This is a genomic window from Microbacterium sp. USHLN272 (assembly GCF_037149655.1).
GTDB lineage: Bacteria > Actinomycetota > Actinomycetes > Actinomycetales > Microbacteriaceae > Microbacterium > Microbacterium galbinum.
The window spans coordinates 450,723-563,653 of record NZ_JBBCRA010000001.1 but is presented as its reverse complement, the minus strand read 5'-3'; the positions used below and the strand labels follow the sequence as shown (position 1 = coordinate 563,653).

At 69.2% G+C, this 112,931-nt stretch carries 111 protein-coding genes and 3 tRNA genes (2 of these 114 cut by a window edge); 49 read left to right on the top strand and 65 right to left on the bottom strand.

What is annotated here, in order from left to right:
- Positions 1–63 carry the 5' portion of an aminopeptidase N gene (pepN, locus tag WFJ97_RS02845; protein WP_336640414.1) on the bottom strand. 2,490 nt of this gene lie to the left of the window's left edge, so the window shows 63 of its 2,553 coding nt (coding positions 1–63); it begins with the start codon at positions 61–63; its stop codon lies off the left edge, out of view.
- 123 nt (positions 64–186) lie between these two features.
- On the opposite strand from pepN, the gene WFJ97_RS02840 reads away from it, so the two are divergent.
- Genes WFJ97_RS02840 through WFJ97_RS02820 form a run of 5 tightly spaced genes read left to right on the top strand, consistent with a single transcriptional unit; the run spans position 187 to position 5,065 of the window.
- Positions 187–1,371: a ferrochelatase gene (locus tag WFJ97_RS02840; RefSeq protein WP_336640413.1), complete on the top strand. Its 1,185-nt coding sequence runs from the start codon at positions 187–189 to the stop codon at positions 1,369–1,371.
- 38 nt (positions 1,372–1,409) lie between these two features.
- Positions 1,410–1,895: a ribose-5-phosphate isomerase gene (locus WFJ97_RS02835; protein WP_336640412.1), complete on the top strand. Its 486-nt coding sequence runs from the start codon at positions 1,410–1,412 to the stop codon at positions 1,893–1,895.
- Position 1,896: 1 nt separating this feature from the next.
- A complete protein-coding gene (locus WFJ97_RS02830; protein WP_336640411.1) occupies positions 1,897–2,895 on the top strand; it encodes an Fpg/Nei family DNA glycosylase in 999 nt (332 codons plus the stop codon).
- Positions 2,896–2,930: 35 nt separating this feature from the next.
- Positions 2,931–3,572, top strand: a complete 642-nt coding sequence (locus WFJ97_RS02825; RefSeq protein ID WP_336640410.1) for an FMN-binding negative transcriptional regulator — start codon at positions 2,931–2,933, stop codon at positions 3,570–3,572.
- Positions 3,569–5,065, top strand: coding sequence for an amidohydrolase (locus WFJ97_RS02820; RefSeq protein WP_336640409.1), 1,497 nt, complete (start codon positions 3,569–3,571; stop codon positions 5,063–5,065). The genes WFJ97_RS02825 and WFJ97_RS02820 overlap by 4 nt, the downstream gene beginning before the upstream one ends.
- A 61-nt stretch (positions 5,066–5,126) precedes the next feature.
- Here WFJ97_RS02820 and WFJ97_RS02815 read toward each other — a convergent pair whose 3' ends face one another.
- On the bottom strand, positions 5,127–5,612 hold the full coding sequence (locus WFJ97_RS02815) for a Dps family protein (RefSeq protein ID WP_247622542.1): 486 nt from the start codon (positions 5,610–5,612) through the stop codon (positions 5,127–5,129).
- Between the two features lie 140 nt (positions 5,613–5,752).
- Here WFJ97_RS02815 and WFJ97_RS02810 point away from each other — a divergent pair, with 140 nt between their 5' ends.
- From WFJ97_RS02810 to WFJ97_RS02760, 11 genes are all read left to right on the top strand, one after another.
- Complete coding sequence (locus tag WFJ97_RS02810) at positions 5,753–6,289, top strand: gamma carbonic anhydrase family protein (protein WP_336640408.1); 537 nt, start codon at positions 5,753–5,755, stop codon at positions 6,287–6,289.
- Positions 6,290–6,318: 29 nt separating this feature from the next.
- Positions 6,319–6,392, top strand: a tRNA-Ile gene (locus WFJ97_RS02805).
- A gap of 38 nt (positions 6,393–6,430) precedes the next feature.
- The gene (gene mvk, locus WFJ97_RS02800) at positions 6,431–7,444 is read left to right on the top strand and encodes a mevalonate kinase (RefSeq protein WP_336640407.1); all 1,014 of its coding nucleotides are present in this window, start codon (positions 6,431–6,433) and stop codon (positions 7,442–7,444) included.
- Complete coding sequence (mvaD, locus tag WFJ97_RS02795; protein ID WP_336640406.1) at positions 7,441–8,394, top strand: diphosphomevalonate decarboxylase; 954 nt, start codon at positions 7,441–7,443, stop codon at positions 8,392–8,394. The genes mvk and mvaD overlap by 4 nt, the downstream gene beginning before the upstream one ends.
- Positions 8,391–9,494, top strand: a complete 1,104-nt coding sequence (locus WFJ97_RS02790) for a phosphomevalonate kinase (RefSeq protein WP_336640405.1) — start codon at positions 8,391–8,393, stop codon at positions 9,492–9,494. The genes mvaD and WFJ97_RS02790 overlap by 4 nt, the downstream gene beginning before the upstream one ends.
- The gene (gene fni, locus WFJ97_RS02785) at positions 9,484–10,545 is read left to right on the top strand and encodes a type 2 isopentenyl-diphosphate Delta-isomerase (RefSeq protein ID WP_336640404.1); all 1,062 of its coding nucleotides are present in this window, start codon (positions 9,484–9,486) and stop codon (positions 10,543–10,545) included. Before WFJ97_RS02790 ends, fni begins: the two co-directional genes overlap by 11 nt.
- A 14-nt stretch (positions 10,546–10,559) precedes the next feature.
- Positions 10,560–11,609, top strand: a complete 1,050-nt coding sequence (locus WFJ97_RS02780; RefSeq protein ID WP_336640403.1) for a hydroxymethylglutaryl-CoA reductase — start codon at positions 10,560–10,562, stop codon at positions 11,607–11,609.
- A complete protein-coding gene (locus WFJ97_RS02775) occupies positions 11,606–12,766 on the top strand; it encodes a hydroxymethylglutaryl-CoA synthase (RefSeq protein ID WP_336640402.1) in 1,161 nt (386 codons plus the stop codon). Before WFJ97_RS02780 ends, WFJ97_RS02775 begins: the two co-directional genes overlap by 4 nt.
- A gap of 15 nt (positions 12,767–12,781) precedes the next feature.
- On the top strand, positions 12,782–13,630 hold the full coding sequence (locus WFJ97_RS02770; RefSeq protein ID WP_336640401.1) for a transposase: 849 nt from the start codon (positions 12,782–12,784) through the stop codon (positions 13,628–13,630).
- Between the two features lie 137 nt (positions 13,631–13,767).
- On the top strand, positions 13,768–14,916 hold the full coding sequence (locus WFJ97_RS02765) for a hypothetical protein (protein ID WP_336640400.1): 1,149 nt from the start codon (positions 13,768–13,770) through the stop codon (positions 14,914–14,916).
- Positions 14,917–14,922: 6 nt separating this feature from the next.
- Positions 14,923–15,735, top strand: a complete 813-nt coding sequence (locus WFJ97_RS02760) for a L,D-transpeptidase (protein WP_336640399.1) — start codon at positions 14,923–14,925, stop codon at positions 15,733–15,735.
- A gap of 61 nt (positions 15,736–15,796) precedes the next feature.
- Here WFJ97_RS02760 and WFJ97_RS02755 read toward each other — a convergent pair whose 3' ends face one another.
- From WFJ97_RS02755 to WFJ97_RS02740, 4 genes are all read right to left on the bottom strand, one after another.
- On the bottom strand, positions 15,797–17,473 hold the full coding sequence (locus WFJ97_RS02755; protein ID WP_336640398.1) for an MDR family MFS transporter: 1,677 nt from the start codon (positions 17,471–17,473) through the stop codon (positions 15,797–15,799).
- Entirely contained in the window at positions 17,474–18,079 is a 606-nt protein-coding gene (locus WFJ97_RS02750; protein WP_336640397.1) for a TetR/AcrR family transcriptional regulator, read from the bottom strand. It lies immediately after the preceding gene.
- Between the two features lie 55 nt (positions 18,080–18,134).
- Complete coding sequence (locus WFJ97_RS02745) at positions 18,135–18,467, bottom strand: DUF7882 family protein (protein WP_336640396.1); 333 nt, start codon at positions 18,465–18,467, stop codon at positions 18,135–18,137.
- A gap of 84 nt (positions 18,468–18,551) precedes the next feature.
- Entirely contained in the window at positions 18,552–19,382 is an 831-nt protein-coding gene (locus WFJ97_RS02740; protein ID WP_336640395.1) for a helix-turn-helix transcriptional regulator, read from the bottom strand.
- Positions 19,383–19,642: 260 nt separating this feature from the next.
- Here WFJ97_RS02740 and WFJ97_RS02735 point away from each other — a divergent pair, with 260 nt between their 5' ends.
- Complete coding sequence (locus WFJ97_RS02735; RefSeq protein ID WP_336640394.1) at positions 19,643–20,647, top strand: YihY/virulence factor BrkB family protein; 1,005 nt, start codon at positions 19,643–19,645, stop codon at positions 20,645–20,647.
- Between the two features lie 11 nt (positions 20,648–20,658).
- Here the strand turns inward: WFJ97_RS02735 and WFJ97_RS02730 are convergent, their stop codons facing one another.
- Positions 20,659–21,396, bottom strand: a complete 738-nt coding sequence (locus tag WFJ97_RS02730) for an exonuclease domain-containing protein (protein WP_336640393.1) — start codon at positions 21,394–21,396, stop codon at positions 20,659–20,661.
- A gap of 66 nt (positions 21,397–21,462) precedes the next feature.
- Between WFJ97_RS02730 and WFJ97_RS02725 the strand changes: the two genes are divergently transcribed.
- Complete coding sequence (locus WFJ97_RS02725; protein ID WP_336640392.1) at positions 21,463–22,362, top strand: alpha/beta fold hydrolase; 900 nt, start codon at positions 21,463–21,465, stop codon at positions 22,360–22,362.
- On the opposite strand, the gene WFJ97_RS02720 is transcribed toward WFJ97_RS02725, so the two are convergent.
- Positions 22,322–22,807 carry an Lrp/AsnC family transcriptional regulator gene (locus tag WFJ97_RS02720; protein ID WP_247622526.1) on the bottom strand — a complete coding sequence of 162 codons (486 nt, stop codon included), beginning with the start codon at positions 22,805–22,807 and terminating at the stop codon, positions 22,322–22,324. The two genes, WFJ97_RS02725 and WFJ97_RS02720, sit on opposite strands and share 41 nt — an antisense overlap.
- 170 nt (positions 22,808–22,977) lie before the next feature.
- Between WFJ97_RS02720 and pdhA the strand changes: the two genes are divergently transcribed.
- The 3 genes from pdhA to WFJ97_RS02705 are packed head-to-tail and all read left to right on the top strand — an operon-like array spanning position 22,978 to position 26,452.
- Positions 22,978–24,096: a pyruvate dehydrogenase (acetyl-transferring) E1 component subunit alpha gene (gene pdhA, locus WFJ97_RS02715; RefSeq protein ID WP_336641846.1), complete on the top strand. Its 1,119-nt coding sequence runs from the start codon at positions 22,978–22,980 to the stop codon at positions 24,094–24,096.
- A complete protein-coding gene (locus WFJ97_RS02710) occupies positions 24,093–25,100 on the top strand; it encodes an alpha-ketoacid dehydrogenase subunit beta (RefSeq protein WP_336640391.1) in 1,008 nt (335 codons plus the stop codon). Before pdhA ends, WFJ97_RS02710 begins: the two co-directional genes overlap by 4 nt.
- The gene (locus WFJ97_RS02705) at positions 25,097–26,452 is read left to right on the top strand and encodes a dihydrolipoamide acetyltransferase family protein (RefSeq protein ID WP_336640390.1); all 1,356 of its coding nucleotides are present in this window, start codon (positions 25,097–25,099) and stop codon (positions 26,450–26,452) included. The genes WFJ97_RS02710 and WFJ97_RS02705 overlap by 4 nt, the downstream gene beginning before the upstream one ends.
- Here WFJ97_RS02705 and WFJ97_RS02700 read toward each other — a convergent pair.
- On the bottom strand, positions 26,449–27,036 hold the full coding sequence (locus WFJ97_RS02700) for a TetR/AcrR family transcriptional regulator (RefSeq protein ID WP_247622522.1): 588 nt from the start codon (positions 27,034–27,036) through the stop codon (positions 26,449–26,451). The two genes, WFJ97_RS02705 and WFJ97_RS02700, sit on opposite strands and share 4 nt — an antisense overlap.
- Before the next feature lie 111 nt (positions 27,037–27,147).
- Between WFJ97_RS02700 and WFJ97_RS02695 the strand changes: the two genes are divergently transcribed.
- From WFJ97_RS02695 to WFJ97_RS02675, 5 genes are read left to right on the top strand one after another with little or no spacing between them, the layout of a single operon-like run.
- Positions 27,148–28,701: a carboxyl transferase domain-containing protein gene (locus tag WFJ97_RS02695; RefSeq protein ID WP_336640389.1), complete on the top strand. Its 1,554-nt coding sequence runs from the start codon at positions 27,148–27,150 to the stop codon at positions 28,699–28,701.
- A 5-nt stretch (positions 28,702–28,706) separates the two neighbouring features.
- A complete protein-coding gene (locus WFJ97_RS02690; protein WP_336640388.1) occupies positions 28,707–30,641 on the top strand; it encodes an acetyl/propionyl/methylcrotonyl-CoA carboxylase subunit alpha in 1,935 nt (644 codons plus the stop codon).
- Positions 30,629–31,777: an acyl-CoA dehydrogenase family protein gene (locus WFJ97_RS02685; RefSeq protein ID WP_336640387.1), complete on the top strand. Its 1,149-nt coding sequence runs from the start codon at positions 30,629–30,631 to the stop codon at positions 31,775–31,777. The genes WFJ97_RS02690 and WFJ97_RS02685 overlap by 13 nt, the downstream gene beginning before the upstream one ends.
- Positions 31,778–31,786: 9 nt before the next feature.
- On the top strand, positions 31,787–32,272 hold the full coding sequence (locus tag WFJ97_RS02680; RefSeq protein ID WP_336640386.1) for a MaoC family dehydratase: 486 nt from the start codon (positions 31,787–31,789) through the stop codon (positions 32,270–32,272).
- Entirely contained in the window at positions 32,269–33,075 is an 807-nt protein-coding gene (locus WFJ97_RS02675; protein WP_336640385.1) for an HpcH/HpaI aldolase/citrate lyase family protein, read from the top strand. The genes WFJ97_RS02680 and WFJ97_RS02675 overlap by 4 nt, the downstream gene beginning before the upstream one ends.
- Before the next feature lie 25 nt (positions 33,076–33,100).
- On the opposite strand, the gene WFJ97_RS02670 is transcribed toward WFJ97_RS02675, so the two are convergent.
- Positions 33,101–33,688: a histidine phosphatase family protein gene (locus WFJ97_RS02670; protein ID WP_247622516.1), complete on the bottom strand. Its 588-nt coding sequence runs from the start codon at positions 33,686–33,688 to the stop codon at positions 33,101–33,103.
- Positions 33,685–34,524, bottom strand: a complete 840-nt coding sequence (locus WFJ97_RS02665; protein WP_247622515.1) for a Sir2 family NAD-dependent protein deacetylase — start codon at positions 34,522–34,524, stop codon at positions 33,685–33,687. Before WFJ97_RS02665 ends, WFJ97_RS02670 begins: the two co-directional genes overlap by 4 nt.
- A gap of 83 nt (positions 34,525–34,607) precedes the next feature.
- Between WFJ97_RS02665 and WFJ97_RS02660 the strand changes: the two genes are divergently transcribed.
- Complete coding sequence (locus WFJ97_RS02660) at positions 34,608–35,417, top strand: TrmH family RNA methyltransferase (RefSeq protein WP_247632241.1); 810 nt, start codon at positions 34,608–34,610, stop codon at positions 35,415–35,417.
- Here the strand turns inward: WFJ97_RS02660 and WFJ97_RS02655 are convergent.
- On the bottom strand, positions 35,414–35,980 hold the full coding sequence (locus WFJ97_RS02655) for an AAA family ATPase (protein WP_336640384.1): 567 nt from the start codon (positions 35,978–35,980) through the stop codon (positions 35,414–35,416). The genes WFJ97_RS02660 and WFJ97_RS02655 overlap by 4 nt on opposite strands.
- Positions 35,981–35,985: 5 nt before the next feature.
- On the bottom strand, positions 35,986–36,813 hold the full coding sequence (locus WFJ97_RS02650; protein ID WP_247622512.1) for an SGNH/GDSL hydrolase family protein: 828 nt from the start codon (positions 36,811–36,813) through the stop codon (positions 35,986–35,988).
- A gap of 125 nt (positions 36,814–36,938) precedes the next feature.
- On the opposite strand from WFJ97_RS02650, the gene WFJ97_RS02645 reads away from it, so the two are divergent.
- Both WFJ97_RS02645 and WFJ97_RS02640 read left to right on the top strand, forming a co-directional pair.
- Positions 36,939–38,681, top strand: a complete 1,743-nt coding sequence (locus tag WFJ97_RS02645) for a DEAD/DEAH box helicase (RefSeq protein ID WP_336640383.1) — start codon at positions 36,939–36,941, stop codon at positions 38,679–38,681.
- 104 nt (positions 38,682–38,785) lie between these two features.
- Positions 38,786–39,880, top strand: coding sequence for a VIT1/CCC1 transporter family protein (locus WFJ97_RS02640; protein WP_336640382.1), 1,095 nt, complete (start codon positions 38,786–38,788; stop codon positions 39,878–39,880).
- Here the strand turns inward: WFJ97_RS02640 and WFJ97_RS02635 are convergent.
- Both WFJ97_RS02635 and WFJ97_RS02630 read right to left on the bottom strand, forming a co-directional pair.
- Entirely contained in the window at positions 39,877–40,110 is a 234-nt protein-coding gene (locus WFJ97_RS02635; protein WP_336640381.1) for a hypothetical protein, read from the bottom strand. The genes WFJ97_RS02640 and WFJ97_RS02635 overlap by 4 nt on opposite strands.
- 106 nt (positions 40,111–40,216) lie before the next feature.
- Positions 40,217–40,299 (bottom strand) — tRNA-Leu (locus WFJ97_RS02630).
- A gap of 112 nt (positions 40,300–40,411) precedes the next feature.
- Between WFJ97_RS02630 and WFJ97_RS02625 the strand changes: the two genes are divergently transcribed.
- Positions 40,412–41,707 (top strand): M20/M25/M40 family metallo-hydrolase, encoded by a 1,296-nt coding sequence (locus WFJ97_RS02625; protein ID WP_336640380.1) that lies wholly within the window; start codon positions 40,412–40,414, stop codon positions 41,705–41,707.
- Positions 41,708–41,752: 45 nt separating this feature from the next.
- Positions 41,753–42,577 (top strand): undecaprenyl-diphosphate phosphatase, encoded by an 825-nt coding sequence (locus tag WFJ97_RS02620; RefSeq protein ID WP_336640379.1) that lies wholly within the window; start codon positions 41,753–41,755, stop codon positions 42,575–42,577.
- 12 nt (positions 42,578–42,589) lie between these two features.
- Here WFJ97_RS02620 and WFJ97_RS02615 read toward each other — a convergent pair whose 3' ends face one another.
- Complete coding sequence (locus WFJ97_RS02615) at positions 42,590–43,438, bottom strand: PAC2 family protein (RefSeq protein WP_336640378.1); 849 nt, start codon at positions 43,436–43,438, stop codon at positions 42,590–42,592.
- Between the two features lie 91 nt (positions 43,439–43,529).
- Here WFJ97_RS02615 and WFJ97_RS02610 point away from each other — a divergent pair, with 91 nt between their 5' ends.
- From WFJ97_RS02610 to lnt, 9 genes are read left to right on the top strand one after another with little or no spacing between them, the layout of a single operon-like run.
- Positions 43,530–44,213 (top strand): HAD family hydrolase, encoded by a 684-nt coding sequence (locus WFJ97_RS02610; RefSeq protein ID WP_336640377.1) that lies wholly within the window; start codon positions 43,530–43,532, stop codon positions 44,211–44,213.
- Positions 44,210–45,229 (top strand): tRNA (adenine-N1)-methyltransferase, encoded by a 1,020-nt coding sequence (locus WFJ97_RS02605; RefSeq protein ID WP_336640376.1) that lies wholly within the window; start codon positions 44,210–44,212, stop codon positions 45,227–45,229. The genes WFJ97_RS02610 and WFJ97_RS02605 overlap by 4 nt, the downstream gene beginning before the upstream one ends.
- Positions 45,230–45,239: 10 nt before the next feature.
- Positions 45,240–46,172 (top strand): hypothetical protein, encoded by a 933-nt coding sequence (locus WFJ97_RS02600; protein WP_336640375.1) that lies wholly within the window; start codon positions 45,240–45,242, stop codon positions 46,170–46,172.
- Positions 46,172–47,164, top strand: a complete 993-nt coding sequence (locus WFJ97_RS02595) for a helix-turn-helix transcriptional regulator (RefSeq protein ID WP_336640374.1) — start codon at positions 46,172–46,174, stop codon at positions 47,162–47,164. The genes WFJ97_RS02600 and WFJ97_RS02595 overlap by 1 nt, the downstream gene beginning before the upstream one ends.
- On the top strand, positions 47,161–48,180 hold the full coding sequence (locus WFJ97_RS02590) for a helix-turn-helix transcriptional regulator (RefSeq protein WP_336640373.1): 1,020 nt from the start codon (positions 47,161–47,163) through the stop codon (positions 48,178–48,180). The genes WFJ97_RS02595 and WFJ97_RS02590 overlap by 4 nt, the downstream gene beginning before the upstream one ends.
- A gap of 2 nt (positions 48,181–48,182) precedes the next feature.
- A complete protein-coding gene (gene tatA / locus WFJ97_RS02585; RefSeq protein WP_247622496.1) occupies positions 48,183–48,422 on the top strand; it encodes a twin-arginine translocase TatA/TatE family subunit in 240 nt (79 codons plus the stop codon).
- 57 nt (positions 48,423–48,479) lie between these two features.
- Positions 48,480–49,238 carry a twin-arginine translocase subunit TatC gene (gene tatC, locus WFJ97_RS02580; RefSeq protein ID WP_247633975.1) on the top strand — a complete coding sequence of 253 codons (759 nt, stop codon included), beginning with the start codon at positions 48,480–48,482 and terminating at the stop codon, positions 49,236–49,238.
- Positions 49,235–51,709 (top strand): DEAD/DEAH box helicase, encoded by a 2,475-nt coding sequence (locus tag WFJ97_RS02575; RefSeq protein WP_336640372.1) that lies wholly within the window; start codon positions 49,235–49,237, stop codon positions 51,707–51,709. The genes tatC and WFJ97_RS02575 overlap by 4 nt, the downstream gene beginning before the upstream one ends.
- Before the next feature lie 11 nt (positions 51,710–51,720).
- Positions 51,721–53,244 carry an apolipoprotein N-acyltransferase gene (lnt, locus tag WFJ97_RS02570; RefSeq protein WP_336640371.1) on the top strand — a complete coding sequence of 508 codons (1,524 nt, stop codon included), beginning with the start codon at positions 51,721–51,723 and terminating at the stop codon, positions 53,242–53,244.
- Here lnt and WFJ97_RS02565 read toward each other — a convergent pair.
- The 4 genes from WFJ97_RS02565 to WFJ97_RS02550 form a co-directional block, all read right to left on the bottom strand.
- Positions 53,241–53,624, bottom strand: coding sequence for an RNA polymerase-binding protein RbpA (locus WFJ97_RS02565; RefSeq protein WP_247622493.1), 384 nt, complete (start codon positions 53,622–53,624; stop codon positions 53,241–53,243). The two genes, lnt and WFJ97_RS02565, sit on opposite strands and share 4 nt — an antisense overlap.
- A 105-nt stretch (positions 53,625–53,729) precedes the next feature.
- Complete coding sequence (locus WFJ97_RS02560; protein WP_247632227.1) at positions 53,730–54,506, bottom strand: glycerophosphodiester phosphodiesterase family protein; 777 nt, start codon at positions 54,504–54,506, stop codon at positions 53,730–53,732.
- Positions 54,503–55,429, bottom strand: coding sequence for an SPFH domain-containing protein (locus WFJ97_RS02555; protein ID WP_336640370.1), 927 nt, complete (start codon positions 55,427–55,429; stop codon positions 54,503–54,505). The genes WFJ97_RS02560 and WFJ97_RS02555 overlap by 4 nt, the downstream gene beginning before the upstream one ends.
- 8 nt (positions 55,430–55,437) lie before the next feature.
- Complete coding sequence (locus tag WFJ97_RS02550; RefSeq protein WP_247622490.1) at positions 55,438–55,911, bottom strand: NfeD family protein; 474 nt, start codon at positions 55,909–55,911, stop codon at positions 55,438–55,440.
- Positions 55,912–56,031: 120 nt separating this feature from the next.
- Between WFJ97_RS02550 and WFJ97_RS02545 the strand changes: the two genes are divergently transcribed.
- Positions 56,032–56,796: an SDR family oxidoreductase gene (locus WFJ97_RS02545; RefSeq protein WP_336640369.1), complete on the top strand. Its 765-nt coding sequence runs from the start codon at positions 56,032–56,034 to the stop codon at positions 56,794–56,796.
- 64 nt (positions 56,797–56,860) lie between these two features.
- On the opposite strand, the gene WFJ97_RS02540 is transcribed toward WFJ97_RS02545, so the two are convergent.
- Positions 56,861–57,457 (bottom strand): HdeD family acid-resistance protein, encoded by a 597-nt coding sequence (locus tag WFJ97_RS02540; RefSeq protein ID WP_247622488.1) that lies wholly within the window; start codon positions 57,455–57,457, stop codon positions 56,861–56,863.
- Positions 57,458–57,634: 177 nt separating this feature from the next.
- Between WFJ97_RS02540 and WFJ97_RS02535 the strand changes: the two genes are divergently transcribed.
- Genes WFJ97_RS02535 through WFJ97_RS02525 form a run of 3 tightly spaced genes read left to right on the top strand, consistent with a single transcriptional unit; the run spans position 57,635 to position 60,836 of the window.
- Positions 57,635–58,033, top strand: a complete 399-nt coding sequence (locus WFJ97_RS02535) for a helix-turn-helix transcriptional regulator (protein ID WP_247957604.1) — start codon at positions 57,635–57,637, stop codon at positions 58,031–58,033.
- A 5-nt stretch (positions 58,034–58,038) separates the two neighbouring features.
- Positions 58,039–58,449 carry a VOC family protein gene (locus WFJ97_RS02530; protein WP_247956155.1) on the top strand — a complete coding sequence of 137 codons (411 nt, stop codon included), beginning with the start codon at positions 58,039–58,041 and terminating at the stop codon, positions 58,447–58,449.
- A 29-nt stretch (positions 58,450–58,478) separates the two neighbouring features.
- The gene (locus WFJ97_RS02525) at positions 58,479–60,836 is read left to right on the top strand and encodes an excinuclease ABC subunit UvrA (protein ID WP_336640368.1); all 2,358 of its coding nucleotides are present in this window, start codon (positions 58,479–58,481) and stop codon (positions 60,834–60,836) included.
- Between the two features lie 24 nt (positions 60,837–60,860).
- Here the strand turns inward: WFJ97_RS02525 and WFJ97_RS02520 are convergent, their stop codons facing one another.
- On the bottom strand, positions 60,861–61,709 hold the full coding sequence (locus WFJ97_RS02520) for a class I SAM-dependent methyltransferase (protein ID WP_336640367.1): 849 nt from the start codon (positions 61,707–61,709) through the stop codon (positions 60,861–60,863).
- A 170-nt stretch (positions 61,710–61,879) separates the two neighbouring features.
- Between WFJ97_RS02520 and WFJ97_RS02515 the strand changes: the two genes are divergently transcribed.
- The 3 genes from WFJ97_RS02515 (at position 61,880) to WFJ97_RS02505 (ending at position 64,105) form a co-directional block, all read left to right on the top strand.
- A complete protein-coding gene (locus tag WFJ97_RS02515) occupies positions 61,880–62,062 on the top strand; it encodes a hypothetical protein (RefSeq protein WP_336640366.1) in 183 nt (60 codons plus the stop codon).
- 148 nt (positions 62,063–62,210) lie between these two features.
- Positions 62,211–62,687: a hypothetical protein gene (locus WFJ97_RS02510; protein WP_336640365.1), complete on the top strand. Its 477-nt coding sequence runs from the start codon at positions 62,211–62,213 to the stop codon at positions 62,685–62,687.
- A gap of 89 nt (positions 62,688–62,776) precedes the next feature.
- Positions 62,777–64,105 (top strand): MFS transporter, encoded by a 1,329-nt coding sequence (locus WFJ97_RS02505; protein WP_336640364.1) that lies wholly within the window; start codon positions 62,777–62,779, stop codon positions 64,103–64,105.
- A gap of 25 nt (positions 64,106–64,130) precedes the next feature.
- On the opposite strand, the gene WFJ97_RS02500 is transcribed toward WFJ97_RS02505, so the two are convergent.
- The 6 genes from WFJ97_RS02500 to polA are packed head-to-tail and all read right to left on the bottom strand — an operon-like array spanning position 64,131 to position 71,988.
- Entirely contained in the window at positions 64,131–64,949 is an 819-nt protein-coding gene (locus tag WFJ97_RS02500) for an arginase family protein (RefSeq protein ID WP_336640363.1), read from the bottom strand.
- 47 nt (positions 64,950–64,996) lie between these two features.
- Positions 64,997–65,746: a formylglycine-generating enzyme family protein gene (locus WFJ97_RS02495; protein ID WP_247632217.1), complete on the bottom strand. Its 750-nt coding sequence runs from the start codon at positions 65,744–65,746 to the stop codon at positions 64,997–64,999.
- Positions 65,743–66,498, bottom strand: a complete 756-nt coding sequence (locus tag WFJ97_RS02490; RefSeq protein ID WP_247622479.1) for an SGNH/GDSL hydrolase family protein — start codon at positions 66,496–66,498, stop codon at positions 65,743–65,745. The genes WFJ97_RS02495 and WFJ97_RS02490 overlap by 4 nt, the downstream gene beginning before the upstream one ends.
- A 53-nt stretch (positions 66,499–66,551) precedes the next feature.
- Positions 66,552–67,586 (bottom strand): LLM class flavin-dependent oxidoreductase, encoded by a 1,035-nt coding sequence (locus WFJ97_RS02485; protein ID WP_247632215.1) that lies wholly within the window; start codon positions 67,584–67,586, stop codon positions 66,552–66,554.
- Positions 67,587–67,640: 54 nt separating this feature from the next.
- Complete coding sequence (locus WFJ97_RS02480; protein WP_336640362.1) at positions 67,641–69,317, bottom strand: DUF885 domain-containing protein; 1,677 nt, start codon at positions 69,315–69,317, stop codon at positions 67,641–67,643.
- A gap of 37 nt (positions 69,318–69,354) precedes the next feature.
- The gene (gene polA / locus WFJ97_RS02475; RefSeq protein WP_336640361.1) at positions 69,355–71,988 is read right to left on the bottom strand and encodes a DNA polymerase I; all 2,634 of its coding nucleotides are present in this window, start codon (positions 71,986–71,988) and stop codon (positions 69,355–69,357) included.
- 45 nt (positions 71,989–72,033) lie between these two features.
- Here polA and WFJ97_RS02470 point away from each other — a divergent pair, with 45 nt between their 5' ends.
- Positions 72,034–72,462, top strand: a complete 429-nt coding sequence (locus WFJ97_RS02470) for a hotdog fold thioesterase (RefSeq protein WP_336640360.1) — start codon at positions 72,034–72,036, stop codon at positions 72,460–72,462.
- Here the strand turns inward: WFJ97_RS02470 and WFJ97_RS02465 are convergent.
- Both WFJ97_RS02465 and WFJ97_RS02460 read right to left on the bottom strand, forming a co-directional pair.
- A complete protein-coding gene (locus WFJ97_RS02465; protein ID WP_336640359.1) occupies positions 72,437–73,000 on the bottom strand; it encodes a GNAT family N-acetyltransferase in 564 nt (187 codons plus the stop codon). The genes WFJ97_RS02470 and WFJ97_RS02465 overlap by 26 nt on opposite strands.
- Complete coding sequence (locus tag WFJ97_RS02460) at positions 73,000–73,617, bottom strand: ANTAR domain-containing response regulator (protein ID WP_247622473.1); 618 nt, start codon at positions 73,615–73,617, stop codon at positions 73,000–73,002. The genes WFJ97_RS02465 and WFJ97_RS02460 overlap by 1 nt, the downstream gene beginning before the upstream one ends.
- Before the next feature lie 99 nt (positions 73,618–73,716).
- Here WFJ97_RS02460 and WFJ97_RS02455 point away from each other — a divergent pair.
- Positions 73,717–73,799: transfer RNA gene (locus WFJ97_RS02455), tRNA-Leu, on the top strand.
- Positions 73,800–73,814: 15 nt separating this feature from the next.
- Here WFJ97_RS02455 and WFJ97_RS02450 read toward each other — a convergent pair.
- The 35 genes from WFJ97_RS02450 to aroB all read right to left on the bottom strand — a co-directional run.
- Complete coding sequence (locus WFJ97_RS02450; protein ID WP_336640358.1) at positions 73,815–74,483, bottom strand: esterase/lipase family protein; 669 nt, start codon at positions 74,481–74,483, stop codon at positions 73,815–73,817.
- A 452-nt stretch (positions 74,484–74,935) separates the two neighbouring features.
- Positions 74,936–76,384 (bottom strand): pyruvate kinase, encoded by a 1,449-nt coding sequence (gene pyk / locus WFJ97_RS02445; protein ID WP_247632209.1) that lies wholly within the window; start codon positions 76,382–76,384, stop codon positions 74,936–74,938.
- 54 nt (positions 76,385–76,438) lie between these two features.
- A complete protein-coding gene (locus WFJ97_RS02440) occupies positions 76,439–77,905 on the bottom strand; it encodes a glutamate synthase subunit beta (RefSeq protein ID WP_336640357.1) in 1,467 nt (488 codons plus the stop codon).
- Positions 77,898–82,421 (bottom strand): glutamate synthase large subunit, encoded by a 4,524-nt coding sequence (gltB, locus tag WFJ97_RS02435; RefSeq protein ID WP_247957605.1) that lies wholly within the window; start codon positions 82,419–82,421, stop codon positions 77,898–77,900. The genes WFJ97_RS02440 and gltB overlap by 8 nt, the downstream gene beginning before the upstream one ends.
- 145 nt (positions 82,422–82,566) lie before the next feature.
- Positions 82,567–83,595: a prolipoprotein diacylglyceryl transferase gene (gene lgt / locus WFJ97_RS02430; protein ID WP_247956167.1), complete on the bottom strand. Its 1,029-nt coding sequence runs from the start codon at positions 83,593–83,595 to the stop codon at positions 82,567–82,569.
- 10 nt (positions 83,596–83,605) lie between these two features.
- The gene (gene trpA, locus WFJ97_RS02425) at positions 83,606–84,409 is read right to left on the bottom strand and encodes a tryptophan synthase subunit alpha (protein ID WP_247622467.1); all 804 of its coding nucleotides are present in this window, start codon (positions 84,407–84,409) and stop codon (positions 83,606–83,608) included.
- Entirely contained in the window at positions 84,406–85,626 is a 1,221-nt protein-coding gene (trpB, locus tag WFJ97_RS02420; RefSeq protein WP_336640356.1) for a tryptophan synthase subunit beta, read from the bottom strand. The genes trpA and trpB overlap by 4 nt, the downstream gene beginning before the upstream one ends.
- Positions 85,623–86,402: an indole-3-glycerol phosphate synthase TrpC gene (gene trpC, locus WFJ97_RS02415; protein WP_336640355.1), complete on the bottom strand. Its 780-nt coding sequence runs from the start codon at positions 86,400–86,402 to the stop codon at positions 85,623–85,625. The genes trpB and trpC overlap by 4 nt, the downstream gene beginning before the upstream one ends.
- Positions 86,402–86,632: an HGxxPAAW family protein gene (locus tag WFJ97_RS02410; RefSeq protein ID WP_247622464.1), complete on the bottom strand. Its 231-nt coding sequence runs from the start codon at positions 86,630–86,632 to the stop codon at positions 86,402–86,404. The genes trpC and WFJ97_RS02410 overlap by 1 nt, the downstream gene beginning before the upstream one ends.
- Before the next feature lie 47 nt (positions 86,633–86,679).
- Entirely contained in the window at positions 86,680–87,270 is a 591-nt protein-coding gene (locus WFJ97_RS02405) for a Trp biosynthesis-associated membrane protein (protein WP_247622463.1), read from the bottom strand.
- Complete coding sequence (gene hisI, locus WFJ97_RS02400) at positions 87,267–87,626, bottom strand: phosphoribosyl-AMP cyclohydrolase (protein WP_247632203.1); 360 nt, start codon at positions 87,624–87,626, stop codon at positions 87,267–87,269. The genes WFJ97_RS02405 and hisI overlap by 4 nt, the downstream gene beginning before the upstream one ends.
- A complete protein-coding gene (gene hisF, locus WFJ97_RS02395) occupies positions 87,623–88,384 on the bottom strand; it encodes an imidazole glycerol phosphate synthase subunit HisF (protein WP_336640354.1) in 762 nt (253 codons plus the stop codon). The genes hisI and hisF overlap by 4 nt, the downstream gene beginning before the upstream one ends.
- The gene (gene hisG / locus WFJ97_RS02390) at positions 88,384–89,223 is read right to left on the bottom strand and encodes an ATP phosphoribosyltransferase (protein WP_247632201.1); all 840 of its coding nucleotides are present in this window, start codon (positions 89,221–89,223) and stop codon (positions 88,384–88,386) included. Before hisG ends, hisF begins: the two co-directional genes overlap by 1 nt.
- Positions 89,224–89,261: 38 nt before the next feature.
- Positions 89,262–89,525: a phosphoribosyl-ATP diphosphatase gene (locus WFJ97_RS02385; protein WP_017202142.1), complete on the bottom strand. Its 264-nt coding sequence runs from the start codon at positions 89,523–89,525 to the stop codon at positions 89,262–89,264.
- Positions 89,522–90,202 carry a ribulose-phosphate 3-epimerase gene (rpe, locus tag WFJ97_RS02380; RefSeq protein WP_282185352.1) on the bottom strand — a complete coding sequence of 227 codons (681 nt, stop codon included), beginning with the start codon at positions 90,200–90,202 and terminating at the stop codon, positions 89,522–89,524. The genes WFJ97_RS02385 and rpe overlap by 4 nt, the downstream gene beginning before the upstream one ends.
- A gap of 2 nt (positions 90,203–90,204) precedes the next feature.
- The gene (locus tag WFJ97_RS02375) at positions 90,205–91,683 is read right to left on the bottom strand and encodes an RsmB/NOP family class I SAM-dependent RNA methyltransferase (RefSeq protein WP_336640353.1); all 1,479 of its coding nucleotides are present in this window, start codon (positions 91,681–91,683) and stop codon (positions 90,205–90,207) included.
- Positions 91,680–92,600, bottom strand: a complete 921-nt coding sequence (gene fmt, locus WFJ97_RS02370; RefSeq protein WP_336640352.1) for a methionyl-tRNA formyltransferase — start codon at positions 92,598–92,600, stop codon at positions 91,680–91,682. The genes WFJ97_RS02375 and fmt overlap by 4 nt, the downstream gene beginning before the upstream one ends.
- An 18-nt stretch (positions 92,601–92,618) precedes the next feature.
- Complete coding sequence (locus tag WFJ97_RS02365) at positions 92,619–94,577, bottom strand: primosomal protein N' (RefSeq protein ID WP_336640351.1); 1,959 nt, start codon at positions 94,575–94,577, stop codon at positions 92,619–92,621.
- A gap of 16 nt (positions 94,578–94,593) precedes the next feature.
- A complete protein-coding gene (metK, locus tag WFJ97_RS02360) occupies positions 94,594–95,787 on the bottom strand; it encodes a methionine adenosyltransferase (RefSeq protein ID WP_336640350.1) in 1,194 nt (397 codons plus the stop codon).
- A 91-nt stretch (positions 95,788–95,878) separates the two neighbouring features.
- Positions 95,879–96,136 carry a DNA-directed RNA polymerase subunit omega gene (rpoZ, locus tag WFJ97_RS02355; RefSeq protein ID WP_247622455.1) on the bottom strand — a complete coding sequence of 86 codons (258 nt, stop codon included), beginning with the start codon at positions 96,134–96,136 and terminating at the stop codon, positions 95,879–95,881.
- 65 nt (positions 96,137–96,201) lie between these two features.
- Complete coding sequence (gmk, locus tag WFJ97_RS02350; protein WP_336640349.1) at positions 96,202–97,110, bottom strand: guanylate kinase; 909 nt, start codon at positions 97,108–97,110, stop codon at positions 96,202–96,204.
- The gene (gene pyrF, locus WFJ97_RS02345; RefSeq protein ID WP_247632196.1) at positions 97,103–97,948 is read right to left on the bottom strand and encodes an orotidine-5'-phosphate decarboxylase; all 846 of its coding nucleotides are present in this window, start codon (positions 97,946–97,948) and stop codon (positions 97,103–97,105) included. The genes gmk and pyrF overlap by 8 nt, the downstream gene beginning before the upstream one ends.
- Positions 97,945–101,232, bottom strand: coding sequence for a carbamoyl-phosphate synthase large subunit (gene carB / locus WFJ97_RS02340; RefSeq protein ID WP_336640348.1), 3,288 nt, complete (start codon positions 101,230–101,232; stop codon positions 97,945–97,947). The genes pyrF and carB overlap by 4 nt, the downstream gene beginning before the upstream one ends.
- Positions 101,232–102,377, bottom strand: coding sequence for a glutamine-hydrolyzing carbamoyl-phosphate synthase small subunit (carA, locus tag WFJ97_RS02335; RefSeq protein WP_336640347.1), 1,146 nt, complete (start codon positions 102,375–102,377; stop codon positions 101,232–101,234). Before carA ends, carB begins: the two co-directional genes overlap by 1 nt.
- Positions 102,374–102,886 carry a PH-like domain-containing protein gene (locus WFJ97_RS02330; RefSeq protein WP_336640346.1) on the bottom strand — a complete coding sequence of 171 codons (513 nt, stop codon included), beginning with the start codon at positions 102,884–102,886 and terminating at the stop codon, positions 102,374–102,376. The genes carA and WFJ97_RS02330 overlap by 4 nt, the downstream gene beginning before the upstream one ends.
- Complete coding sequence (locus WFJ97_RS02325; protein WP_336640345.1) at positions 102,883–104,187, bottom strand: dihydroorotase; 1,305 nt, start codon at positions 104,185–104,187, stop codon at positions 102,883–102,885. The genes WFJ97_RS02330 and WFJ97_RS02325 overlap by 4 nt, the downstream gene beginning before the upstream one ends.
- Positions 104,184–105,149 carry an aspartate carbamoyltransferase catalytic subunit gene (locus WFJ97_RS02320; protein WP_247622448.1) on the bottom strand — a complete coding sequence of 322 codons (966 nt, stop codon included), beginning with the start codon at positions 105,147–105,149 and terminating at the stop codon, positions 104,184–104,186. Before WFJ97_RS02320 ends, WFJ97_RS02325 begins: the two co-directional genes overlap by 4 nt.
- Entirely contained in the window at positions 105,146–105,676 is a 531-nt protein-coding gene (gene pyrR / locus WFJ97_RS02315) for a bifunctional pyr operon transcriptional regulator/uracil phosphoribosyltransferase PyrR (protein ID WP_247956180.1), read from the bottom strand. Before pyrR ends, WFJ97_RS02320 begins: the two co-directional genes overlap by 4 nt.
- Before the next feature lie 68 nt (positions 105,677–105,744).
- On the bottom strand, positions 105,745–106,260 hold the full coding sequence (locus WFJ97_RS02310) for a hypothetical protein (RefSeq protein ID WP_336640344.1): 516 nt from the start codon (positions 106,258–106,260) through the stop codon (positions 105,745–105,747).
- A 4-nt stretch (positions 106,261–106,264) separates the two neighbouring features.
- Positions 106,265–107,842, bottom strand: a complete 1,578-nt coding sequence (locus WFJ97_RS02305; RefSeq protein WP_336640343.1) for a Rieske 2Fe-2S domain-containing protein — start codon at positions 107,840–107,842, stop codon at positions 106,265–106,267.
- Positions 107,843–107,965: 123 nt separating this feature from the next.
- Positions 107,966–110,932 (bottom strand): DEAD/DEAH box helicase, encoded by a 2,967-nt coding sequence (locus WFJ97_RS02300; RefSeq protein WP_336640342.1) that lies wholly within the window; start codon positions 110,930–110,932, stop codon positions 107,966–107,968.
- 54 nt (positions 110,933–110,986) lie between these two features.
- Entirely contained in the window at positions 110,987–111,397 is a 411-nt protein-coding gene (gene nusB / locus WFJ97_RS02295; protein ID WP_247622443.1) for a transcription antitermination factor NusB, read from the bottom strand.
- Positions 111,398–111,400: 3 nt separating this feature from the next.
- Positions 111,401–111,961 (bottom strand): elongation factor P, encoded by a 561-nt coding sequence (efp, locus tag WFJ97_RS02290; protein ID WP_247622442.1) that lies wholly within the window; start codon positions 111,959–111,961, stop codon positions 111,401–111,403.
- A gap of 73 nt (positions 111,962–112,034) precedes the next feature.
- A complete protein-coding gene (gene aroQ, locus WFJ97_RS02285; RefSeq protein WP_336640341.1) occupies positions 112,035–112,472 on the bottom strand; it encodes a type II 3-dehydroquinate dehydratase in 438 nt (145 codons plus the stop codon).
- A protein-coding gene (gene aroB, locus WFJ97_RS02280; RefSeq protein ID WP_247622440.1) for a 3-dehydroquinate synthase crosses the window boundary here: on the bottom strand, positions 112,469–112,931 show its end. It continues 626 nt past the right edge of the window; 463 of the gene's 1,089 nt are visible here — the last part of the coding sequence; its start codon lies off the right edge, out of view; its stop codon occupies positions 112,469–112,471. The genes aroQ and aroB overlap by 4 nt, the downstream gene beginning before the upstream one ends.

The following is a 112,931-nucleotide window of genomic DNA, read 5'->3' as shown; positions in this document are numbered from 1 at the left end:
CTCGGTGCCGACGACGTCGCGACGCTCCTGCGCTTCGATACGGGTGAGGTTCTCTCCAGGCACAGCTTTACTCCCAGGGGTGAGGGGTCGTCGCCGGGGAATGGCGCAGTTGGCGCCGACGGCAACCATGACAGACTACGCCAGCGCGCGACCCTCGCCACTCCGTCGAGGTGAAAGGATAGGAGGGTGAGCGCGATCGAACCCGTAGTCGTCCCCTTTGCCTCTGCTGCCGCGGCCGGAGGTGCAGCCATCGTCACGACCCCCGTCGCCTACGACGGGATCCTCCTCGCCGGCTTCGGCGGACCGGAGGGGCAGGAGGACGTGATCCCCTTCCTGCGCAATGTGACGCGAGGGCGCGGCATCCCCGACGAGCGGCTCGAAGAGGTCGCGCATCACTACCGTCACTTCGGCGGCGTGAGTCCGATCAACGGCCAGAACCGCGCACTCAAGGCGGCGCTCGAAGCCGAACTCGCCGCGCGGGGCATCGATCTGCCCGTGTACTGGGGCAACCGCAACTGGACGCCGTATCTCGCGGACGCGGTGACGACGGCATCCGACAACGGCCACTCGACGCTGCTCGCCTTCGCGACGAGCGCGTACAGCTCGTTCTCGAGCTGCCGGCAGTACCGCGAGGACTTCGCGGGCGTTCTGCAGGAGACCGGCCTCGGTGAAAGCGTCACGATCGACAAGATCCGCCCGTTCTACGACCACCCCGGATTCGTCGACGCCTTCGAGACCGGCGTCCGCGAAGCGATCGAGGGCTTCCTCGCCGACGGGATCGCGGCATCCGACATCCAGATCCTGTTCTCCACGCACAGCATCCCGACGGAGGACGCGCAGCGCTCCGGCGCTCGCGACATCGACTGGGGTGAGGGCGGCGCGTACGCGGCGCAGCACGAGGCCGTCGCGGCCTGGGTGATGGACCGCGTGCTGCAGACGCTGCCGACCGGTGCCGGTGTGTCGTGGGAGCTCGTCTACCAGTCGCGCTCGGGCCCCCCGTCGCAGCCATGGCTCGACCCCGACGTGTGCGACGTCATCGCCGAGCTGCCCGGGCGCGGACGCCGGGCCGTCGCCGTCGTTCCGCTGGGCTTCATGAGCGACCACATGGAGGTGCTCTGGGACCTCGACACCGAGGCCAAGGAAGCGGCGGAGGAAGCGGGACTCGCCTTCACCCGCACGCCCACCCCGGGTGTGTCGCCCACGTTCGTCGCCGGGATCGTCGACCTGATCCAGGAGCGTCTCGAGGGGCGTCCGCGGAGTGAGCGCCAGCACCTGACCGACCTTCCGGGCGGTTTCGACGTCTGCCGTCCCGGCTGCTGCGAGAACGTGCGCGCCGGCTTCAAGCCGGCGGCCGCGGGCGTCGCCCCGTAGTCCGACACGATGTCGGTGGCGTCAATAGAATGAAGGCCATGCGCATCCACATCGCCACCGATCACGCCGGTCTCGAGTTCTCGACCCAGTTGCAGGAGCATCTGCGCGCGGCGGGCCACGATGTCACCGATCATGGGCCGATCGCGTACGACGCGCTCGACGACTACCCGGCGTTCTGCATCCGTGCCGCACAGGCCGTCGTCGCGGACCAGGCCGCGGGGATCGAAGCCGCCGGCATCGTCTTCGGCGGGTCGGGCAACGGCGAGCAGATCGCGGCGAACAAGGTGCAGGGCATCCGCGCCGCGCTCGTCTGGAACCTGTCGACCGCCGAGCTCGCCCGCGAGCACAACGACGCGAACGTGATCTCGATCGGCGCCCGTCAGCACACGTACGACGAGGTCACGTCGTTCATCGATCTCTTCCTCGCCACGCCCTTCTCGGGCGAGGAGCGCCACGTTCGCCGGGTCGGGCAGATCGCCGACTTCGAGCGCGACGGCTCACTGCTGCCGGACCCGCGGGCCTGACATGCCCGAGGGTCATTCCGTCCACCGGATCGCGCGCCAGTTCGACCGCAACTTCATCGGGAAGACGCTCTCCGCCTCCAGCCCGCAGGGCCGATTCGCCGAAGGGGCCGCGGTTCTCGACGGCCGGTCCGCCGTGAGCGTGCAGGCTGTCGGCAAGCAGATGTTCCTCGAGGCCGAGGGCGACGTGTGGCTGCGCGTGCACCTCGGCCTCTACGGCGCCTGGGACTTCGCGGGCGAGATCCTCGTCGACCCGACGATCGCCTCGGCGAACGGTCGGATGGGGCAGACCAACCAGCGCGGCACGGTCATCGACGAGGAGATCCTCGACGACGCCGGAGAGAACTCGCTCGCATCGATCGGCGCCCCGCGGCGCACGCGCGTGCACGTGCGCATGTCGGAGCAGACCAAGGGCCTCGCCGACGAGGGCGTGGAGTGGCCGCCACCCGTGGTCGGGCAGGTGCGGCTGCGTCTGATGACCGACATCACCGCCGCCGATCTCCGCGGCCCCACCGCGTGCGTCCTGCAGACCCCCGACGAGATGCTCGCGACCATCGCGAAGCTCGGACCGGACCCGCTCGTCGGAGACCCCGTCGAGAACGAGGAGCGCTTCGTCCGCGCAGTGCGGAAGAAGCAGACCGTCATCGCCCTCCTGCTGATGGACCAGTCGGTCGTGAGCGGCATCGGAAACGTGTACCGCGCCGAGATGCTCTATCGGCAGCGGCTCAACCCGCACACCCCGGGACGTGACGTTCCCGAGGACGTCGTGCGTGCCCTCTGGCACAATTGGGTGCGGCTGCTGGCGATCGGCGTCGAGACCGGCCAGATGATGACGATGGACGACCTGTCGCCCGAGCGGTATCGAGCGGCCATGGCGAGCCGTGACGACAGGCACTGGGTCTACCACCGCGCGGGTCTGCCGTGTCGCGTGTGCGGTACCGAGATCGCCCTCGAGGAGATCGGCGCGCGCAAGCTCTACTGGTGCCCGCGCTGCCAGGCGTGAGAGCCCGGGATCGAGTCGAGTCCTAGGCTGGGAGGATGCGTCAGAATCCCAGCTTCACTCTCGCCGATCGGGCGGAGATCCGTCGCGTGATCGCGGCGAATCCCTGGGCCACGATCACGAGCAGCACCGCCGATGGACTCGTCGCCTCGCACTACGCCGTACTGCTGGACGACGCGAGCGACGACCTGACGGTGGTGGGTCACGTCGGCCGGCCCGATGACCTCATCCACGGACTCGGCGACGGTGAGATCCTCATCGTCTTCCAGGGGCCGCACGGTTACATCTCGCCGGGTTGGTACGGCGATGTGGCCGCTGTGCCGACGTGGAACTACACGGCGGTGCATCTGTCGGGCGTGCCCGAGATCCTGAGCGCCGACGAGAACCTCGCGGTGCTGGACCGTCTCGTGGACCGTTTCGAGAGTGAGCTTCCCGATCCGCGACGGATGTGGGAGCGGCCGAACGATGCGGCCTTCATCGAGCGTCTTGCGGCCGGCACCGTCGGCTTCCGGTTGACCCCGACGCGCGTGGTCGCGAAGCGCAAGCTCAGCCAGAACAAGCCCGCGGAGACGATCGATACGGTCATCGGCGAACTGAACGGCGAGGGGCCGTACGCCAACCCGGCGTTGGCATCGGAGATGCGTCGGGCGCAGGACGCACGGAAGGAGAAGCGGGCATGAGCGTCGTCGGTGACGAGGTCGGGATGATCCGCGGGGTTCGCATCGCCGGACCCGGTCGTGAGTACCTGATCGACGAGGAGCCGGTGGACATCGTGATCGCGGACGGACGGATCGCCGACATCGCGCCCGCCGGCGCCCTGCGCCCGACCGGTGCGGTGCTCGATGCCGAGGGGGCGTGGGCGGTGCCGGGGCTCTGGGACAACCACGTGCACACGGTGCAGTGGGCGTTGGCGGCCGAGCGCGAATCGCTGGATGACACTCTCTCGGCCACCGAGGCGGCGTCCCGGATGGGGGCGGTCGCGCCTCTGTCGGACGGGCGGCGCGTGGGAACGGGGTATCGCGACGCGCTCTGGGACGACCGCCCGACGCTCGCCGTGTTGGACGCAGCGACCGGTGAGGTGCCGACGTACCTCATCAACGCTGACGTGCACAGCGTGTGGCTGAACTCCGCGGCGCTACGGCGCGAGGGCATGTCGACCACCGATGGGGTGCTGCGCGAGGAGGGGGCATTCGAGATCTCGCGCCGTCTGAACGCGGTCGACCCCGAGCATGCGGACCGCGCAGTGCAGCGAGCGGGGGAGGAGGCCGCAGCTCGCGGGGTGACCGGGATCGTCGACTTCGACATGGCCTGGAACGCGGATGCCTGGCCGCGCCGTGTCGCGAGCGGGTTCGCCGCGCACCGGGTGGAGTTCGCGGTGTACCCGTTCGACCTGGCTCGGGCAGTGGCGGAGGGTCTTCGTACCGGTGAGCTCGTCGACGATGCGGACCTTCCGCAGGCGCGACGAGGCCTCATCCGGGTGGGACCGTTGAAGATCATCAGCGACGGCTCGCTCGGCACGCGGACCGCGGCGTGCACGCACGCGTACCCGGGCGATCCCTACAACTTCGGGGTGATGACGGTTCCCCGCGAGGAGCTGATCGGACTGCTCACCACCGCGACCGGCGCGGGCCTCGCCGTCGCCGTGCATGCGATCGGCGATCGCGCGGCCTCCACCGCGCTGGACGCCTTCGCCATGACCGGAGCCGTGGGCTCCATCGAGCACGCGCAGCTCGTCCGGCACGCCGATCTCGCGCGATTCGCCCGACTCGGCGTCACCGCGAGTGTGCAGCCGCAGCACGCGATCGACGACCGCGATCTCGCGGAGCGGCTGTGGGCGACGCAGGATTCCCTGGGGTACCCGCTCGCATCGCTGTTCGCCGCGGGTGCCGATGTGAGGTTCGGTTCCGATGCGCCGGTGGCTGCCCTCGACCCCTGGCAGGCGATGGCCGCCGCCGTCACACGTACCGAGAACGCGCGCGACGCCTGGCATCCCGAGGAGGCGGTGACCTTCGATCAGGCGCTGCAGGCGAGCATCCGATCGACGAGCGTTCCCGGAGCTCCCGCCGACCTGGCGTTGTGCGCCGCGGATCCGCGGCGAGCGACGGGGACGCACCTGCGCGACATGCCGGTGGTCGCGACACTGCTCGCCGGTCGCGTCACCCACCGGGCCTGAACAGCACGAAGGGCCCCGGGATCGAATCCCGGGGCCCTTCTCTCGTTCTCGTGCGACGAGATTACGCGGCGATGTGCGAGACGAGGAACCAACGGTCCTTCTCGAGGCCGCGCATGATCTCGATCGCGACGTCCTGGCTCGTGAGGTCGACCTCGTCGAGGCCGTCGATCGCGGCCTTGGTGTCGACCAGGATCGCGTCGATGTCGGCGATCACGGCGCGGACGAGTTCGTCCGACTGCGTGAAGCCGGCGGGGACGCCGGTCTCGCCGGCCTTCGCGGCGACCGCGCTCACGCGGGCGTCGATCGGGAGACCGAGGGCGACGATGCGCTCCGCCGCGGTGTCGGCGAAGTCGCCGGCGTGGGCGACGATCGTGTCGAGGAGTTCGTGGACGCCGACGAAGTTGGCGCCGCGCACGTGCCAGTGCGCCTGCTTGCCGTTGATCGTGAGCGCCTGCAGGCCCAGGACGACGGGCGAGAGGAACTGTGCGGCGGCAGCAGCCACGGTGGGGTCGCTGGCGGTGGTGGAAACGGTCTGTACCTTGCTCATCTTGTGCTCCTCCGAGGTGCCTTTTCGTACCTGATGAAGACAACGCTACTCAGGTTGAAACATTCCGCAAGCAAGCTGAGGCTCCGCTAACCGCCCCGAAAGTCCGCGGAATCACGGGGATGTGAGGATAGTCTCGCCTCATGAGCATCGCATCCGGAGCATCCGTCCTCGCCCTCCCCGATCGGGAGCCGTCGATCGATCCCGAGGCGTTCGTCGCCGAGGGTGCTCGCATCGTCGGCGACGTCACTCTCGCAGAGTCGTCGAGCGTCTGGTACAACGCGGTCCTCCGGGCCGATTCGGCCTCGATCGTGATCGGAGCGGGCAGCAACGTGCAGGACAACGTCTCGGTGCACGTGGACGCCGGACACCCGGTGCTGATCGGGCGCCATGTGTCGATCGGGCACAACGCCGTCGTGCACGGATGCTCGATCGGCGACGGTTCGTTGATCGGCATGGGGGCGGTGATCCTCAGCGGCGCGGTGATCGGGAGCGGGTGTCTGATCGCGGGCGGTGCCGTCGTGCTGGGAGGCACCGAGGTGCCGGACGGATCTCTCGTCGCGGGCGTTCCTGCGAAGGTGCGTCGCGCCCTGAGTGAGGAGGAGCGTGCCGGACTGCTCGCGAACGCCGACATCTATCTCGCGCACCAGCAGGTGCACGCGCGCGCGACGGAGGTATGACCCGGGGCACCGCTAGGCTGGACGTACACGGGGCGGTGGCCAAGCTGGTCAAGGCAGCGGGCTCATAACCCGACGATCGTGGGTTCAAGTCCCACCCGCCCTACCGTGCCGTGACAGTGGATTAGGCTTGCCTTAGTAAAGATGAGAATCACGGCTTCCGACGACAGCAGAACACCGGGCGAATCCTTCGCCGCTCCGCAGAGGGGCGCGCACGACAGCGACCCGGTGATCGGCGTAGGCACCGCGTCGGGCAAGGCGATCCTCTTCGGGGAGCACGCCGTCGTCTACGGGCACCCCGCGATCGCCCTTCCGCTGCGCGATCTTCGCGTTCGTGCCGAGGCGGAGCCGCTGCCCGAGCGCCGTCTTCTGCACAGCGCGCTCTACACCGGTGACCTCGGTCGGGTTCCCGACCGCCTCGCCTCCACCGCTCGCGCGGTCGAGGCGACGATGAGCGCGGTCGGCGCCGACGGCTCCGGGGTACGGATGCACGTCGAGAGCGACCTGCCCGCGGAACGCGGTGTGGGATCGAGCGCCGCAGTGTCGGCGGCCATCGTGCAGGCCGTCGCCGCCGCCTTCGGTCACGAACTCGATCCCACCGAACGTCATCATCTGATCCAGATCGCGGAACGCGCCGCGCACACGTCGCCCAGCGGGCTCGACGCACGCACGGTCGTCTCCGACCGGCCGGTGTGGTTCCAGGACGGCAGTGCGCACGATCTCGAGGTCGCGGGTCCCCTGTCGTTCGTGATCGCCGACTCCGGAGTGCGGGGACGCACGCGCGAGGCCGTCGCCGCCGTCCGCGCGCTGCGCGACGCCGATCCGATCGCCGTGGAGCGGCGGCTCGATCGGCTCGGAGCGCTCGCCCGCGAGGGTCGGGCGGCGCTGGCATCCCCGAGGCCGGAGGAGATCGGCGTCCGAATGGACGAGGCGCATGCGCTGCTCGGGGAGCTGGGAGTCGGAGATCCCGCGCTCGACCGGCTCGCCGGCATCGCCCGCACGGGCGGCGCGCTCGGAGCCAAGCTCACCGGAGGCGGTCGGGGAGGATGCGTGCTCGTGCTGGCGCGTGATCCCGATCATGCGACGGAGCTCGCGCACGACCTTCGCGGACGAGGCGCCGCCGCCACCTGGACCACCGAACTGAGAGGAACGCGATGACCGCCGTCACGGCCCGCGCCCACCCGAACATCGCCCTCGTCAAGTACTGGGGAAAAGCGGACACGGCGTTGAACCTGCCCGCGACGGGCAGCCTCTCGATGACGCTGGACGTGTTCCCCACGACCACGACCGTGACGCTCGCGCCGGATGCCGCGCACGACGAGGTCGTGCTCAACGGAGCGGTCCGTGCGGGAGTGGTCCGTGATCGTGTCGTGCGCTTCCTCGACATCGTGCGGGAGATGGCCGGGTCCCGGACCGCAGCCGTGGTCGATTCCGTGAACACGGTGCCCTCCGCCGCCGGTCTCGCGTCCTCCGCGTCGGGGTTCGCCGCCCTCGCCGCGGCGGCGTCGCGTGCGTACGGCCTCGACCTCGACCGAACGGCGCTCAGCCGACTCGCCCGCCGCGGGTCCGGATCCGCGGCGCGATCGGTGATCCCGGGGTTCGCGGTGTGGCACGCAGGCAGTGATGAGGAGTCGTTCGCCGAGCCGCTCGACGCCCCCGATCTCGCGATGGTGATCGCGATCGTGAATTCCGAGGAGAAAGCCGTCTCGAGCCGCGACGCCATGAAGCGGACGGCGCTCACGTCGCCGTTCTACCCCGCGTGGGTCTCGTCGACGACGGAGACGCTGTCGGCCGCGGTGCAGGCCAGCCGTGACGGCGACGTCGAGCGTCTCGGACGGATCACCGAGACGAACGCGCTCCGCATGCACGCGGTCATCCAGTCGTGCGATCCGCCCGTGCGGTACCTGTCGCCGGTGAGCGTCGCCCTCTTCGACCTCGCGGAGTCGCTCCGAGCCGACGGTCTGCCGGTCTACGCGACCGCCGATGCAGGGCCCAACGTCGTGTTCCTGTGTCGACCGAAGGACGCGGATGCCGTGGCCGCGGCGGTCCGTCCGCTCGCGGAGACCATGATCGCGCGTCCGGGGCCCGGAGTGGAGGTGCTCGCATGAGCCCGGTCATCACGGTCCGCGCACCGGGCAAGCTGTTCATCGCGGGGGAGTACGCGGTCGTCTCGCCGGGCGAGCCCTCCGTGCTCGTCGCCGTCGACCGGTACGTGTCGGTCTCGGTGTCGGAGAGCGTCGGAGCCGGGAGCATCCACTCGCCCGAGTACGGGCGTTCGCCGCTGCTGTGGACCCGCAGTGCCGACGGACTGCGCATCGATCCGGAGCACCACCCCTACGACTACGTGCTGGCGGCGATCACGATCGTCGAGAGGCTCCGCGCCGACCTGCGGGTCGCCCCGCGCTTCTTCGATCTGCGGATCGAAAGCGGTCTCGACGACGTCAGCGGACGCAAGTTCGGCCTGGGCTCCTCGGCGGCGGTCACGGTGGCGACCGTGCGCGCACTCGACGAGTTCTACGGGCTGGGCCTGGATCGCCTGGCGGCGTTCAAGCTGTCGATGCTCGCGACGATCCGGGTCAACCCCAGCGCATCGGGGGGCGATCTGGCAGCGAGCGCCTTCGGCGGATGGATCGGGTATCGCGCGCCCGACCGGGACCTCCTCGGAGAGAGATCCGAGAACGGACCGATCGCACCGCTGCTCGCGGACGAGAACCTCTGGGCGGGCCTCCAGATCGTGCGTCTGCATCCGCCGGAGCAGCTGCGGTTCGTCGTGGGCTGGACCGGTGAACCTGCGTCGACGGCGCGACTCGTCGACGAGCTCGGCCGCCGAACGCTGGCGGGAGCGGTCGATCACCCCGCGTTCCTGCTCGACTCGCGCGCGTGCGTGTCGGCCCTGTGGGAGTCGCTCTCGCGCGGCGACGACGCGGCGACGCTCGACGGCATCCGTGAAGCCCGGCGGCTGCTGCAGCGCCTCGGCGCCCAGGCCGGTCTGCCGATCGAGACCGCGCAGCTCGCGGTGCTGTGCGATATCGCCGAGGCGGCAGGGGCGGCTGCGAAGCCCTCCGGCGCGGGCGGCGGCGACTGCGGCATCGTGCTCGCTCCCGTGCACACCGATCTCGCCGACATCTTCCGCGAGTGGGAGCATCACGACGTGCGGCACCTCACGATCGGCGTGCACCCGCCCGAGGGGGTGCTCGATGTCCTCTGAGCGCAAGGACGATCACGTGCGGCTCGCCGCAGCCCAGCAGGACGAGGCGCGCATCGCATCGAACGGCTTCGACGACGTCGCGTTCGTGCATCACGCCCTCGCGGGGATCGACGCCGAGCGTGTCAGCCTCGCGGGTGATCTGCTGGGAGCACGCTGGAGCGTGCCCCTCTACGTCAACGCGATGACCGGCGGAAGCGAGAGCACCGGACGCATCAACCGCGACCTCGCGATCGCCGCGCGGGAGGCGGGAGTGCCGCTGGCTTCGGGGTCGATGAGCGTCGCGATGGAGAATCCCTCTCTCGGCCGCACGTTCCGTGTGCTCCGCGAAGAGCATCCCGACGGGTTCCTCTTCGCCAATCTGGGTGTCGAACGCACGCCGGACGACGCGCGCCGAGCGATCGATCTGATCGAGGCGAACGCCCTGCAGGTGCACGTCAACAGCGTGCAGGAGACGGTCATGCCCGAGGGACGCCGCGCGTTCTCGTCGTGGCAGCGATCGCTCGAGTCCCTGGTGGCGGCCGTCGACGTGCCGGTGGTCGTGAAGGAGGTCGGTTTCGGGCTGAGCGCCCGCACGCTCGCCCTCCTCACCGATCTCGGCGTCGCCGCCGCGGACGTGTCCGGTCGCGGAGGAACGGACTTCGTCCGTGTCGAGAACGCCCGCCGCGGGGGAGAGGGCTACGCCTACCTGGCGGGATGGGGGCAGTCGGCCGTCGAGTGCCTGATCGACGCCCCGGGATCCGCCCCGGTCCTCCTCGCCTCCGGCGGCGTGCGCACACCGCTCGATGCCGTGCGCGCCCTGGCGCTCGGCGCACGGGCGGTGGGCGTGTCCGGCCCGTTCCTCAAGACGGTGCTCGACGGCGGTCCCGAGGCGCTGGCCTCGCGCCTCGTGGAATGGACCACGCATCTCACAGCGCTCTCGGCGCTCCTCGGCGCCGCGGCGACCTCCGATCTGGTGCGCACCGATCTCGTCGTCACCGGCGACACCGCAGACTTCTGCCGCGCGCGGGGCATCGACCTCGCGGCCCTCTCGCGGCGCTCCGACGCACGATGACCGAAAGGCTCCCCATGTCCGACGCCCTGTTCACCCCCATCCCCACGCGCTGGGTCGGTCCGCTGCTGCTCAGCGGCGAGGTCGAGGGCGAGCAGTCCGTGCCGCTCGCGACCTACGAGTCGCCGCTGTGGCCGTCGGTCGGGCGGGGCGCCCGGGTATCGCGGCTCGTCGCCGGCGGCATCCGCACCACCGTGGTGGACGAGCGGATGACGCGATCCTCGCTGTTCGTCGCGCCATCGGCGGCCGATGCGGTCGCTGCCGCCCGCAGCATCGAGGCGCGCCGAGACGAGCTCGGAGCGGTCGTCGCGGAGCGCAGCCGTCATGCGCGCCTCATCGACCTCGACACCGAGATCGTCGGACACCTGCTGTTCGTGCGGTTCGCGCTGACGACCGGCGACGCGTCCGGCCACAACATGGTGACTCTGGCAGCCGAGGGGCTCATGGAACGGGTTCTCGCCTGGCACCCCGAGCTGGAGTACGGCTCGATCTCGGGCAACTACTGCTCCGACAAGAAGGCCACCGCGGTGAACGGCATCCTCGGTCGGGGGCGCAACGTGATCGCCGAGATCCTCATCCCCGCCGACATCGTCGAGCAGCAGCTGCGTTCGACGGCCCGTCGCATCGTCGAACTGAACGTGCGCAAGAACCTCGTGGGTTCCACGATCGCCGGGGCGCTGCGTTCCGCGAACGCGCACTACGCGAACATGCTCCTCGCGTTCTACCTCGCCACGGGGCAGGACGCGGCGAACATCGTCGAGGGCTCGCAGGGCATCACCTATGCGGAGGAGCGGGGAGACGGCGACCTGCTCTTCTCCTGCACGCTGCCGAACCTCATCGTCGGCACCGTCGGCAACGGCAAGGACCTCCCGACCGTGGAGGACGCGCTCGAGCGTCTCGGCTGCCGCGAGGAGCGCGCGCCCGGAGGCAACGCCCGCCGCCTCGCCTCGCTCATCGCCGCGACGGTGCTGTGCGGCGAGCTGTCGTTGCTCGCGGCCCAGACCAACCAGGGAGAACTCATGGCCTCGCATCTGTTGCTCGAGCGTCGTCAGGGAGGTGCGAAGTGACCGTCGTCGGCATCCACGACCTGTCCATCGCCACCGCGAGCCGCGTTCTCGATCTCGCCCTCCTCGCGGAGCGCGCCGGCATCGATCCCGACAAGTATCGGATCGGCCTCGGTCAGGATCAGATGAGCGTCCCCGCCCCCGATGAGGACATCGTCACGATGGCGGCCGCGGCCGCGATGCCCATCGTCGAGCGCCATGGAGCCTCCGGCATCCGCACCGTGCTCTTCGCGACCGAGTCGGGCGTCGATCAGTCGAAGTCGGCGGCGGTGTTCGTGCACGAGCTCCTCGGACTGGACCCCGCGACGCGCGTCGTCGAGCTCAAGCAGGCCTGCTACTCCGCCACGGCCGCTCTGCAGTTCGCCCTCGGGATCGTCGCGCGCCAACCGGAGGAGTCGGTGCTCGTGATCGCGGCGGACGTCGCCCGATACGCGGTCGACACCGCCGCGGAGCCCACGCAGGGCGCCGGTGCCGTGGCGATGCTCGTCACGCAGAATCCCGCGATCGCCGAGGTCGAGCCGGCCACCGGCATCCACACCGCCGATGTCGACGACTTCTGGCGACCGAACGACAGTGACACGGCCGTCGTGAACGGCAAGCTCTCGATCGACGCCTATCTCGACGCCTTCGTCGGGGCATGGGACGACTATCGGGCGCGCGGGGGCGCGGCGATCGAGTCGATCGACTACTTCTGCCACCACCAGCCGTTCACTCGGATGGCGGTGAAGGCGCACCAGCGCCTGGCGGTGCACACCGGCGCCGCGCTGACGCCCGCTCAGATGGAGTCGACCACTCGCTACAACCGTCGGTTGGGCAACTCGTACACGGCATCCCTCTACTTCGCTCTCGCCGCCCTTCTCGACGGTGAAGACGACGTGACCGATCGGCGCGTCGGGATGTACAGCTACGGCTCGGGCAGCATCGGCGAGTTCTTCTCGCTGCGAATTCGTCCCGGCTACCGCACGGCACTCCGTACCGAGGCGACGAAGCGCATCCTCGATTCCCGGGAGCCGCTCGACGTCGATGCGTATCGGGCGCTGCACGCCGCGCACTCGGCGTCGAGCGAGGTCGACCGTGAGATCGCGCCGACATCGCCGGCGCCGTTCCACTTCATCGGGGTTCAGGGGCGCGCGCGCCGGTACGCCCGCACTGACGCATGAGGTAGCGTTCGGAGCATGACGGCCGGCGACGAGCTGACGACGATCGCGACCGAGCTGTACGTGCGTCCACTCGGCGAGTTCGTGAGCGCCCGTCGTGCGAGCGCGAAACAGGCCTCCGACCGCGGGCTCGCGGCGGAGATCGCGGCGCTGCGCAAGCCGTCGATCGCCGCCTGGGTGGTGAACGTCTTCGCGCAGGAACGCGCTGCGGAGCTGGGTGAGGCGCTGCGACTCGCTCGCGAGCTCCGTGAAGCTCAGGACGATCTCGATGCGCCGGCGCTGGCTCGGCTCGGTCGCGAGCGCCGGGCGCTGACACGCAGGCTCGCCGAGCAGGCCCGCGACCTCGCGACCGCCCGCGGCGAGAAGGTCACTCCGGGCACGTTGGATGCCGTGCAGCAGACGATCGGCGCGGCGTTCTTCGACGAGGCGGCATCGATCGCCGTCGCATCCGGACGACTCATCCGGGAGATCGAGCCCTCCGAGAGCGTGGTCCTGGGGGAGATCGTGGCCGGGGGGCCGGTTCGCGGAGAAGAGGCCGCTACCGAGCACCGGGTGGACGAGCTGGCGGAGCGGCGTCGCAAACGTCAGGCCGAGCGTGCCGTGCGCGATGCCGAGGATGCCGTCGCGTCCGCCGAACGCGCGCGGGCCGCGGCGGAGAGCGCGGGCCGCGACGCCGACCGTCGCATCGACGAGGCGAGCGCCCACGTCGTCGCTCTCGAGCGGGAGCTGGCGCGCACCCGCGTCGAGTTGGACGGTGCGCGGCAGGACGCCGACGCAGCAAGATCGCGCGTGGCCACGGCGACGGAGGCCGTCCAGGTCGCCTCCGATGCCCTCGATCGGGCGCGCGAGGACCTGGACTCCGTATGAACACATGACTGTATGCGAAGGAATTGAGTCTGATATCAGTATTCCGGTGGCGCTGAACCGTTCCATTCCCCTAGATTGAGGTCGCTGCCCCTCGGCAGACGCCGCCCGAACGGCGCCTCCCAACGAAGGAATCCTCTGTGACTCGCTCGCGCCTCGCCGTGGCCTCGCTCAGCGCCGCCGCGCTCGGCATCGCCGCCGTCCTCGTGCCCACCGCCTCCATCGCGGAGCCCATCACCGAGACGCCCGCGGCGTCTGCGCAGGTCATCTGGGCCGATGCCACGGGCGACTTTGTCTACTCCGAGCTGAACGACGGCCAGATCGAGCTCGCGGACGAGTGGCGGTGGACCGCACCCCTCGGTGCCCCGTCCTCGTCGCTCGCCGACTTCGGCGCCTTCGGCGAGAACGGCTTCACGGCGAACGGGTCCTCGCCGGTCGCGTTCGTCCACGGCGTCGCGCCCGTCTCCGGCTCCGAGGCCGAGGCATTCCTTGAGGATTCCGCCACCAACGCGGGCGAGCAGGTCCTGACCGGCGTCTTCGTCGTTGTCCCCGACAGCGAGTCGTCTGCCGCGATCCCGGTGCAGGCCGTCGATGGGCTTCGTGGCGCGGATACCCAGTGGCTGTTCATCGGCGACGGTGCACCCCTCTCCACCCCCGACTTTGCCACCGCTCTCGAGCAGATCGACGCCGAGATCGCTGGGTACTTCGTGATCTTCCCCGGTCAGGCCCCCACGCTCCCCGAGAGCCCGGAGGAGCCGGAGGTACCGCAGGACGAGGAGCCCACCCTCGAGCTCCGTGCCGCGCCCGAGGCATTCGACGACATCCCGACCTTCGAGGAGCTCCTCACCGCGCAGGGCACCCAGGTCGCGCTCCGCGCCGCCGTTCCTGACGCCGCGGGCATCGCCAGCTTCCGCATCGGCGACCTCACCACGTACTTCACGCCGCAGCCCACCGCCGCTCTCGCTCTCAGCAGCGCGTCGATCACCGTCGCGCAGGCGACGACCACCGGCTTCACGGTGCGCGGCAGCGGCTTCGCCCCGGGTGAGATCGTCAGCTCGGGCATCGGTACCGGCGCCATGGGCGACAGCCTGCCCGACACCTTCATCGCGGATGCCGACGGCAACGTGAGCGGCACGATCGTGCTCCCCGCGGCCTGGGCCGCCGCCGGCGACTACTTCATCGTCCTCGTCGGTGAGTCCTCCAGTCAGGTGGCGTCGAGCGCTCTCGCGATCACCGGTGCGGCCCCGGTCGCTGTCCCGGTGCCGGGCGAGGCCACGTACACCGGCTGATACTCGGTGCCCGACACCATCAACGTCCCGCGGCGGCGCACGATTCTCATCGTGGCCGCCGCGGTCGTCGTGTGCGCCGCGATCGTCGTCACCTGCGTGGTGATCTTCGGTCGCGGTCCGGCAGTCGCCGAGCCCGCGCCGACCAGTTCGTCGACCCCCGTCGCGACGCCCGACCCGACGCCGACACCCACGCCGACGGCGGAGGAGCCGGTCGCCGATGTCCATGCGCCCGCGGAGTCGACCGTCGCCGCCGTGATCGGCGCCGAGATCGCGGTCAGCGCCGAGCCCGGTGGTGCAGCGACGCAATCGTTGCCGAACCCGCAGTCGTCCGGAGCGCCTCTCGTCTTCCTGGTCACCGCTCAGGAGGGGGACTGGCTGCAGGTCCAACTCGCGCAGCGGCCCAACGGAAGCCTCGGGTGGATTCGCTCGGATGCCGTTCAGCTCTCCACGACCTCGTACGCGCTGGTCGTGACGACGTCGACCAACACCCTCGATCTCTACGAAGGCGGGGAGCTGCGGCAGAGCTATCCGGTCGCGACGGGCACGGGCGGCACGCCGACCCCGAAGGGGCAGTTCGCGATCACCGAGCTGCTCGCTCCGACGAACAGCGGTTACGGCCCGTACGCCTACGGTACGACGGCGTTCTCCGACGCCCTCAACTCGTACGGCGGTGGCCCGGGTCAGATCGGCCTGCACGGCACCGACGACGAGGCGAGCATCGGCTCCGACGCCTCGCATGGCTGCGTGCGCCTGTCGAACGCCGACATCACGGCGCTCGCCCAGCTCCTGCCCCTCGGCACACCGCTGCAGGTGCGCTGAGTCCGAGGTCACCGCAGACGGAAGGCCCCGGGCGCGCATGCGCCCGGGGCCTTCCGTCTGATCACCGCGAGGAACGCCTCGTCTCGGCATCCGATCCGGACGGGGCGTCCGGGGCATCGCCGTGGGCGCCCACCGTCGGCCGCGCCCGCAGCTCGGCCTCGAGCTTCTCGGCTTCCTCGCCCGTGATGGCCTCTCCCCGCGCGACCAGTCCTGCCTGATCCGACAGGGGGATCTGCTTGAGGAACAGCGAGAGCACGAGCGCGAGCACGATGAACGGCACGAGGTACCAGAACACCGGGGCGAGGGCGTCGGCGTACGCGGTGACGATTCCGTCGCGCACCTCGTCGGGCAGTGAGTTGAGGGTGGCCGGGTCGATCGTCGCGGCGGATTGGGCGGCGTCGGAAGACGACGCTCCGGCATCCGTGAACACGCCGAGCAGGTTCTCGGTGAGACGGGTGGTGAAGATCGTGCCGAACACCGCCGTCCCGAGAGAAGCGCCCACCTCGCGGAAGTAGTTGTTCGTGCTCGTCGCGGTACCGATCTCACCGGCCGGAACGGCGTTCTGCACGACCAGCACGACGACCTGCATGATGAGGCCGAGTCCGGCGCCGAAGACGAACAGGAACACGCAGATGAGCCAGATGGGCGTCTCGGCCGACAGTGTGGTCATGGCGACCATCGCGATGCCGGTGAGGATCGTTCCCACGATCGGATAGGCCTTATAACGACCGGTCTTCGAGATCGCGATGCCCGAGAAGATCGAGGTTCCGATCAGTCCCACCATCATCGGGATCATCAGCAGTCCGGATGCCGCGGCGGAGGTGCCGGAGGACATCTGCAGGAAGGTCGGCACGAAGCCGATCGCGGCGAACATCCCGATGCCGAGAACCAGCCCGATCGCGGTGGCGTTCACGAAGATCGGATTGCGGAACAGGCTCAGCGGGATGATCGGGTCCTGCACGCGGGATTCGGTGATCACGAACGCGGTCGCCGCGACGATCAGTCCCGCACCCCAGGCCCACGTGGCCATCGACGACCAGCCGAATTCCTTGTCGCCACCGAAGTCGGTGAAGAAGATGAGGCAGGTCGTGGCGATCGAGAGGAAGATGACCCCGAACACGTCGATCGGCTTCTCGGCCTTCTTGCTGGGGAGCTTGAGGGCGACGAGGGCGATGATGAACGCGGCGATGCCGACGGGGATGTTGATGTAGAACGCCCACTGCCAGGTCATGTGATCGACGAAGAATCCGCCGAGCAGCGGCCCGGCCACAGCGGAGAGGCCGAAGACCGCACCCAGGGGGCCCATGTACTTGCCGCGCTCGTTCGCCGGCACGATGTCGGCGATGATCGCCTGCGAGAGGATCATCAATCCGCCGCCGCCGAGGCCCTGCAGCGCGCGGAAGACGACGAACATCCAGAAGTCCGTCGCGAACGCGCAGCCGACCGAGGCGAGGGTGAAGAGCGCGATCGCCACGAGGAAGAGGCTCCGTCTGCCGAGCACGTCGCCGAACTTGCCGTAGATCGGCATGACGATGGTCGTCGCGAGGAGGTAGGCCGTGGTGATCCACACCTGATGGTCGACGCCGCCGAGCTCGCCGACGATCGTCGGCATCGCGGTCGAGACGATGGTCTGATCGAGGCTGGAGAGCAGCATCCCGGCGATCAGGGCGCTGAAGATGATCCAGATGCGGCGCTTGGTGAGCAGGAAGGGCGCATCTGCCGTGGCGGTGGTGGACATTCAGTGGTCTTTCTGTGCGGAGGTGAAGAGGTCGCGGGCGATGTCGAGGCGTTCGGCGACGAGTCGGCCGAACGGGATGGGGGTCTGGTGATCCAGGATCTGAGCGACGGCCAGGCGGATGCAGGCGCCGACGGTGTGGACGACGACCTCGGCGCGCATCGTCTGATCGGCGCCTTCGCGGCGCACGATGAGGGCGACGTCGCGACGCTCGTTCTCGGCCAATCGCTCGAACGCGCCCTTCAGCAGTCGCGGTTCGTGCTCGATCACCTGGAGGAGGGCGGGGGCGTCGGACAGCGGGTCGAGCATCTCCCAGCGACGGACCACGACGTCGACGAAGTCGTCGAGCAGGTCACCGCTCTTCGCCACGAACTCGTCGTCGAGCTCGACGAGGCGCGGATCGATCTCGGTGTATCCGAAGACCGCGTTGTCCTTGCTCTCGAAGTAGTTGAAGAACGTTCGGCGGGAGACCCCCGCCTCGGCGCAGACCTCTTCGACGGTGAACCCGGCGAAGCCGCGCTCGATCGTCAGGCGTCGAGCCGTGTCGGTGAGTGCGCGGATGGTCTCGCGCTTGCGAACATCGCGCAGCGAAGGTGCATTGTTCTCCATGGAGTGCAAGTTTGCACTTCAAACCTTGGAGTGCACTGAATGGAGGGGGGGCGGGTCAGCCGCGCGAGGCCCCCAGGGGCGCATCGGAACTGATCTGCTCATCGATCAGAGCGATCCCGCCGGTCGAGTTCGCAGAATGCGCGAGCGCCTCGATCCACTGGCGGCTCAGTTCCGGCGGCTCCGCCTCATCGAAGACGAAGCGGAGGGGAATGGAGGGGTGCAACCAGATCGTCGATCGGCCCACGGCATCCGTCTCCGGGTGCTTCCACGACAGCGTGAAGCTCTCGTTGCGCCGGAGCTTGGTCGAGATCACGACCTTCAGGTGCGCGAGTGCGCGATCCTCGATGCCGATCGGTTCGGCGCTATCGCCGTAGTAGAGACTGCCCACAATCGGACTCTACGGTGCCCCGCGACGCGCGGCCTCCCGCGCGGAACGACGCGCCGCTGACGCGAAACGTCCGTGCGCCCGATGTCATCTGCGCGCCTGCGCCGCGGTGGCCGACGGCGCCACCCCGTACTCCGAACGGTACGACGCGGCGAAGCGCGACGGGTGGCTGAAGCCCCAGCGTCGTGCCACCACCGCGATCGAACCATGGCCCCCGTCGGAGAGGTCGCGATGCGCGCCCGCCAGACGCGCGCGGCGCAGGTACTCGGCCGGAGTCGAGTCCAGCGCCCGGCGGAAGGCGTACTGCAGGCCGCGTGTCGAGATGAACGCGGCAGCGGCGACGTCGTCGATCGTGATCGGGCGGTGCGCGTTCTCGTCCATGAACACGAGTGCTCGTCGCACGGCGATCGGAGCGGCCCCGCGCTGAGCCGCGCGCGACATCGAATCGTGGATGCTGGTGGGGAAGACCGACAGCGTGACCGCCAGCGCATGGCGCTCGAGCTCGGCACGCAGGATGCCGTCGGCGGCGGTCTCGGCGACCGCATCCTCGAGATACGCGACCGTGCGCTCCCAGTGGCGTCCGGATTCCTCGTCGCGCGGGGCCAGGCCGGACGACCGGAGTGTGAGCCTGTCGTCTCCGGTGATCTGGCGTACGCGTGCCTGCGCCGCCGCCCGGTCGATCACCAGGGCGCGCACGCGCGCGGTGTGCTCCCAGCGCGCATGCACCTGCGCGCCGTCGGTCAACCACGGCTGGCCGGCGTCGATGGACTCCCTCCCGGAGCCGACCTCGGCGTTGGGCGCGGCGACCCGGCAGACCAGGAGCTCGTTCTCCGGTTGCGCGACGGACTGCACCTCCGCCGCGAGGTCGTACCGAACGAGCGTCAGACTTCCGAGTTCGGCCGACGTCCACTCGAACATGAAGCGATTCGGATCCACACGCTGCAAGGAGGCAGAGGGAACGTATTGCCGCCAGGTCTCCTCGACCCGCTCGACCTCGTATGATCTGAACCTCACCGCGTCCCCCTCGTGGCGCCACCGATATATTCCAGTGTGTTCGGATGGTACCGGACGGTGATGCTGCTCATATTCACGGATAGCGGCGGGCGTCACACAGCGTCAACCCCCTTGTTCCCGGGCGCCGTCGTGTGCCAAGTTCGGCACCGACTCTCAGGAGGATGATGGCGACTCAACAGTCGGACGGCCCGCCGGCACCGCACGATCTCGGTGCCAGGTCCTGGCGTTTCGTGGCGCGCGGAACCGCGCGCAAGTTCGCCGACGACGGCGCTGCCGACATCGCGGCGGCGCTGACCTTCCACTCCGTGCTGGCCCTCGTACCGGCCATGCTCGTCGGCGTCTCGGTCGTCAGCCTCCTCGGAAGCGACTCCACGGCGGTGACGTTCGTTCTCGAGGTCGTGCGCGCCGTCGCGCCCGAGGAGACGGCGATGACGATCGCAGACGCCGTCGACGGCCTCGCGGACTCCGCTCTCGCGGGCCCCGCGCTGATCATCGGTATCGGACTCACGATCTGGGCCGTCGCCCGGTACATCGCCGTCCTCGGCCGCGGGATGAATCGCGTCTACGACGTCGACGAGGGGCGTTCGCCCTGGGCTCTCAAGTCCATGCAGGTGGCGGTGGCGCTCGTCGTGCTCCTCGCCACGGCGGCTGCGGTGGCCGTGGGCGCCGCGAGTTCGTCCGTCGCCGCGGCCATCGGCGAGCAGCTCGGCGGCGGAGAGGCCGCACTCCTTGTCTGGCGGATCGCGCGCTGGCCGATACTGGTCGTGATCGTGGTCGCCACCGTCGCGTTCCTGTACGACCGTGCGCCGAACATCCGTCATCCGCGATTCCGTTGGCTCAGTTGGGGTGCGGCGCTGGCGATCGTCGTTCTCGCCATCGCCTCTCTCGCGTTCGGGCTGTACGTCTCGAGCATCGTCGACTACGAGCGCGTCTACGGGCAGCTCGCCGGCATCATCGTGCTCCTGCTCTGGCTGTGGATCGCGAACCTCGCTCTCGTTCTCGGAGTGGAGTTCGATGCGACGCTGGAGCGTGCGCGGGAGCTGAGCGCGGGGATCCCGGCAGAGGCGAGTCCGCGCCTCCCGCTGCGGGATCGATCACGGGTCGTCCGCAAACAGGCGCGACGGAGCGCCGAAATCGCCGAGGCGCGTCGGCTCCGCGATCGGCGCTGATCGCACGATCGTCAGAGGAGCGGGTTGGCCGTGTCGACGGCGTGCGGACGCACCGGCCACGTACCGTCGACCGCGTCTTCCGGATCGAGGCGGCCGATGCTGATGAAGTACTCGGTCAGGCTCTCCGCCTGAGCCCGTGCCCACCCGATCTGCCGCGTGTGCAGATCGTCGAGAGTGTCGGGCAGCGAGAACTGTCGCGCGATCGCCTGGGCCACCCGTCCCGCGGCGATGGCGTCGGCCGCGGCCTCGTGTGCGCCATCGAGGGTCACCGCGTAATGGGCGGCGACGAGGCTGAGAGTGCGCTTGCCCCTGCGGTAGCGATCGACGGCCTTGTCGATCACGAAGGGATCGATGATCGGCGCGGGATCGGACAGCGGGGCCAGTCCGTGGCGGACGGCCTCGTGCGCGAGGAGTGAGAAGTCGTAGGAGGCGTTGTACGCGACGACGGGGATGCCCTGATCGAGGATCGAACGCAGGGCGATCAGCACCTGGGCGACGACTTCGCGTGCGGGGCGCCCCTCCGCCCGTGCCCGAGCGGTCGTGACGCCATGCACCGCGGTCGCCCCCTCCGGGATATCGACACCGGGGTCGGCGAGCCAGGTACGGGCCACGATCTGGTGGCCCTCGGCGTCGAGCACGCCGACATGCGCGGTGACGATGCGATCGGATGTGACGTCGATCCCCGTCGTCTCCAGGTCGAACACGCCGACACGGCGCAGCCAGGGCGGGAGCGGGAGATCGTCGGCCATGGGCCCACGCTAGATCCGGGCTCGGACATTCGGAGGGAGGCGCTCGGGAATCCGTAGACTCGTGACATGACCGCGCCCTCTCCGTACACTGACCGCCTGGCTCGACTTCCCGTCGAGCGACGGGAGGCAGAAGTACGCGGTGGCACGACGGCGTACTGGGTGTACGGCCCCGAGGATGCCGAGACCACGATCGTGGCCGTGCACGGCTTCCGCGGAGAGCATCACGGGCTGGAGCCCGTTCTCGCCTTCCTCCCGGAGGCACGTGTGATCGCGCCCGATCTGCCGGGCTTCGGTGAGACGGCTCCGCTTCCCGGACGCACGCACGACCTCGACGAGTACGCGGCGTGGCTCGGTGATTTCGTGGGGGAGGTCGCCCCCGGCGCCGTCATCCTCGGCCATTCGTTCGGGTCGATCGTCACGTCCGCGGCCGTGGCGCGCGGGCTCGTGACGCCCCGCCTGATCCTCCTCAATCCCATCGGAGCGCCGGCGCTGGAAGGCCCCAAGGGTGTGATGACCCGGCTCGCCGTGCTGTACTACGCCCTGGGAGCGCGTCTGCCCGAACGCCTCGGAACCGCGCTTCTGCGCAACCGCCTCATCGTGCGGGTGATGAGCATCGCGATGGCCAAGACCTCCGACCCTGCTCTGCGCCGATTCATCCACGATCAGCACGACACGTACTTCTCGCGCTTCTCGGATCGCGACGTGCTCCGCGACGCCTTCGTGGCGAGCGTCTCGCACGACGTGCGCGGGTTCGCTCCCGACATCCACGTCCCGACGCTGCTGGTGGCCGCGCAGCGCGACGACATCACGCCGATCGAGGCCGAGCGCACGCTCGCGACCCTCTTCGACGACGCGTCGCTCGTCGAGATCGCCGAGGTCGGTCACCTGATCCACTACGAGACGCCGGCCGAGGCCGCCGGTGCGATCAGACGCTTCCTCCGGATTCCCGTCGCGCGAGGCCGATGAGTCCGGCGACGCGGAACGGGATGACCTCGCCCATCGCGAGAGACGTCTCCGTGCGCTCCACGCCCTCGATCGACAGGATCCGTGCGTCGGTGTCGAAGAGGTGACGCGCGTCGCGGCAGGCGACCCGTGCGAGCAGGTCGATCGAGCCACTGAGCCCGTGCGCCTGCACGACCTCCGGGATGCGGGCGAGCTCGTTGATGATGCGCGGGAGCTCGGTCTGCCGCACTCCGATGCTGACGAACGCCTGCAGCGGGAAACCCAGCACGTCGGGGGAGAAGGCGCGTTCGTAGGAGAGGAAGATCCCGGTCTGCTCGAGCCGGGTCATGCGCGCCTGGATCGTGTTGCGCGACAGCCGCAGGGTCTCTGCGAGCGCGACGATCGTGACGCGCGGGTCGTCGGCGAGAGCGGCGAGGATCTCGAGGTCGGTGCGGTCCAGTCCTGGCATAGTGCCAAACGATAGCAGGACGGATTTCTCGGATGCTTGGCAACATGCTCAAGCCCCTCTCGGATGCTTGAGCGACGTGTTCAGCGGACGTACGCTCGGGGCATGCCGGCATCGTCGCCGGCTCCAGCGCGAGAGCCTCACGAGGGCTGCTGAGAACGAGGAGGACGATGATGTCACCGCAGATCACTCCCATCGCCGACACCGAGCAGGATCTGGAACTCACCGAGCGCCTCCTCGCTCCGGACGGCACCCGCGTGCGGCATCCGCAACTCGACCCCTTCGTCGCCGACGTCGACCATGACGTGCTGCGCGGACTGCTGCGCGACATGGTGGTGCTGCGGCGGATCGATGCCGAGGGCGTCGCGCTCCAGCGGCAGGGTCAGCTCGGCCTCTGGGCGCCGTGCCAGGGGCAGGAGGCGACGCAGATCGGCACCGCCCGGGCCCTGGAGGATCGCGATTACGTCTTCCCGAGCTACCGCGAGACCGGCGTCATCTACGCCCGGGGCGCCCAGCCCGGCGACTACGTGCGCATGTGGCGCGGTGAAGAGGGATCGGCGTACGATCCGGCCGCACTGCGGGTCGCACCGCTGCAGATCATCATCGGCGCGCAGACGCTGCACGCCGTCGGCTATGCGCTCGGCATCCGGCACGAGGGGGCCGATGAGGTCGCCGTGACCTACTTCGGCGACGGTGCCACCAGTCAGGGCGACGTGAACGAGGCGATGATCTTCGCGGCCTCGTACCGCGTCCCCGTCGTCTTCGTCTGCCAGAACAACCACTGGGCGATCTCCGAGCCGGTGGCGGTGCAGTCGCAGTACCCGATCGCCGGTCGCGCCCCGGGCTTCGGCATCCCGAGTCTGAGGGTCGACGGCAACGACGTCCTCGCCTGCCTCGCCGCGATGCGGTGGGCGCTCGATCACGCTCGTTCGGGCAGGGGACCCGCCTACATCGAGGCGGTCACCTACCGGATGGGGCCGCACACGACTGCCGACGACCCCACGCGCTACCGGCCGGAGGGCGAGCTCGACGCGTGGCGCCGCCGCGATCCGATCAGCCGTCTCGAAGCGCACCTGCGCGCCGCGGGCGAGCTCTCCGAGGAGTACGTCGCGCAGACGCAGGAGACCGCCGACGCGGTCGCCAAGGAGATGCGGGCGCGGTGCCTCGGCATGGTGACCCGTCCGCCGCTGGCGGTCTTCGACGGTGTGTACGCCGAACCGCACGCGGGTCTCGACCGCCAACGCGAGGAGTACGCCGAGTACCTCGCCGGCTTCGAGGAGCCGACGGCATGACGGAGCTGACTCTGGGCAAGGCGCTCGGCGCGGGATTGCGGAGGGCCATGCGCGACGACGACCGGGTCGTGCTCCTCGGCGAGGACATCGGCAAGCTGGGCGGCGTCTTCCGGATCACCGACGGTCTCCTCGACGAGTTCGGCGCCGGTCGTGTGATCGATACGCCGCTCGCGGAGTCCGGGATCGTCGGGACGGCGGTCGGACTCGCCTTCCGCGGCTATCGCCCGGTGGTCGAGATCCAGTTCGACGGATTCGTGTATCCGGCCTTCGATCAGATCGTGGCGCAGGTGGCGAAGCTGCACTACCGCACGCAGGGGCGGGTGAAGATGCCGATCACGATCCGCATCCCGTGGGCCGGGGGCATCGGCGCCGCCGAACACCACTCGGAATCGCCCGAGGCGTACTTCGTCCATACCGCGGGGCTGCGCGTCGTGGCCGTCGCGAACCCCGAGGACGCCTATCGCAGCCTGCGACAGGCGATCGCCTCCGACGATCCGGTGATCTTCTTCGAACCGAAGCGCCTCTACCATCACAGGGGCGAGGTCGACCTGGATGCGCCGCTCGCGGATGCCGTACCGATGGGGCTCGCCCAGGTGGTCCGCGGGGGGACGGATGTGACCCTCGTCACCTACGGCGCGATGGTGTCCACCGCGCTCCAGGCCGCGTCGGCCGCGGAGGACGAGGGCGTGTCGATCGAGGTCGTCGATCTGCGCTCCCTCTCGCCCGTCGACTACGACACGCTGGCCGCCTCCGTGCGCAAGACGGGTCGCGTCGTCGTCGCGCACGAGGCCTCGCGGGAGGCCGGTGTCGCCGCCGAGGTGATCGCGAGCATCACGGAGTACTGCTTCGAGTACCTCGAGTCGGCGCCCCTGAGGGTGACGGGGCACGACGTGCCGTACCCGCCGGCGAAGCTCGAGAAGTACCACCTTCCCGATCTCGACCGGCTGCTGGATGCGGTGGATCGCGTGCTCGATCGCGGCGCGCGAACGGGGGTGGACGCATGATCGCCGAGTTCCGACTCCCCGACCTCGGCGAGGGCCTCACCGAGGCCGAGGTCGTGCAATGGCTGGTCGCTCCCGGTGAGCAGGTCGCGCTCAACCAGACGCTGGCGGAGGTCGAGACGGCGAAAGCGGTCGTCGAGCTCCCCTCGCCCTATGAGGGAACGGTGGCCGAGCTGCACGCCGACGCCGGAGAGACCGTCGCGGTCGGCTCGCCCCTGATCGCCTTCGAGGTCGTGGGCGAGGAAGCGGATGCCTCCGCTCCGACGGTCGGAGCGGAGCGGGCTCAGCCCAATCTCGTCGGATACGGGGCGGCCCCGTCGACGTCGGGGCGGCCTGCACGTCGCGCGCGGCGCGCAGCAACGAGCGTGCCGGTGATCGATGCGGCCGTGATCGAGGCCGCACCGCACGACGCGTCCCCTTCGGTCACCGCCGAGCCAGCGGTCGTGGAGCGCCCGCGCTCGACCCCGCCCGTGCGCGCGTATGCGAAGCGCGCGGGCGTGGATCTCGCCGTGGTCGCGGCCGTCGTCGGCGATCGCGTGATCACCCGCGCAGACATCGATTCCTTCGCCTCGGCCGGGGCGGATGCCGGAGGTCGGACAGCCGCGGCGCCACGGCGCGAGACCTCTCCCGCGTTCGGCGCATCGGAGGAGGGGGCGCGCGAGGTGCGCATCCCGATCCGGGGCGTGCGCAAGCACACGGCGGCCGCGATGGTCGAGAGCGCCTTCACCGCGCCGCACGTCACGGTCTTCCACACGGTCGACGTCACGGCCACGGTCGAACTGCTCGACTCGCTCCGCGCCGATCGTGTCTGGAGCGAGCACCGCATCGGCCCGCTCGCGGTCGTCGCCAAGGCGGTGTGCCTGGCGCTCGGTCGAACGCCGGGATTGAACGCCCACTGGGACGAGGCGGCCGGGGAGATCGTCCAGTACCGCTACGTGGACCTCGGTATCGCTGCGGCGACGGACCGCGGACTCATCGTGCCGAACATCCGCGATGCCGAGGGTCTCGGCCTCGGCGGCATGTCGGATGCGATCCGCGATCTCGCGGCCACGGCTCGCGCGGGGAAGACCACACCGGCGGAACTCCAGGGCGGCACGTTCTCGATCTCGAACATCGGGGTCTTCGGCATCGATGCCGGCACGCCGATCCTGCCGCCGGGGCAGTCGGGAATCCTCGCGGTGGGTGCGATCCGACGCCAGCCCTGGGAGCACCGCGGCGAGATCGCGCTGCGCGACATGATGACGCTGAGCCTCTCGTTCGACCACCGTCTGGTGGACGGGGCCGAGGGTGCGCGATTCCTGCGCGACGTCGCCGACGTGCTGCAGGAGCCGGGTCGGGCGATGCTCTTCGGTTAGCTGCGCAGCGCCGCGGAAGCCATGCGCGCCAGCACGTCGCCGGTGGCCGCGTGGCGGCGCGCCGCAGCACGGGTGCTGTGCGGCGTGGAGTTGATGAGGCCGAAACAGGCCTGCACGCGCAGGCGCAGCTCGTCGCGGTCGGCTGGAAGCAGGGGGGCGAGCGTGTCGATCCACAGTTCGATGTAGTCGCGCTGCACGTGCCGGACATCGGCGCGGTCGTCGTCGGCCAGGTGCACGACATCCCGGTCCTGCACCTGGATCACCGCGGCGTTGCGCAGAGCGAAGTCGACGTGGAAGCGGATCAGCGCCTCCATCCTCTCCTCGGCGTCCGCGTCGGCGGTCGCCACCCGTGTGCCACCCGTCAGGAGATCGTGGCTGACCTTCACGAGCACGGAACCGAGCAGCGCCTGCTTCCCCGCGAAATGACGGTAGACGGCGGGGCCGGAGACGCCCACGGCGGCCCCGATGTCCTCGAGGCTGACGCCGTTGTACCCGCGGGCGGCGAAGAGCAGCGCGGCCTCGTGTCGGATGGCATCCGAGCGCTCCGCCTTGGCGCGATCACGAGCGGTGACCGGGGTTGTCATCTCAGTTAATCCTCGCTAACCTGAATCATCGGGTTAGTGCACACTAACCGAAAGATCGTGTGCAGCGCCAGCACCGGGGCTGCGCCGAAGCGTGTCGAGGAGGACACCGCGATGCCCGCAACCCAGCAGGCCCTCGCCGAGCAGTTGCACGCGCGACTCGCCGCCGCGGCGCTCGGTGGCCCGGAGGCCTCGCGCCAGCGCCATGTCGCCCGGGGGAAGCTCCTGCCGCGCGAGCGCGTCGACCGACTTCTCGACGAGGGGAGTCCGTTCCTCGAGGTGGCGCCGCTCGCGGCGGACGGGCTGTACGACGGCGAAGCGCCGGGAGCCGGAGTGATCGCCGGCATCGGACTGGTGCACGGCCGGCACGTGATGGTCGTCTGCAACGATGCGACCGTGAAGGGCGGCACCTACCTCCCGATGACGGTCAAGAAGCATCTGCGTGCTCAGGAGATCGCACGCGAGAATCGTCTGCCGTGCCTCTACCTGGTGGATTCCGGCGGTGCGTTCCTCCCCAAGCAGGACGAGGTCTTCCCCGACCGCGACCACTTCGGTCGCATCTTCTTCCACCAGGCGCGGATGTCGGCCGAGGGCATCCCGCAGCTCGCGGCGGTGCTCGGATCGTGCACCGCGGGTGGCGCCTACGTACCGGCGATGAGCGACGAGACGGTCATCGTGCGCGGGCAGGGCACGATCTTCCTCGGTGGTCCGCCGCTGGTGAAGGCCGCGATCGGCGAGGTCGTCACGGCGGAGGGGCTCGGCGGGGGAGAGATGCATGCGCGCCGCAGCGGCGTCGTCGATCACCTCGCCGAGGACGACGAGCATGCGCTCGAGATCCTCCGGGACATCGTGCGCACGCTCCCGGCACCGCGCGAGCCGGTCTGGGAGGTCGTCCCGACGCGCGAACCCGACGAAGCGGGGTCGCTGTACGACGTGGTCCCCGTCGACGTCAACGCCGCGTACGACGTGCACGCGGTGATCGATCGCGTGGTCGACGGCGGCAGCGTCCGCGAGTTCAAATCGGAGTACGGCACGACACTGGTGACCGCCTTCGCCCGGATACACGGGCATCCCGTGGGCATCGTCGCGAACAACGGCGTGCTCTTCAGCGAGTCCGCGCTCAAGGGAGCGCACTTCATCGAGCTGTGCGATCAGCGGGGCATCCCGCTCCTCTTCCTGCAGAACATCACCGGCTTCATGGTCGGCTCCGACGCCGAAGCCGGCGGGATCGCGAAGGACGGCGCGAAGATGGTCACCGCCGTCGCGAGCTGCCGGGTGCCGAAGCTGACCGTGATCATCGGCGGATCCTTCGGAGCGGGCAACTACTCGATGTGCGGGCGCGCCTACTCGCCGCGCTTCCTGTGGACCTGGCCCGCGAGCCGGATCTCGGTGATGGGCGGCAACCAGGCGGCGTCCGTCCTGGCGACCGTGAAGGAGGACCAGCTCACCGGCCGCGGAGAGTCCTGGACCCCGCAGCAGCGCGCGGACTTCGAAGAACCGATCCGTGCCCAGTACGAGGAGCAGGGCGAGCCGTACTACGCGACCGCCCGCCTCTGGGACGACGGGATCGTCGACCCGCAGCAGACGCGGCAGATGCTCGGGCTCGCGCTCGACGTCGTCTCGCGCGCGCCGCTGCCCGAACCGCGCTTCGGCGTCTTCCGGATGTGAGTGGGATGAGCGAGCACCTCTTCGACACGGTCCTCGTCGCGAACCGCGGCGAGATCGCACGGCGCGTGATCCGCACCCTCACCGCACTCGACATCCGCAGCGTCGCGGTCTACAGCGACGCCGACGCGGATGCCTCTCACGTGCGCGAGGCGGACGTGGCGGTGCGGATCGGCCCGGCCCCGGCGAGCGCTTCGTACCTCGACATCGACGCGATCATCGCGGCGGCCGTCGACACGGGCGCCCAGGCCATTCACCCCGGTTACGGTTTCCTCTCCGAGAGCGTCGGCCTCGCCGAAGCCTGCCGCGCGAACGGCATCGTCTTCATCGGCCCCGGCATCGAGGCGCTGCAGATCATGGGGGACAAGGCGCGCGCCCGCGAGCATGTGGCGCGTCACGGCGTGCCCGTGGTCCCGGGCTTCGACGCCGCGGGGCTCGACGACGAGCGGATCGCGCACGAGGCGGATGCCGTCGGCTACCCGCTGCTCGTGAAGCCGAGTGCCGGCGGCGGCGGGAAGGGGATGGAGGTCGTCGCGGCGGCATCCGATCTGTCCGGTGCGCTGGCTTCCGCACGCCGCGTCGCGGCAGCGGCCTTCGGCGACGATTCCCTGGTTCTCGAACGCCTGCTCCGTCGCCCCCGCCACATCGAGGTGCAGGTGTTCGGTGACGTCCACGGCACGGTCATCGCCCTCGGCGAGCGCGAATGCACGCTCCAGCGGCGGCACCAGAAGGTCATCGAGGAGGCGCCGTCGGTCGGCATCTCCGCCGCCACCCGTGAGGACCTCTTCCGGGCGGCGGTGCGCGCTGCCGAGAGCGTGTCGTACATCGGGGCGGGCACGGTCGAGTTCCTGATCGACGCCGACGACCCGACGGAGGTGTTCTTCATCGAGATGAACACCCGCCTGCAGGTCGAGCATCCGGTCACCGAGGAGGTGACGGGTCTCGATCTCGTGGCGCTGCAGTTGCGCGTCGCTGCAGGGCTCGTCCTCGATGCCGCGCCCGTCGTGCACGGTCATGCGGTCGAGGCGCGCGTCTACGCCGAGGCGCCCGAACGGGGCTTCGTACCCTCGACGGGGACCGTCCTGCTCTTCACACCCCCGCCGGGTGTGCGCGTCGACTCCGCCGTCGAGACCGGATCCGACGTATCGGGGTTCTACGACCCGATGATCGCGAAGATCATCGCCGTGGCAGACGATCGCGAGACCGCACTGCGGCGTCTCGACACCGCTCTCTCGCGCACCGTCGTGCTGGGTGTCGAGACGAACATCGCGTTCCTGCGCACCCTCTGCCAGGACGAGCGCGTGCGAGCCGGCGACCTCGACACCGGGCTCATCGAGACCCTGCTCCCGATCGCACCGGAGTCGCCGTCACCCGGCATGCTCGACGCGGCTTCGCGGGTCGTGCTCTCCGACCCGGCGGACGCCGATGCGCTGTTCCCGTGGAACGACGGCTCGGGATGGCGTCTCAGCGGCGTTCCGTCGGCCGCAGCGGCGCGAGTGTTCCTCACCGACGACGACGCCGTCGTGAAGGCGTCACCCCTCGACGGCGTGCGGCGCCACGCGGTCGCACGAGCCGATGCGGACGGAGCGATCTGGGTCGCCGAGGACGGGCGCGGCGTGCGCCTGCGCCCGCTCGACCGTCGCGCAGCGCTCGATCGTCGCCTCGCTGCCCGGTCCGACGCGGCATCCGCCACCGAGCCGGAAGGGCGTGCGCCCATGCCGGGGAGCGTGGTCGCGGTGTACGTGCAGGATGGCGACCATGTGAGGACGGGAGCAGCGCTCGTGTCGATCGAGGCGATGAAGATGGAGCACCCGGTGCTCGCTCCGCACGACGGTGTCGTGCGGGTGCTCGTGGCCGTGGGCGATCAGGTGCGGCGCGGCGAACCCGTCGTGCGCGTGATGACGGATACGACGACGGAGGAGACAGACACATGGACGACCTGAGCCCCGAGGAGCGTGAACTCGCCGGCATGGTTCGCGAGTTCGCCGAGACCGTCGTCGCTCCGCGCTCGTACGAGGCGGACCGCACGCACACCCTGCCGATGGACGTGGTCGCGCAGATGGGAGATCTCGGACTGTTCGGCCTGCCCTTCCCGGAGGAGTACGGCGGACAGGGCGGTGACTATCTCGCGCTGTGCATCGCGATCGAGGCACTCGCCCGGGTCGACCAGTCGATCGCGATCACGCTCGAGGCCGGTGTGAGCCTCGGCGCCATGCCGATCTTCCGCTTCGGCACGGAGACGCAGAAGGACGAGTTGCTCCCCGACCTGCTCGCCGGCCGAGCCCTGGCCGGCTTCGGGCTCACCGAACCGGAGGCGGGGAGCGACGCCGGTGCCACGCGCACGACCGCACGACTCGACGGCGAGGACTGGGTCGTCGACGGCACCAAGCAGTTCATCACGAACTCCGGCACTCCGATCACGCGTTTCGTGACCGTCACGGCGGTGACGGGGAGTGTGGACGGTCGCAAGGAGATCTCGACGATCATCGTGCCGAACGGCGCGCCCGGTTTCACGGTCGAAGCGCCGTACGCCAAGGTGGGGTGGAACGCCTCCGACACGCATCCGCTCACCCTCGACGGGGTGCGGGTTCCCGCCGCGAACCTGCTCGGTGAGCGGGGAGAGGGCTTCCGCAATTTCCTCAGCATCCTCGACGAGGGGCGCATCGCCATCGCCGCACTCGCCACCGGCGCGGCCGAGGGCTGCCTCGAGGAGGCCGTCGCCTATGCGAAGAGCCGCACGGTCTTCGGCAGCGCGCTGAGCACCCGGCAGAACGCCCAGTTCACGCTGGCACGCATGCGGGCGCGTGTGCACACGGCCCGTCTCGCCTGGCACCATGCGGCACGGTTGCGCGACGAGGGCCGCCCGTTCGCGGAGCAGGCGGCGATCGCGAAGCTCGTCGCGGGCGAGGCGGCGATGGACAATGCCCGCGATGCCACGCAGATCTTCGGCGGCAACGGGTTCATGAACGAGTTCCCCGTGGCGCGCCACTACCGCGACTCGAAGATCCTCGAGATCGGCGAGGGAACCACCGAGGTGCAGCTGCTCGTGATCGCGCGGGGCCTCGGACTCGCCGGGTAGCGTGGGGGCATGAGCGCGCAGGAGATCGTCCAGAGGGGCCTGTACTTCGAGGAGTTCGAACTCGAGACCCGCTATCTGCACCGCCCGGGTCGCACGGCCACCGAGGCCGACAACGTGCTGTTCACGACCCTCACGATGAACACGCAGGCCCTGCACCTCGATGCGGCGTTCGCCGAGGCGCAGGAGCCCTTCCACGACCGCCTCATGAACTCGATGTGGACGCTCTCGACGATGGTCGGCGCGTCGGTCGCCCAGCTGACGCAGGGCACGCTCGTCGCACAGCTCGGACTCGGCGACATCCGCTTCCCGCATCCGCTCTTCGTGGGCGACACCCTGTACACCGAGAGCGTCGTGACCGGCATGCGGCCCTCGTCGTCGCGTCCGACCCAGGGGATCGTGGAGATCGCCCACACCGGCCGCAACCAGGACGGCACGATCGTCGCGACCGCCACCCGCTCGGTGCTCGTGCGCCGCCGGCCCGAGGAGACCTCATGACCTTCGACCGGGGACCCGCGCTCCTGTTCTGCCCGGCGGATCGTCCGGAGAGATTCGCGAAAGCGGCGGAACGGGCGGATGCCGTCATCCTCGATCTCGAGGACGCCGTGCTCCCGGCGGCGAAGGCGTCCGCGCGTGAGAACGTGCGGACGGCCGCCCTCGATCCGGCGCGCGTCATCGTGCGCGTCAACGCGCCGGGCAGTGCGGAGTTCGCCGCCGATCTGGCCGCCGTGGCTGCCTCGCCGTTCCGGACGGTCATGGTCGCGAAGACGGAGGAGCCGTCGACGCTCGACGTCTTCGACACGGACTACGCCGTGATCGCTCTCTGCGAGACCGCCCGAGGGGTGCAGGCTGCCGAGAGCATCGCCGAGCACGAGCGGGTCGTCGCCCTCATGTGGGGTGCGGAGGATCTGGTCGCCTCGCTCGGCGGCACATCGAGCCGTCGTCCGGACGGCACGTACCGCGACGTCGCCCGGTACGCGCGTACGCGGGTCCTGCTCTCCGCCGGCGCGCACGGCAAGGGTGCGATCGACGCCGTGCAAGTCGACATCGACGACGTCGACGGCCTGGAGGAGGAGGCCTCGGATGCCGTCGCCTCCGGGTTCCGCGCGACCGCGTGCATCCACCCCTCGCAGGTGCCGGTGATCCGCGCGGCCTACCGTCCCGATCCGGCGAGCGTCGAGTGGGCGCGCGGAGTGCTCGCGGCGGCCGAGGAGGAGCGGGGGGTCTTCCGATTCGAGGGCCGGATGATCGACGAACCGGTGCTGCGGCACGCGCGGTCGATCGTCGCGCGGGCGAACTGAGCGGGCACGCGCCTGCCCACGCACCTCAGAGCAGAACGGTCTCTTCGAGCAGGCGCAGCGAACCCGGGGACGCCTCGAACCGCGTTGCGGAGCCGTTGCGGATGATGTCGCCGACGCGGGGGAGCGTGCCTCCCGAGACGTGGTCGATCAGAGAGCGGATCACGCCACCGTGCGCGACCACGATGACGGACTCCGCAAGGGGAGCCGAACGGCGACGCGCATCGAGGGCGATCCGATCGAGCGCCCTGAGCGCTCGATCAGCCACGCCCTGGAGCGTCTCGGCGCCGGGGACCTCGGCGTCCCAGTCGCCGTAGGTCTCGAGGTAGTCGGCGACGAGCATGCCCTCGCCCTCGCCGAACTCGCGCTCGCGCAGATCCGCATCGAGTGCGGGAGCGTCGAGTCCGAGTTCCGCCGCGATGATCTCCGCCGTCTCATGGGCTCGCTTCAGTGGGCTCGCGTAGATGGTGTGGTGCACGCCGTCCGCGAGCTGTTCCGCCGCCCATCGGGCATCGGCCCGGCCGGTGTCGTTCAGCGGGATGTCGGTCGATCCCTGGATACGGCGGGCCAGGTTCCAGTCGGTCTGGCCGTGGCGGACGAGGGTGAGCAGAGTCACGAGAGAAGCTCCTGCAGGGCGGGGAGCACGTCGCTGGTGCCGGCGGCGATGGTGACATCGGCCCAGGCATCCGCGCGGGTCGGCTCGCGGTTGACGATGATCAGGGGGATGCTGCGGCGGCGCGCGCGCTCGACGAGCCGCACGCCGGAGTTCACGACGAGCGAGGAGCCGGCGACGATCATCGCCGTGCTCGACCGCAGCAGGGACTCCGCGGCGCGGAAGCGGTCCTGCGGAACGTACTCGCCGAAGAACACGACATCGGGTTTGAGCATGCCGTCGCAGACGGTGCATCGGGGGATCACGAAACCCTCGATGCTCTCGGGGAGAACATCGCCGTCCGGCGCGAGCGGCACGTTCTCCGGCACCGTGATCCAGGGGTTGAGTTCTTCGATCTGCCCGGCGACGTCGCGGCGGTCGAAGACCTGTCCGCAGTGCAGGCACAGCACGCGGCGCATCGTGCCGTGCACCTCGATCACGTGCGAACTCCCGGCTCGCAGGTGCAGACCGTCGACGTTCTGCGTGATCACACCGCTGACGACGCCGGCGGACTCCATCTCCGCGAGCGCACGGTGCCCCGGGTTCGGATCGGCGCGGGCGAACGCGCGCCATCCGAGATGACCGCCGACCCAGTACCGACGCCGCGCGGCCTCGTCGCCGAGGTAGGTCTGGATCGTCATCGGGTTGCTCCGCGGCGTGGCGCCCTCGCCGCGATAGGCGGGGATCCCCGAGTCCGTCGAGACGCCCGCGCCCGTGAGGAGGGCGATGCGTCGACCTCGCAGGAGGTCGGCCGCCTTCTCGATGCGGAGCCGGAGCTCGTCGTCTGCGATCGTGGTCACTGATCCTCCCCGTGTGATTCTACGGGGCCGGCCGATGCCCGGCTCCCTCGAGGCATGGCCCGCGCATGGGAAGGTGGGAGTCTATGGACATCCTGCACATCGACTCGTCGACGGACCCGCGACTCGACGAATACCGGTCGCTCACCGACACGGCCCTGCGGAGCATCCGGGAACCGGCCGGCGGGCTGTACATCGCCGAGTCGTCGAAGGTGATCGAGCGCGCGATCCGTGCGGGGCATTCGCCGAGGTCGGTGCTGGTGCAGGAGCGGCGGCTCGACGGCATCCGCAGCATCGTCGCCGGGTTCGACGTGCCCGTGTACGTGGTGCCCGACGACGTCGCCGAGGCGGTCACCGGGTTCGCCGTCCATCGCGGGGCGATCGCGTCGATGCACCGTCCGCCCCTGCCGTCGGTCGCCGAGACCCTGGGCGAGCAGAAGAGCGCTCGGTCGCGCATCGCGATCCTCGAGGGGCTCGCCGACCACACGAACATCGGGGCGCTGTTCCGGTCGGCCGCGGCGCTCGGCGTCGACGCTATCCTCATCTCGCCGGACTGCTCGGACCCGCTGTACCGCCGCGCGGTGCGCGTCTCGATGGGCACCGTGTTCCAGGTGCCCTGGACGCGGATCCCGGAGTGGCCCGCGGGTATCCATGAACTGCAGGACGCCGGCTACGTCGTCGCGGGCATGACGCTGGGCGAGGGAGCGATCACTCTCGACGACCTCGTCGCCGAGGATCATGACAGGCTCGCGCTGGTGTTCGGTACCGAGGGCCATGGCATCACGCCCGCCACCGACGCGATCCTCGACCGCCGGGTGACGATCCCGATGATGGGGGGCGTGGATTCCCTCAACGTGGCCGCCGCATCGGCGGTCGCTTTCTACGCGACCCGTTAGCCGAGGCCCGAAGCGCTGTCGAGGGCGCCCACCGCAGCCGCGAGCGCGGTGAGCCGAGCCTCCCGATCCCCGGTGAGCTCGATGACCGTCGCGCGATCTCCGCGCAGGTCGCGATCGTCGTAGATCTCGAGGAGAGCGGCATCCATCGCGGAGCGCAGCGCGGGATCCTCCTCGTCGTGCACCCAGATGCGGTCGTGCGCGTTCAACGGCAGGAGTGCCACCAGATCGACGTTCTGCATCGCGTCGGAGATCATCGCCTCGGCGCGCTCGAGGACCTCGGACGGCACGCTTCCGCGGCCCAGATCCTCCCAGGCCCGAAGGTAGGCGAGGAAGTCGAGCGGGCCGCGCTCCGCGATTACGTGCTCGTCCGCGCGGAGCGCGACGAGCCGTCGGGCGCTGATCGTCAGCTGGGCGAGGAATGTCGCCGGCCCGGGATCGTCCTGCCCCTCACCGAGCACCTCGAACGGATCGGGGAGATGATCGACGCCCGGATGGAGGCCGAGGAAGTCCGCGATCAGAGTGCTCTTGCCGCTCGCATGCGTGCCGGAGACGACGATGCTCACGGGTGTCAGTGGCTATCGGGGAAGATGATCGGCGACGGCTCCGGGCGCTTCGCCGCGATGTGGTCTCCGGAGGACTGGTGGCGCAACCGGCGCAGGACCCAGGGCACCAGGTGTTCGCGCGCCCAGCCGAGGTCTTCGCCCCGGGCCTCGCGCCACGTGCGGATCGGCAGCGGTTCCGGCTGCAGCGACTCGAGATCGTTCGGCACGTTCAGCGCGCGCAGCACCATGCGCGCGACCTCGTGGTGACCGAGGGAGTTGTAGTGCAGGCGGTCGTCGTCGAAGAACCGCATGTCCTGCACGACCTTCAGAGCCCACTGATCGGCCACGATGCAGTCGTGTCGCTCGGCGATCGCGCGGACGTTCTCGTTGTAGATCGCGACCTTGCCTCGGAACCCGCGGAACACCGGCGTGAACGCGGTGTCGACGCCCGTGAAGAGGAGCACCGCCGCGCCGGTGGAGGCGAGCCGGGTGACGGCATCCTCCAGCTGTGCCGCGATCGCATCGGGATCGGTTCCGGGGCGGATGACGTCGTTGCCGCCGGCGCAGATCGACACCAGATCGGGGTGCAGCGCGACGGCCGGCTCGATCTGGTCGTGCACGATCTGGGAGATGAGCTTGCCGCGGACCGCGAGGTTCGCGTAGGCGAAGTCGTCGACCTGCGCGGCGAGCACCTCGGCGACACGGTCGGCCCAGCCGCGATGGCCCCCGGGGTTCGTGGGATCGGGGTCGCCGATGCCCTCGGTGAAGGAATCCCCGATGGCCACGAAACGACGCCACGGGTGCACCGACTCGTTGGGGACGTAGGGGGTCCGGGTCGAATCCTGGTCTGTCATCCAGCTCTCCTTCGCGAACGCGCGCGGCTCGACGATCGCGGCTGCGCAGTGACCGAGCCTACTCCGCCGGGCGCGTCGGGGAGGGGCGCGCGCCGATGTCCGACGGAGCGATTATCGTTGAGCCGATGCTCTCTCCGTCCTTCCCACAGCGCGCCCCCTGGGGAACCGCGAACAAGCTGCGCGCCTGGCAGCAGGAGGCGCTCGAACAGTACTTCGCCGCCGACCAGAGGGACTTCCTCGTGGCCGCGACGCCGGGCGCCGGAAAGACCACCTTCGCCCTCACTCTCGCGGTCGAACTCATGCGTACGGGCGAGGTCAATCGCATCATCGTCGTCGCCCCCACCGAGCACCTCAAGACGCAGTGGGCCGATGCCGCGGCGCGGGTGCACATCCGCCTCGACCCGCGCTTCCGCAACAGCGACTGGGCGCCGGCACGGCACTATCACGGAGCGGTCGTGACCTACGCGCAGGTCGCGGCGAAGTCGTCCGTGCACCGGCATCTGACCGAAGACGCCAAGACGCTGGTGATCCTCGACGAGGTGCACCACGGCGGCGACGCGCTGAGTTGGGGCGATGCGATCCGCGACGCCTACGGCCCCGCGAAGCGGCGGCTCCTGCTCTCCGGCACGCCGTTCCGCAGCGACACCGCACCGATCCCGTTCGTGGAGTACCACCCCGACGAATCCGGTGCGCGCATCTCTCGCACCGACTACAACTACGGCTACGGCCGCGCCCTCGCCGACGGTGTCGTGCGTCCCGTGCTCTTCCACATGTACGCGGGCAAGATGCGCTGGCGTACGACGTCGGGCGACGAGCTCGAGACGCACCTCGGGCAGGACAACACCAAGGACGTCACCTCGCAGGCCTGGCGCACGGCGCTCGATCCCGAGGGCGAGTGGATGCCGGCGGTGCTCTCCGCCGCCGATCGCCGCCTCACCGAGATCCGTCACCACGTGCCGGATGCGGGTGGTCTGGTGCTCGCGACCGATCAGACGGTCGCCCGTGCCTACGCCAAGATCCTGCACAGCATCACCGGACAGCAGGCGACGATCGTGCTCTCCGACGACGCCACCGCCTCGGAGCGCATCGAGAAGTTCAGCGCGGGCGAGCAGCGCTGGATGGTGGCCGTCCGGATGGTGTCGGAGGGCGTCGACGTGCCGCGCCTCGCGGTCGGCGTGTATGCGACCTCGTCGTCGACGCCGCTGTTCTTCGCGCAGGCGATCGGTCGATTCGTGCGCGCGCGTCGTCGGGGCGAGGCGGCCAGCGTCTTCCTCCCGCAGGTACCCGTGCTCATGGGCCTCGCGAACGAGATGGACAAGCAGCGCGACCACGCGCTCGACCGGCAGTCGAAGGATGACGACGGCCTCGAGGACTCCCTGCTCGAGAGCGCCAACCGCGAGGAGGAGACCTCCGACGCGCTCACTCAGGAGTTCAGCTATCAGGCGCTGTCGTCCGTCGCGCACTTCGACCGGGTCGTCTTCGAGGGCCAGGAGTTCGGGCAGTTGGCCGAGCCCGGCACCCCCGAAGAAGAGGAGTTCATCGGGTTCCCCGGCCTCCTCGAGCCCGAGCACGTGCACGAGCTGCTCATGCAGCGACAGTCTCGGCAATCGCGGCTGCGCGAGGCGCGTGAAGCCTCGGCCGGCCCGACCGAGACGACGACCCTCCCGCCGCCTCTGCACCGCACCCTCAAGGAGCAGCGTCAGCTCCTCAACAGCCTGGTCGGTCTCTACGCACGGCAGAAGGGCGAACCGCACGGCGCGGTGCATGCCGAGCTGCGCCGGATCTGCGGGGGGCCGGCGGTCGCGCAGGCCACCGTCACCCAGTTGCAGTCCCGGATCGAGATCCTCCGCAAGCGCGTACGCTCCTGAGCGCTTCGGATCCCCGAAATGCTGGCAATCCCGGCGTCGGCTGCGTTCGCACGCCTTCCCGCGGATAGCGTGGAACGGTTGTCCACGCACCCGAGGAGTCAGACATGACCGCTCCGCTCGCCGCCGAACCCACGGCCGCCGACCGTCGCCGCTGGGCGCGCTACCTCGTGGAGGAGCGCGCCGAGGGAACGGTGTATCAGCGTCTCGCGGCGCGCCGGATGGGGGAGGAGCGCGACATCCTGCTGCGCCTCGCCGATGCCGAACGGCGCCACGAGCAGCACTGGCTCGACCTCCTCGGCGGGGAACCGGCTCGCCTGCCCCGCGCCGGAGTCCGCTCGCGGCTGCTGGGATGGATGGCCGGGCGCTTCGGCTCGATTTTCGTGCTCGCACTCGCGCAGAGCGCCGAGGCGCGGTCGCCCTATGACGCCGAGCAGTATGCGACTCCGGCCATGCGTGCCGACGAGAAGGTGCACTCCGAGGTGGTGCGCGGTCTCGCCGCCCGTGGTCGCCGCCGTCTGTCGGGGTCGTTCCGAGCCGCGGTGTTCGGTGCCAACGACGGACTCGTCAGCAACCTCGCGCTGGTGCTGGGCATCGGGGCGACCGGAGTCAGTTCCGGGTTCGTGCTCTTCAGCGGGATCGCCGGTCTCCTCGCGGGCGCGCTGTCGATGGGGGCGGGGGAGTTCGTCTCCGTGCGGTCCCAGCGCGAGCTCCTCGCGGCGACCGAGGCGAACGAGGATGCCGCGGCATCCGCTCACGATCTCGACATCGACGAGAACGAACTCGCCCTGGTGTATCGCGCCCGTGGGGCGGACCCGGAGGAGGCCCTCGCGAAGGCGCGCCGCATCGTGACGGCGGCCCAGGCGGGGGTGCGGCGCACGGCGACCGGGCCCATTCGCACCCACGGCGACGTGCACGAGGTCGTCGGCAGCGACTGGACCGCCGCGATCTCGAGCTTCCTGCTGTTCGCCTCCGGAGCGATCATTCCGGTGCTCCCGTGGATCTTCGGTCTGCAGGGTGCCGCCGCCGTCATCCTCGCGCTCGTGCTGGTGGGCGTCGCGCTGCTGAGCACGGGTGCCATGGTCGGCATCCTCTCGGGAGGACCGCCGCTGCGCCGGGCCCTGCGCCAACTGGCGATCGGGTTCGGCGCCGCGGCGATCACGTATCTGCTCGGTCTGCTGTTCGGCGTGGGCGCGGTCTAGGACGCGTCGCCGTCGCCCTGGGCGCCACGGGTCGGAGCGTCGCCGCCGGGCATCCCGCCGCCCTGACCGCCGCCGGGCTGGCCGCCCATCCCGCTCGTGCCGCCCTCTCCGGCCGTCACGGTGGTCGTGGATCCATCGACGACCACGTCGTAGCTGTCGCCGCTCACGATCCCGGCACCCGAGTACACGACCGTGGCGAAGGCCTTCGAGGCGGTGTACTCGGCGACCACCGTCGCCGGATATGCGGCGCAGCGCGCTTTCGTGTTCGCCCACGGACGGCGCGAGGGGGCAAGCAAAAAGCCCCGGCGGATCCAGGGGATCCACCGGGGCCATCTGTGCGCGGAGGGGGACTTGAACCCCCACGCCCTTACGGGCACTACGACCTCAACGTAGCGCGTCTACCATTCCGCCACCCGCGCAGGTTTTGGATGATCGTTGCCGACCGAAGAATGACATTACCACCTTCTGGGGTCGGCCTCGAATCGGGCGTGACGCCCGGGCGTGGCACGCGCTTTCGATAGCCTGGTTCGCATGACCGAACCCTCCCTTCCCGAGGTCGCGCGCATCGCGAGCGAGCTGATCCGCTTCGACACCTCGAACTTCGGCGGCGGCAACGCGAAGGGGGAGCGTGAGGCCGCGGAGTACGTGGGTGCGTACCTGGCAGAACTCGGGCTCGAGGTCGAGTACTACGAGCCCGTCCCGCGCCGCACGAACGTGATGGCACGGGTGCCGGGTCGCGACCGCTCGCTGCCGGCGCTCGTCGTGCACGGGCACCTCGACGTGGTCCCCGCCATGGCGGAGGACTGGACGGTCGATCCCTTCGCCGGGATCGTGCAGGACGGGATGCTGTGGGGGCGCGGCGCCGTCGACATGAAGAACATGAACGCGATGATCCTCACGGCTGTCGCCGACATCCTCCGCGCGGGCGAGATGCCGGCGCGCGACCTCGTCCTCGCGTTCTTCGCCGACGAGGAGAACGGTGGCGTCGAGGGATCGGCGCTCGTCGTGCGCGACCGCCCCGAATGGTTCGCCGGTGCGGCGACCGCGATCAGCGAGGTCGGCGGATACTCGATCACGGTCGACGACCGTCGGGCCTACCTGTTGCAGGTGGGCGAAAAGGCGCTGATCTGGATCCGGCTGGTCGCGAAGGGACGGGCGGGCCACGGCAGTCGTCTGCACGACGACAACGCGATCACGGCGCTGGCCGAGGCCGTCGCGGCGATCGGTCGCACGCGCTGGCCGATCCGGCTCACGCCGACCACCACCGCGCTCCTCGAGGGACTGAGCGCACTCACCGGGCGCAGCGCCGACGATCCGGACGCCCTGGCCTCGGCCGCCGGTCCCGCCGAGGCGTTCCTGCGATCGTCGTTCCGGACGACGACGAATCCCACCGGCCTCACCGCCGGGTACAAGCACAACGTCATCCCGGAGCGCGCCGAAGCGCTCATCGACGTGCGGGTGATCCCCGGCACCGAGGACGAGGTGCTGGCCGAGCTCCAGCAGATCGTCGGCGACGACATCGTGATCGAGACCGTGGTCCGTGACATCGGTATGGAGACCCCGTTCGAGGGCGAGCTCGTCGAGGCCATGGTCGCGAGCATCGGTCGGCACGATCCGGGTGTGCCCGTCATCCCGTATCTGCTGGGGGCCGGAACCGACAACAAGGCGCTGTCGACCCTCGGGATCACCGGATACGGGTTCGCGCCGCTCCGGCTGCCCGCAGATCTCGATTTCACAGGCATGTTCCACGGAGTCGACGAGCGTGTGCCCGTAGACTCGCTTGTCTTCGGTCAGCGGGTGCTGGCCGATCTGCTGCGCACGTACTGAGCGCTCCCGCCGGCTCCGTGCCGCCGTCGACCCTGAAGGCCCTCCATGCATCTCTTCGAAGCGCTCATCCTCGGTATCGTCCAGGGGCTGACCGAGTTCCTGCCGATCTCCTCCAGCGCCCACCTGCGCATCGTCGGATCGTTCCTGCCCTCGGGCGAGGACCCGGGTGCGGCGTTCACCGCGATCACCCAGATCGGCACCGAGGCGGCCGTGGTGGTGTTCTTCTGGCGCGACATCGTCCGCATCGTCACGCAGTGGTTCCGGTCGCTCGTCGGCAAAGCCCCGCGCACCGATCCCGACGCGCGGATGGGCTGGATGATCATCATCGGCAGCATCCCGATCGTCATCCTGGGCCTGTTCTTCCAGGATCAGATCGAGAGCGTGTTCCGCTCGCTCTGGGTGGTCGCGATCATGCTGATCGTGTTCGGCATCCTGCTCGGCATCGCCGATCATGTCGGAGCGAAGAAGCGCACGCTGAACCAGCTCACCTACCCGCACGGTGTCGCCTACGGATTCGCCCAGGCCCTCGCCCTCGTCCCGGGCGTCTCGCGCTCGGGCGGAACGATCACGATGGGGCTCTTCCTCGGCTACGAGCGCGCCGCGGCGGCCCGCTACGCGTTCCTCCTGGCGATCCCCGCCGTCTTCGGCAGCGGCTTCTACCAGCTGGCGAAGAGCTGGAACGAACCGGCGTTCTTCTCGCTCGGCGACACGCTGGCGGCCACCGGTATCGCCTTCGTCGTCGCCCTCGGGGTCATCGCGTTCTTCATGAGCTGGATCTCGAAGCGCAGCTTCCTGCCGTTCGTGATCTACCGCATCCTGCTGGGCACGGTGATCCTGGTCCTGCTCGCCACCGGAGCGATCGCCGCCTGAGCGCAGACGCGCTCAGCGCTTGTGGTCGCCCGGACCGTCACCGCGCCGACGCAGGTACTTCTCGAACTCCTGGGCGATCGCATCGCCCGACGCCTCCGGCGAGTCCCATGTGTCGCGGGTGCGCTCGAGCTGGCGGATGTACTCGGTCATCTCCTCGTCGTCCGCCGCGGCCGCGTCGATGGATGCCTCCCACGCGGCGGCCTCCGTGCGCAGTGCATCGCGCGGCACCGACACCCCGGTGAGCTCTTCCAGGCGATCGAGCAGGGCGAGGGTCACCTTCGGAGACGGCGTCGCGTTCGCGACGTAGTGCGGCACGCTCGCCCACAGGGTCGCCGTCGGGATGCCGGCCGACTCGGCGTAGTGCTCGATCACGCTCAGGATGCCGACGGGGCCCTCGTAGAGGGACTTCTCGAGTCCGAGCTCCTCGCGCGCCTGCTCGTTCTGGCTGGCCGCGAAGATCGAGATCGGCCGGGAGTGCGGCACATCGGCGAGCATCGCGCCGAGCATGATGAAGCCGCTCACGTCGTCGCGCAGCGCGACGTCGATGAACTCGGCGGCGAACGACTGCCAGGTGCGAGCCGGTTCGACTCCGGTGAGCAGCCAGAACTCGGGCCCCTCACTCGCGTCGCGCGGACGCCACAGCGTCGCTTCCGGCCACTTCAGGCGCCGACGGCCCTCGGTGTCGAGCTGGGTCGACGGACGCGTGTACTGGTAGTCGAAGTAGAGCTCGGGGTCGACGGTGTGCACGAGGTCGTACTCGCTCGTGGCGCGCAGGGCCGCGAGGGCACCGCTGGCCGCTTCACCCGCGTCGTTCCAGCCGTCGAAGGCGACGATCACGATGCGCGAACCGAGAACATCCATCGTGATCCCCTTTCGATCGAGTGACGGTGTCGTCTCCCCAGGCTAGTCGCGCTCGGAGGAAGACGGGTCCTGCGCCGGATAACATGGCTCGGTGAGCACACAGCCCCGCGCGGTCCTCTGGGACATGGATGGAACAGTCGTCGATACCGAGCCGTACTGGATGGCGGCCGAGACCCGGCTCGTCGAGTCCTTCGGCGGGACCTGGACCCACGAGGACGCGCTGCAGCTGGTCGGCAGCGGACTGATCGACAGCGCGATCATCCTGCAGAACGCGGGCGTGCGCATGGAGGCCGAGGCAATCGTCGCCCATCTGACCGATGAGGTGCAGAACCTTCTGCGCACCGAGGGAGTGCCCTTCCGCGCCGGCGCACGCGAGCTCCTGCTCGACCTGAAGCAGGCGGGGATCACGACCGCGCTCGTGACGATGTCGCTGCGACGGATGGCGCTGAGCGTCGTCGATCTCATCGACTTCCCGGCCTTCGATCTCGTCGTCGCCGGCGACGACGTCGACAACCCGAAGCCGCACCCGGAGCCGTACCTGCAGGCCGCCGCCCTGCTCGACATCGACATCACCGAAGCCATCGTGATCGAGGACTCGCCGACCGGTGTCCGTGCCGGGATCGCCTCCGGCGCCGTGACCCTCGGAGTCCCGCACATCGTGCCGCTCGACGACCTCGGTGCGCACGAGCTCTGGCCGACGCTCGACGGCCGCACCGCACACGACCTGGTCGACCTCCTCGACCGCCACTCCGCCACGACGGGAGCCACCCGATGACCGCCTCCGGCACGCACCGTCCGAGCGGCCCGTTCCGCGAGGGCGACCGCGTCCAGCTCACGGGTCCCAAGGGTCGACTGCACACCGTCACCCTCCGGGAGGACGGCGAGCTGCACACCCACCACGGGGTGCTGCGCCACCGCGATCTCATCGGCCTGCCCGACGGATCGGTGGCCGCGAACAGCTCGGGCCACGAGTATCTCGCGCTGCGCCCGCTGCTGAAGGACTTCGCGATGTCGATGCCGCGCGGCGCGGCGATCGTCTATCCGAAGGATGCCGCCCAGATCGTCATGCAGGCCGATGTCTTCCCCGGAGCGACGGTGGTCGAGGCCGGAGTGGGGTCGGGCGCCCTGTCGCTGTCGCTGCTTCGTGCGGTGGGGCCGGCGGGTAGGCTCGTATCGTTCGAGCGGCGAGAGGACTTCGCCGAGGTCGCCCGCGGCAACGTCGCGACCTTCTTCGGCGAGCAGCCGGACACCTGGAGCGTCGTCGTCGGCGATCTCGTCGAGCAGCTGCCCTCCGAGCTTCCCGCCGGATCCGTCGATCGCGTCGTGCTTGACATGCTGGCCCCGTGGGAGTGCATCGACGTCGTCGCCGACGCGCTCACGCCCGGGGGAGTGGTGCTCTGCTACATCGCGACCGCCACGCAGCTCTCGCGCGTCGCGGAGTACATCCGCAACACCGGACTGTTCACGGATCCGGACGCCTCGGAGACGATGGTGCGCGGCTGGCACGTCGAGGGCCTCGCGGTGCGTCCCGATCACCGGATGGTCGCGCACACCGGCTTCCTGCTGACCGCGCGTCGTCTGGCTCCGGGCACGGTCGCACCCTCCGTGAAGCGACGCGCCTCGAAGTCCAGCTACGGCGACGACGACGTGGAGCAGTGGACCCCCGGTGCCGTCGGCGATCGCGAGATCACCGACAAGAACCTGCGCAAGCGCGCCCGCGAGGCTGCGCGCGCCGCTGAGGGCGCGCGCATCGCGACGGCATCGCGCGAATCGGAGCACCCGACCGAATAGACTGGAGGGCGTGCGTAAAACGTCCGCCGTTCTGGCCACTCTCAGCCTCGCCGTCCTCGCTCTGACGGGGTGCACGGCTGCTCCGACCTTCGATGGCGCCGCGTGCGACCGCTCCGGCGGCTCGAGCGGTCTCGCCGATGCGGTGACCGTCGAGGGCGATCTCGGCGCCAAGCCGGATGTGAGCATCTACACGCCGCTGCACGTCGAGAAGTCGGCGGCGACGGACGTCGTCGTCGGCGACGGTCGTGCTGTTCAGAACGGTCAGCAGCCCTTCGTCTACGAGCTCACCCTCTTCAGTGGCGAGACGGGCGAAGAGGTCGCCGGCACTCCGTACGACCCCGCTCAGGGGCCGCTGACGAGCCTCGACATCCAGGGTGCGCGTTTCCCGGCTCTCGCAGACGCACTGAAGTGCGTCACCCAGGGGTCTCGCACGGTGGTCGCTCTGACCGCGGATGATGCCGGAGCGGAGGCACTGCAGAGCTTCGGTCTCGATGCCGACGACACGATGGTGTTCGTCGTCGACACCATCGACGTGCTCCTGCCGAAGGCCGAAGGCTCCCTGCAGTTCAACGATGCTCGCGGCATGCCGACCGTCGTCCGTGCTCCGGACGGCACTCCCGGCGTGATCATCCCCAACTCCGACGCACCGTCCTCTCTGGTCACGCAGACGCTCATCCTCGGTGAGGGCGACGACGTCGAAGCCGATCAGGTGCCGATCGTCCAGTACACCGCGCTCGGCTGGGACGACAAGACCGTGATGACGCAGACGTGGGGCAAGGCGGTCTCCACCGACCTGCAGCAGGTGGCACCGGCCGTGGCCCAGGAGCTGGTCGGCAAGCCCGTCGGCTCCCAGGTGCTCGTCGTGACTCCGGCTTCCGACTCGGCCCCCGCCGTCGTCTACGTCGTCGACATCCTGGGCGCCATCACGGTACCGACTCCGTGATGGCCGCCCGTATTCCCGCCGAGGAGCGCCTGACGAATCTCGTCGTGGCTCTCATGGCGACGGAGATCGGGCTCACGAAGCAGCAGATCCTCGACAACGTCTCCGGGTACCGCCAGCGCGCGGATGCCGGGACGCGGTCGGATGCCCTCGAGAAGATGTTCGAGCGCGATAAGGACGAACTCCGCTCGCTCGGTGTGCCCGTCGAGACGATCGGCGACGCCGCAGAACCGAACGATCTGCGTGAGGCGCGCTACCGGATTCCGCAGGCGGAGTACGACCTGCCGAGCGACATCGACTTCACGCCCGCCGAACTCGCCGTGCTGCGTCTCGCGGGCAGCGTGTGGAGCGCGGAATCCGCATCGGGCGATGCGCAGTCCGGTGTCCGGAAGATCCGCGCCCTCGGGATCGACGGTGACGAGCCGATCATCGGGTTCGCGCCGCGAATCACGGCGCGGGATGCCGCGTTCGGTCCGCTCCAGGAGGCGATCGAGAAGAGCCGGGTCGTCGCTTTCGACTACCTGAAGCCGGGGGAGGATGCTCCTCGTCGTCGCCGGGTCCAGCCGCTCGCGCTGGTGGACTACGAGGCGCGCTGGCACGTGTTCGGCATCGACATCGACGCCGCCGGCGACCGTACGTTCCTGCTCAGCCGCATCGTCGGGGATATGACGGTGACCGCGACGACCTTCGACCCCGTCCTGCGAGACGGAGCGGGTGACCGCGCGCTCGCGGGACTCGAGGAGGTGGCGTCCCAGAACTCCGCTCTGCTCGAGATCACTCCGGGTACGGAGGCGTCTCTGCGGCTCGGGCGGAGGGCGGTCCCGGCGGTCCAGGGCATCCGCGTCCCCTTCGTCGATGTCCACATCCTCGCCGACGAGCTCGCCTCGTACGGCCCCGAGGTGCGTGTGGTCGAGCCCGATGAGCTCCGCGACGCGGTGGTGTCGCGTCTCCGCGCGGTCGCCGAGGCCCACGCCGAACGGGAGGTCCGACGATGAGTGCGAAGAAGCCGTTGCTCGCCGGTGATCGGGTGCGTCTGTACCTGACCCTCGTGCCGTACCTTCTCGAACACGGACAGGTCTCCCTGGCCGAGGCATCAGCGGAGTTCGGCGTGACCCCGCGCGAGATGCGGGCGATGGTCGAGAAGCTGACCGTCATCGGCCTTCCCGGCGAAGCCGGTTTCTGGCAGCAGCCGCAGGAGATGTTCGACATCAACTGGGATCTGCTCGACCAGGAAGACGTCATCGAGATCACGAACGACGTCGCGCTGCGCCGTGTGCCGCGGTTCACGGCGCGCGAAGCCGCAGCACTGCTCGCCGGGCTGCAGATGGTCGCTGCGGTGCCCGCGATCTCGGACTCGGGGCTCGTCGCCGGACTCATCTCGAAGCTCTCCCGGGGAGCGGCCGACGCTCCCGCCGAGGTGGTCATCGCGCCCACGGCGGTCGACGAGGTGCGCGAGGCGGTGTCCCGTGGGGTGCAGGAGGGGCGCGCGATCTCGTTCACCTATCAGGCCCCCGACGCGCAGCCGACCACGCGCACGGTCGATCCGGTGCAGATCCTGATCACCAACGGCCAGTGGTATCTGCAGGGATGGTGTCATCTGCGTCAGGCGATGCGCACCTTCCACCTCGACCGGGTGAGCCGCCCGCAGCTGACCGACATCCCGATCACGCACGCGGGCGAGCACGTCCCCGAGGCCTTCGCCGAGGTGGCGGACGACCGCGAGGTCACCGTGCGCGTTCCCGAACGACTCGCTCCGCTCCTGGGCGGGCTTCTCTCCGCCGATGAGGTCGAGACCCTCGATGGCGTGGTCACGGCGCACCTGCACCTCGCAGATCCGCGCGGTATCAAGCGCATCGCGGCCCGTTTCGGGGGAGCGCTCGAGGTGCTCGAGCCGGGCATCGCGCGCGCGGCGACCCGGGAATGGGCGTCTGCGGGACTCGCGCTCTACCACCGCCCATCCACAGCACAGCCGGGTAGACTGGCCGAATCGCCCACCGACGACGGGAACTAGAGATGTTTGCTGGACTGCAGGGGTGGCACCTCCTGATCGTGCTCGCCGTGATCCTCCTCCTTTTCGGCGCGGCAAAGCTGCCCGCCCTCGCGAAGAGCGTCGGCCAGTCGGCCCGCGTCTTCAAGGGAGAGATGAAGGCGATGAAGGAAGAAGACGGTCCGGCGGCCGCGGAGAACGCGGCAGTGGACCCGACCACGGTGAAGAACTCGGGCTCAGAACCTGAGACTCCACCGCGCGCCTGACCGCTCGTGGCAGTGATGGACCCGGCCGCGAAGGCGAAGCCGGACCGCGACCGGCGGATGTCTCTCGGAGCGCACCTCGTCGAGTTGCGCCGCCGTCTGATGATCGCCGCCATCGCGCTGGTCGTCGGCATGGTGCTGGCGTTCATCGTCGCGGATCCGATCATCCACTTCATCACCGAGCCGATCCGTCTCATCACCGAGAAGCGGGGCGATGACTTCAGCGCCCTCAACTTCTCGACCGTGACCTCCGCGTTCGACATGCGCATGCGCATCGCCCTGTCGATCGGTCTCTTCGCCTCCGCGCCGGTCTGGCTGTGGCAGATCTGGGCGTTCATCATGCCCGGCCTCACGCGCAAAGAGGTGCGCTACACGGTCGGCTTCGTCGCGGCCGCCGTTCCGCTGTTCCTGGGCGGGTGCTACCTCGGCGTCATGATCATGCCGCACATCATCGAGCTGATGTGGAGCTTCACGCCGGAGGGCGGTACGAACTTCTACGCCGCCCAGGACTACTACGACTTCATCTTCAAACTGATGCTCGTGATCGGCGTCTCCTTCGTGCTGCCGGTCTTCCTCGTCGCACTGAACTTCGCCGGCATCATGTCGGGGCGCGCGATCCTCAAGGGATGGCGCGTCGCGATCATCATCGCCACGGTCTTCGCCGCCCTCGCGACGCCGGCTGCCGACGTGGTGAGCATGCTGATGCTCGCGGGCATCCTGATCGTCCTGTACTTCGCAGCCGCCGGTCTGTCGCTGCTGTTCGACCGGCGCAAGCGCAAGCAGGATGCGGCCGCCGGCCTCCTGCCGGACGCCGCATGAGTTCGCCGGCGGAGCGATACGCCGCCGCGCGACAGGCATCCGAGCACCCCGAGACCTCCGCGTTCGCCGCCCGCCAGCGCTTCGATCTCGACCCGTTCCAGCTCGAGGGCTGCCATGCGCTCGAGCGCGGGAACAGCGTCCTGGTCGCGGCGCCGACCGGGGCCGGTAAGACGATCGTGGGCGAGTTCGCGATCCATCTCGCGATGCAGACTCCGCGCGACAAGGCGTTCTACACGACGCCGATGAAGGCGCTCTCGAATCAGAAGTTCCGCGAGCTCGTCGACGTCTACGGAGCCGACGAGGTCGGGCTGCTCACCGGCGATACCAACATCAACGGCAACGCACGCATCGTGGTGATGACCACCGAGGTGCTGCGCAACATGATCTACGCCGACTCGGCGGCGCTGCGCGACCTCCGCTACGTCGTGATGGACGAGGTGCACTACCTCGCCGATCGATTCCGCGGCGCGGTGTGGGAAGAGGTCATCATCCACCTGCCGTCGCAGGTGCGTCTCGTCTCGCTGAGTGCGACGGTCTCGAACGCCGAGGAGTTCGGCGACTGGCTCGACACGGTGCGCGGCGACACCGAGGTGATCGTCTCGGAGATCCGCCCCGTGCCGCTGGAACAGCACGTGCTCGTGCGCGACGATCTGCTGCCGCTGTTCGACGACCGGGCGGGTGTGGCCACGGCTCAGGTGAACCAGGAGCTGATGCGCATCCGCTCGTTCACGGGCTCGCACTACGACAACAACCGTCGCGCGCAGTCCTACGTCAGCAATCGTCACGCCGGCCGACAGGCCAAGCGTCCTCCGCGCGGGGGCCAGCGTCCGGTACGTCCGTCGAACGCGCGCCGCATCGAGCGGATCGATCGCCCGGAGGTCATCCACCTCCTCGAACGCGCGAATCTGCTGCCGGCGATCTTCTTCATCTTCAGTCGCGTCGGCTGCGATGCCGCCGTCGCGCAGGTGCGCCGCTCGGGTATGCGTCTCACGTCGCAGGAGGAGCGCGCCGAGATCCGCGCGATCGTCGATGAGCGCACGCGCACGCTCCAGGAGGAGGACCTCGGCGTCCTCGGCTACTGGGAGTGGCTCGACAATCTCGAGCGCGGCGTGGCCTCGCACCACGCGGGCCTGCTGCCGGCGTTCAAGGAGGTCGTCGAAGAGCTCTACCAGCGCAAGCTCGTCAAGGTCGTCTTCGCGACCGAGACCCTCGCACTCGGCATCAACATGCCGGCGCGCACCGTCGTGCTCGAGAAGATGGAGAAGTTCAACGGCGAAGCCCGCGTCGCGATCACCTCGGGGGAGTACACGCAGCTCACCGGTCGCGCCGGGCGCCGCGGCATCGACGTCGAAGGCCACGCGGTGGTGCAGTGGACCGAGGGCATGGATCCGCAGGCCGTGGCCGCTCTCGCCTCGCGGCGCACCTACCCGCTGAACTCGAGCTTCCGGCCGACGTACAACATGGCCGTGAACCTCATCGACCTGTTCGGCAAGCCGCGGGCCCGCCAGATCCTGGAGTCGTCGTTCGCGCAGTTCCAGGCCGATCGCGCCGTGGTCGGTCTCGCCCGCCAGGTGCGCGAGGCCGAGGTGTCGCTCGCGGGCTACGAGAAGTCGATGTCGTGCGAGCACGGTGATTTCGTGGAGTACTCCACGATCCGTCGCGAGCTGAGCGACCTCGAGAAGAAGAACCGGCAAGACTCGGGAGCCCCGCGTTCGGCCCGCGACAAGCGGCTGAAGCGCATCCAGCAGCTCCGCACGAAGATGCAGCGGCACCCGTGCCACAATTGCCCGGATCGCGAAGCGCACGCCCGGTGGGCGGAGCGCTACTGGAAGCTGAAGCGTCAGACCGACCGCATCCGCCGTCAGATCGAGACCCGTACCGGAACGGTGGCCCGTGTCTTCGACCGCGTGGTCGAGGTGCTCGAGACGCTCGACTACCTGCGCTCCGACGGCGACGAGATGACGCTCACCGAGGCCGGCCGCACGATGCGGCGCATCTACGGCGAGCGGGATCTGCTCGTGGCCGAGTCGTTGCGCCAGGGGCTGTGGTCGGGCCTCGACGCGCCCTCGCTCGCGGCCATGGCCTGTTGCCTGGTCTACGAACCGCGGCGCGATGAGGCGAACTCGGGGGAGCGCGGTCTTCCGCGCGGCGCGTTCCGTGCCGCGTACGAGAAGACGACGGCGCTGTGGGCCGTCCTCGATGATCTGGAACAGGATCATCACCTTCCCGGTTCCGAGCCGCTCGCCGCCGGCCTCGCCGGGGCGATGCACTCCTGGGCTCGCGGCGGGATGCTGGATCGGGTGCTCGTCGATGCCGATATGGCGGCCGGCGACTTCGTTCGCTGGGCCAAGCAGACGATCGACCTCCTCGACCAGCTCTCGATCGTCGCCGAGGACGGAGCGCTCGCCCGCACGGCCCGCACGGCGCTCGACGGCGTGCGCCGCGGCATCGTCGCCTACTCCTCGATGTGACCGGGGTGAACATGGCTGAACGCACGATTCGACCGCGCCCGCTCCTGCCGTTGTGGGCGGCGTCGATCGCGGCCGCCGCCGCGGCGCTGCTCATGAATCTCGCCTACCCGGCGGCCCCGATCTGGGTTCTCGCGTTCCCGGCGACCGCGCTGCTGCTGCTGGCGTTGATCGGCCGCCGCGCGGGCGGAGCGCTGCTGGTCGGCCTGGTCTACGGCATCCTGTTCTTCGCTCTTCTGGTGTCGTGGACCTCGAGGTATCTGGGCCCGGTGCCCTGGGCTGCTCTCAGCGTCCTCGAGGGCGGCCTGACGGCTCTCGCCCTCATCCTGATCGCCCTCGCCTACCGGTGGATCCCTCGCGCGCTTCCCGGCGCCTGGGGGCGGATGCTGGTGCTCCCGGTCGTCGTCGCGGCCCTCTGGGTCGGCCGGGAGGTCTTCGTCGGCTCCTGGCCCTATGGCGGCTTCCCGTGGGCACGGATCGGGATGAGCCAGGCCGAGAGCCCGCTCGCTCCGGTGTCGTCGTGGCTCGGCGTCGGCGGTCTCGGGTTCCTGATGGTTCTCGTCGTGGCGATGCTGATCGAAGCGGTGCGGCTGAGGCTGTGGCGGCGCCCGATGCCGCTGCTCGTGCCCGCAGCACTCGCGGTCGTGCTGCTCGCGACGCCGCAGTTCCCGACCGCTCCCGCGGGTGAGATGCGCATCGCCGCCGTGCAGGGAAACGGTCCGACCGGTTATTTCGACGAGCGCACGCCCTTCGCCGTGGTCCGCGCGCAGATTGAAGCCACCGAGCCCCTCTACGGCGAAGACGTCGACCTCCTCGTCTGGCCGGAGGGCAGCCTCGACACCGACCCCTTCCAGAACGAGACGCTCGCGCGTCAGCTGACGCTGGTCTCGACCCGGATCGACGCGCCGGTGCTCGCGAACGCCGCGACCGCCCGCAACGACCTCTACTGGAACACGTCGATGCTGTGGACGGATGCCGGGGGAGCAGAGCAGATCCACGACAAACGGCATCCGGTGCCCTTCGGCGAGTACGTTCCCGATCGCGACTTCTACTACGCCCTGGCCCCCGATCTGATCGGCCTCATCGGCCGCGAGTACACCCCGGGGATCAACCCGCCGCTCATGGACATCGACGGCGCCCTCATCGGTCTCGCGATCTGCTTCGACGTCATCTACGACGACGTCATTCACGAGAGCGTGACGGGCGGCGCCGAGGTCCTCGTGTTCCAGACCAACAACGCGGACTTCCGGGGGACCGCCGAGAATCTGCAGCAACTCGCGTTCGCGCGGATGCGGGCGATCGAGACCGGGCGGAGCGTCGTCAACGTCTCGACGGTGGGTACGAGCCAGATCATCCGCCCGGACGGGTCGACGATCACGAGCCTGGACGCAGATGAGGCCGGGGCGATGCTCGAAGATGTCGAGCTCCGCTCCGGCCTCACGGCAGGTGTGGTGCTGGGTCCCTGGCTGCAGCAGATCCTGCTCTGGGGCGGGCTGGGCGCGCTCGCCCTCGGGTGGTGGCGCGCTCGTCGGGCTTAGGCCCCGATCTTCTCCCGCGTCGGGTCTTCACCGGCCCCGCGGCGCGCGCGGATGAAGGCGAGGCGCTCCTCGAGCAGTTCTTCGAGCTCGGCGCGCGTGCGGCGCTCCAGCAGCATGTCCCAGTGGGTGCGGGCGGCCTTCTCATCGGTCGCCTCGAGCGTCACGGCCTGGCCGTCGACGTTGAGTCGGGCGTCGGCACCGCAGGAGCGGCATTCCCAGGTCTGGGGCGGCTCGGCGTCGGCCGCGAACATCAGGTTCGTGACGTGGCCGCATGTGTCACAGGTATAGGTGGTCTCACGGCGCTCCATGAAAACGACGCCCTCTTCGCTCTGTAGGCTCTGGGCGCCGAGTCGGATGCCGCGCAGGCTGCGATCTGCCATTGTGTGGTCCTCTCGTCGCTGTCAGGTATAACGCTCCAGCCTGTGCGCTTCATCCACGTCCCTGGAAACTCGGCGTTATTCACAGCGGAATCCCAGCGCGGGAGGTTATGAGGGCGACAGCGTGTCGAGGGCGAGATCGGCGCGATCCGAGACGATCCCATCGACGCCGAGGGCGATGAGTCGGTTCATCTCCGCGGCATCGTTCACGGTCCACACGTGCACCTCGACGCCCCGAGCATGCGCGGCGCGGAGCAGCGCGGGAGTGAGCACGGTCAGCGGCCCCTGCCGCTCGGGGATTTGCAGGGCGTCGATGTCGCGGAGCACCCGTGCGGGGGAGAGGCGCAGGACGGACAGCGCGCGCACCGTCGCGATGGTTCGGCTTCCCCCCGATGTCGCGGGGCGAAGCGCGGCGCCCGCGCGGAGGACGGCGGCGACGGTCGCGCGCCGGTGGGCATCGGAAAAGCTCGTCACGAGGGTCCGATGCGTGTGATCGGCGAGGATCGGCCCGAGGGGCTCCGCCGCGGCGGCGGTCTTCACGTCGATGTTGAAGCGCACGGTCGGGAACAGGTCGAGGGCCTCGGCGACCGTGAGGAGGCCGCCGTGATCGGCGAAGAGACGGACGAGGTCGCGGGTGCGCACCTCCCGGACTGCTCGGCGGTCGCCGGTCAACCGCTCGAGGGTCGCGTCGTGGAAGAGCACCACGTCGCCGTCGGCCGTTACCTGGCAGTCGGTCTCGACGTACTCCACCCCGGCGGCGTGCGCAGCGGCGAAGGCTGCGGCGGTGTTCTCCCAGACGCCCGAGTCCTCGCCCGCCGCGGTCACGAGACCACGGTGGGCGAGGACTCGGGGATGCCGTGCCTTCGCGAAGTACGGGTGCGTCACACGCCCGGCGGGGGAGTCTGTGCCTGACCGGGCTTCGGCGTGAACGCACTGCCGATGCCCTTGAGAGCTTCCGTGAGTTCGCTCGGGATGATCCACAGCTTGTTGGACTGACCTTCGCTGATCTTCGGCAGCATCTGCAGGTACTGGTAGGCGAGCAGCTTGTCGTCGGGGGCGCCCTGGTGGATCGCCGTGAAGACGTTCTGAATGGCCTCCGCCTCACCCTGCGCACGCAGGACCGCGGCCTGCTTGTCGCCCTCCGCGCGGAGGATCTCGGCCTGACGTGCACCTTCGGCCTCGAGGATCGCGGACTGCTTCGTTCCCTCAGCGGTGAGGATCGCGGCGCGACGGTCACGCTCGGCGCGCATCTGCTTCTCCATCGAGTCCTGGATCGAGATGGGCGGATCGATCGCCTTCAGCTCGACGCGGCCCACGCGGATGCCCCACTTGCCGGTCGCCTCGTCGAGGACGACGCGCAGCTGACCGTTGATGTTGTCGCGGCTCGTGAGCGCCTCTTCGAGGTTGAGTCCACCGACGACGTTACGGAGTGTCGTGGTCGTGAGCTGCTCGACGGCGCCGAGGTAGTTCGCGATCTCGTAGGTCGCGGCACGGGCATCCGTCACCTGGAAGTAGACGACGGTGTCGATGGAGACGACCAGGTTGTCCTCGGTGATGACGGGCTGGGGCGGGAACGAGACGACCTGCTCGCGCATGTCGATCAGGGGGCGCAGTCGGTCGATGAACGGCACCAGGATGTTCAGACCGGGGGTGAGGGTCTTGTGATAACGGCCGAGCCGTTCCACGACCCCGGCCGTGGCCTGCGGGATGATGCGGATGGAACGCGCGACGGTCACCACCACGAAGATGATGACCGCGATCGCGAGGATCCAGAGGATCGCGGTGGGGATGAACGAGGCGTCGTTCACGGAGTCTCCTAGTCGTTGACGGGACGGACGATGGCGGTGGCGCCGTTGATCGCCGTCACGGCGATCGGCGATCCCTGGGGGATCGGTACGGGCGTGGCGGAGCGAGCGGTCCAGGTGTCGCCGTTGCTGAGCTTGACCTGTCCGGAGATCTGCGTGATGTCGTGGAGCGCGGTTCCACGGAGGTCGAGGAGAGCATCGACGTTCGACTTGGTCGGATCCTCGCCGCGCCGCAGCCGTCGGAGAAGCGGCGGTCGCAGGAAGAGGATGAACAGTGCCGCGGCTGCCGCGGCGACGATCACCTGGGCCCAGACCGGGATGCCGACCAGATCGGTGAGCAGTCCGATGGCGCTGCCGAAGCTGAGCATCAGGAACGTGAAATCGAGCGTGAGCATCTCGATCACGAGGAACGCGGCGATCAGGACCAGCCAGCCGATCCAGGCCCATTGGTCGATGAACTGTACGAAAGTCGAGACGGTGTCCATGCGGCCTCCTTCGCGGTCAACCTATCACGGGGCCCGACGCCGTATCGGGCGGCGCGGGGCGCTCTTGATAGTCTGAGTTGCCGCGTCATCGCGGCGTTTCACGCACCATGAGGAGTCACCGTGACCGCTGTTCTTCCCGCAGGATCTCTCGACGGCAAGGTCGCCCTTGTCACCGGCTCGTCGCGGGGGATCGGCGCCGACACCGTGCGCTACCTGGCGGAGGCCGGGGCGGATGTCGTCATCAACTTCCGCAACAAGGCCCCGCGCGCCGAGAAGCTCGCCGGTGAGCTGCGCGAGCTCGGACGCCGCGCGCTCGTCGTCGGTGCCGACCTGACCGACCCCGCGTCGGTCGCGGCGATGTTCGACGCCGTCACCAACGAATACGGTCGTCTCGACGTGCTCGTGCTGAACGCCTCCGGCGGCATGGAATCCGGCATGGCCGAGGACTACGCCCTCACGCTCAACCGCGACGCACAGCTCAACGTGCTCCGCGCAGCCGAACCGCTCCTGGGCGAGGGCGCGCGCGTGGTCTTCGTGACGAGCCACCAGGCGCACTTCATCCGCACCACCCCGACCATGCCCGAGTACGAGCCGGTCGCTCTGTCGAAGCGCGCCGGCGAGGATGCGCTGCGCGAGCTCATTCCCGGCCTCGCCGAGAAGGGCATCGGCTTCACGGTCGTCTCCGGCGACATGATCGAGGGCACGATCACGGCGACGCTGCTCGAGCGTGCGAACCCCGGAGCGATCGCCGAGCGCCGCGAGTCCGCGGGCAAGCTCTACAACGTCTCGGAGTTCGCGGCCGAGGTCGCTCAGGCGGCCGTCGATCCCGTCCCCGCCGACAACACCCGCCTCGTCGGCGACGTGAGCGCGTTCGTCGCCGAGTAGCACCCGCACGCGAATCGGCCCCGTGCTCCACCTCGGAGCACGGGGCCGATCTGCAGTGCGGATGTCAGTGCGCGGCGTCCTCCTGGACGGCGGCCGTGAACTCCTTGGCGTCCTTTCCGAGCGTGATGGCCCGGACGATCTGCACGATGCCGAGCGCGACGAGCGAGATGCCGAGGATCAGCCAGAAAGCGAACCCCGCCACGAGCGGCGAGAACAGCACGATGATTCCGGCCACGATGCTGAGGAGCGCGTAGAGGAGGGTCCACACGCGCGATCCGTCCTGACCGAGCAGGCTCAGGGCCACCACGCCGTCGACGATCCAGCTGATGCCGATGAAGATGACGACGACGAAGGCGAGAGCAGCCGCGGCCGCGCCGAGGTTCGCGAAGGCGATGATGCCGGCGACGATGTAGAGCAGGCCGAGGAGGATGTGCCCGACGCGCGACCAGCCGCCGCGGGCGCCCGAGAAGATGCCGAGGCCGATGTAGACGAGACCCGCGACGACGAGGTAGGCGGCGAAGATCGCGGTGACGACGACAGCGGACTTCACGGGCCAGACCAGCAGCACGATGCCGGCGATGAGGGCGAGGACGCCCGAGACGGCGAGCGTGATGCGGATCGACTTGAACAGCGATTTCGCTTCGGAGAGTGGTGCGGACATGGGGGACCCTTTCTGAGAGAATCCTGTGTGGATGACCTCAGAGTAGCGCCGTCCATCCTCGCCGTGGGGCTCATATCGCGGGGGACGTCGCGCAGGGTCATGCGCCGATGCGGGGCGTCATGGCAGGATCGACACGTGACTCCCGACGTGGATGCTCGCCTGCGCGAGCTGGTGTCGATGCGTAAGGTGCGGGACCGCATCGACCGCGACTATGCGAAGCCTCTCGACGTGGAGGCTCTCGCTGCCGGGGTGCACCTGTCTGCCGGACATCTCAGCCGCCGGTTCCGGGAGACCTACGGCGAATCTCCGTACTCGTATCTCATGACGCGCCGGATCGAGCGGGCGATGGCTCTGCTCCGACGCGGGGACCGTTCGGTCACTGAGGTGTGCTTCGAAGTCGGCTGCTCGTCGCTGGGCACGTTCAGCAGTCGTTTCACGGAGCTGGTGGGTGTCCCACCCAGCGTGTACCGTGAACGCGCCGCCCACGTCGACGGGATCCCCGTCTTCCAGGCCAAGCAGGTCACCCGGCCGATCAGGAATCGAGAAGCGCCGCCACGCGACGCCCACCTAGCGTGAACACCATGAAGATCAGCATCCACTACGCCTTCCTCCCGCACACCGACGCCGACGCGGCTCTCGCCTTCTATCGCGACGCCCTCGGCTTCGAGGTGCGCAACGACGTCGGATACGACGGCATGCGCTGGCTCACCGTCGGTCCCGAGAACCAGCCCGAGACCTCGATCGTGCTCCACCCGCCGGCGACCGACCCGGGTCTGACCGACGACGAGCGCCGCACGGTGCTCGAGCTCATCGCGAAGGGCAGCTACGGGGCGCTCACGCTCGCCAGCGACGACCTCGACGCCCTCTTCGAGCGGCTCGTCGAGAGCGGCGCCGACGTCGTGCAGGAGCCGATGGATCAGCCGTACGGCGTGCGCGACTGCGCCTTCCGCGACCCCGCGGGCAACCTGCTCCGTATCAACCAAGCCGGCTGAGAGATCAGCCTCGTCTCCGAAGGATGCCGATGACCACCGTCGACCACCCCGCTGACAGCCACGACCTCATCCGCGTTCAGGGTGCACGTGAGAACAACCTCAAGGACGTCAGCGTCGACATCCCGAAAAGACGGCTGAGCGTCTTCACCGGCGTTTCGGGATCGGGCAAGAGCTCGCTCGTCTTCGACACCATCGCCGCGGAGTCCCGCCGGATGATCGACGAAACCTACAGTGCCTTCGTCCAGGGGTTCATGCCCTCGGTTCCGCGGCCGGACGTCGATGTGCTCGAGGGTCTGACGACGGCGATCATCGTCGATCAGGAGCGCCTGGGGGCGAACCCGCGATCGACGGTGGGCACCGTGACCGATGCGAACGCGATGCTGCGCATCCTCTTCAGCAAGCTCGGCACCCCCTACATCGGCGGACCGACCGCCTTCTCCTTCAACATCCCCACGCAGCGCGCGAGCGGGGTGATGACCGGCCCCGGCGGCGAGAAGAAGATCGTGAAGGACGCGATCTACCTCGGTGGCATGTGCCCGCGGTGCGAGGGCAGGGGAGCGGTGTCCGACCTCGACCTCGCGCAGATCGTCGACGAGTCCAAGTCCCTCGACGAGGGCGCCATCATGGTGCCGGGGTACACGGCGGACGGCTGGATGGTGAAGGGGTTCTCGCAGTCCGGGTTCTATCCCGGTGACAAGCCCGTCGCCCAGTTCTCCGAGAAGCAGCGCCAGCTGTTCCTCTACGGAGAGGTGACGAAGGTCAAGATCGCCGGGATCAACATGACCTACGAGGGACTGATCCCGAAGATCACCAAGTCGATGCTGTCGAAGGACCTCGATGCCCTGCAGCCGCACGTCCGTGCGTTCGTCGAGAGGGTCGCCACCTTCGCGGTGTGCCCGGAATGCGATGGGACCCGTCTGACGGAGGGGGCGCGGTCGTCGAAGATCGACGGCATCAGCATCGCGGATGCCTGCCGCATGCAGGTCACGGATCTCGCTGGATGGGTGCGCGGGCTCGACCTCCAGGGCGCGGGACCGCTGCTCGAAGCCCTGAGCGCGAACCTCGACGCCTTCGTCACCCTCGGGCTCGGGTATCTGAGTCTGGAGCGCCCGTCGGGCACGCTGTCCGGGGGAGAGGCGCAGCGCATCAAGATGCTCCGCCACCTCGGCTCGTCGCTGACCGACGTGACCTACGTGTTCGACGAGCCGACGATCGGCCTGCATCCGCACGACATCCAGCGGATGAACGGCCTGCTCCTCAAACTGCGCGACAAGGGCAACACTGTGCTCGTGGTCGAGCACAAGCCCGAGACGATCGTGATCGCCGACCACGTCGTCGATCTCGGCCCGGGCGCGGGCAGCGCCGGCGGCGAGATCTGCTTCCAGGGCACGGTCGAGGGGCTCAAGAGCAGCGGGACGCGTACGGGGGAGCACCTCGACGACCGCGCCGTGCTCAAGGACGCGGTGCGCGCGGCGGACGGGGCGATCGAGGTGCGCGGTGCGACCGCGAACAACCTCCAGAACGTGGACGTCGATATCCCCACGGGCATCCTGACGGTCGTCACGGGTGTCGCCGGCTCCGGGAAGAGTTCGCTGATCCACGGCTCCGTCTCGAAACTCGATGGAGTCGTGGCGATCGACCAGGGTGCGATCAAGGGTTCGCGTCGGAGCAATCCCGCCACCTACACCGGGCTGCTCGAGCCGATCCGCAAGGCGTTCGCGAAGGCCAACGGCGTCAAGCCGGCGCTGTTCAGCGCGAACTCCGAAGGGGCGTGCCCGACCTGCAAGGGCGCCGGTGTCATCATCACCGAGCTCGGCTTCATGGACACGATCGAGACACCGTGCGAGGACTGCGGAGGAAAGCGCTTCCAGGCCGCGGTTCTCGAGTACAAACTGGCGGGCAAGGACATCACCGAGGTGCTCGACCTGCCGGTGTCCGAAGCGCGGGTGTTCTTCTCGGAGGGTGACGCCAAGATCCCCGCGGTGACGGCGATCCTCGGCCGGCTGGACGACGTCGGTCTCGGGTATCTCTCGCTCGGACAGCCGCTCTCGACCCTGTCCGGCGGTGAGCGTCAGCGCATCAAGCTGGCGATCCAGATGGGGGAGAAGGGCGACGTCTACGTGCTCGACGAGCCGACGACCGGTCTCCACCTCGCTGATGTGCAGAAGATCCTCGGGCTTCTCGACCGTCTCGTCGAGTCGGGCAAGACCGTGATCGTGATCGAGCACCACCAGGCGGTGATGGCGCACGCGGACTGGATCCTCGACATCGGTCCCGGCGCCGGGCACGACGGCGGCCGTGTCGTGTTCGAAGGCACGCCCGCGGATCTCGTGGCAGAACGCTCGACGCTCACCGGCGAACACCTCGCGGCCTACGTCGGAGCCTGATCGCCGACGAGCGGAACCGATATATCAGTCCCGTCGAGCGATGATCGTGTAGGTGCAGGGGAGCAGATCGCGCTGGGCTTCCGGCCACGCGTATCCTCCGGGCACCTCCACCATCCGCGGGCTGAATCGCCAGGGGAGTGTGCGGCCTTCATCGACGTGCACGATGCGCAGGCCCGCACCGAGAAGGGCGCCCAGGATCTCGGCGAGCGAGTGCGGCCACTCGTAGGTGCGCGTGTGCGATACGGTGCCGTCGCCCGCGTAGGTGCTCGCGTCGTCCCAGACCTGCGCCGTCCCGTCGCCGAAATACCGATAGCGCGCGGTGAGCGTCTCCGCATCCTCGTCGAGTGCGTACAGCGCAGGATGCCCGTCGCGGATGAAGAACGTCCCGCCGGGGCGCAACAGCTCCTGGATCTGCTGGGCCCAACGGTCCAGATCGGAGAGCCAGCAGATCGTCCCGATGCTCGTGTAGACGACATCGAAGTCACCGGAGACCGCGGCCCTGGCGTCGAGCACGTCGGTTTCGACCCACTCGGCGTCGACGCCGTGCTCCTCGGCGAAGGCTCGTGCCGTCTGCAGGGCCGGCGCCGAGAAATCGACGCCGGTGACTCGTCGCGCACCGGCGCGCGCCAACGAAACGGTGTCGGTGCCGATGTGGCACTGCAGGTGGCACACGTCGAGTCCGACGATGGATCGTGCGGGCAGGAAACGTTCGAGCACCGGGACGTCGTGGCGGACGACATCGCTGAGGTGCTCGGGGTCATCGAACGACTCGCGCTCGTACGACACCGCGTGCAGCGGCACGCGGTCGTCCCAGTTCTCACGATTGGCATCGCGCGCCGCCGACCAGTCGACCTCCACGTGTTCGCCGTTCATGGGGACCAGCCTAGCGAAGCGGATTCCGTTATAACCGATAATGCACATTATGTCAGATTGTGTGAGAATCACCTCGCCCGACAGATTCCGTCCCCGACCCCGTCAAAGATACGGGGGTGTCATCAATGCCTCCCGGATTCCCCATGCACCCGGAGGCATTGATGACACCCATGGACCCATATGCACTCGGACAGCTCGTCGTGATCGTCACCATCGTTGCGCTCATCGTGTGGTTGATCGTTCGCGCCGTCATCAAGGTCGTGAGATTCAACGTGATCAAGAAGAAGAGCGGCGCAGAAGCTGCCCAGGAGTTCTGGGACGCGAAGAAGAAACCCCGCAACTCACGTCGCTGAGAACCGCCATCCGAGGGTCCTGCTCACTCGTCCGCCATGGGGACTTCTCCCCTGGTTACTAAAGGGCGCACGTCGTCGGCGTGTGGTTGACTGGCTCGCGGTTCACATTCGTATGCCGATTCATCGGCTCACTCCACGGGGGAAGAAAATGAAACGTCAGATCGCAGCCTGGACCATCGCCGTCGTCGCGGTCCTCGGAATCGCCGGATGCTCCAGCACGCCGAGTACCGATTCCGACAGCTCGACATCGAGCGAGAGCTCCGCCCCCGCCGAGCAGACCACGGATCAGTCCGTCGCCGACGCCTGCGCATCCGTGGGCAGCCAGATCTCGGGCGTCGCGACCGAGTTGTCCTCGCTCGATATGAGCGCGGCGATGTCCGACCCCGAGGGAACCGTGGCCACGTTCACCGAGACCGTCGACGCGATCGGTGCCGCTGCGGAGTCCGTCTCCAACCAGGAGGTCAAGGATGCCGTGACCGCGGTGCACGAGGACTTCACGTCGCTGCGCGATCTTCTCAAGCGGGTCCTGGTCGATCAGGACACGTCCGCCGCCGCGGAGGCGTCGACGCTCACGACCGACATCCAGGAGTCGACTCAGGCGTTCTCGGCGCTCTGCGCCGGCTGAGCACCCAGATCCTCGGGGCCCGGCGAGCGATTGCGCGCCGGGCCCCGTCGTCTGCGTCGAGGCCGCGGTGACGCGAGTAGCGTGGAAGGGTGACGCACGCTCCCCTCTCCCCCGTCTCGAACCCCGGGTGGCGAGCCTGGCTGATCTGGTCGGTGGGCGTCGCGGCCTACGTCGTCGCCATCACGAACCGCACGTCGTTGGGCGCCGTCGGCGTCGACGCGGCCGATCGATTCCAGGCGGATGCCTCGACCCTCGCCCTCTTCGCGGTCGTGCAGCTCGCGGTGTACGGGGGTATGCAGATCCCGATCGGTGTACTCCTCGACCGGTACGGCTCGCGTCCGATCATCACGATCGGGATGTTCCTGATGGCGGCGGGTCAGTTGGTGATGGCCTTCTCCCCCAGCATCGGCATCGCGATCTTCGCCCGTGTGCTGCTGGGTGCCGGAGATGCGGCCGTCTTCCCCGCGGTGCTCCGATTGGTCGCGGTGTGGTTCCCCGCCCAACGCGGTCCCGTGATGGTGCAGTTCACGGGCATCATCGGACAGGCGGGGCAACTGGTGGCGCTCGTCCCTCTGGCCGCTCTCCTGCACGCCACGAGCTGGACGATCACATTCGGGAGTATCGCCGGGCTGGGCGTGCTCTTCACGATCCTCGTCGCTCTGGTCATCCGCAACCGCCCCGCCGAGCAGGACACCGATGTGACGGTGAACACCGACACCGGAGTGGTGCGCGTGGTGACCTCGGCGATCGACACCGGTGTCGGCATCCGCGCCGCTTGGGCGCACCCGGGAACGAGGCTCGCGTTCTGGTCGCACTTCACGACTCCGTTCGCGGGTACGGCGTTCATCCTGCTCTGGGGAATGCCGTTCCTCACTGCCGCGCAAGGTCTCACGGCGGCACATGCCGCGGGACTCATATCCGTATATGTCGTTGCGGGCATGATCTTCGGTCCGATCATCGGAGACCTCTCGCGTCGGCTCCCGAACCATCGGTCGCTCGCTCTCGTGCTCCCCGCGGTGGGACTGCAACTGATCGCGTGGTGCGCCGTGATCGCATTGCCCGAGGCCGCACCGATCTGGCTGCTCTACGTTCTCGCGATCGCCCTCGCGACCGGTGGCCCGGCGTCGATGATCGCCTTCGACCACGCCCGCACCCATAACCCCTCGCACCGGCTGAGCACCGCCACGGGCGTCACGAACGCGGGAGGGTTCATCGCAGCTCTCATCGCGATCTTCCTGATCGGACTGCTGCTCGACCTTCAGGGCGCGGGCACACCCGAGACTTACTCGCTCGACGCGTTCCGCATTGCGTTCCTCGCCCCGCTCCCGCTCTGGATCATCGGGTGCGTGTTCATCGTGATCGAGCGCAAGCGCACGCGGGTCCGGATGGGACTCGACCCGGAGCGACGTCGCCGCTAGACGCGTCGCCTCCGAACTGTCGACCTCAGACGGCGCGGAGCAGCGGGAGGAAGGTCTCGAGGATGAGCTCCACACTCACGTGTTCGGGTACGTCGGCGTCGCCGGCCTCGAACTCGGCGAGTTCGATCCCGCGGACGGAGCGCGCGGGGAGCGCCGCGAAGATCGCCGCGATCTGGTGGGGAAGCATCCCCTCCCCGACGCGATAGGCGGCGGGAATGTACCCGGGCTCGAGCACGTCCCAATCGACGTGGATCCAGACGGGCCGGCCGTCGATGAGCTCGAGAACGCGTTCGGGCGTGCTGTCGGCGGGCGCGAGAACGCGCACTCCGGCGCCGGCGAGGAGCTCACCTTCGGCCGGATCGATGTCACGTCCGCCGACGACGATCACCTGCGTCGGGTCGATCCCCGCGCCGTGTCCGCTGTCCCACAGTCCGCAGGCCGCGGCGAGCACCATGCCGCCGAGATAACCGGAATCGGTCGTGTCGGGCGTGTTGAAGTCGCCGTGCGCATCGATCCAGAGCACGACGGCATCCGGGTGCCTCTCCGCGACGGTCGGGAGGGTGCCGAGGCTCGCGGCGCACGTGTTGGTCGCGAGCAGCGGTACGGTTCCGGCGTCGATGGCGCCGGCGACCGCGTCCCGCAGGCCGTGCAGAGTGTCCTTCGCTTCGCGAAGCGCCGTGCTCCAGTCGTCGGTGCGGGAGGGACTCGGCGTGCCGATCGTCGTCGCAGGGGTCCGGAGCAGCGTAGACAGTGCATCGCCGACGCGACGTGCGCCCACGAGTGCGCCGTCCGTGCGGTCGGCCACGCGGCCCTGGGAGACGATGAGAGAGAACGCTGCAGGCATCCTCCCACTCTCCCACGCGGCGCGGATGGGGGCCAAAACCGTCCCCGTCACCGTTTTCGTGGCGTCCATCCCGACGGCGAGGTACCGTCCTGCAGCGCCCGCTCGCGGTCGACCGCGTCGGACCAGCCCTGCGCAGCTCCGTCGCCATCGAAGCCGCCGCGCGCGACGCGCATCCCCACATCGGGGTGATGCATCCGAGGGGCTCCCCCGCGGCGGACCGAGGCGCGCACACTCCAGGCGTCGTCGGCGAAGCCGCCCCCGCGGAACGTGCGGTATTCGTCATAGCGTGCGGGGTCGAGCAGGTCCCAGCACCACTCCCACACGTTGCCGAGGGTGTCGAACAGACCGTACAGGTTCGGGATCTTGCCGCCGACCGGTTGCGGGGTCGTCACGCCATCGGCGGCTGTCCAGGCGGCATCCGCGAGCGGCGCGTAGTGGGGGCCCACGGACCCCGCCCGGCACGCGAACTCCCACTCCGCCTCCGTGGGCAGCCGGAACCCCTCGGACGAGACGTCCCAGCTGACGTCCTCCCCGTCGAACAGATAGGCGTGCTCGAGCCCTTCCCACTCCGAGAGCGCGTTGCAGAAGTGCACGGCCCGCAGCCAGCTGATGTCGGTCGCCGGTCGGCGGGGATGCGGAGCGGCCGCGTCCAGGACCTCGGCCATCTGCTCCTGGGTCACCGGGTAGACACCGATCTCGAAGGGCTCGAGATCCACCGGACGCTGCGTCTTCGTTCGCGCATCCTGCAGCACGATCGAACCCCCGGGGATGCGGCGCAGTTCGATGTCGCTCGTCACCCCGGAGTCCGCTCGGTCCACACCGGGTACTTCGCGGTCCGGCCATCGCCCGACGACGTGCGCGTGACCCGACGCCGGACCCAGGGGCCGACGTGCTGTCGGTAGTAGGCGAGCCCGCTCGGTCCCGCTCCCCCGCGCTCACTCGGTGCCCACCACGTCTCGGGCGGTTCGTACCCCAGTGCGTGCAGCACGCGCGCCGCGACCCGATGATGGCCCGCGGCGTTCATGTGCAGGCGGTCCTCGGACCAGTACGCGCTCTGCGCGAGTTCCCGATCGGGCCAGTTCAGGGCGCGCACCACGTCGGGGCGATCGGCGACGCGTCGCAGCACGGCTTCGGAGAGCTGATCTCCGCGGCGCTGGATCAGGGACCCCATCGGAAGCTGTCCACTGGGGTTCGCGCCGGAGAGCAGGATCATCGTGACGCCCTCCTCGTCGCATCGGCGGAGAACGCGGCTGAACGCGTCGGCGATGTGCTCGAGGTCGGTGCGCGGTCGCAGCATGTCGTTGCCACCGCCGTTGAACGACAGATGCGTGGGACGCAGAGCCAGAGCCGGTTCGAGCTGCTGCTCGACGATCGGCCACGCGAGTTTGCCGCGGATCGCGAGATTCGCGTACTGGATGGGATGCCCGGCCGCATCGGCCCACCCCTGGGCGGCGATGTCGGCCCACCCGCGCTCTCGGCCGTCGGGAAGAACATCGCCGACCCCCTCGGTGAAGGAGTCCCCGATCGCCACGAAACGCACGTCTGCCATCGGACAAGCCTATTCCTGCGGAACCGGACCCCGTACCGATCCGGCAGGCCCGATCAGGCGCGCTTGTCGAGCAGAGCGCGCACGCGCGGGATGACTTCGCTGCCGTAGAGCTCGATGCTGCGCATCATCGCCTCGTGCGAGAGCGTTCCGGTGGCGTACTTCAGGTCGAATCGGCCCAGCCCGAGGGTGGTGATCGTGTCTGCGATCTTCGCGGCCACCCGGTCGGGAGAACCGGCGTAGATCGCCCCCTCCGGCCCGATGTCGTTCTGGAAGCGGGCACGGCTGTATGCGGGCCAGCCGCGTTCCTTGCCGATCGTGTTGTTCATCGCCTCGAAGCCCGAGTACGCGGCGTCCCATGCCTCCGCATCGGTGTCGGCGATGTGGCCGGGCGAATGAACGGCGATCGGATGCTTCGTCGTTCCGAAGGAGTCGACCGAGCGGTGATACAGATCGACGAACGGCCGGAATCGCGCGGCCGGACCGCCGATGATGGCGAGCATGAGACCGAGTCCGTGGCGTGCGACGCGCACCACGGACTCCGGGCTGCCGCCCACGCCCACCCAGGTCCGCAGACCCTTCTCCGTCTTCGGGAACACATCCGCGTTCTCGAGCGACGCGCGCATGGACCCGGACCAGGTCACCGGCTGCTCCTTCAGGAGTTCGACGAAGAGTTCGAGCTTCTGCTCGAACAGTGCGTCGTAGTCGCGGAGGTCGAAACCGAACAGCGGGAAGGATTCGATGAACGAGCCGCGACCGAGCACGACCTCCGCGCGACCGTTCGACACGGCATCGAGGGTCGAGAACCGCTCGAACACGCGCACGGGGTCGTCGGAGGACAGAACCGTGACCGCCGTGCCGAGGCGGATGTTCTCGGTGCGCGCGGCGATCGCCGAGAGCACCATCTCGGGAGCCGACACCGCGAACTCCTTGCGGTGGTGCTCCCCCACCCCGAAGAAGTCGACGCCCACGGCATCCGCCATCTCTGCCTGCGCGATGACGTTGCGGATCGTCTGGGCGCCGCTGAGGAGGGTGCCCTCGGCGTCGCGGGTGATGTCGCCGAACGTGTCCAGTCCGAATTCGATGCTCATGTCATGCCTTCCTATTCAGGTGAATGAACATCGCCGGAGCATCGGACATTCCCGTCAACGCGGAAGCAGCACACCACGCAGGGTGTCGAGACCGACGCCGCCGATGTCGAGCGCGCGCTTGTGGAACGCCTTGAACGAGAAGTCCTCGCCCTCCTGCTGCTGAACGGCCTCACGCACCTGCTCCCAGATGCGCTGTCCGACCTTGTACGACGGAGCCTGTCCCGGCCAGCCCAGGTACCTGTTGACCTCGAACTGCACGAACTGGTCGGACATGTTGACGTTCTGGCGCATGAACTCGAGCGCGTAGTCGGCATCCCAAACGCCCGTTCCGTCGAGACGCGGCTTACCGAGGTGCACGCCGATGTCGAGCACGACACGTGCCGCACGCATGCGCTGACCATCGAGCATCCCCAGCCGGTCGGCCGGGTCGTCGAGGTAGCCGAGCTGCTCCATCAGGCGCTCGGCATAGAGCGCCCATCCCTCGGCGTGACCCGAGGTGCCGGCGAGCAGACGGCGCCAGGAGTTGAGCTCGGAACGGTTGTAGACGGCCTGCGCGATCTGCAGGTGATGCCCCGGCACACCCTCGTGGTACACGGTGGTGAGCTCGCGCCACGTGTCGAACTCCGTCACACCCTCCGGAACGGACCACCACATGCGTCCGGGGCGCGAGAAGTCGTCGGTGGGCCCCGTGTAGTAGATCCCGCCCTCCTGGGTCGGCGCGATCATGCACTCGATCGTGCGGATCGCCTCGGGGATGTCGAAGTGCGAGGCGGCGAGTTCGGCGACGGCGCGGTCGCTCGTCTCCTGCATCCAACGCTGCAGCGCATCGGTGCCGACCAGCTTGCGCGCGGGATCGGCCTCGAGATGCGCCACGGCTTCTTCGACCGTGGACCCCGGCAGGATCTCGTTCGCGATCGCCGTCTGCTCGGCGACCATCCGGGCGAGTTCCTCGCGTCCCCACTCATAGGTCTCGTCGAGGTCGATCGTGGCTCCGAGGAATCGGCGCGAGTTGAGCGCGTAGAGCTCGCGACCGACCGCGTCGACCTCGGTGGCCTCGGGCACGAGTTCCTCGGCGAGGAACCGTCGCAGTTCGCCGTATGCGACGCGCGCGGCGGCCGAGTTGTCGGCGAGGGTGCGCGCGAGGGATGCCGGAAGCTGGCCGCTCTCGGGCGTGGCATCGGCCACGAAAGCGGCGAAGAAACCGTCATCAGCGGTGTACCGGTCGATCTGCGTCGCCACCTCGACGACCTGTCGGCGGGCCGGCGTCACTCCGCGCGCAATGCCCTCGCGAAGTGTCTCGGTGTAGCCGCGCAGCGCGTCGGGCACCGCAGCGAGGCGCGTGGCGATGACCGACCAGTCGTCGGCGGATGCCGTGGGCATGAGGTCGAAAGCCGAACGCACGTCCTGCGCCGGCGAAGCGATGACGTTGAGGTCGCGCAGATGCCAATTCGCCTCGTGGAGTTCCAGCTCGAGACGCAGCTCGGCGCCGAGGTCGGCCTTCGTGACCTCGTCGATCGTGTCGACCGGCTCGAGGGCCGTGAGCGCGTCGAGCGTCTGCCGTGTGGCCGCTGCGATCGCCTCGTGGCCGGCCGGACTCAGATCGCCGAAGCGGTCGTTGACCTCGTCGCGCCCGATGTAGGTGCCGAGCGTCGGAGCCAGCTCGACCAGAGTGTCGACCCAGTCCTCGGCGACCTTGTCGATGGCGGTGGGAGTGCGCGGGATGGAAGTCATGCGATCCACACTAATCCTCGGACGCCGCCGCCCGTGGTCAGTGTGCGGCCTCGTTCCAGTCGTGCCCGCGACCCACCTGCACGTCGAGCGGCACCGACAGATCCGCGGCGTCGCCCATGCGCGTGCGCACGATGCGCTCGGCGGCATCCCACTCCCCCGGGGCGACCTCGAGCACGAGCTCGTCGTGGATCTGCAGCAGCACCCGCGAGCGGAGCCCTTCGCGGCGGATGTCGTCGTGGATGTGGAACAGCGCGATCTTCATGATGTCGGCGGCGCTGCCCTGGATCGGGGCGTTCAGCGCTGCGCGCTCGGCGTTCTCCCGCAGCACGCGGTTCGGGCTGGCGAGGTCGGGGAACGGGCGACGGCGTCCGAAGATCGTCTCGGTGTAGCCGACCTCCTTGGCCGCGAGAACGGAGGCGCGCAGGTAGTCACGCACGGCGCCGAAGCGCGCGAAGTACTCGATCATGAGCTGCTTCGCCTCGGACTGCTCGATACGCAGCTGCTTCGAGAGGCCGAACGCCGAGAGGCCGTAGACCAGGCCGTACGACATCGCCTTGACCTTGGTGCGCATCGCGGCGGTGACATCGCCCGGCTCGACCCCGAACACCCGAGCGCCGACGAACCGGTGGAGGTCCTCTCCGCTGTTGAAGGCCTCGATCAGGCCCTCATCGCCCGACAGATGCGCCATGATGCGCATCTCGATCTGGGAGTAGTCGGCCGTGAGCAGCGCTTCGTAGCCGTCGCCGACCTGGAACGCGCTGCGGATGCGCCGCGATTCCTCTGTGCGCACCGGGATGTTCTGCAGATTCGGGTCGGTGCTCGAGAGCCGCCCGGTCTGGCTTCCGGTCTGCACGTAGGTCGTGTGGATGCGCGCGTCGTCGCCGATCGCCGTGTCGAGCGACTCGATGATCTGACGTAGCTTGGTGGCCTCGCGGTGCTGCAGCAGCAGGTTGAGGAACGGGTGCGGGTTCGACTCCTGCAGGTCGGCGAGCACGGCGGCATCCGTCGAGTAGCCCGTCTTCGTCTTGCGCGTTTTGGGCAGCTGGAGATCTTCGAAGAGAACCTCCTGCAGTTGCTTGGGCGAGCCGAGGTTGAACTCGCGGCCGACGATGCCGAACGCCTCCTGAGCGATGCCCTCGGCGCGGGTCGCGAGTTCGCCGGAGAACGTCGACAGCACCTCGTGGGAGACCGCGACCCCGGCCAGTTCCATGTCGGCCAGCGCGAGCAGCGTGGGCAGCTCGATGTCGGTCAGCACGGCGGCCACCGACTCGGGGATGTCGTCGCGCAGCGCGGTCGCGACGCGCAGTGCGAACCACGCCTCCTGCGCGGGAGTCGCCCCCTCGGTCTCGGGCACGAGTTGAGACGGGTCGGCCTCGGGGAGCTTCTCGCCGAGGTAGCGCTCAACCAGGTCGCCGAGAGTCTTGTCGGGGAAGCTCGGGCGCAGGAGCCAGCCGGCGAGGCTCGTGTCGTACGCGAGGCCGCCGAGGCGGATGCCTGCTCGGTTCAGCGCCTTCAGCTGACCCTTGGCGTCGTGCAGGACCTTGGGACGATCGGACTCGAGCCAGGAGCGCAGCTCGTCGGCCGCGGCATCCGTCCAATCGGTCTCGCGAAGCTCGGAGTCGGAAGCGACCCCCAGACGCACCGGAAGCCCGCTCTGCGTGAGCACACGGAGTGAGAGCTCGCCCTGCACGGCTTCCGCCCACGTCGCGAGTTCGCCAGCCACCACCTGCTGCGGAACCGGCAGCTCGACCACCGCGGCCGGGTCTTCGGCGACCTCGCCGGCGCCGACGGCTTCGAACACGCGCGGCAGCAGTGTGCGGAACTCGAGGCGCGCGAAGATGTCGCGCACGGCCTGCGCGTCGATGGGAGCGACTGCCAGATCGTCGGGTGAGACGGGGAGCTCGACGTCGGTGAGCAGACGGTTGAGCTTGCGATTGCGGCGCACGTCGTCGATGTGATCGCGCAGGTTCCCTCCCACGACACCCTTGATCTCCTCGGCACGAGCGAGCAGATCGTCGAGCGACCCGAACTGTGTCAACCACTTCACGGCGGTCTTCTCGCCCACCTTGGGCACGCCAGGCAGATTGTCGCTGGTCTCGCCCACGAGCGCGGCGATGTCGGGGTACTGCTCGGGACGTACGCCGTAGCGCTCCTGCACGGTCACCGGGTCGTATCGCTTGAGCTGCGACACGCCCTGCACCGACGGGTACAGCAGCGTGACGTCGTCGTTCACGAGCTGGATGGTGTCGCGATCGCCGGAGACGACGAGCACCTGATAGCCCTGCTCCGCACCCTGCGACGACAGGGTGGCGAGGATGTCGTCGGCCTCGATGCCCTCTTTCGTGAGCACCGAGATCGACATCGCCGCGAGGCAGTCCTGCAGCAGCGGGATCTGACCGCGGAACTCCTGCGGCGTCTCGGACCGGGTCGCCTTGTACTCGGGGTACTCATCGGTGCGGAACGAGTGCCGCGAGGTGTCGAACGCGATCGCCATATGCGTCGGCTGCTCGGCCTTGATCAGGTTCACCAGCATCGACAGGAACCCGTAGATCGCGTTCGTGTGCTGGTTGTCCTTGGTCGTGAAGTTCTCGACCGGCAGCGCGAAGAAGGCGCGATAGGCGAGCGAATGGCCGTCGACGACCATGAGGGTAGGCTTTGCGGAGTCCGTCACCCTGTCAGCCTAACGAGGACCACGGACACGCGCTGAGGAGGATGCATGAGCGACGTCGCGAAGAGCGAAGGACTCGAGTGGGCCACGGCCCGTGGAATGGGCGCCCTGGCCGAGAAGATGGGCATCGAGTTCACCGAGTTCAGCATCGAGCGCTCGGTCGGCACGATGCCGGTCGAGGGCAACACCCAGCCGGTGGGCCTTCTGCACGGCGGCGCATACGTGGTGCTCGGCGAGTCACTGGGGTCGATGGCGGCCAATCTGCACGCGGGCCCCGGGCGGCTGGCGGTCGGTGTCGACATCAACGCCACGCACACGCGTTCCGCGACCTCGGGGATCGTGACCGGGGTGTGCACGCCGATCCATCTCGGACGCAGCATCGCGGTGCACGAGATCGTGGTGACCGACGATCAGGGGCGGCGCTGCTCGACCATCCGCATCACCAACATGATCAAGGACGCCCCGAAGGCTCCATGAGCCCCTCATCCAGCAGCCGCTGGAAGAGGACGTGGTCCTGCCACTCCCCCGCGATCTCCAGATAGCGCGGGGCGATGCCGATGCGGGTGAAGCCGTTCGCGGCGAGTACCCGCTGGGAGGCGGCGTTGTGTAGCAGCGTCGCCGCCTGTACGCGGTGCAGTCCCAGGGAATCGCGCGCGTGGCGGAGCACCGCGGCGACCGCGCGCGTCGCGAGTCCGCGTCGCGTCGAGTCCGCGGCGATCCAGTAGCCCAGATCCCCGCTGAGGAACGGCCCGCGAACGATGCCGTTGAGGTTCATCCTGCCGACGATCCGCTCGTCGGGTGCCGTCACCACGAATCGGATGCTGCGCCCCGTCTGCGCTTCGGCGACGGTGCGGTGTACGTCCCGCTCCTGCCACTCCTCCGTGAAGAACTCCTCGCTGCGAGCGGGTTCCCAGGGAGCGAGGTGGGCACGATCGGCCGCGTACGCGCGCGCCAGAGCAGCGCCGTCGCCCGTGCGGACCGGACGGAGGGTGTGCTCGGGGTCGAGCCGGAACACTACTTCTTCGGAGCGAGCTGCTCGATGATCGCCTTGGCGACGTCCTGCATCGTGAGACGACGATCCATCGACGCCTTCTGGATCCAGCGGAACGCCTCGGGCTCGCTGAGCCCCATCTTCTCGTTCAGCAGGCCCTTGGCGCGATCGACGAGCTTGCGGGTCTCGAAGCGCTCGACCATGTCGGCGACCTCTGCCTCGAGCGTGATGATCTGCTCATGACGCGCCAGTGCGATCTCGATCGCCGGCAGCAGGTCGTTCGGCGTGAACGGCTTGACCACGTAGGCCAGAGCGCCGGCCTCGCTCGCGCGCTCGACGAGTTCCTTCTGGCTGAAGGCGGTCAGCAGCACGACCGGGGCGATGTTGCCCTTGTGCAGCTTCTCGGCGGCGCTGATGCCGTCGAGCTGAGGCATCTTGACGTCCATGATGACGAGGTCGGGACGCAGTTCGGTCGCGAGCGCGACAGCGGTCTCGCCGTCGCCGGCCTCTCCCACCACGTCGAAGCCGTTGTCGCGGAGGATCTCGACGATGTCGAGACGGATCAGCGATTCGTCCTCGGCGACGACGACGCGTCGGGGTGCGGATGACGTGGGCTGTTCAGCCAGTTCTTGCTCGGTCACGTACCCATCCTACTGGAGTGCGTCTCCGCCACGGCCGTGCGCGTCGGCACGGCGTCGGGACGGCTGCTTCTGCGCTACAGTCGTAGTCGCGATACACGGGCCGGCGTGGCGGAATGGCAGACGCGGAGCACTCAAAATGCTTTGTCCGAAAGGGCGTGTGGGTTCGAGTCCCACCGCCGGCACACAGACAGATCGACTCATCCTGCCATGAGTTCGAGTTCCTCGACGACCCGCGGATCGGCGAGGATCCGGAAGTGCCCTCCGGTGTCGAGTCGGACGTTCTTGGCGCCCGGCAGCTCGCTCCCCTCAGGGATGTGCGGGTCGAATCCCGCATAGATAGAAACGATCCGCGCGTTCGCATCGACACTGCGGGAGAGCGCGACGATGCCCGGATCCTCGGGCGAGAACGCGCGCAGGGTGCGCGAGGGGATCCGCCTCGCGTAGCGCGAACCGCGGAACGGCGTCGCGACCGCGAGCATCGCTCGAACGCGAGCGTGCTCCCGCCCGGTCATCACCATCTTCCCGGCAAGTCCCCCTTTGCTATGGGCGACGAGGATCACGTCACGCAGATCGTTCTCGTCCAGATAGTCCTCGACGAGCGCCGCCATCTCTGCGACCGGACGCTGGCTGCGCTCCAGCGCCTCGAGCACGTGAACCCTGTGCCCTCGGTCGTTGAGTCGAGCGACCAGCGGCTCCAGGAATCGCCACGTCTCATAGACACCGGGGAGGATGACCAACGGTGCACGCTCCCCCTCGGCGTAGGCCTCCGCGCTGCTCCGACTCAGGAAAGCGCGCGCCTGCCAGTACCCTGCGTAGGCGTAGTCGGCCGCCCACCAGGCTGCCTTGCGGATTGCGCAGGCCGTCATCGCTCCCCGTCATCGCACCACGCCGACCCGGCGATGGGATCGTTCAGGCCTCGGATCACCAGCACCGGCATGAGAAGCCCTCCAACGACGTCCTCCAGCGCGTACCGCAACATGTGCCGCGCCTGTGCGAGGTACCACGGCACCCCGCACCGCAGGTAGTCGGCGAAGACGAGCGCGTTCGTCGCGGGGCTCTCCCCGCGGTGTCGACCGCGAGCGCGAACGCCTGGGCAGGGAGCGAACGGTGCTCGTCGTCCGCGACCGGGCCGATCAGCACCAGGGTGGTGCCGGGTCGTACCCGTGACGACTCCGAAGACGGTTCCGTCGACAACGAGACGGCGACGGCGGAGATCCATGTTCGCACGCTACCCGTGCGAGGCGATGTGCGTCACCGGGTTGACGTGGCGGACGACGAAGGGGCGGAGCCGAAGCCCCGCCCCTTCCCGACCCTCGGGTCAGACGCCTTCCTTGTAGATCGGAGCGGCGCCGTTGACGGCGTCTCCGACCTTGTGGACGCGGATGTCGTTGGTCGAACCGGCGATTCCGGGAGGGGACCCGGAGATGACGACGACCTTGTCGCCCTCGACGGCGAGGCCGTTTGAGAGCAGGTAGTCGTCGACCTGCAGGTACATGAGGTCGGTGTGCTGCACCATCTCGACGAGCGTCGACTGGATGCCCCAGGTCAGCGCCATACGACGACGGATGTCGGGCTCCGGCGTGAACGCGAGCATCGGGATGCGCGAACGCAGGCGCGACAGGCGACGAGCGCTGTCACCGGACTGCGTGAACACGCAGAGGAACTTCGCCTCGACGAACTCCGCGACCTCGAGGGCGGCGAGCGTGATCGCCCCGCCCTGCGTGCGCGGCTTGGTCGTCAGCGGCGCGATGCGCTCCAGGCCGTGCTCTTCGGTCGACTCGACGATGCGAGCCATGGTCTCGACGGTGACGACCGGATAGTCGCCGACGCTGGTCTCGCCCGAGAGCATGACGGCATCCGCACCGTCGAGCACGGCGTTGGCGACGTCCGAGGTCTCGGCGCGCGTCGGGACCGGGCTGTTGATCATCGACTCGAGCATCTGCGTCGCGACGATGACGGGCTTCGCGTTGCGGCGAGCGAGCTCGACGGCGCGCTTCTGCACGATCGGCACGGCTTCGAGCGGCAGCTCGACACCCAGGTCACCGCGGGCGACCATGATGGCGTCGAACGCGTCGACGATGCCCTCGAGCGCGTCGACCGCCTGCGGCTTCTCGACCTTGGCGATCACGGGGACGCGCACGCCCTCCTCGGCCATGATCTCGTGCACGCGCGTGACGTCCTCCGCATTGCGGACGAACGAGAGGGCGATCAGGTCGGCGCCGATGCGCAGACCCCACCGGAGGTCCTCTTCGTCCTTCTCGCTCAGCGCCGGAACGTTGACCGCGACGCCGGGGAGGTTGATGCCCTTGTTGTTCGAGACGGCACCGGCGACGACGACCTTGGTGGTCACCGTCACGCCGTCGGTCTCGACGACCTCGACGCGCACCTTGCCGTCGTCGATCAGGAGGTAGTCTCCCGGCTTGACGTCCTGGGGCAGGCCCTTGAAGGTCGTGCCGGAGATGTCCTTGTTGCCGACGATGTCTTCGGTCGTGATCTTGAAGATGTCGCCCTGGGCGAGCTCGTAGGGGCCGCCCTCGAACTTGCCCAGACGGATCTTCGGCCCCTGCAGGTCGACGAGGATCGCGACCGCGCGTCCCGAGTCCTCTGCGGCGCGCCGCACGTTCGCGTAGTTGTTCTCGTGCACGGAGTAGTCACCGTGGCTGAGGTTCAGGCGTGCGACATCCACACCGGCGTCGATCAGCGCACGCACGGTCTCATAGGTGGAAGTTGCGGGGCCCAGGGTGGCGACGATTTTCGCGCGTCTCAACAGATTCTCCAGGGGATAAAGGGATAGAACTCGGGCGACACTGCCGGCCTCAGCCTACGCGGGCTGAAGGCCGATAGCGACATCGTGCGGCTGAACGGGAGACGGCAGAACGGTGCTGCCCATCAGGTACAGGTCGACGCTCGCGGCCGCGGCGCGGCCCTCGGCGATGGCCCACACGATGAGCGACTGTCCGCGTCCGGCATCACCCGCGACGAACACGCCCGGGATGGTCGACTCGTAGGTCGCGTCGCGCCGGAAGGCACCGCGATCGGTGAGCTGCGGACGGGTGTCCTCGGTGAAGCCGTCGGTCTCGGGACCGATGAAGCCCATGGCGATCAGCACGAGGTCCGCGGGGATCTCGCGCTCCGTGCCGCTCTTGGGCACGCGGCGTCCGTCGATGTACTCGGTCTCGGCGACGCGCAGTGCGCGCACCTCTCCGACCTCGTTCGAGAGGAACTCCACGGTCGACGCGAGGAACACGCGCTCCCCGCCCTCCTCGTGGGCGGAGGAGACCTCGAACACGGTCGGCATCATCGGCCACGGCTGGTGGTCGGGGCGCGTGTCGCCCGGCTGCTTGCCGATCGCGAGGTTGGTCACGCTCAGCGCACCCTGGCGGTGCGCGGTGCCGATGCAGTCGGCTCCGGTGTCTCCACCCCCGATGACGATGACGTGCTTGCCCTCGGCCGAGATCTGGTCGGTGACCGTGTCTCCGGCGACGGCATGGTTCGACTCGACGAGGTACTCCATCGCGAAGTGCACGCCGTCGAGGTCGCGGCCCGGGATCGACAGGTCGCGGGGAACCGTCGAACCGGTGGCGATGACGACCGCGTCGTACCGGGCGCGCAGGTCGGCCCACGAGATGTCCTTGCCGATCTCGACGCCCGCACGGAAGCGGGTGCCCTCCTCCTGCATCTGGCGCAGGCGCGACTCGAGCTGCCCCTTCTCCATCTTGAAGTCCGGGATGCCGTAGCGGAGCAGGCCGCCGATTCGGTCGTCGCGCTCGAAGACGGCGACGGTGTGCCCGGCGCGCGTGAGCTGCTGCGCGGCGGCGAGTCCGGCCGGGCCGGAACCGACGACCGCGACGGTCTTGCCGGTCAGGCGCTCCGGAGGCTGCGCCTCGACCCAGCCCTTGGAGAAGGCCTCGTCGATGATCGAGACCTCGATCTGCTTGATCGTCACGGCGGGCTGGTTGATGCCCAGCACGCAGGAGCTCTCGCAGGGCGCCGGGCACAGACGGCCCGTGAACTCCGGGAAGTTGTTCGTCGCGTGCAGGCGGTCGATCGCCGCGCGGCCTTCGCCGCGCCACGTCAGGTCGTTCCACTCCGGGATCAGGTTGCCCAGCGGGCAACCCGAATGGCAGAACGGCACGCCGCAGTCCATGCATCGGCCCGCCTGGCGCCGGAGCACCGCCTTGTCGCCCGGCTCGTAGACCTCTTTCCAGTCCATGATGCGGACGGGAACCGGACGGCGAGCGGGGAGCTCGCGCTCGGTTACCTTCAGAAAGCCTTTGGGATCAGCCACCGGTCACCTCCAGGATGCGGTTCCAGACGATGTCGCCGTCGGGGTCGATCCCCTCGGCCACTGCCTCCTCGCGCATGCTGCGCACGGCGGCGAAATCACGCGGGAGGACCTTGACGAACTCCGCCGAGACCTCGGCGAAGCGGTCGAGGAGTTCGGTGCCGAGCGGCGACGCGGTGCGTTCGACGTGCTCGACGAGGAGACTGCGCAGCACCTCGAGATCAGCGCGATCGAGCGGCTCGAGGAGCAGCTCGCCGCTGCCGAGGGACTGCGCGTTGATCTTGGCGGTGTCGAGCGCGTGCACGTACGCCACTCCCCCGGACATACCGGCGCCGAAGTTGCGGCCCGTCGAGCCCAGGATGACGGCCAGACCACCGGTCATGTACTCGAGCGCGTGGTCGCCCACGCCCTCGACGACGGCGGTGGCACCGGAGTTCCGGACGAGGAAGCGCTCGCCCACGACGCCCGAGATGAACATCGTGCCCGCGGTCGCTCCGTAGCCGATGACGTTGCCGGCGATCACGTTCTCCTGCGGCGCGATCTGCGAGCCGCGTGGCGGCCGGATCGTGATGTCGCCACCGGAGAGGCCCTTGCCGACGTAGTCGTTCGCGTCGCCCTCGAGCCGCAGCACGATGCCCTGCGGCATGAAGGCGCCGAGCGACTGCCCGGCGGTGCCGTGCAGAGTCACGTCGATCGTGCCGCGGGGCAGCCCGGCCGCGCCGTGACGCGCCGTGACCTGGTGGCCCAGCATCGTGCCGACCGCACGCTCGGTGTTGGCGATGGGCAGCTCCACGACGACGGGCTCTCCGTTGAGGAGGGCGTTCTTCGCGATGTCGATGAGCTGCACGTCGAAGTGCTTCTCCAGCTCGTGGTCCTGCGTCCGTCCGCTGCGACGCGGCTCTCCGGCCGGGAAGACCGGTCCTTCGAGCACAGGGGTCAGATCGAGGCCGTCGGTCTTCCAGTGCTCGATGGCCGCGTTCGTCTCGAGCAGCTCGGCGCGTCCCACGATCTCGTCGATCGAGCGGAATCCGAGCTCTGCGAGCAGTTCACGCACCTCTTCGGCGATGAACTCCATGAAGTTCACGACGAACTCGGGCTTTCCGGTGAACCGCTCGCGCAGCGCCGGGTTCTGCGTTGCGACGCCGACGGGGCAGGTGTCGAGGTGGCAGACGCGCATCATGATGCAGCCGCTGACGACGAGGGGCGCGGTCGCGAAACCGAACTCCTCGGCGCCGAGCAGCGCGCCGATGATGACGTCACGACCGGTCTTCAGCTGCCCGTCGACCTGCACGACCACGCGGTCGCGCATGCCGTTGAGCATGAGGGTCTGCTGGGTCTCGGCGAGACCGAGCTCCCACGGCGTTCCGGCGTGCTTGAGGGAGTTCAGCGGGCTGGCACCCGTTCCCCCGTCGTGGCCGGAGACGAGGATGACGTCGCTGAGCGCCTTCGCGACGCCGGCCGAGACCGCGCCGATGCCGGACTGGCTGACCAGCTTCGTGTGGATGCGCGCCTCGGGGTTGGCCCTCTTCAGATCGAAGATGAGCTGCTTGAGGTCCTCGATCGAGTAGATGTCGTGGTGCGGTGGCGGCGAGATCAGGCCGACGCCCGGGGTGCCGCCGCGTGTGCGCGCCACCCAGGGGTACACCTTCTGCGGCGGCAGCTGACCGCCCTCGCCGGGCTTGGCGCCCTGCGCGAGCTTGATCTGGATGTCGTCGGACTCGGTGAGGTACTGGCTCGTCACGCCGAAGCGACCCGAGGCCACCTGCTTGATCGCGCTGCGGCGCTCCGGGTCGAGCAGACGCTCGGAGTCCTCACCGCCCTCACCGGTGTTCGACTTGCCGCCGATGCGGTTCATCGCGATCGCCAGCGTCTCGTGCGCCTCCTGGGAGATGGAGCCGTAGCTCATCGCTCCGGTCGAGAAGCGCTTGACGATGGCGGAGACGGGTTCCACCTCGTCGATCGGAACCGGCTTGCGGGTTCCGGTGCGCAACGTGAACAGACCGCGCAGGGTCTTGAGCTCCGCCGCCTGGTCGTCGACGAGCTTGGTGTACTCGCGGAAGATGTCGTAGCGGCGGGTGCGCGTGGAGTGCTGCAGCTTGAACACCGTCTCCGGGCTGAAGAGGTGGGGCGAGCCGTCGCGGCGCCACTGGTACTCGCCGCCGGTCCACAGGCGCTCGTGCGCACGGGCCGCGGCATCCTCCGGATAGGCGTAGTCGTGACGGGCCTGGTTCTCGGCGAAGACCTCGTCGATGCCGATCCCGCCGAGCTTCGACTCGGTGCGGGTGAAGTAGGCGTCGATGAACTCCTGGCTGAGGCCGACGGCCTCGAACACCTGCGCGCCGGCATACGACGACACCGTGGAGATGCCCATCTTCGACATGATCTTGAGCACGCCCTTGCCGAGCGCGTAGATCAGGTTGCGGACGGCCTTCTCCGGCGAGATGCCGGTGATGTAACCGGTGCGCACGAGGTGCTCGACCGTCTCCATCGCCAGGTAGGGGTTCACGGCGGACGCGCCGTACCCGATGAGCGTGGCCACGTGATGGACCTCGCGCACATCTCCGGCCTCGACGATCAGGCCGACCTTCATGCGGTTCTCGCGACGGATGAGGTGGTGATGCACCGCCGCGACCATCAGCAGCGACGGGATCGGCACGAGATCCTTGTTCGAGTCGCGATCCGACAGGATGATGAACTCCGCGCCCGCCTCGATCGCCGCATCGACCTCTGCGCACATCTCATCGAGACGATCGGTGAGCGTCTGGGGTCCGGCGTCGAAGTGGTAGAGACCGCGGATGGTGACGCTCGAACGGTCGGGCAGCGCCTTGTCGATGTGACGGATCTTGGCGAGCTCGTCGTTGTCGATGACCGGGAAATCGAGCGACACGGTGCGGGTGTGCTCGGGGCCCCACGACAGCAGGTTGCTCTCGGGGCCAAGTCCGAGCTTGAGGCTCGTGACGACCTCTTCACGGATCGAGTCCAGCGGCGGGTTCGTCACCTGGGCGAACTGCTGCGTGAAGTAGTCGAACAGCAGACGAGGACGCTTGCTGAGCACGGCGATGGGCGTGTCGGAGCCCATGGCACCGAGCGGCTCCGCCCCGTTCTGGCCCATCGGGGTCAGGAGGATGCGGACCTCCTCCTCGGTGTAGCCGAACGTGCGCTGGCGGCGCGTGATGGATGCCGGCGGGTGCACGATGTGCTCGCGCTCGGGCAGTTCGGCCAGACGCACGGAACCCGCGTCGAGCCACTCCTGCCACGGCTGCTGAGTGGAGAGCTCGCGCTTGATCTCCTCGTCCTCGACGATCCGGCGCTGCGCGGTGTCGACGAGGAACATCTTCCCCGGGCGCAGGCGACCGCGGCGCTTGATGCGCTCCGGCTCGAAGGTGAGGACGCCGGTCTCGGAGCCGATGACGATGAGACCGTCCGTGGTCTCCGTCCAGCGCCCCGGACGCAGACCGTTGCGGTCGAGCGTCGCGCCGACGAGCGTGCCGTCCGTGAAGATGAGTGCGGCCGGGCCGTCCCACGGCTCCATCTGGTTCGAGTGGTACTCGTAGAAGGCGCGCAGCTCCGGCGTGATGTCGGTCTGCTTCTCGTACGCTTCGGGAACCATCATCATGATGGCGTGCGGCAGGCTGCGGCCGGTCAGCGTGAGCAGTTCCAGCACCTCGTCGAAGGAGGCGGAGTCGCTGGCGCCGTCGGTGCAGATCGGCAGCAGGGGGCGCACGTCGCCGAGCAGTTCGGACTCGAGCTGCGACTGACGGGCGCGCATCCAGTTGCGGTTGCCGCCGACGGTGTTGATCTCGCCGTTGTGGGCGAGCATGCGCAGCGGCTGCGCGAGCGGCCACGACGGGAAGGTGTTTGTCGAGTAGCGGGAGTGCACGACCGCGAGCTCGGAGGCGAAGCGCTCGTCCTGGAGATCCGGATAGAACGGCTCGAGCTGGAGTGTCGTGACCATGCCCTTGTAGCCGAGCGTGCGGCTCGACAGCGACACGAAGTAGGCGCCGAGCTCATGGCCTGCGCGCTTGCGGAGACGATAGGCGACTCGGTCGAGCGCGATGTCCGTGAGGGGCGCATGCGCGTGGGTCGTTCCCCCGGCGCTCACGAAGAGCTGCTCGAAGGCGGGACGGGCCTCGTCGGCCAGCTTGCCGAGGTGCTCGTTGACCGTGGGGACCTCGCGCCAGCCGAGGACGCGCAGTCCCTCGGCGCGGGCGATCTTCTCGATGCCGGCCTTCTGCTGGCGGCGATCGCTGGAATCGCGGGGCAGGAACGCGAGCCCCGCGGCGTACTCCCCCACCGGCGGCAGGTCGAAGTCGGTGACCGCGCGGAGGAACGCATCCGGCATCTGGGTCAGGATGCCCGCTCCGTCACCGGTGCCGGCATCCGAGCCGATCGCACCGCGGTGCTCGAGGTTGCGCAGCGCCTCGAGCGCGAGCGCGATGATGTCGTGCCCGGCGTAGCCGCGCAGCGTCGCGACCATGGCCAGGCCGCAGGCATCCTTCTCGAACGCCGGGTTGTACATGCCCTGCTTCGGGGGATAAGCGCCGGAGGCGCCGTAAGGGGGCTGGAAGTACACCAGTTACCGTCCTCAGATATTCAAGTGACACCGGGGACGACGTTGGCCCGCTCGTTCAGTGCAATGGTTCTCTCGCGCCACGAGGTGGCGGCTATCGGGAGCCGTTCTCGCTCGTGGGAGCGGTGCTTGTGGCGGTAGCTCCTGCGGTGACGTCGTCTGCCGGAGGCTCGCTCACGTCGACGAAGTCAGAGGGATTGTCCTGCGATTGTACATCAGCGTCGTCCTGGTCCTTCCGCGACCGGCCGGGCACGTACGGCGACGGCTCGAGTCCGGGGTGGCGACGCGTCTGCACGACGAGGATCACGAGACCCACGATGATGCCGAGAATTGCGGCTGCGACGTTGCTTCGCAGGCCGAGGATGATCTCGCTCGGGTCGATGCGGATCGACTCCCAGACGACGCGTCCTGCGCTGTACCAGATGAGGTAGATCGCGAAGAGGCGGCCCCACTGGAAGAACAGCTTGCGACCGAGCCACAGCAGCACGATGACGCCCAGGCCGTTCCAGATGACCTCGTAGAGGAAGGTCGGGTGGAAGAGCGTGCCCTCCGGGAGTCCGGGCGGGAAGGCGCTGTTCGTCGACTCGATCTCGAGTCCCCAGGGCAGATCGGTCGGGAGGCCGAAGAGCTCGTGGTTGAACCAGTTGCCGAAGCGGCCCATCGCCTGCGCGAGGAGCAGTCCCGGTGCGAGAGCGTCGGCGAAGGTCCAGAACCGGATGCCGGTCCACTTGCAGCCGAGGTACGCACCGACTGCACCGCCGATGAGGGCGCCGAAGATGGCGATGCCACCCTCCCAGATCGCCCAGACGGATCCGGGCTGGAACGGGTTCCAGGTGTTGATGCCCTCGCCGAAGTAGTCGTTCGGGTGGGTAGCGACGTGGAAGATCCGCGCACCGATGATGGCGAGTGGGACCGCGAGGATCGAGATGTCGATGACGACCCACGGCTCCGCTCCGCGCTTGGTGAGGCGGTGGTTGGTCAGCAGCGTGGCCACGATGATCCCCGCGATGATGCACAGCGCGTAGTAGTGGATCGTGAGCGGCCCGAGAGTGAAGGAGGACACGGGCGGGCTCGGGATGCTGGTGAGCACGCCGGTGAGGGTGCTGTGGAGCGCGAGGGACATGAGTGCGATCCTACTTCTCGGTGACGGGGCGCGACGACGACGTGCCGTCGGCCAGGGTTCGGGTGACCTCGGCGAGAGCGTCGAGGCCCCCGTCGCGGAGGGCGCGGACGAGCGCCGTACCGACGATCGCACCGTCGGCGTACTCGGACACCGCGGCGATCTGCTCGGGCGTGGAGATTCCGATCCCGACGCAGGCGCGGGTGGCGCCCTGTGCGCGCAGGCGTCCGACGAGGGTACGGGCGGCGCGGTCCAGTTCGGCCCGCTCCCCCGTGATTCCCATGGTCGAGACGGTGTAGACGAAACCGGTGGACGAACGCACGACCAGGGCGAGTCGTTCATCGGACGAGGTCGGCGCGGCGAGGAAGACCCGGTCGAGGCCGGTGCGCTCGCTCGCGGCGATCCACTCGTCGGCGACCTCGGGCGTGATGTCGGGGGTGATGAGCCCCGCCCCACCGGCGGCGAGCAGGTCGTCGGCGTACCGGTCGACACCGTACTGCACGACCGGGTTCCAGTAGGTCATGACGAGGACCGGAACATCGGTGGCCGCGGTGATGGCGCGCAGCGCGGTGAAGAGATCGGCCGTCCGGAAGCCGGCGGCCAGCGCGGCGGTCGTCGCCTCCTGGATGACGGCACCGTCCATGACCGGATCACTGTAGGGCGGTCCGAGCTCGATGATGTCGACCCCGTTGCGGGCGAGGGTGATCGCCGCCTGGATGCTCGTCTCGAGATCGGGGTAGCCGACCGGGAGGTAGCCGACGAAGACCTTGCGCCCCTCGGACTCCGCCTTCTCGAAGGCGCGCTCGATGCGACTCACTGATCTCCTCCATCGGTCGTCGAGGCGTCATAGAGGTCGAAGTAGGTCGCGGCCGTCGCCATGTCCTTGTCCCCGCGTCCCGACAGGCACACCGCGATGACGGCATCCGGTCCGAGTTCGCGTCCGATGCGCAGCGCGCCGGCGAGAGCGTGGGCCGACTCGATGGCCGGGATGATGCCCTCGGTGCGGCTGAGGAGGCGCAGCGTCTGCATCGCCTCGTCATCCGTGGCGGGGATGTATGTGGCTCGCCCGATGTCGGCGAGCCACGAGTGCTCCGGCCCGACCCCCGGGTAGTCGAGGCCGGCCGAGATCGAGTGGGACTCGACGGTCTGGCCGTCGCCGTCCTGCAGAACGTAGGTGCGCGAACCGTGGAGCACACCCGGACGGCCGCGCTCGATCGACGCCGCGTGCCGCGGGGTGTCGACGCCGTCGCCCGCGGCCTCGACGCCGTACAGTCGCACGCCTTCGTCGTCGAGGAACGCGTCGAACATGCCGATCGCGTTGGAGCCCCCTCCGACGCACGCCACGACGGCGTCCGGAAGGCGTCCGACCTCGGAGAGGAGCTGGTCGCGCGCCTCTTCGCCGATGATCTTCTGGAAGTCGCGGACCATCGCCGGGAACGGGTGCGGGCCCGCGGCGGTGCCGAAGATGTAGTTGGTGGTCTCGACCGAGGCGACCCAGTCGCGGTACGCGTCGTTGATCGCGTCCTTGAGGGTGCGCGAACCGGAGGTCACCGCGACGACCTCTGCACCGAGCAGCCGCATGCGCGCGACGTTGAGCGCCTGGCGCTCGGTGTCGACCTCGCCCATGTAGATGGTGCATTCGAGTCCGAAGAGCGCGGCGGCGGTGGCGGTGGCGACACCGTGCTGCCCCGCACCGGTCTCGGCGATGACACGGGTCTTGCCCAAGCGCTTCGTCAGCAGCGCCTGCCCCAGAACGTTGTTGATCTTGTGGGAACCCGTGTGGTTGAGATCCTCGCGCTTGAGGAAGACGCGCGCTCCCCCGGCGTGCTCGGCGAAGCGCGGCACCTCGGTGAGGATCGACGGGCGCCCGGCATAGGAGGTCAGGAGCCCGGCGAGTTCCGCACGGAACTCCGGATCGGCGACCGCGGCCTCGTAGGCCGCCGTCAGTTCGTCGATCGCCGCGATGAGCGATTCCGGCATGTACCGGCCACCGAAGCTTCCGAAGTACGGACCATGCTGTTCACGCAGGCTCATTCGCCGGCCTCCAGGAAAGTGGTGAGTGTCGCGACCGGGTCGCCGGTGACGAGCGCCTCGCCGATGAGGACGACGTCGGCGCCCGCACCCCGGTAGTGGGCGACGTCGGCGGGTGTGAGGACCGCGGACTCGGCGATCTTGATCGCGGAGTCCGGGATGCGGTCGGACAGTCGTCCGAAGAGATCGCGATCGAGCTCGAGCGTCGTGAGGTCGCGTGCGTTCACCCCGATGAGCGGTGCGCCGAGATCGATCGCCGCCTCCAGCTCGTCGGCGGAGTGCGTCTCGACGAGCGGCGTCATACCGAGCTCGCCGATGAACCCGAAGAGCTCCCGCAGCACGGCGGGCTCCAGTCCGGCGACGATCAGCAGCACCAGGTCGGCCCCGGCCGCACGCGCTTCGAGCACCTGATAGCGGGTGGCGATGAAATCCTTGCGCAGCACCGGCAGCGACACGCGGGCGGTGACCGCCTCGAGGTCGGCCAGGCTGCCACCGAAGCGACGCTCCTCGGTCAGCACACTGATCGCCGACGCACCGCCGGTCTCGTACAGCGATGCCTGGAGTGCCGGATCGGGGATGTCGGCGAGTGCCCCGCGCGACGGACTCGCACGCTTGACCTCGGCGATGATCTTCACTCGCTCCGCGGGCGCGAGGAGCGACAGCGCATCCTTCGCGGCGGGCCGCGCGAGGGCTTCTCGCTCGACCTGTGCCAACGGACGCGACAGGGCGCGACGCTCGGCGTCTGCGACAGCGCCGGCCGTCAGGTCGGCGAGAACCACTAGTGCGCCTTCGGCGAGTACTTGGGGCCCTTCACGCCGTAACCGGCCTTGGCGAGGATCCAACCGACGAGCGCACCGATCGGGATCAACGCGGCCGTGATCCAGACGAGGGTCGGCTGCTCGAAGCAGAACGCGACCGTGGCGGCGGTGAAGCCGATGAGCATGATCACGACAGCGGTCCAAGCCGCAGGCGAGTGTCCGTGGCCGGGGTCGGCGATCGGGTTGGTCATGGTCTCCTCCGGGGAACGACAGCGGGATCGGATTCAGTCTATCGGGGTCATCGGGTCGGATCGGTTCCGCGGGACAGGTCGTCCCAGGAATCGATCGCATCGACGGGGCCGTCGGTGTGGGCGGGGACATCGTCTCCCGTGCGGTACCGACGCCCGCCGCTCTTCCAGCGTCGCCACGTGCACAGCGCGAACACGGCCGCGGCGAGGAGCAGCACCCACCCGACCAGTGCGATGACCGGCCAGGCCGAGGGGGTGATCGACGCGACGACCGTCTCGACGGCGGAATCACCGGCGAGACCCGTCGCCTCGGTCACCGTCGGAGCCACGGCCGACAGCGGCACCCCGACGAGCAGCTGGAGCGTCGACCACCCGAGGAACACGGCGGCCACGGCGGCGAGCACCGCGAAGATCAGGCGCAGTACCGGGCCGGCGATCGACAGCGCCGCGCCGAGCGCGAGCACGGCGAGACTCAGCGGGGCGAGCAGCACCAGAGCGGATGCTCCGGGGACGAGGATCTCGGCCCCGGCATCCGCTCGCTGCACGGTCAACCAGGTCTGCGTCGACGAGATGATCCCGATCGCACCGGCGAGAAGGAACCCGAGGAGGGTGATCGATCGTCCGCGTCGCGCCACGTTCATTCGGACGCGCCCCCGACCGCGGCTTCGAGATCGGTCGTGTCGAAGCACGTGCGCGTCCCCGTGTGGCACGCGGGGCCGGTCTGATCGACCGAGAGCAGGATCGCGTCACCGTCGCAGTCGAGTCGGGCTCCGTGCACGACCTGGATGTTGCCGGAGGTGTCGCCCTTGCGCCAGTACTCCTGGCGCGAACGTGACCAGTACGTCGCACGACCGGACGTGAGAGTGCGCCGCAGGGCCTCCTCGTCGACCCACGCCATCATGAGCACCTCGTGCGAGTCGTACTGCTGCACGATCACCGGGGCGAGTCCATCGGAGTTCCAGGCCACCTGGGCGACCCTGGCATCGAGATCGGTCATCGGACCAGCACTCCTTCTGCGCGCAGCGCATCCTTCACGTCGCCGATGGTCAGCGCGCCCGTGTGGAACACGCTGGCGGCGAGCACGGCATCGGCTCCCGCGTGGATCGCCGGGGCGAAGTGCTCCACGGCACCGGCACCACCGGAGGCGATCACGGGGACGGTCGCGACCTCACGCATGAGGCTCACCAGCTCGAGGTCGAAACCGTCGCGCGTGCCATCCGCGTCGATCGAGTTCACGAGAAGCTCTCCGGCGCCGCGCTCGGCAGCTTCGCGCGCCCACTCCAGGGCATCGAGCGTCGTCTGCGTGCGGCCTCCGTGCGTGGTGACGACGAAACCGGAAGCGGTGTTCCCCGCGCGCTTGACGTCGAGCGACAGCACGAGCACCTGCGCGCCGAAGCGGTCGGCGATCTCGCCGATGAGGTCGGGCCGCGCGATGGCCGCGGAGTTGACGCCGACCTTGTCCGCACCCACGGCCAGAAGCCGAGCCACGTCGTCGACGGTGCGCACTCCCCCGCCGACGGTCAACGGCACGAAGACCTGCTCCGCCGTGCGCTGCACGACGTCGTAGGTCGTCGCACGGGCGTCGACCGTGGCCGTGACATCGAGGAAGGTGATCTCGTCCGCGCCCTGAGCGGCGTAGTGCCGGGCGAGTTCGACAGGGTCCCCCATGTCGCGGAGGTTCTCGAAGTTCACGCCCTTCACGACGCGGCCGGCGGCGACGTCGAGGCACGGGATCACGCGCCGCGCGAGAGCCATCAGAGCCTCGCGGCGTGGATGGCGGTGACGAGGATCGCCCGCGCTCCGAGCGCGTAGAGGTCGTCCATCACCTGGTTCACGCGCTTGCGCGGGATCATCACTCGGACGGCGACCCAGGCGGGATCGCGCAGCGGCGAGATCGTCGGAGATTCGCGCCCCGGAGCGATCGCGACGGCCTGATCGACGAGTTCGGCCGGCAGGTCGTAGTCGACCAGCACGTAGCGGCGGGCGACCATCACCCCGCGCAGGCGACGCAGCAGCGTGTCGGTGCCATCGGCATCGCCGTCACGGCTGATCAGCACGGCCTCGGACTCGAGGATCACCGGACCGAAGATCTCCAGACCCGCCTGGCGGAGGGTCGTACCGGTCGAGACCACATCGGCCACGGCATCCGCCACTCCCAGGCGCACGGCCGACTCGACGGCACCGTCGAGCTGCACGAGTTCGGCGGTGACACCGTGCTCGCGCAGGAAGGCGCCGACGAGGCCCGGGTAGGCGGACGCGACGCGCACGCCCTCGAGGTCCTCCAGCGAGGAGAAACGCCCCGGAGGGCCCGCGAAGCGGAACGTCGAGCCACCGAATCCGAGCTGCTCGATCTCGCGCGCGGGCTGCTGCACGTCGAGGAGGAGGTCACGACCGGTGATTCCCACGTCGAGCGCGCCGGACGCCACGTAGGTGGCGATGTCGCGCGGGCGGAGGAAGAAGAACTCGACGTCGTTCTCGGCGTCGATCACGTGCAGGGTCTTGGGGTCGCGCCGGCCGGCGTATCCGGCCTCCGCGAGCATCTCGGCGGCGGTCTCGGAGAGAGAGCCCTTATTGGGAACGGCAATGCGCAGCATGTCTGACTTTCAGATCGAATCGGGATGGGCGGAGCGCATCACAGATGTCGATAGACGTCCTGCAGGGAGAGTCCCTTCGCGAGCATCATCACCTGAACGTGGTAGAGCAGCTGGGAGATCTCCTCGGCGGCGGCCTCATCGGATTCGTACTCCGAGGCCATCCAGACCTCGGCGGCCTCCTCGACGATCTTCTTGCCGATGGTGTGCACGCCGCCGTCGAGCTCGGCGACCGTGCCCGATCCCTCGGGTCGGGTCTCGGCCTTGACACTGAGCTCGGCGAACAGCTCGTCGAAAGTCTTCACGCTTCCAGGCTACCGGCTCCCGCGAGGCCCCTGAGCCGCGTGACGGCGGCTTCGACGTCGTCGGCACCGTACACCGCCGATCCCGCGACGAAGGTGTCGGCCCCCGCGGCTGCGGCGATCTCGATCGTGCGATCGGAGATCCCCCCGTCCACCTGCAACCAGACATCGGATCCCCGACGCCGCGCCTCGTCGGCGAGTCCGCGCAGCTTCGGCATCGTCTCGGGCATGAATCCCTGGCCGCCGAAGCCGGGCTCGACGGTCATCACGAGGATCTGATCGAACTCGTCGAGGATGTCGTAAAGACTCTCCCCCGCGGTCCCCGGCTTGATCGCCACGCCGGCACGCGCACCGATGTCGCGCAGACGGCGGGCGAGCGCCACCGGATCGGCGGCGGCCTCGAGATGGAACGTCACGCTCGCGGCCCCCAGCTCGGCGTAACCGGGAGCCCAGCGGTCGGGATCCGAGATCATCAGATGCACATCGAGCGGGATCGGACTCGTCGCCTGGATGCGCTCGACCATCTGCGGTCCGAACGTGAGATTCGGCACGAAGTGGTTGTCCATGACGTCGACGTGCGCGAAGTCGGCGGAGGCGATCTTCGCGAGGTCCCTCTGCATGTTGACGAAATCGGCGGCGAGGATGCTCGGGTTGATGCGCGGCGCGCGGGGAAGCTCCACGGTCACTCTCCCTTCGGTACGCGCTGCAGGAGCGCGAGGAACATGGCGTCGGTGCCGTGACGGTGCGGCCACAGCTGGACGGAACCGGACTCGGCGCGGCCGTCGGATGCGAGATCGATCGGCGAACGGGAGATCTCGGAGATCACGGCCCGGGCATCGAGCTCGACGAGGTCCTCCCTCCCGCGGAGAACCTCCTGCACCACTCCGGTCGTCTCGGCGAGGTGAGGCGAGCAGGTGACGTAGGCCACGATGCCGCCGGGCGCGAGGGCGTCGACCGCCGCCGACAGCAACTGCTCCTGGAGCGGAACCAGCTCGGCGACATCGGCGGGTGACTTGCGCCAGCGCGCCTCCGGGCGTCGCCTCAGCGCACCGAGACCGGTGCAGGGAGCGTCGACGAGCACGCGATCGAACTCGCCGGGGCGAGAGGCGGCGAGCACACGGCCATCCTCTTCGTGCACCGGGATGTCTCCGGGGACCGGGCGCAGCGCGCTGCGCACCAGCCCCGCGCGGGTCGGGACCACCTCGTTCGCTTCGAGCACGGCGCCGGTCTCGTGGGCGATCGCGCCGAGCAGGGCGGTCTTGCCGCCGGGGCCCGCGCAGAGGTCGAGCCACTTCTCTCCCGGGGCGATCGGCTTCGCCGCGGCGAGAGCCAGCGCGACGAGCTGCGAGCCCTCGTCCTGCACGCGGACGGTTCCGCGCGCATCGGTGATGATGCGGTGGGGATCGCCGCCGGGTGATCCGAACGCGGTCGCGGCATACGGGCGACGGGGCTCCGCCGGCTCGGCGAGCCCGGGAAGGGCGACCAGCGTCACCTCGGGAGAGGCGTTGTCGGCCTCGAGAAGCGCATCGAGCTCCGACACCCGGCCCTCGGCGTCGAGCGCGCGGCGAAGCGCACGGATCACCCAGACGGGATGCGCGCTGCGCAGTGCCAGGCGCTCGTCGTCGGACCGCGCGGACGATTCGATCTTGTCCTGCCACTCGCCCGGCGTCTCGCGCGAGACTCGGCGGAGCACGGCGTTGGCGAAGCTCGACGCTCCCCGGCTCACCTCGGTGGCGACGATGTTCACCGACTCGTTCACCGCGGCGTGCGATGCCACGCGCGTGGCGAGCAGCTGATGCACGGCCAGGCGCAGCGCATCGAGGACCGCAGGATCGATCGAGTCGACCGGACGATCGGCGGCGGCGGAGATGATCGCGTCGTAGGTGCCGCGACGGCGGAGCGTGCCGTAGGTCAGCTCGGTCGCCAGCGCCGCGTCCTGCGGAGTGAGACCGGCCTCGCCGATCGCGTGCGGCAGCGCGAGGTTCGCGTAGGCGTCGTCCGCGGACACGGCTCGAAGGACTCCGTAGGCCACCCGTCGCGCGGGCTGCACGGCGCGAGCCTGCACCCGCTGACCGCTGCCCCGTGCCGATCGCTGCGTGGCATCGGTCCGGGGACGGGAGGGCCCGGGCTTGCCCTGGCGCCGTCGCTTGTCGTCGCTCATGATCCTGCACGCATCCCTTCGGCGTCCCGCTGTCCGCGCCACCAGTCGGCGGCGTTCATCGCTCCCTTGCCCGCGGGCTGCACGCGCGTGACGGCGAGCGGGGCCGACGCGGTGCCGATCAGCACCGCCGTCTTCGTCGCGCTGATCTCCCCCGGTGCGAGCTGAGCCCTCTCGGCAGCAGGAGCGGCTTCGAGGATCTTCACCCGCTGTCCGCCGACGGTCGTATGCGCGCCGGGTTCGGGGGTGACCCCGCGGAACCGCGCGAAGACGACCTCGACCGGGGCCGACCAGTCGAGGGCGCCGTCCTCGAGCGTGAGTTTGGGGGCGAAGGAGGGCTCTCCCGTCTGGGGAACGGCGCGGGCGCTGCCGTCGGCGATCGCGGCGACCACGTCGGCGGTGAGCGCCGCACCGTCGTCGGCGAGTGCCGCGAGGGCGACGTCCGCGGTCGACGAGTCGGGAAGCGCGATCTCCCGCGTCGCGAACACATCGCCCGCGTCGAGCTCTGCGACGAGCCGGAACACGCTCGCACCGAGCACGGGATCGCCGGCGATCAGCGCGCGCTGCACCGGTGCGGCGCCGCGCCACGCGGGCAGGATCGAGAAATGCAGGTTGATCCAGCCCTCGCGGGGCCCCGAGAGGAGCGGCTCCCGCACGAGGCCACCGTAGGCGACGATCACGCCGAGCTCCGGCTCGAGGGCGAGGATGCGTTCGGTCGCCTCGGCGTCGAGGCGGGCAGCTGCGATGACGGGGATGCCGAGCTCGACAGCGGCCTGGGCGACCGGGGACGGCGTGAGCACCCGCTTGCGTCCGAGCGGCGCGTCGGGTCGTGTGACGACACCGACGACATCGTGCTCGGTCGCCAGGCGGCGGAGCGTGGGAACGGCAGCGGCCGGTGTGCCGGCGAAGACGAGGCGCATGAAGGTTCTCCGGAGGGATCAGAGTTCAGGATCGAGGATATCGAGGCGGACGGTGAGGGTGCTCCGCGGATTCTTCCCGCGGCCGCGGCGGCTGGCGACCGCTTCGGCGACGACGGCGGCGCGCAGCGCGGTCACCACCCGTGTTCCGGCGCCGTACTCGAATCGTACGAGCGCGCGCACGCGGGCAGGGATGTCGTCGGACTCGACGGGCACGGGGCCCAGCACGGCATCCGAGGGCAGCGCGAGCTCTCCGAGCGCGATGAGCGCGCGCGAGACGGCGGCCGCCGACCCCTCGACGAGAGCAACCCGCGTCGTGGGCGGCATGTGCAGGGGTGCGCGGCTCTCGAGCTCGGAGCGGGCGTAACCGCTCTGGTTCCAGGTCGCCAGCGCGCGCGCGGCCTGGCCGTTCACGCCGACGAGGTGGATGGGTGCGCCGTGAGCCGCGAGAGCCGCAGCATTCGACCACCAGCGCAGACACGACTCGCCGATACGAAGGTCCGGCGATTGCAGCATCCGCGGGCCGTCGAGCAGGACGACCGCTCGATACCCGCCGTCGGCCGCGGGTTCGGCACCGCGCGTCGCCACGACCAGCGCGGGCTTGGCATCGACCCGCTCGACGGGGTGCGCACCGTCCGCCACGATCACTCGGACTCCCGGGAACGCGCGACCGAGTTCATCGGCCGTGCGTTCACTGCCCGAGGACGCGAGGCGCAGCTTCGTCGACGAGCACGTCGGGCAGGTCCAGGCGCGTGCGCTCCGACCGCACCAGCCGCACACCGGCACCGCGCCCCGATGGCGTGCGCCGAGGGGACCGCCGCAGTGCGCACAGCGCGCGGGTGCCCGGCACTCGGCGCACACCAGGGAAGGAGCGAACCCGGGGCGCGACACCTGGACGAGCACGGGGCCCTCCGCCGTCGCCTCACGGGCGGCGAGGAAGGCCGACGAGGGCATGCGCTGCGCGGTGGGCTGCTCCATCTCCTGCGGCGTGCTCAGGATGACGCGGGGAAGGACGCGACGTGTCGCTCGGATGTCGCGGAGCCACCCGAGGGCGACGAGACGTTCGACGTCGGTCGTGCGGGTGTGCCCGGCGAGGAGGAGAGCGGACCCCTCTTCGCCCTGGCGGAGGAGGGCCGCATCGCGCGCGTTGACGTACGGGGCCAGCGGCTCGCCGAGCAGCGGGTCACCGTCGTCCCAGATCACGACGAGTCCCGCCCGCACGGGCGCATAGACGGCGGAGCGGTTGCCGACGACGATGCAGGGCGCGTCCTCGAGCGAGCGGAGGAATGCGCGGTAACGATCCGGGTTCGTCTGGCGCGAGTCGTAGCGCACCACCTGCTCAGCCGGGACGAGGTCGGCGAGGGCGGCGAGCACCCGATCGAGATCACGGTGATCGGGAACGACCAGGATCGATGATCTCCCGGCGGCGAGAGTGCGCACGGCGGCGCCGGCGAGAAGCACGGCCCATGCCGGTCGACCATCGTCGAGACCCGGAATGGCCTCGACCGCCGCACGTCCTCCGTCGCGCAGGGTCTCCCCCAGTCCGTCGTACAGGGAGACGACGGCCTCCGCTGCGGCGACGACCTCGGCGGACGGCTCGAACGGCGAGGAGTCGGCGGTCCAGGCCTTCTCGACGCGCACCTGCCGCTTCGGGATGACGAGGCGGAGGATGTCGGATGCCGAACCCGCGGCGCGATCGGCGACCGCTCGGGCGAGCCGGTGCAATCGCTCCGGCAGCACCTGGACCGGAGAGACGACGGTGTCGACCTCGGACAGCGGCCGGTCGGCGTCGTCCTCGGTGCCGACCTCGACGACGTAGCCGTCGATCACCCGCCCCGCCGTGCGCAGCGGCACTTTCACGCGCACACCGGGCGCGACGTCGCCGAGCTCGGCGGGAACCGCGTAGTCGAAGAGACGGTCGAGCTGCGGCAGCGGTGAGTCGAGCAGCACGCGCGCGATGCGCCGGCTCTCGGCGCTCATGGGAGGTGGCGTTCCGTCACAGGCCGGCGGCGCGGCGCAGCTCGTCGACCCGATCCGTGCGCTCCCACGTGAAGTCGGGCAGCTCTCGGCCGAAGTGACCGTAGGCAGCGGTCTGCGCGTAGATCGGGCGCAGCAGGTCGAGCTGTTCGATGATCGCCTGCGGTCGCAGATCGAAGACCTCGTTGATGGCCCGGGTGATGATCTCGTCGGAGACCTTGCCGGTGCCGAAGGTCTCGACGTAGAGGCCCACGGGGCGCGCGACGCCGATCGCGTAGGCGACCTGCACCTCGAGCCGGTCCGCCAGTCCGGCCGCGACCGCGTTCTTCGCGACCCAGCGGGTCGCGTACGCGCCCGAGCGATCGACCTTGGACGGGTCCTTGCCGCTGAACGCTCCCCCGCCGTGGCGCGCAGCCCCGCCGTAGGTGTCGATGATGATCTTGCGTCCGGTCAGGCCGGCGTCGCCCTTGGGGCCACCCGTGACGAACGGGCCCGCAGGGTTGATGTAATACGTGACGTCATCGAGGTCGAGGCCCGTGGTCGCGAGCACGGGCGCGATCACGCGCTGGCGCACGAGGGACTTGAGCTCGTCCTGAGAGATGTCGGGGTGGTGCTGGGTCGACACGACGACCGCGTCGACGGTCTTCGGGGTGAAGCCGTCGTAGCCGAGCGTGACCTGTGTCTTGCCGTCGGGGCGGAGGAAAGGGAGCTCGCCGCTGCGGCGGACCTCGGTGAGGCGTTCGGCGATGCGATGCGCCGTCCACGCCGCCATGGGCATGAGCTGCGGCGTCTCGTTCGTCGCGAACCCGAACATGATGCCCTGGTCGCCGGCTCCGAGGCCGTCGAGCGGGTCGACGGAGGAACCGTCGCGGTGCTCCTGTGCGTTGTCGACGCCGTGCGCGATGTCGGTGGACTGCTCGCCTACGGAGACGCTCACGCCGCAGGAATCGCCGTCGAAGCCGGTCTCGCTGGAGGTGTAGCCGATGCCGTTGACCACCTGGCGGACGATCGTCGGGATGTCGACGTACGCCTCGGTACGGATCTCGCCGGCCACGTGCACGAGGCCGGTGGTGACGAGGGTCTCGACCGCGACGCGGGAGTCCTGGTCCTTCGAGAGCAGACCGTCGAGGATGCTGTCCGAGATCTGGTCGCAGATCTTGTCCGGGTGCCCTTCGGTGACGGACTCGGACGTGAACAGACGCAGGGCGCTCATCGGGGACTCCAGAACGGGATCGGAAGGGGAAGGGCTGATGAACCCATTCTGGCCCGCGCCACCGACAGAGCGGGTGCGCGGGCCGCGAATATCACTCTGCGTGACGCAGGCGGAGCTTGTCCTCGTTGATCTCGTGCAGCGCGATCGTGAGCGGCTTGTCCTCGACCGAGGAGTCGACGAGCGGGCCGACGTTGTCGAAGAGGTTGCCCTCGTGCAGATCGGAGTAGTAGTCGTTGATCTGACGTGCGCGCTTCGACGCGTAGATCACGAGCTCGTACTTCGAGTCGACGCGGTCGAGCAGGTTGTCGATGGGGGGATCGATGATGCCCTTGGTGTGGTGTCCGGCCATGATGAGACCTCCTGATCAGGCGACGGGATCGTCGCGAAGACGGTGCGATGGGCGCGCGAGAGCACTCAGCGCGCAGAGCTTGAAGACAATTCTACGACCTCGTCGGCCGCAGCGGCGACCGTCTCGTTCACGATGAGGTGGTCGAACTCGTTCTGCGCGGCCAGTTCGACCTTCGCGGTGCGCAGTCGGCGCGCCCGTTCCTCGGGTCCCTCGGTGCCGCGTCCGACCAGCCGCTGCACCAGTTCATCCCAGCTCGGCGGCAGCAGGAAGATGAGCGTGGCCGACGGTTCGGCGGCCCGCACCTGGCGCGCGCCCTGCAGATCGATCTCGAGCAGCACCGTCCTGCCCTCGGCCAGTGCGGCGTCGATCGGCGCCCGCGGCGTGCCGTAGCGGGAGCGGTTGTGCACGACGGCGTACTCCAGGAGCTCGCCCTCGGCGATGAGCCGATCGAACTCGGCGTCGTCGACGAAGTAGTAGTGCACCCCGTCGACCTCGCCCGGTCGCGGAGCCCTCGTCGTGGCCGAGACCGAGAGGTGGATCTCGGGGTGGTTCTCGCGGATGTGCGCCGCCACGGTGCCCTTGCCGACAGCCGTCGGGCCCGCGAGGACGAGCAGTCGGCTGCGTGCCCCGCGCGGCTCCGGAACAGGGAAGCGGCCGTCGAGCCACTCCGAGAGCGCGGCGCGCTGACGCACGCCCAGTCCGCCGAGGCGCTTCACCGGGGAGATCCGCAACTCGTCGAGGACGCGATCGCGCTTGCCCGCCCCGATCGCCGGGAGCGCCAGGAGGAAGTCGGTGATCCGCAACGAACCCTCGACCGAGTCGGCATCCTCCGTCGCGCGTCGCAGCACCGCCTGCGGCGTCACCACGCGCGTGGTCAGATCGCGCTTGAGCGATGCGCGTGCACGCCGGCGTTCGACCGCCTTGCGCGCCGCCGCGGCGCGGTCGACCTCGGGAACCACCCGGACATCAGACATTCAGGGACTCCTCGTACTCTGCGACGCGCGCGGTCACGGCATCGGCCAATCCGTTCGGGCCGGCGGCGAGAACGCTCCGGCTCTCGCTCGCGATCACGCACGGCGCCATGGTGCCGAAACGCGGGCGCAGATCCTGCGGGGTCGCGCCCTGCGCTCCGAACCCCGGCGCGAGGATGGGCGCGGGCGGGGCGAAGGCCGCGATCGCGGCATCCGTCCAGTCCACGGTCGCGCCGATCACGAAGCCCGCGCTCCCCCACTCGCCGTCGGAGACGGCGGAGGCGTTGCGCGTGGACACCTCGTCGATCACCTGCGCGGAAACGGTCGAGCCGCCCGAACCCGTGGACGCCTGCAGCGACCGCGCCTCGGGGTTGCTGGTCGCCGCCAGGACGAAAAGCCCCTTCCCGTGCGTGTGCGCCAGAGCGAGAGCGCCGTCGAGCGCCCCCACACCGAGATACGGGTTCACCGTCAGCGCGTCGGCTTCGAGCGGCGAGCCCGGGGTCAGCCAGGCGGCCGCGTACGCATCCATGGTGCTGCCGATGTCGCCGCGCTTCGCATCGGCGATCACCAGCAGGCCTGCTCGCCGTGCAGCGGCCAGCACGTCCTCGAGGGCCGCGAAGCCCGCCGAACCGAAACGCTCGAAGAACGAGACCTGCGGCTTCACGAACGCGACGCGCTCGGCGACGGCATCCACCGTGCGAAGACCGAACTCCCGCACGCCTCGGGCGTCGTCGGCCAGACCCCACGACGCCAGCAGCGCCGCGTGCGGATCGATGCCGACGCAGAGCGGGCCGCGCGCGAGGATCCCCGCGCGCGCCCGCTCACCGAAACCTGCACTCACACCGTGGCCTGACGGTCGAGCGCGTACTCCTGCAGGCTCTTCACCTGGAAGCCCTCGTCGGCCGCGTCCATACCGCTCACGGCAGCGCCGAGCACGGCCATGGTCGTGAACAGCGCCTTGTCGGCGGCAACGGCCGCCGCGCGGATCTCGTAGCCGTCGGCACGCGCCGTGCCACCCGAGGGGGTGTTCACGACGATGTCGATCGCTCCGTCGTTGATCAGGTCGACGATGTTCTGCGCGCCCGACTCCTGGGTCTCGCTGAACTTCTCCACGACCTGCACCGCGATGCCGTTGCGGGAGAGGATCTCCGCCGTACCCTCGGTCGCGACGATCGTGAAACCGAGCTGCTGCAGCCGGTGCGCGGGCAGGATGACCGCCCGCTTGTCGGAGTCGGCGACCGAGATGAACACGGTGCCCGAGGTGGGCATGCCCCCGTATGCCGCCGCCTGGCTCTTGGCGAAGGCCGTCGGGAAGTCCTTGTCGATGCCCATGACCTCACCGGTCGAGCGCATTTCCGGTCCGAGCACGGAGTCGACGATCTTGCCGTCCTTGGTGCGGAACCGCTTGAACGGGAGCACGGCTTCCTTCACCGCGACGGGCGAGCCGAGCGGCACCCGCGAACCGTCGTTCTCGGGCAGCATGCCCTCGGACTTCAGCTCGGCGATCGTGGAGCCGGCCATGACGCGGCTGGCCGCCTTCGCGAGCGGGATCCCCAACGCCTTCGAGACGAACGGGACCGTACGGCTGGCGCGCGGGTTGGCCTCGATCACGTAGAGCACGCCGGCGCTGATCGCGAACTGCACGTTCAGCAGGCCGCGGACTCCGACGCCCTGAGCGATCGCGAGCGTCGCGGTGCGCACCCGATCGATGTCGCTGCGTCCGAGCGAGATGGGCGGAAGGGTGCAGCTCGAGTCGCCGGAGTGGATGCCGGCCTCCTCGAGGTGCTCCATCACGCCGCCGATGTAGAGCTCGGTGCCGTCGAACAGCGCGTCGACGTCGATCTCGATCGCGTCGTCGAGGAAGCGGTCGACGAGAAGGGGCTTGCCCTCCTCGATGACGACCTCGCCGGCGGTGCGCACGAAGTAGTCGCGCAGGCTCTCGGTGTCGTAGACGATCTCCATGCCGCGACCACCGAGCACGAAGCTCGGGCGCACGAGCACCGGGTAGCCGATGTCCTCGGCGACCGCCACGGCGCCGTCGACGTCGATCGCGGTACCGTGGCGCGGGGCCACGAGTCCGGCGGCGTCGAGGATGCCGCTGAACAGCGCCCGCTCCTCCGCGAGGTCGATCGCGGCAGGACTCGTGCCGAGGATCGTGTACCCCGCCGCCTCGATGCCCTTCGCGAGCCCCAGCGGGGTCTGGCCGCCGAGCTGGCAGACGACACCCAGGATGGTGCCGCTGGCGGCCTCGGCGTCGAGGACCTCGAGGACGTCTTCGAGCGTCAGGGGCTCGAAGTACAGACGGTCCGAGGTGTCGTAGTCGGTCGACACGGTCTCCGGGTTGCAGTTGACCATGACGGTCTCGTACCCGGCATCCGACAGCGCGAACGACGCGTGCACGCACGAGTAGTCGAACTCGACGCCCTGTCCGATGCGGTTCGGTCCCGAGCCGATGATGACGACCTTGGTGCGTTCGGAGGGCTCGACCTCGGTCTCGAAGTCGTAGCTCGAGTAGTGGTACGGCGTGAGGGCGGGGAACTCGCCGGCGCAGGTGTCGACGGTCTTGTAGACCGGGCGGATGCCGAGGCCGCGGCGCACGCCACGGATCTCGTCCTCGCTCTCGCCGCGGATCTCGGCCAGCTGCGCGTCGGAGAAGCCGTGCTCCTTGGCGTAGCGCAGGGTGGCGGCGTCGAGCTCGGGAGCGGTGCGCACGATCTCGGCGACCTCGTTGATGAGGACGATCTGGTCGAGGAACCAGGGGTCGATCGCGGTCGCCTCGAAGGCCTGCTCGATCGTCGCGCCCTTGCGGAGCGCCTGCTGCAGCACCACGATGCGACCGTCGGTCGGCGTCTTCGAGATCTCGAGGAGCTCTTCGACGGAGCGCTCCTCCGGACCCCAGTGGAAGCTCGAGCCGCGCTTCTCGAGGGAACGCAGCGCCTTCTGCAGGGCCGTGGCGTAGTTGCGACCGATGGCCATCGCCTCGCCGACCGACTTCATGGTGGTCGTGAGGGTGACGTCGGCGGCCGGGAACTTCTCGAACGCGAAGCGGGGTACCTTCACCACGACGTAATCGAGCGTGGGCTCGAAGCTCGCCGGCGTCACGCCGGTGATGTCGTTCGGGATCTCATCGAGACGGTAGCCGAGGGCGAGCTTCGCCGCGAGCTTCGCGATCGGGAATCCGGTCGCCTTCGAGGCCAGTGCGCTCGAACGCGAGACGCGGGGGTTCATCTCGATCACGATGATGCGCCCGTTCTCGGGGTTCACCGCGAACTGGATGTTGCAGCCACCGGTGTCGACGCCGACGGCGCGGATGATGTCGATGCCGATGTCGCGCAGCTTCTGGTACTCGCGGTCGGTGAGCGTGAGCGCCGGAGCGACGGTGATCGAGTCGCCGGTGTGCACACCGACCGGGTCGACGTTCTCGATCGAGCAGACGACGACCGTGTTGTCGGAGGTGTCGCGCATGAGCTCGAGCTCGTACTCCTTCCAGCCGAGGATCGACTCCTCGAGGAGCACCTCGTTGGTGGGCGAGTCGTGCAGACCCGCGCCGGCGATGCGCCGCAGGTCCTCCTCGTCGTAGGCGAATCCGGAGCCGAGGCCGCCCATGGTGAAGCTCGGGCGCACCACGAGCGGGTACCCGAGCTCGTCGGCGGCCGCCAGCACCTCGTCCATGGTGTGGGCGATGCGCGAGTCGGCGACGTCGGCGCCGGCGTCGAGCACGAGCTGCTTGAAGATCTGGCGGTCCTCGCCCTTGTTGATCGCCTCGAAGTTCGCGCCGATCAGCTCGACGTCGTACTTCTCGAGGATGCCGTGGTTGTGGAGCTGGATCGCCGCGTTGAGCGCGGTCTGGCCGCCGAGGGTCGGAAGGATCGCGTCGGGGCGCTCCTTCGCGATGATGGTCTCGATGACCTCCCAGGTGATCGGCTCGACGTACGTGGCGTCGGCGAAGTCCGGGTCGGTCATGATCGTCGCGGGGTTCGAGTTCACGAGGATGACGCGCACGCCCTCCTCGCGGAGCACGCGGCACGCCTGGGTGCCGGAGTAGTCGAACTCGCAGGCCTGGCCGATGACGATCGGGCCGGAGCCGATGACGAGGACGGAGTTGATGTCGTCGCGCTTGGGCATTACTTGGCGTCCTTCTGGCTGGCGATGACCAGGTCGCGGAACCGGTCGAAGAGGTAGTTGGCGTCGTGCGGTCCTGCCGCGGCCTCCGGGTGGTACTGCACCGAGAAGGCGGGGATGTCGAGAGCGCGCAGGCCCTCGACCACGTTGTCGTTGAGGCCGACGTGGCTGACCTCGACCTTGCCGTAGCCGTTCGGGCTGTCGAACGCGCCGTCGAGCGGAGCGTCGACCGCGAACCCGTGGTTGTGCGCGGTGATCTCGACGCGCCCGGTGGACTTGTCGAGCACGGGCTGGTTGATGCCGCGGTGTCCGAACGGCAGCTTGTAGGTGCCGAGGCCGAGCGCGCGCCCCAGCAGCTGGTTGCCGAAGCAGATGCCGAAGAACGGCAGGCCGTCGTCGAGCACGGCGCGCAGGAGCTCGACGTGGTCGCCGGATGCCGCGGGGTCACCCGGGCCGTTCGAGTAGAAGACGGCGACGGGGTCGATCGCGCGGATGTCGTCGATGGTCGACGTCTGCGGCATCACGTGCACCTCGAAACCGCGGGAGGCGAGGTTGTCGATCGTGGCCTGCTTGACCCCGAGGTCGAGGACGGCGAGGTTGCCGACCCGCTCCCCCAGCGCCGTCGTGATCGTGACGGCGTCGACCGAGACCTCGGCCGACAGGTTCTGACCCGCCATCTGCGGCGCTTCGCGCACGATGCGCACCTGCTCCTCGGCGTCGAGCGCGGCATCCGCTCCCGAGAAGATGCCGCCGCGCATGGAGCCGGCGGAACGGATGTGGCGCGTGATGGCGCGGGTGTCGATGCCGCTGATGCCCACGATCCCGTCCTGCACGAGGACGTCGTCGAGCGAGGCGTTCGCGCGCCAGTTCGAGACGACGCGCGAGGGGTCGCGCACGATGTAGCCGGCGACCCAGATGCGGCGGGACTCGGGGTCCTCGTCGTTCATCCCCGTGTTGCCGATGTGGGGTGCGGTCTGCAGCACGATCTGGCCGGCGTACGACGGGTCGGTGATCGTCTCCTGGTAACCGGACATTCCGGTCGAGAAGACGACCTCGCCGAGGGTGGTGCCGCGCGCGCCGTACGCGCGGCCGGTGTAACGGGTGCCGTCCTCGAGGACGAGCACGGCGGATTCGGGAAGAGCGGTCATTCTGTGGCTCCTGTGTCGTGAGCGGCGGAGATGAGCCGTCGCAGGTCGGAGATGAGGTTCTGGGGATCGCCGGTGGCGAGTCGCAGGTAGGAATCGACGACGGTGAGGTCGTCGGCCCGCCAGTCGATCCGCACGAGTCCGCCCGGCTCGACCACGCGGTCGATGGTGACGGTCGCGCGGCCGATGTCGACCAGGCGGGAGGAAGCGAGGAACACGGTCGGTGCTCCGTCGAGGCAGAGCGCCACGCCGCGGTCCGTGATCGCGAGCTCACCGCGTGCGCGGTAGGCCAGCGGCGAGATCGCGAGGCGCTCGAGGGGCTGGTCGTGCTTCGTCGTCGAGACGTAGAGCACTTCGTGACGCGACGCGACCTCGGCGTGCTCGGGCACTCCCAGCGGAGCGACGATCGCCGAATCGCGTCGCTGCCGTCGTCGCCACGAGAGCAGCATCGTCAGCAGGACGAGAAGGGCGACGGCGATGGTGATCGCGATCGCGATGTCCCGTGCGCTCATGCGTTCAGGCCCTCGACCAGCGAGCCGGCGTCGACCGTCAGCCGTCCGCCGTGCACCGTGTACTCCACCCGACCGGGCAGGGCCCGACCGAGGTACGGAGAGTTGGTGCTGCGCCCGTGCAGGTCCCCCTCGCTGAAGACGCCCTCGACCGAGGCGTCGTAGAGCGCGAGCTGCGCGGGCTGTCCGGCGAGGAGCGGTGTGCCGTGACCGGTGAGACGACCGATCCTGGCGGGGGTCGCGCTCATCACCCGAGCGACGTCCTCCCAGCCGAGCAGTCCGGTCTGCACCATCGACTGGTGCACGACGCGCAGGGCGCTCTCGAGCCCCACCATGCCGTTCGCGGCGGCCTGCCACTCGCACGCCTTCGCCTCGCTCGGGTGCGGCGCATGATCGGTGGCCACGATGTCGATCGTGCCGTCGGCGAGGCCCTCGCGCACGGCGAGCACGTCCTCCTCGCGGCGCAGCGGCGGGTTGACCTTGTAGCGGGCGTCGTATCCTCGCACGAGCTCGTCGGTGAGGAGCAGGTGGTGCGGGGTGACCTCGGCGGTCACCGCGATCCCGCGCTTCTTGGCCCAGCGGATGATGTCCACCGACCCGGCCGTCGACAGATGGCAGACGTGCAGGCGCGACCCTACGTGCTCGGCGAGCAGCACGTCACGCGCGATGATCGACTCCTCCGCGACCGCGGGCCAGCCCGTGAGCCCGAGCTCCGCCGAGACGGTGCCCTCGTTCATCTGGGCGCCCTCGGTGAGGCGCGGATCCTGTGCGTGCTGGGCGATGACGCCGTCGAAGGACTTCACGTACTCGAGCGCGCGCCGCATGATGAGCGGATCGAAGACGCAGAAGCCGTCGTCGCTGAAGACGCGTACCCGGGCGCGCGAGGAGGCCATCGCGCCGAGCTCGGCCAGCCGCCCGCCCTTCTGCCCGACGGTGACCGCGCCGATCGGCTGCACGGTGGCGTAGCCAGCGGCCTCGCCCAGGGCGAGTTCCTGCTCGACGACGCCGGCGGTGTCGGCGACAGGCGAGGTGTTCGGCATCGCGAAGACGGCCGTGAACCCGCCGGATGCCGCGGCCCGCGTGCCGGTGAGGATGGTCTCGGATGCCTCGTAGCCGGGCTCCCGCAGGTGGGTGTGGAGGTCGACCAGGCCCGGCAGTGCGACCAGGCCCTCGGCGTCGATGACTCGAGCGCCGGCGCGGCTGAGACCGCTGCCGATCTCGGCGATCAGGCCGTCCTCGATGATGATGTCGGCACTGACCGTGCCGAGCAGCTTCGCACCGGTGATGACGAGGGTCTCGCTCACAGGTCTCCCCCTCGTTCGTCGTCTCGTTCCCCTGCCAGCAGCAGGTACAGCACCGCCATGCGCACGGATACTCCGTTGGTGACCTGCTCCAGCACCGTGGAGCGGGGCGAATCGGCCGCTTCGGAGGAGATCTCCAGTCCGCGGTTCATCGGTCCGGGGTGCATCACAATGCTACCGTCCGGAAGACCGGCCACACGCCGTGCGTCGAGTCCCCAGCGCCGTGAATACTCCCGCTCAGTGGGGAAATACGCGGCATTCATCCGTTCGAGCTGGATCCGCAGCATCATGACCGCGTCCGGTTCGCCGGCCAGCGCCTCGTCGAGGTCGTAGACCACGCGGATCGGCCACAGCGATACGTTCTGCGGCACGAGCGTCGGCGGCGCGACGACGGTGACGTCGGCGCCGAGGGTCGTGAGGAGCCAGACGTTCGAGCGCGCGACCCGGGAGTGCAGCACGTCGCCGACGATCACGACGCGCACGCCGGAGAGGTCGCGACCGCGGCTGTCGGCACCGAACCGCCGCTTGCGGATCGTGAACGCGTCGAGCAGCGCCTGAGTGGGGTGCTCGTGCGTTCCATCGCCGGCGTTGACGACGCCGGCGGAGATCCATCCGCTCGTCGCCAGCGTCTGCGGGGCGCCGGAGCCGGGGTGGCGGATGACGACCGCGTCGGCGCCGATCGCCTCGAGGGTCTGGGCCGTGTCCTTGAGGCTTTCGCCCTTCGACACGCTGGAGCCCTTGGCGGCGAAGTTGATGACATCGGCCGAGAGGCGCTTGGCGGCGGCCTCGAACGAGATGCGCGTCCGCGTCGAGTCCTCGAAGAAGAGGTTCACGACGGTCTTGCCCCGCAGGGTCGGGAGCTTCTTGACCTCGCGCGACTGCGTGTCGGACATGTCCTCGGCGACGTCGAGGATGCGCAGGGCGGTGGCGCGATCGAGGGTGCGGGTATCCAGGAGGTGCCTCATTCGCCGATCGTCACCTCCTCGGCCCCGTCGTTCTCGACGAGACGCACGTTGACGCGCTCGGTGCGCGCGGAGGGGATGTTCTTGCCGACGAAATCGGGGCGGATCGGCAGCTCGCGGTGGCCGCGGTCGACCAGGATCGCCAGTCGCACGACGGACGGGCGCCCGATCGACTGGATCGCGTCGAGCGCGGCACGGATGCTCCGACCGGAGAAGAGCACGTCGTCGACGAGCACGACCGTGCGCCCCTCGATACCGCCGGCGGGGATCTCGGTCGGACGCGGGGAACGCGTCGGATGCTTCGCCAGATCGTCGCGGAAGAGCGTGACGTCGAGGGCGCCCACCGGAACGGGACGCTGAGCGATGTCGCTGATCAGAGCGCCGAGGCGATGGGCGAGCGTCACTCCGCGGGTCGGAATGCCCAGCAGGACGAGGTCATCGGCACCTCGATTCGATTCGAGGATCTCGTGCGCGATACGGGTCAGAGCCCGCGAGATATCGGCTTCGTGCAAGACGGTGCGTGCACTCATCAGCCGCTCCCTTCTCCGCCTCACAGGACGGTGTTAAAGGTTGCTTTCCCCACCAGTCTAGCGGGGCATCAGCGCCAGCCGAGCACGTCGCGGGCCCTCGCGTCCGAAGCGGGGCATTCATCCTCGGGCACGGAGCGGAGGCGCTCGTGTGAAAGCATCGCCGACTCGGCACCGGCCGCTGAGGTGATCGCCGCGAGCGCGGCTGCGATGGGAGCCGCCGCCGTCTCGACGATTGCGGGAGCACTCTCCGGGGCGGCGTGCGGATAGACGACGAGCTCGGCTATCCCGTTCGACACGCGCCGTGCCGTCGCGATGATGACGACCTGCGGCGTGTCGGACCGAGAGGATTCCGCCCGGCGTCCGGCCAGGAAGCTCGCCAGGCGACTCCGCCGGTGCGCAGCCGCCCCTCGTCCGCTCGCTTCGAGGGCGACCGCGATCCATCCCGCCTCGTCGGCGGTATCGGCGAACGCGGACTCTCGTACGGCGAAACCCTGCTCGGCGAAGAAGTCCGTTGCGATGCGCAGGAGTCGATCGGTCGTCGAACGCACCACCCACCGCGCGCCCTCGAGGGCCGGGAGCGTCACGCGGTCAGCTCGCCTCGGCGAGCACGTCGCCGGCCGGCTCCTCGAGCTTCGAGGAGCGGATCGGGTGACCGCTCGTCGACAGGCAGCGACCGGTCTTCAGGTCCCACTTCCAGTCGTGCATGCTGCACGTGAGGATGCCGTCGCCGTCGACCGTTCCGGTGCGGGTGAGGTCGGCGCGCAGGTGCGGGCACCGACGCTGCACGAGCCAGTCGCCGATCTCGGCGTCCTCGGTCTGGTCGGTCTGCTCCTGGTACCAGTTCTCGACGTACTCGATGCGGTCGACCGACAGGCACTTGAGGAACGTCGTCAGGAACTCGTTGAACTTGCCGCTGCGCCCCACCTGGAACTGCATCGACAGGAAGATCGAGTTCGACCAGTCGATCTCGTGATCACGGATGTTCGTCGAGACGAGGTCGGCGGGGATCGTGTACCAGTAGACGCACTCCTCCCCCGCGTACTCGCGCACCTTGGCGCGCGGGAAGTCGACCACCATGTCGAGGTCGCCGATCCGGAAACGCACGTTACCGCCGACGCCGAGACGGATCGTGCGGGACTTCTTCAGCAGCGGCTCCCACCACTCCTTGATCGCCGCGAGGATCTCCTCCGCGGGCAGCGCCTCGGCGCGCGAGGCCTCTTCGTCGCGGATCTCCTGCTGTCGGCTGGCCCGCTGCTCCTCGAGGTAGTCCCACTTCTCGTCGAAGATGTGCGAGATCTCGGCATCGGTGTACAGCGTCTGCTCTGTCGTGACGTCACCCGAGGCGACCGTGACGACCGTGCCGGGGATGAAGAGCTGACCGTCGTACTGCGGCGCCAGCTCCTTCATGTGCGCGAGGAACTGCTTCTGGTCGGTGAAGATCGATTCGCCGTCGCGCCCCGTGCCGTTGAAGTCGAAGAGCTCGTCGCGCAGGAACATGGGCGGGCCCGCCATCGGGAACACGTGCGGCGCATCGACCTTCTCGATGTAGTACATCGCGCGCTTGTTCTGCGCCTCGCGCTTGAGCTGGGCGAAGTTCTGCTTCGCATCCATCGGGAGGTCGTAGACCATCGGCCACCAGATCGCGCCCGAAACCTGCGTGAAATACGCGTCGGGCTTGCCGAAGTGCAGCAGGCTGTCGAGGTCGAGCGGGTGCGAATCGTTCTGGTTCAGCACCGACCCGGTGCCGTCGTCGACGCTGAGCGAGGAGTCGCCGATCGGGCCGTCGCTGGGGGCGCGCAGCGGGGTGATCATGATCTTGAGGTCGCCGCGCTCGATGATCTCGCCCGCGGGCGCGTACGTGATGTTGGTGTAACCGAGGGCGCGGATGTCCTGCTCGAGGTCATCGATCGGGTACTCGGGCAGCAGCACCTCGATGTCCTTGCGGATGTACCGCTCGAGCAGCTTCGGGTCGAAGTGGTCGCGGTGACGGTGCGAGATGTAGAGGAAGTCCGCTTCCCTCCCGAAGCGCTCCCAGTCGAGCGCGCGGTTGTCGGGGAAGGGGAACCAGGAGCCGAAGAAGGACGGTCCGAGCACGGGGTCGCAGATGATGTTCCCGCCGACCGTCTCGATGAACATCCCGGCGTGGCCGAGTCCCGTGATCCGCATTGCGCTCCTCCTGGTGCATCCCGGACGCCCCTGTTCGGGCGCCCTCCTGGACGGCACCGATTCTACCCGCGCCCCGCTGTGCGTCCGCGGCGACCGGGCCGTGGATAACCCGGTGTCGGAGACTCAGTCGTCGAAGAGTCCGCGGATGTCGTCCGCGGTGAGCGCCTGGGCGAAGAGGGCCTCGTCGTCCATCACGGCCGAGAAGAGCCGTGCCTTGCGTCGCTGCAGGTCGAGCACCTTCTCCTCGATCGTGCCCACCGAGATCATGCGATAGACGAAGACCTGCGAGGACTGTCCGATGCGGTGCGTGCGGTCGACGGCCTGCGCCTCGGCCGCCGGGTTCCACCACGGGTCCAGCAGGAAAACGTAGTCGGCCTCGGTGAGCGTCAGGCCGAACCCACCCGCTTTGAGGCTGATGAGGAAGACCGGCTGCGTGCCGTCCCGGAAGCCGTCGACGATCTCCTGTCGGCGCAGGGACGCTCCGTCGAGATGCGCATACGGGATGCCGGCGGCGGTGAGCCGTTCGGCGGCGAGGTCGAGGAACGACGTGAACTGGCTGAAGACGAGGGCGCGGTGGCCCTCCTCCTGCAGTTCGGCCACCCTCTCCAGGAGAACGTCGAGCTTGCGCGACCCGATCCGGCGATCGTTCGCATCGATGAGGGCCGGCGACAGGCTCAGCATCCGCAGCAGCGTCAGCGAACGGAACACGATGAACCGGTGGCGATCGAGATCGGGCAGCAGACCGAGCACCTTCTGACGCTCGCGCTGCAGCACGGCCTCGTACAGCGCGCGATGCGAGGCGCTGAGCTCGACTTCGAGGATCTGCTCCTGCTTCGAGGGGAGGTCGGGGGCCACGTGCTCCTTGGTGCGCCGCAGCACCAGGGGGCGGATCCGCCGCCGCAGCTGCGCGAGACGACGCTGACGGTAGGGGCCGCCCTCCTCGTTCTCGGGGACCTTGCCCTGCTCGATCGGCTGGAGGTAGCGCTCACGGAACTTTCGGGCGGAGGGGAAGAGACCGGGTGCGGTGAGCTGGAGCAGGGCCCAGAGCTCGGTGAGGCTGTTCTCGAGGGGGGTTCCGGTCACGGCGATCGTCACGTCCGAGCGGAAGCCCGCGATCGCGCGGTGCAATTTGGTCGCGGGATTCTTGACGAACTGGGCCTCATCGAGCACGATCCCCGCCCACTCGACCGCGGCGAAGGCATCCGCGTCGAGACGGGCGACCGCGTAGGTGGTGACGACCACGTCGGCGCCGAACGGCTCGGCCAGACCGGACGAGCGCGTCGCGCCGCGCACCTGCACCGTCAGCCCGGGGGCGAACCTGGCCGCCTCGGAATGCCACGTTCCGGCGACCGACGTCGGCGCGATCACGAGGAACGGCCGGCGCTCCCCCGTCTCGCGGGCATGCGCGATCAGAGTGAGGATCTGGAGTGTCTTCCCCAGGCCCATGTCGTCGGCGAGGATCCCGCCCAACCGGTGCTGCCAGAGGAAGGCGAGCCAGTCGAATCCCTCCTTCTGATACGGACGCAGCTCGGCGATGATCCGCTGCGGCATCGGTGCGGACGGCACACCCGTGGCAGCGCGCAGCCCTTCGGCCGTGGCCCGCCAGGTGACGGCGGGGAGAGCCTGATCGGCGAGATCCTCGAACTCCTCCCAGAGGTCGGTCTGATGACGGCTGATGCGGGGCCCGGTCTCCCACTCGTCGAGGTCGGCGGCCTCCTCGAGCAGTTCGCGCAACCGGTCCAGCGCAGGATGCTGCAGCGAGAAGTAGCTTCCGTCGACGAGCAGGAGTTTCCTACGCCCCTTCGTCAGAGCGGTGAAGAGCGGTTCGAACGGGATCAGTCGGCCGTCGATGCGCACGAGCACGCCGAGGTCGAACCAGTCGGGGTCGGCGGACTCGACCGTCGAGACCGTCACCTCCGGTTCGCCGGTGAGCTCGTGATACGTCTTGCGTCGACCGGACACCTCGACGAGCACCCCCTCGACCTCGAGACGGGGGACGAGATGCGTGACGAACTCCGCGGTTTCGACGTCGTGGAACGCACCCGACGATGTGAAGCGCTCCCCCGTCGCCCGCTGCCAGACCGCGAGGATCGGTTCGAGGATTGCCGTCTCGGCCGCCTGATCGCGCACGCCGTGGGGGGACTCGTCGAGAGGCACGCGACCGAAGCCCCGGTACTCCCATTCGAACGCGAAGGCGATCGTGTCGCCGCGACGGAACGTGAGCTGGAGCACCGGTGTCGGCAGGGGCAACGGCGGAAGATCGACCCGCGCACTGCCGCGCACCTCGATGCGACGCGCCAGCAGCGGATACGCCTCGCGCAGGAACGCCTCTTCGTCTGCACGCGGCACGACTAGAGGGCCGGAAGCGGCGATCAGAGCGTGCACCGAGTCGCTGAGCGGGATCTCGGCCAGGACCACCCGCACCCGGTGTCCGTGAGAGGTCACGGCGTAGACGCCGCTGCGTCCGATCGGGCGGATTTCTGCGTCGCCGATGGTCTCGCCGTCGAACTCGACCACGGCCGACACCTCGAGGTCTCCCTCGTCGTTCCTGGCGATGTCCGCGCGCACACCCGCACGGTCGGCCAGCACGACCTCGACATCCTTCTGCGTCGGGACGAGCGGGATGCCGAGTGCCGCGCCCGCGCGGAGGTGGGACCACAGCAGACGGGATTCGAGGTGGTCGACCAGCAACCAGTCACCCGCGGTGCCCGAGAGCAATGAATCGCGCGCGATGCTCAGGAGGTCCGCGAACCAGCGCGAGCGCTCACGCCCGTACCGCGCCGACGACCGCCGAACGGCGTCCCACGTGGCGCCGCCCTGCACCCACGCACCGCTGGCGGCGCTGCGCTCCAGAGGGCGGATGCCGAGGAGGATCTCCCCCGCGCGCCGGGCGACGTCGCGAGGTGTCGCCGCACGGAGCGGTCGGGCCGCCCAGGGGTTGCCCCCGCGCGACTCGCGGTAGCGGAGCTCGACACCGAGGGCGAGCGGAGCGAGGTCGTCGTCAGCGTCGTCGCGCGAACCGAGCAGCGCGCGCCATCCGTCGTCCGGACGCGACGGTTCGCGTCGCGCGGGATCGATCGGGAGCGCCATGGACCTCATCCTCCCCCGCACCTCCGACACGCGGCGGAGGTGCGATCAGAGCGTTCAGGCCGCGCGGGACACCCGACCGAGGACGCCGTGGACGAACGCGCCCGAGTCATCGGTCGAGAACTCCTTGGCGAGCTCCACGGCCTCGTCGATCGCGACGGCCGTCGGGACCTCGTCGTTGTGCAGGATCTCCCAGACGGCGATGCGCAGGAGTGCGCGGTCGACCGCCGGCATCCGCTCGATCTTCCACTCACGGCTGTGCGTGGTGATCTGCTCGTCTATCTCGTCGCGGTGATCGATGATGCCGTCGACGATCTCACGGGCGTACAGCCAGGAGGCCTCGCGAGCAGGTTCGCTCGCCGCCCGCTTGGCCTCGGCCGCGAGGGCGATGGCGACGTCGTCTCCGCGCACGTCGGCGGAGAAGAGGATGTCGAGTGCGCGCTTGCGCGCCTTCGTCCGAGCGCTCACGCCTTACTTCTCGCGACCCAGGTACTCACCCGTGCGGGTGTCGACCTTGATCTTGGTGCCGGTCTCGAGGAACAGCGGAACCTGCATCTCGTAGCCGGTCTCGAGGGTGGCGGGCTTCGTGCCGGCCGACGAGCGGTCGCCCTGCAGACCGGGCTCGGTGTACGTCACCTCGAGGATGACCGACGCCGGAAGGTCGATGTACAGCGGGTTGCCGTTGTTCAGAGCGATCGTGACCTGCTGGTTCTCGAGCAGGAAGTTCTTCGCATCGCCGACCGTGGCCGCGCCGACCGTGAGCTGGTCGAAGTCGGTGGCGTCCATGAAGACGAAGCCGTCGCCGTCGTTGTACAGGTAGGTGAAGTCGCGGCGGTCGACGTTCTCGATGTCGATCTTCGCGCCCGCGTTGTACGTGCGGTCGACGACCTTGCCGGAGACGACGTTCTTGAGCTTGGTGCGCACGAACGCACCGCCCTTTCCGGGCTTCACGTGCTGGAACTCGATGACGCTCCAGAGCTGCCCGTCGATGCTGAGGACGACGCCGTTCTTGATGTCTGCGGTAGATGCCATGCGCTGAGAGTTCCGTTCCTGTGTGGTTTTCGCGGCCGCCCTCGCAGGGCGCGGACCCGGCCGACAGTAGATTCTACGGGATGAGGGCGGTGAGCCGTCGCACGGCCTCGGCGTACCCCTCCACGCCGCGCCCGATCACCCGCACGGCGGCGACGTCTTCGAGGTAGGAATGGTGGCGGAACTCCTCGCGCGCGTGCACGTCCGAGATGTGCACCTCGGCGAAGGGCAGGGCGACCCCGGTCAATGCGTCACGCAGCGCCACGGACGTGTGGGTGAGCCCGCCGGGGTTGATCACGATCGCGGCGCAGTCCTCGCGGGCGGCCTGGATCGCATCGATCAGGACGCCCTCGTGATTGCTCTGGATCGCCCGGATCTCGTAGCCCGCGGCGGCGGCGGCATCGGTCGTGAGACGCTCGACGTCGGAGAGCGTCGCCGTGCCGTAGACCTCGGGCTCGCGCGTGCCGAGCAGATTGAGGTTGGGGCCGTTGACCAGCAGGATCCGAGCGCTCACGCGCCGACCTCCTGGTAGGCGGCGAAGAGCAGCGACTCGTCGGGAGCCTGGAGAACGGTCGGCTTGGCGATGTCGTCGAGCAGGATGAAGCGGAGCATTCCCCCGCGGCTCTTCTTGTCGCGCTGCATCGTGGCCAGGAGCTGCGGCCAGGCGCCCGCGCGGTACGAGGTCGGGAGACCGAGCGACTCGAGAACCGCGCGGTGGCGCAGCGCCGCCTCGTCGGACAGGCGCCCGGCGAGACGCGAGAGCTCGGCGGCGAAGAGCATCCCCACCGAGATCGCCGCGCCGTGCCGCCAGCGGTATCGCTCGGCATGCTCGATGGCGTGTCCGAGCGTGTGGCCGTAGTTGAGGATCTCGCGCTGCCCGGCCTCTCGGAAGTCCTCCGAGACGACGGCGGCCTTCATCCCGATCGCGAGCTCGACGGCGCGGCGGAACTCGTCAGAGGCCGGATCCACGGCG

Bases quoted from the DNA above. Each gene is read 5' to 3' on its own strand.
- WFJ97_RS02525 (WP_336640368.1), top strand. From the start codon at position 58,479: ATGACCACCGTCGACCACCCCGCTGACAGCCACGACCTCATCCGCGTT.
- WFJ97_RS02365 (WP_336640351.1), bottom strand. From the start codon at position 94,577: ATGAGCGCCGAGAGCCGGCGCATCGCGCGCGTGCTGCTCGACTCACCG.
- rpoZ (WP_247622455.1), bottom strand. From the start codon at position 96,136: ATGGCCGGACACCACACCAAGGGCATCATCGATCCCCCCATCGACAAC.
- WFJ97_RS02615 (WP_336640378.1), bottom strand. From the start codon at position 43,438: ATGGATGTTCTCGGTTCGCGCATCGTGATCGTCGCCTTCGACGGCTGG.
- WFJ97_RS02675 (WP_336640385.1), top strand. From the start codon at position 32,269: ATGACCTTCGACCGGGGACCCGCGCTCCTGTTCTGCCCGGCGGATCGT.
- carB (WP_336640348.1), bottom strand. From the start codon at position 101,232: ATGCCCAAGCGCGACGACATCAACTCCGTCCTCGTCATCGGCTCCGGC.
- hisF (WP_336640354.1), bottom strand. From the start codon at position 88,384: ATGGCTCTCGCGCGGCGCGTGATCCCGTGCCTCGACGTCGCCGCCGGC.
- WFJ97_RS02530 (WP_247956155.1), top strand. From the start codon at position 58,039: ATGAAGATCAGCATCCACTACGCCTTCCTCCCGCACACCGACGCCGAC.
- WFJ97_RS02375 (WP_336640353.1), bottom strand. From the start codon at position 91,683: ATGAGCGACGACAAGCGACGGCGCCAGGGCAAGCCCGGGCCCTCCCGT.
- hisI (WP_247632203.1), bottom strand. From the start codon at position 87,626: ATGACCGATCTCGATGCCAGGGTCGCCCAGGTGGCCTGGAACTCCGAT.
- trpB (WP_336640356.1), bottom strand. From the start codon at position 85,626: ATGAGCCTGCGTGAACAGCATGGTCCGTACTTCGGAAGCTTCGGTGGC.
- WFJ97_RS02720 (WP_247622526.1), bottom strand. From the start codon at position 22,807: ATGCCAGGACTGGACCGCACCGACCTCGAGATCCTCGCCGCTCTCGCC.
- WFJ97_RS02590 (WP_336640373.1), top strand. From the start codon at position 47,161: ATGAGTGCGAAGAAGCCGTTGCTCGCCGGTGATCGGGTGCGTCTGTAC.
- WFJ97_RS02640 (WP_336640382.1), top strand. From the start codon at position 38,786: ATGACCGCTCCGCTCGCCGCCGAACCCACGGCCGCCGACCGTCGCCGC.
- WFJ97_RS02645 (WP_336640383.1), top strand. From the start codon at position 36,939: ATGCTCTCTCCGTCCTTCCCACAGCGCGCCCCCTGGGGAACCGCGAAC.
- WFJ97_RS02320 (WP_247622448.1), bottom strand. From the start codon at position 105,149: ATGAGGCACCTCCTGGATACCCGCACCCTCGATCGCGCCACCGCCCTG.
- WFJ97_RS02410 (WP_247622464.1), bottom strand. From the start codon at position 86,632: ATGACCAACCCGATCGCCGACCCCGGCCACGGACACTCGCCTGCGGCT.
- WFJ97_RS02695 (WP_336640389.1), top strand. From the start codon at position 27,148: ATGCCCGCAACCCAGCAGGCCCTCGCCGAGCAGTTGCACGCGCGACTC.
- carA (WP_336640347.1), bottom strand. From the start codon at position 102,377: ATGACCGCTCTTCCCGAATCCGCCGTGCTCGTCCTCGAGGACGGCACC.
- pdhA (WP_336641846.1), top strand. From the start codon at position 22,978: ATGTCACCGCAGATCACTCCCATCGCCGACACCGAGCAGGATCTGGAA.
- WFJ97_RS02685 (WP_336640387.1), top strand. From the start codon at position 30,629: ATGGACGACCTGAGCCCCGAGGAGCGTGAACTCGCCGGCATGGTTCGC.
- WFJ97_RS02300 (WP_336640342.1), bottom strand. From the start codon at position 110,932: ATGGCGCTCCCGATCGATCCCGCGCGACGCGAACCGTCGCGTCCGGAC.
- WFJ97_RS02625 (WP_336640380.1), top strand. From the start codon at position 40,412: ATGACCGAACCCTCCCTTCCCGAGGTCGCGCGCATCGCGAGCGAGCTG.
- lnt (WP_336640371.1), top strand. From the start codon at position 51,721: ATGGCTGAACGCACGATTCGACCGCGCCCGCTCCTGCCGTTGTGGGCG.
- WFJ97_RS02725 (WP_336640392.1), top strand. From the start codon at position 21,463: ATGACCGCGCCCTCTCCGTACACTGACCGCCTGGCTCGACTTCCCGTC.
- WFJ97_RS02490 (WP_247622479.1), bottom strand. From the start codon at position 66,498: ATGGCAGACGTGCGTTTCGTGGCGATCGGGGACTCCTTCACCGAGGGG.
- efp (WP_247622442.1), bottom strand. From the start codon at position 111,961: ATGGCATCTACCGCAGACATCAAGAACGGCGTCGTCCTCAGCATCGAC.
- WFJ97_RS02825 (WP_336640410.1), top strand. From the start codon at position 2,931: ATGCGTCAGAATCCCAGCTTCACTCTCGCCGATCGGGCGGAGATCCGT.
- WFJ97_RS02500 (WP_336640363.1), bottom strand. From the start codon at position 64,949: ATGCCTGCAGCGTTCTCTCTCATCGTCTCCCAGGGCCGCGTGGCCGAC.
- WFJ97_RS02510 (WP_336640365.1), top strand. From the start codon at position 62,211: ATGAAACGTCAGATCGCAGCCTGGACCATCGCCGTCGTCGCGGTCCTC.
- pyrR (WP_247956180.1), bottom strand. From the start codon at position 105,676: ATGAGTGCACGCACCGTCTTGCACGAAGCCGATATCTCGCGGGCTCTG.
- WFJ97_RS02660 (WP_247632241.1), top strand. From the start codon at position 34,608: ATGGACATCCTGCACATCGACTCGTCGACGGACCCGCGACTCGACGAA.
- WFJ97_RS02780 (WP_336640403.1), top strand. From the start codon at position 10,560: ATGTCCGACGCCCTGTTCACCCCCATCCCCACGCGCTGGGTCGGTCCG.
- WFJ97_RS02550 (WP_247622490.1), bottom strand. From the start codon at position 55,911: ATGGACACCGTCTCGACTTTCGTACAGTTCATCGACCAATGGGCCTGG.
- WFJ97_RS02515 (WP_336640366.1), top strand. From the start codon at position 61,880: ATGGACCCATATGCACTCGGACAGCTCGTCGTGATCGTCACCATCGTT.
- WFJ97_RS02690 (WP_336640388.1), top strand. From the start codon at position 28,707: ATGAGCGAGCACCTCTTCGACACGGTCCTCGTCGCGAACCGCGGCGAG.
- WFJ97_RS02700 (WP_247622522.1), bottom strand. From the start codon at position 27,036: ATGACAACCCCGGTCACCGCTCGTGATCGCGCCAAGGCGGAGCGCTCG.
- WFJ97_RS02710 (WP_336640391.1), top strand. From the start codon at position 24,093: ATGACGGAGCTGACTCTGGGCAAGGCGCTCGGCGCGGGATTGCGGAGG.
- WFJ97_RS02540 (WP_247622488.1), bottom strand. From the start codon at position 57,457: ATGTCCGCACCACTCTCCGAAGCGAAATCGCTGTTCAAGTCGATCCGC.
- WFJ97_RS02755 (WP_336640398.1), bottom strand. From the start codon at position 17,473: ATGTCCACCACCGCCACGGCAGATGCGCCCTTCCTGCTCACCAAGCGC.
- fni (WP_336640404.1), top strand. From the start codon at position 9,484: ATGTCCTCTGAGCGCAAGGACGATCACGTGCGGCTCGCCGCAGCCCAG.
- WFJ97_RS02740 (WP_336640395.1), bottom strand. From the start codon at position 19,382: ATGTTCGAGTGGACGTCGGCCGAACTCGGAAGTCTGACGCTCGTTCGG.
- WFJ97_RS02735 (WP_336640394.1), top strand. From the start codon at position 19,643: ATGGCGACTCAACAGTCGGACGGCCCGCCGGCACCGCACGATCTCGGT.
- gltB (WP_247957605.1), bottom strand. From the start codon at position 82,421: ATGTACAACCCGGCGTTCGAGAAGGATGCCTGCGGCCTGGCCATGGTC.
- WFJ97_RS02485 (WP_247632215.1), bottom strand. From the start codon at position 67,586: ATGAGCATCGAATTCGGACTGGACACGTTCGGCGACATCACCCGCGAC.
- WFJ97_RS02520 (WP_336640367.1), bottom strand. From the start codon at position 61,709: ATGAACGGCGAACACGTGGAGGTCGACTGGTCGGCGGCGCGCGATGCC.
- tatA (WP_247622496.1), top strand. From the start codon at position 48,183: ATGTTTGCTGGACTGCAGGGGTGGCACCTCCTGATCGTGCTCGCCGTG.
- gmk (WP_336640349.1), bottom strand. From the start codon at position 97,110: ATGTCTGATGTCCGGGTGGTTCCCGAGGTCGACCGCGCCGCGGCGGCG.
- WFJ97_RS02305 (WP_336640343.1), bottom strand. From the start codon at position 107,842: ATGCGGATCACGGGACTCGGCCACGCCGGGATGTTCATCGAGACGGTC.
- WFJ97_RS02790 (WP_336640405.1), top strand. From the start codon at position 8,391: ATGAGCCCGGTCATCACGGTCCGCGCACCGGGCAAGCTGTTCATCGCG.
- WFJ97_RS02330 (WP_336640346.1), bottom strand. From the start codon at position 102,886: ATGAGCGCACGGGACATCGCGATCGCGATCACCATCGCCGTCGCCCTT.
- WFJ97_RS02815 (WP_247622542.1), bottom strand. From the start codon at position 5,612: ATGAGCAAGGTACAGACCGTTTCCACCACCGCCAGCGACCCCACCGTG.
- WFJ97_RS02650 (WP_247622512.1), bottom strand. From the start codon at position 36,813: ATGACAGACCAGGATTCGACCCGGACCCCCTACGTCCCCAACGAGTCG.
- WFJ97_RS02730 (WP_336640393.1), bottom strand. From the start codon at position 21,396: ATGGCCGACGATCTCCCGCTCCCGCCCTGGCTGCGCCGTGTCGGCGTG.
- WFJ97_RS02680 (WP_336640386.1), top strand. From the start codon at position 31,787: ATGAGCGCGCAGGAGATCGTCCAGAGGGGCCTGTACTTCGAGGAGTTC.
- WFJ97_RS02480 (WP_336640362.1), bottom strand. From the start codon at position 69,317: ATGACTTCCATCCCGCGCACTCCCACCGCCATCGACAAGGTCGCCGAG.
- WFJ97_RS02535 (WP_247957604.1), top strand. From the start codon at position 57,635: ATGCGTAAGGTGCGGGACCGCATCGACCGCGACTATGCGAAGCCTCTC.
- WFJ97_RS02810 (WP_336640408.1), top strand. From the start codon at position 5,753: ATGAGCATCGCATCCGGAGCATCCGTCCTCGCCCTCCCCGATCGGGAG.
- tatC (WP_247633975.1), top strand. From the start codon at position 48,480: ATGTCTCTCGGAGCGCACCTCGTCGAGTTGCGCCGCCGTCTGATGATC.
- lgt (WP_247956167.1), bottom strand. From the start codon at position 83,595: ATGTCCCTCGCGCTCCACAGCACCCTCACCGGCGTGCTCACCAGCATC.
- WFJ97_RS02450 (WP_336640358.1), bottom strand. From the start codon at position 74,483: ATGACGGCCTGCGCAATCCGCAAGGCAGCCTGGTGGGCGGCCGACTAC.
- WFJ97_RS02705 (WP_336640390.1), top strand. From the start codon at position 25,097: ATGATCGCCGAGTTCCGACTCCCCGACCTCGGCGAGGGCCTCACCGAG.
- mvk (WP_336640407.1), top strand. From the start codon at position 6,431: ATGAGAATCACGGCTTCCGACGACAGCAGAACACCGGGCGAATCCTTC.
- WFJ97_RS02820 (WP_336640409.1), top strand. From the start codon at position 3,569: ATGAGCGTCGTCGGTGACGAGGTCGGGATGATCCGCGGGGTTCGCATC.
- WFJ97_RS02470 (WP_336640360.1), top strand. From the start codon at position 72,034: ATGAGCGACGTCGCGAAGAGCGAAGGACTCGAGTGGGCCACGGCCCGT.
- WFJ97_RS02750 (WP_336640397.1), bottom strand. From the start codon at position 18,079: ATGGAGAACAATGCACCTTCGCTGCGCGATGTTCGCAAGCGCGAGACC.
- fmt (WP_336640352.1), bottom strand. From the start codon at position 92,600: ATGCGCCTCGTCTTCGCCGGCACACCGGCCGCTGCCGTTCCCACGCTC.
- mvaD (WP_336640406.1), top strand. From the start codon at position 7,441: ATGACCGCCGTCACGGCCCGCGCCCACCCGAACATCGCCCTCGTCAAG.
- WFJ97_RS02575 (WP_336640372.1), top strand. From the start codon at position 49,235: ATGAGTTCGCCGGCGGAGCGATACGCCGCCGCGCGACAGGCATCCGAG.
- WFJ97_RS02620 (WP_336640379.1), top strand. From the start codon at position 41,753: ATGCATCTCTTCGAAGCGCTCATCCTCGGTATCGTCCAGGGGCTGACC.
- WFJ97_RS02830 (WP_336640411.1), top strand. From the start codon at position 1,897: ATGCCCGAGGGTCATTCCGTCCACCGGATCGCGCGCCAGTTCGACCGC.
- metK (WP_336640350.1), bottom strand. From the start codon at position 95,787: ATGAGCGCCCTGCGTCTGTTCACGTCCGAGTCCGTCACCGAAGGGCAC.
- WFJ97_RS02565 (WP_247622493.1), bottom strand. From the start codon at position 53,624: ATGGCAGATCGCAGCCTGCGCGGCATCCGACTCGGCGCCCAGAGCCTA.
- WFJ97_RS02770 (WP_336640401.1), top strand. From the start codon at position 12,782: ATGACGGCCGGCGACGAGCTGACGACGATCGCGACCGAGCTGTACGTG.
- WFJ97_RS02605 (WP_336640376.1), top strand. From the start codon at position 44,210: ATGACCGCCTCCGGCACGCACCGTCCGAGCGGCCCGTTCCGCGAGGGC.
- hisG (WP_247632201.1), bottom strand. From the start codon at position 89,223: ATGCTGCGCATTGCCGTTCCCAATAAGGGCTCTCTCTCCGAGACCGCC.
- WFJ97_RS02835 (WP_336640412.1), top strand. From the start codon at position 1,410: ATGCGCATCCACATCGCCACCGATCACGCCGGTCTCGAGTTCTCGACC.
- WFJ97_RS02405 (WP_247622463.1), bottom strand. From the start codon at position 87,270: ATGAACGTGGCGCGACGCGGACGATCGATCACCCTCCTCGGGTTCCTT.
- WFJ97_RS02595 (WP_336640374.1), top strand. From the start codon at position 46,172: ATGGCCGCCCGTATTCCCGCCGAGGAGCGCCTGACGAATCTCGTCGTG.